The sequence below is a fragment of the Arthrobacter sp. BGA-UO-ETr-C19 genome (assembly GCF_059568005.1).
Genome location: NZ_JCAQPC010000023.1, coordinates 516,955 through 601,562, shown reverse-complemented (window position 1 = coordinate 601,562; position 84,608 = coordinate 516,955). Strand labels below are relative to the sequence as shown.

Genomic DNA, 84,608 nt, shown 5'->3' with positions numbered 1-84,608 from the left:
ATGAAGGCCGTCCCGGACCAGATCCGGCAGTTCATCCCGAACGACTTCGCCACCCTCGGCGCCGACGGCTTCGGCTTCTCCGACACCCGCGCCGCCGCCCGCCGCTACTTCAAAAACGACACCCACTCGATCGTCGTCAAAACCCTCCAGCTGCTGGCGGCGAGGGGCGAGGTGCAGGAGGGCGCGCCGTCGTACGCCATGGACCGCTACAAACTCCTGGACGTTACAGCGGGAACAACAGGAGGAGCCGGCGGCGACTCCTGACGCCCTGCTGGCTGGTGGAGCCCCGCCGAGACCGAGTTTTTCCCCACCCGCCCCCTCGCCTCGCAAGCTCGGCCAGGGAACCCTGCGGGCGTGGGCCCAGCTCAACCAAGGGAACTAACAACATACAAAAAACGACGGCGGCCCTCACCTGATGGTGGGGGCCGCCGTCGGGCCTTGATTAGGTCAGGGACGCCTGCGGTCGACGACGAAGCCTGTTGCTGCGCTCTCCCGGACTGCCGTGATCCCCGCGGCAACTGCCTTGATATTGGGAAAGCTGGGCGAGACGGCAACCACGGTTCCGTCGTCTGAAGTCAGCCTGAACCGGTACTGTCCCGCGCCCGCCGTCTCGATTACGAATGATCCTGCCATATATGCTCCTTCCGCCAGCTGCACCGTTGCAGCCGCCATTACGACCCCCAATTGCCAACACGACATATCCGACGTTAGCCGCCATTCACTGGACGAACCACCCCTACTACCGGGTAGTATCCCGCCCGCATCCGGTCCGACCGCCCCGGCTGAACGTCTGGTCGGGACGCCCACCCACGTGGCCTAGGGTGGTCCCATGACCGCGTCACCGCTATCCGACACCACGGGCGTGCTGCTGGCGGCGGGTGCCGGCACCCGGCTGGGCCGCGGCCCGAAGGCGCTGCTTCCCTTCCGCGGCCGCACCCTCGTGGAGGTCCTGGCGGACGTGCTGCTCGACGGCGGCTGCCGGGAGGTCGTGGTGGTGCTCGGCGCGGGCGCCGGGGACGTCCGCGGCCGGACCGACCTGGCCCGGCACACCGTGGTGGAAAACCCGGAGTGGGCCGGCGGAATGGGCAGTTCCTTCCAGGCGGGGCTGGACGGCGCGCGCCAGGAAGACCACGTGCTGGTGGCCCTCGTGGACCAGCCAGGGCTGACGGCGGAAACCGTCGCCCGGCTGCTGCGGGCGCACAGGCCGGGCCGGGTGACGGCCGCAGCCTACGCCGATCCTTCCGGCAAGCTCCGGCGGGGCCACCCGCTGCTGCTCGACGCAACGCTGCGGGCGGAAGCCGCGGCGTCGGCGGGCGGAGACGCTGGTGCCCGGTTCTTCCTGCAGGCCCACCCGGAGCTGATCGACCTGGTGGACTGCACGCCGCCACCAGGTTCAGGCCAGTCCGGCGGCGAAGACCTCGACACCCCGGACCAGCTGCACCTGCTCGGCTAGTTCAGCTAACTGGGCTACTTCAGCTGCGGGCGAGGGCGGCGCGGCCGGCAGTCACTGAACCATCCCCGCCGCCAGAAGCTCCTGGAGTCCCTGCTTGAAGCGGGCCCTCCCGCCGTGGGCCGGATGCCTGATTTTCGGCACGTCCAGGCCGCTGCGGCGGAGGCTGGTATGTGCAACGTTTCCCACGGCCAGCACAGTTTCGATGGGAAAGATCCGGGTCAGGGCCTGCCGGAACGGGGTGCCCGGCGCAGCTTCCGCGGGTGTGGGCGTGCGGTTGGACAGCGGCCGTCCCGGCACATGCGTATGCCAGGGGCAGGCACTCCACAGCAACGGGAGGAACCCGAGCTCGGCCAGAACTTCCCACATCACCGTGGCCGTCGGTTCGGCGGCGACGCCGGCAGCCTCCGGCGGCAGCACATACCCTTTCCCGGAACCGAACAGCCCAAAGGGATTGGCCGGCCCCTGGAACATGGTGCGGTTGGTGAACGGGACACCAGTGATCCGCATGCCCCGGAAGCCCGGCGCCTCCCCCACGAGCAGCACCTTCGGGGCCCGGTCCAGCATGTCGGTCAGGTAGACCAACAGGTTTTGCCGGCGCAGGGCATTGGCGGGCGCCGAGTGGTCGAAGAAGTTGGTGCATCCCGGCCCGGTTTCGATGGCGGCCAGCCGGTCAATGAAGTCTTCGATCGACGATGAGGCCATGCTTTACCAGCGCGGGTGCACAGCCTCGCGGAAGTAGTGGTCATAGATCCAACGCACGCCTTCGTCGAACTCCGGGCTGAGTTCCGTGCCGGCCGCAGCTGCGTTAGCCTTGGCCTGCTCCACGGAACGGGCACCCGGAATGACGGACGTGACGCCGTCCTGCGCGGCGACCCACGCGATCGCGGCCTGCGCGGTGCCGGAGCCCTCCGGTACCAGCTGTTCGAACTCGGCCACCGCTTTGAGCCCCAGCTCGTAGTCCACCCCGGAGAAGGTCTCTCCGACGTCGAAGGCGTTCCCGGCGCGGTTGTAGTTGCGGTGGTCGTCCGCGGCGAACGTAGTTTCCTTGGTGTACTTTCCGGACAGCAGCCCGGAGGCGAGCGGAACCCGGGCGATGATACCCACGCCCGCGGCCTTCGCGGCGGGGAGCACCTCCTCCAGCGGCTTGAGCCGGAAGGCGTTCAGGATGATCTGCACGGAGGCAGTGCCCTCGTGCCGCAGGGCTTCGAGTGCTTCGTCGGTCCGCTCCACGCTGACGCCGTAGTTCTGAATGGCACCCTCTGCAACGAGGGTGTCCAGGGCGTCGTACACCTCTGCCCGGCTGTACACGGCGGTGGGCGGGCAGTGCAGCTGGACCAGGTCCAGGGCCTCGGTCCGCAGGTTGCGCCGCGAACGGTCCACCCACTCGCGGAAGTTGGCGAGGTTGTAGTTCTCCGGGCGCTGCTCCAGCCGGCGGCCCATCTTCGTGGCCACCGTGATGCCTGTGCCCGGGTTGTCGGCGAGGAACGCTCCGATGGCCTGCTCGCTGCGGCCGTCCCCGTAGACGTCCGCCGTGTCGAAGAAGGTCACGCCGGCCTCCGCCGAGGCCGCGAGGATGGCCTGCGCCTGTGCCGGGTCAACGTTGCCCCAGTCCGCGCCGAGCTGCCAGGTTCCCAGTCCAACGACTGAAACGTTCCGTCCGGTCTTGCCTAAGATGCGCTGTTCCATCCCCCGACTATATGTTGCCAACCCCACGCGGGGTCACTTCGCGCCCTCCGGCTGCGGTTCATTGGGCGCAAAGTGACTCCGCGTTGCCTGGACCTGCGGGAACGCTACCTGCGGGAACGCTGCCAGGAACGGGTCCCGCCGCCTTCAGCCCCAGGTAGATCTTGTCCCGGGCTATCGGCAGCTCGGCGAACCGCACGCCCGTGGCATTGCGGATGGCGTTGGCCAGCGCCGGAGCCACGGGGTTGAAGGGGCTCTCGCTCATGGACTTGGCCCCGAGCGGTCCCAGCGCGTCGTTGGTAGCGGCGAAGTACACCTCGCTGCGCGGCACGTCGGCGAAGGACGGGATGTGGTACTGCCGGAGGATGTCAGTGGTGACCCGGCCGGCGTCATCCACCCGAACTTCCTCGTAGAGGGCGGCACCCAGCGCTTGGGCAATCCCGCCCTCGATCTGGCCCCGGCACTGCCGCGGGTTCACCACGACGCCGGCGTCCGCCGCCTGCACGCTCTGGAGGATCCGCAGCTCACCGGTCCCGGTGTTCACGGCCACGCGGAAACCGTGGACGTTGAAGGCCACTGAACGCGGTGTGCCGCCCCAGCGGCCCTCTGCCTCCAGTTCGACGCCGGCCTGTCGGGCGGCGCCGAACAGTTCAGTAAGCGGCACCCGGATTCCCTCGCAGACGACGGCGTCGCCGTCGAGCACGCATCCGGATGATTGGATCTGCCGGACACCGGCGGCAAACGCCCGGATCCGGACGGCCAGTTCCTCCGCGGCGGCCAGCGTGGCCTTTCCGGCGACGACCGTGCCCGCCGAGCCGAACGCGCCGGTGTCATGCTCGATCAGGTCCGTATCGGACTGCCGGACGGCGACCCGCGCCGCCACGGTGGACAGCGCCGTGGCCGCCAGCTGTGCGTGCACCGTGGTGGTGCCGTTGCCGAATTCGGCGGTTCCGACGTCGGCCGCATAAGTTCCGTCGGCCAGGAGCCGGAGCTTCGAGTGCGCGAAGTGGCCCCGCGGCGGCACAGTGTCGATCATGGACAGCGCTGTGCCCTCGCCTGTGACCCAGTCGGGGCCCAGATCGTCAAGGCCGGCGGCCCGGTAGCGTTCGCGGCCGCGTTCCAGCGCGTCCTGCACCAGCCGCGTGCACTGGTCCAGCCCGTAGCTGCCGTAGTGGACGTCCTCTTCAGGTTCGGAATGGGTGGAGAGCATGTCGTCGCCCTCGCGGACCATGTTGCGGCGGCGGAACTCCAGCGGGTCCATGCCGATGCCCGCGGCCAGTTCGTCGATGGCCGACTCGATGGCGAAGATCATCTGGCTGAGCCCGTAGCCGCGGAAGGCACCGGACGGCACGGTGTTCGTGTAGACGGCGCGCGCATCGACCTTCTTGTTGGCGCACTTGTAGACGGCCAGGGACTCGCCGCAGCCATGGAACATGACCCCGGGGGCGTGGTTGCCGTAGGCGCCCGTGTTCGTGAGGACATCCAGCTGCAGCGCCGTGAGCCTGCCGTCACCGCTGGCGCCGGCCTTGAGCTTGATGGTGAACGGGTGCCGCGTGGTGCTGGCGGTGAATTGCTCGGTCCGGGTGAACTCCAGCTGCACGGGCCGCCGCAGTTTCAGGGCCGCGAGCGCGGTGATGTCCTCCGTCAGGACCTCCTGCTTTCCGCCGAAGCCGCCGCCCACCCGGCCCGCCACCACGTGGACCTGGTCCTCGGGCAGCCCGAACACGCGGCAGAGCGTGCGGCGCACCAGGAACGGGACCTGGCTGGAGGTGCGCACCTGCAGCCTGCCGTCGTCGTCCACCGAGGCGATGGAGGCATGGGTTTCCAGCGCGACGTGCTGGACGCGCTGGGTGCGGTAGGTCTGCTCGTGGATGAAGTCGGCGGCCGCGAAGCCGTCGCTGACGCTGCCGAGTTCGGAGTGCAGCTCGGCCACGATGTTCCGCTCTGGCCGGGCGATCCGCGCCGTACCGGAATCCTTGTCCCCGTGCAGCGCCGGCGCGCCGGTCCGGATGGCATCCTGCGGGCTGAACACCGCGGGCAAGTCCTCATACTGCACGCGGACGGCGCGGACGCCGGCTTCCGCCGCCCCCACCGATTCGGCGACGACGGCGGCCACCCGCTGGCCCCGGAATCTCACCACGGTGTCCAGCAGCCGGGTGTCGTCGGGGTCGTCGGTGTAGAGCTCGTGTTGAGCACTGGAATACGGCTGGTCCGGGGCGTCCCCGGCGGTGAGCACGGCTACCACTCCCGGCACCTCCATGGCCGCCGCGGTGTCGATCGATACGACCCGGGCGTGCGCATGCGGTGAACGCACGAGCTTCATATGCAGCAGGCCGGGCAGCGCCTCGGCCGGGACGTCCAGCGTGTAGCGCGCCTGCCCCGTGACCACCGCGCGGCTGGCTGGGGCCGGAACGTCGTCCCCCAGCCGGCCGGGTTCCGGGGCGGGCTGCCCCTCGCCGGCGATCCCCGAGCCGGGGCCTTCCGCCGCCGGGTGGCCTTCGTGGCCGCAGATGGCGTCCGCGATAGCCCGGTATCCGGTGCACCGGCACAGGTTGCCCTTGAGGTTGCGCGGCAGGTTTTCCTTCTGCGCGTCGTCGAATGTGGCCGCCGTCATCACCATGCCCGCGGTGCAGAAGCCGCACTGGAAGCCCTGCCGGTCCAGGAACTGCTGCTGCACCGGGTGCAGGTCAGCTCCCTCGCTGGTGGAAGTCCGGTTCGTGGCTGCGAGTCCCTCGATCGTGGTGACCGCGTGGCCCTCCGCGCGCACGGCCGGGTAGATGCAGCTGTGCACCGGGGTGCCGTCCACGTGCACGGTGCAGGCACCGCAGTCGCCGCCGTCGCAGCCCTTCTTCACGCCGAAGTTGCCCTGCTCCCGAAGGAACGTGCGCAGGCACTGGCCTGGCCGCGGCTGCGCCTGCACTGGCGCGCCGTTGATTTCCATGGCCATGCTCAGGCCCCTCTCTGCGTCTGCGGGGTTTGCTGTTGCCGGCTCTGCTGCTGCCGTGCCTGTTGGTGGGTCTGCTGCGGCGGCCAGAAGTCGCCGGACACTGTTGCCGGCGCTCCGGCCGGCAAACCGAGTTCCGTACGGATTTCCTCAGCCAGGCGGTGCGTCATGTCTTGGCGCCACTCGGGCAGCCCGTGGATGTCGTCGTGGTAGAGGCCCGCAGGGATGGCGGCCTCGAGTCCGTCCGCCAGCTCCGGCGCGTCCGGCAGGGATGCGAACCGGAGCTGCACGGGCCGTTTGGTGGCGGCGGTGACGGTGAGCGTGAACCGGGCGCCGCCGTCGAGCCTTCCGATCAGCAGCACCCCCGACCTGCCGAGGTTGCTCAGCGAGAGCCGGCGGAACGCCACCCTGGAGGACAGGGCCGACGCCGGCAGGCTGACGCTGCGGAGCAGTTCGCCGGGTGCCAGAGCGTTTTGCCCGTCCCCGGTGATGAAGTCGGCCACCGGCAGCTCCCGGCGGGAGCCTCCCGGGCTGAGGACGGTGGCCGTGCCGTCCAGTCCTGCGCACAGCGAGATCATGGGGCCGGCCGGCAGGGATGTGCACAGGTTGCCGCCCACGGTGGACATGTTCCAGACCTTGAAGGACGCCACGAAGGAGTCGCAGCAGGGCCGGATCAGATCCAGGCCAGGCCAGTCCTGGGCATTTGGTTCTTCTTGCCGACCGTGGCCGGAGAGCCCCGCGCGGAAGAGGGTCTCGGGGAGGGCATACAGTTCGGCGACGGTGCAGGTGGCGGCGAGCTCGATGCCGTCCGCGGTCACGGTGATGGGCGGCCAGCCGGCGGAGCCGAGGTCCAGCAGGCGCCGCAGCGGCTCGGGTCCGAAGGCTGTACTGCCGTAGGAAAAGAGGACGGTGCCTCCTGCCAGCCAGGCGTCGCCGTCGCGCCAGTCGGCGGGGTCGGTGGTGCGGACCACCGCCTCGATGGTGTTCATGTCCATGCGATCTCCTGGGATGCCTGTTCTGTACTCAATGCCGGTTCTTTCCTGGCCGCCGGTTCTTTCCTGGCCGCCGGTTCTGTACTGAATGCCGGTTCTGCGTGAGCGCTCCCGGCTGCGGGAAGGGAATGGATGGGTCCGGTGCCGTGCCGCAACGGAGTGCAGGCGACGGAACCGCTGCGCGCCGCGATCAGCTCCGCCGTGATGGAGACGGCTACTTCCGCCGGTGTGACGGCACCGAGGTCCAGGCCGATCGGCGAATGCAGCCGTGCCAGCCGCTCCGGTGCCACGCCGGCCTCGAGCAACCCGTCGATGCGCTGCCGATGGCTGCGGCGCGAGCCCAGGGCACCGACGAAGGCGACATCAAGCTCCAAGGCTTCCTGCAGCAGCGGTATGTCGAATTTGGGGTCGTGGGTGAGGACGCAGATGACCGCGCGGGAGTCGATTCTGCCTGCGGCGGCTTCCGCGGCGAGATACCGGTGCGGCCAGTCGGTGGCGACCTCGTCCGCGGCGGCGAAACGCTCCTGCGCTGCGAACGCCGGCCGGGCATCGCACAGCGTGACGCGGTAGCCAAGCAGCTTCGCGGCCGGCACCAGCGCCGCGCCGAAGTCGTTGGCCCCAAACACCAGCAGCCGGGCCTGCGGCAGGCGGCTCTCCACCAGCAGCGTCACGGGTTCGGGCGATGCCGCCCCGCCAGCAGTACCGTGGGCACCCCGGCCGGAAGCGTCACAGCCCTGCGGCGGTGCCAGCCGGACCAGGCCCGTTCGGCCGCCACGCAGCAGCGGTTCGAGCTGGGCCGCGGCCGCCAGGAGTGCTTCCCGTCTGGCCCCAGCGTCCAGATTCAAAGCGTCCAGCCCCAGCAGGGACGCGAACTCAGCCGATTCCGCAACGTCAAAGGCGCCAGGATCCGGAACCACGACGACGGAAGGCAGCTGTGTGCGCGCCGTCCCCTCAGTTCCGGCCCCCTCTGTTCCGGTCCCCCGAGTCCCGGCAGCCCCCAATGCACCGCCGGACACGCTCCTGCCGGACACGCTCCTGCCGGACACGCCGTCGATTCGCCGGATCAGGGCCAGCGGCCGTTCGGTGTCCCCGGAGGCAAACGTGCGCAGATCCCCGAGCCCGGCGGCGCTGCCGTCCAAGGGCTGGATATGCACCTCCAGCTCACCGCCGCAGGTGAGCCCGACGGCAAATGCGTCCTCGCTACTGAAGCCGAACGCCTCAAGGCGGGTGCCGCCGTCGGCCATCACTTCCAGCGCCGAGGCAACCACGGCCGCTTCAACACAGCCGCCGGAGAGGCTGCCAAGGATCTCGCCGGATTCGGACACCAGCATGGAGGTCCCGGGCGGCCTCGGCACGGAGCCGCTGGCGGTGATGATGGTGGCGACGGCGCACCGTTCCCCGGAGGCCACCGGGCGCCAACCGGCCAGAGAAGGCATCAGATCCAGCATGGCAGCGCTCCCTCTTCCCGTGCGATGGTGCCCATATTCTCGTTCCTATCCTTGGTAGTGGAAAGCGTACGACGCCGGTCCGGCCGACGCGCAAACGGTCCGGGGATGCGCGGATTCCCGTGTCCTCCGGCCGTTTGCGCGTCGCGGGTCTTACGCCCCGAGCAGTGCGCTGACCGGACCCCGCGCGAAGTAGACCACGAAGCCCGCGGTGACCACCCACATCAGGGGGTGGATCTTCTTCGCCTTGCCGGAGGCCGCGCCGATCACGGCCCAGCTCACAAAGCCCACACCGATCCCGTTGGCGATCGAGTAGCTCAGCGGCATGGTGACGATCGTCAGGAAGGCCGGCAGCGCCACCGCGAACTTGGTGAACTTGATCTCGCGGATCTGCGCCATCATCATCGCGCCCACCACCACCAGGGCGGCGGCTGCCACCTCGAGCGGCACCACGCTGGTGAGCGGCGTGAGGAACATGGACCCCAGGAACAGCGCTCCGGTGACCACCGAGGCCAGCCCGGTGCGCGCCCCCTCGCCGATCCCCGCAGCGGAGTCGATATACACGGTGTTGGAGGAACCCGACGTCGCGCCGCCCATCACCGCGCCCACGCCTTCGACGATGAAGGCGGACTTGAGCCGGGGGAACGTGCCGTCCTTGTGCGCCACTCCCGCGCTCTTCGCCAGCCCGGTCATGGTGCCCATGGCGTCGAAGAAGTTGGTGAAGACGAGCGTGAACACCAGCATCGTCGCGGCCAGGCCGCCGATCCGGCCAAACGCGCCGAACAGGTCGAACTGGCCCACGAGGCCAAGGTCCGGCGCGGAGACCAAGTGGCCCGACAGCACCGGCGTGTTCAGGTGCCAGCCGCCCGGGTTGGTTTCGCTGGCGGGGCCGATGTGCAGGAATGCCTCGACGACGGCGGCCAGGGCCGTGGTGGCCACGATGCCGATGAGCAGGCCGCCCTGGACCTTCCGTGCCACGAGGATGCCCATGACCAGCAGGCCCACGATGAACACCATGGTGGGGATGGAGGTGATGGACCCGTTGTCGCCGAGCTGGACCGGCGGTCCGCCGGCGGTGGCCTTGACGAAGCCCGAGTCCACGAAGCCGATGAAGGCGATGAACAGGCCGATCCCCACCGTGATGGCGGCCTTCAGTTCCTTGGGCACAGCCCGGAAAATCGCGGTCCGCGCGCCGGTGACACCGAACAGGACGATCAGGATGCCGTTGATGACCACAAGGCCCATGGCCTCGGCCCAGGTGACCTCCTGGATCACCGCCACGGCAAGGAAGGAGTTGATGCCCAATCCCGCAGCCAGGCCGAACGGCAGGTTGGCGATCAGGCCGAATGCGATGGTCATGACGCCGGCTGTCAGGCCGGTGACTGCGCCCACCTGTGCCGCGGAAAGCCAGCCGCCGGCGACATCCGTCGGGGCGTTGTCCGCGCTGAAGCCGCCGAGGATCAGCGGATTCAGGATGACGATGTAGGCCATCGTGAAGAAGGTGACCAGCCCGCCCCGCACCTCGCGGCCCACGGTGGAGCCGCGCCGGGTGATATGAAAGAAGCGGTCAAGGAAAGAGGCCGACGCCGGGGGCCTGGGGCCGTTGCCCCGTTGCGTTTTGCCGGTTGCCGGGTTCTTTTCGGGTGCCGCTGTCTGCCCTGTGCCCGGGAGCGCAGCCTGCTGTTCAGCGGTATTGTCCAGGATTGTCATGTCAGCCACCGGGCCCTAGTAGTCAATCCTGGAGTCGAGCGTGTTCCAGGTGTTGAACGGTTCCAGGATGGCAGGGGCTTCGGGGTGGCCGAGTTCCAGCTTGGAGACCGGCATCAGGGCGTGCCGGTCCTCGCTGTCGAAGTACTCGTAGAAGACGGCGTCGTCGAAGCCTACGGAGGCGGCGTCGTGCCGGTCGGCGGCGAAGACAACCCGGTCGATGCGGGCCCAAAGCGCCGAGGCGAGGCACATGGGGCATGGCTCGCAGCTGCTGTAGAGGGTGGCTCCGCGGAGGTCGAAGGTGCCGAGCCCGCTGCATGCGCGGCGGATGGCGGTGACCTCGGCGTGGGCGGTGGGATCGTTGTCGGCGGTGACCCGGTTGACGCCGTCGAACGCCTGACCGTCGGCGGTGACGATCACGGCGCCGAACGGGCCGCCGCTGTTCAGGACGTTGGCGGTTGCCAACCGGATGGACCTGGCCAGGAATGCCTCGGCCGTGACGGTGGTACTCATGATGCGACTCCCTTTGCTGTGGAAGCCGGTACCCCGCGGGGAACGGAAAGAACCAGATGCGACGGTTACCAGGCTTCAGCATGTGCTTTTGAAGGTTAAGTTGCGCCTGGTAGATAGCTTCCCGGAGTCCGGGTGCCCGCCTTTGGCAAGATCGAGATTAGCACCGGAATGTGGTCGGCGCCATAGTTTTCTGGAAACTTAATTTCGCAATGTGAAATCCGCGTTACCGGCGATTCACGGTCTGGCTGGCTCCGCTGCCAGGCAGACCTGTCACAAAGCGCGGCCATTGACCGCCCTCCCGCGTCCGCCCTACGCTGGTGCCGACCTGCCGCCGTCGGGCAGCAGGTCCCCTGGATCAGCAGACAGGATCACTGAGCTGGAAAGTATCAGCACGCTCAGACAAGGACCCTCATGACCCAGCCCTTTGACTCTCCGTCGACGAACCTTCCGTCACCCAACCTTCTGTCACCGGCGCCGGCCGCCGAATCCCGGCTCTGGATCCGGAACCCGCTCGCTGCCTTCACCGCCAACGGCCTCGACGCCTCAGGCGGCCTGGTGGTCAGCGGAGGCAAGATTGTGGAGGTGCTTGCCGCGGGGCAGATGCCCTCCGCACCCTGCGGGCAGACCTTCGACGCCGGCGGCCACGTTGTGCTCCCCGGCCTGATCAACACCCATCACCACTTCTACCAGACGCTCACCCGCGCCTGGGGTCCAGTGGCCAATGCTCCCCTGTTCCCCTGGCTGCAGAACCTCTACCCCGTCTGGGCCAGGCTGACCCCGCGGGACCTTGACCTCGCAGCCACCGTGGCCCTCGCCGAACTGCTCCTCTCCGGCTGCACCACGGCGGCCGACCACCACTACCTCTTCCCCGCGGGGATGGAGGACGCGATCGACGTCGAAATCGGCGCCGTCCGGCGCCTCGGCATGCGGGCCACCCTCACCCGCGGCTCGATGACACTGGGAGAGGACGACGGCGGGCTGCCGCCGCAGTCGACGGTGCAGGCACCGGAGGTGGTGCTCGCCGACAGCGAACGGCTCATCCGCGAGTACCACGAGCGCGGCGACGGCGCCGTGATCCAGATTGCGCTGGCGCCCTGTTCGCCGTTTTCCGTCACCAAGGAGATCATGGCCGAGAGCGCGGCGCTGGCGGACCGGCATGACGTCCGTCTGCACACGCACCTCGCGGAGACCCTCGACGAGGAGCAGTTCTGCCTCGAGATGTTCGGGTTGCGCACCGTGGACTACCTGGACAGCGTGGGCTGGCTGACGGACAGGACGTGGCTGGGCCACGGTATCCATTTCAGCGACGCTGAAATCGCCCGGCTGGGAGCGGCGGGAACCGCCGTCGCCCATTGCCCGACGTCGAACATGCGCCTCGCGTCCGGCACCGCCCGGGTGCTCGAACTGGAGGAAGCGGGCGTGCCCGTGGGGCTGGGAGTGGACGGATCGGCGTCGAACGATGCCTCCAACATGATTCTCGAGGCACGGCAGGCGCTGTACCTGCAGCGGCTCCGCTACGGCGCGCAGGTTCCGGTGGAGCGCGCGCTCGGCTGGGCCACGCGCGGATCGGCGGCCGTGCTGGGGCGGCCGGACCTCGGCCAGCTGGCGCCCGGCATGCAGGCGGACCTGGCCCTGTTCCGGCTGGACGACCTGCGGTTCTCGGGCAGCCACGATCCCCTCGCCGCCCTGCTGCTGTGCGCCGCCGACCGCGCCGACCGCGTGATGGTGGGCGGCGAGTGGCGTGTGGTGGACGGCCAGATTCCGGGACTGGACGTGGCCGGCCTGATTGCCGAACATTCGGCGGCAGCGCGCCGGCTGGTGAACGGCTGATGGTGAACGGCTGACGCCCCGTCGTTCCGATGTTCCGTCGTTCCGATGTTCCGTCGTTCCGATGAGGTTGGCCGCCTGCTAGCGTGGCGGCATGACTCCGTCGAAGACGCCGGCCGAGATCCTGGACATTGCCGGCACCGAGGTCCGCATCTCGAGCCCGGACAAGGTGGTGTTCCCGGGGCCCGGGCTGACCAAGCTCGACCTGGTGCGCTATTACCTGGCGGTCGCGGATGGCGCGCTCCGGGGTGCAGGCGGCCGGCCGATGGTGCTCAAGCGCTTCCCGAAGGGCATCGACGCGGAGGCGTTCTTCCAAAAGCGCGTGCCGGACAACCATCCCGACTTCATCGACACCACGACGCTGCACTACGCGTCGGGGACGTCCGCGGAGGAGGCCGTCATCCGCGATGCCGCGGGCCTGGCGTGGGTGGTGAATCTTGGCTGCCTCGACCTCAACCCGCATCCGGTCCGCGCCGAGGACCTCGAGCACCCGGACGAGCTCCGGGTGGACCTGGATCCGATGCCCGGGGTCGACTGGTCGCAGATCGTTGACGTCGCGCATGTCGCGCGGGAGGTGCTCGACGACGTCGGGCTCGTGGGGTGGCCGAAGACGAGCGGGTCGCGGGGACTGCACATTCTGGTGCGCATCGCACCACAATGGTCCTACCGCGACGTGCGGCTCGCCGCCGAAACCCTCGCCCGGGAGGTCGAAAACCGCGCTCCGGGCCTTGCCACCGCGCGATGGTGGAAGGAGGAGCGCGGCGAGAGTGTGTTCGTCGACTTCAACCAGAACGCGAAGGACCGCACCGTGGCGTCGGCGTACTCGATCCGGCCCCTGCCTGACGCCCGGGTCTCGACGCCATTCACCTGGGACGAGGTCCGTTCCGCCCGGCCGGAGCAGTTCACGGTGCTCACAGTGCCGGAGCGCTTCGCCGGGGCGGGCGACCCCCATGCCGGCATCGACGACGCCGTGGGAACGCTTGACGGGCTTCTCGCCCTGGCCGCCGAGCTCGGCCCCGCCGAGAAGGCGCCACGCGGGGGCAACGGCTCCGGCCGCCGGCAGTCGGTGATGCCGCTCATTGAGGTGGCCCGCACCAAAACCAAGCCGGAAGCACTCGCCGCGCTCGAGGAGTGGAAGTCCCGGCATGCGGACGTGGCCCCCGCCCTGCACCCGGCCGATGTGCTGGTCGACGGAATGCGCGGTTCGAGTTCGCTCTGGTACCGGGTGCGGGTGAACCTGCAGCATGTCCCCGAGGCGGAGCGTCCGCCGCAGGAGGAGCTCATCGCCGACTATGACCCGTGGGCCGGCAAGGAGTGGCCGGGCCGTCCGGGGTCTTGAGGGGGCAGTTACCGCCTGCCGAAGACGGGAAGCGCCCGGAGCCAGCGCGACAGGCTGCCGGAGCGCCGGTCGCAGTCCGCCGGGATGTAGAAGTCGGGGTCCGTGGCGCCGAACGGCAGGTACAGCTCCTGGCCGGGCGCCGGGAATTCGGCGACGTTGTTCTGATCCTGCGAGTCCATCTGTTCCTCCTCGTTTTCTTGGCTCATACCGCCCCAGTATTTCGTAGAGCGGAAATTAGTTTTTGACATATGAAATCTTACGGACACCGCCGGTGGCGCGTCAAGACCCCCGGAGCCCGACCGTCCGGCACGGGCGGTCACAATCCGTTTTTTGAATTTGTGATGTACACCACCGGGATGCTGCGCTACTCTGGAAGTCAATTCGTGGCGCACGTCACGTAACCTGGGAGCAGCAGGCAGGGTCGTAATGAGCTGGCATCAACTGATGTCGGCTCATTTTTTGTTTGGGTCGACGCCACAAGAAACGCGTGGGAAACACGCGCTTAATTTCTATGTGGGACTTTCGTTCCACATACCGGAAGTTGGGAACAGACCATGAGCAACAAGATCGTCCTCGGCCACAACCAGTACGGCAAGGCCGAAGTCCGCGTCGTCAAGATCACCCGCGACACCGACCGCCATGAGATCGAGGACCTGAACGTCACCTCGCAGCTCCGCGGCGACTTCGAAGCCGCTCACCTCGAAGGCGACAACGCCCACGTCGTGGCCACCGACACCCAGAAGAACACCATCTACGCCTTCGCCCGCGAAGGGGTCGGCTCCCCCGAGGCTTTCCTGCTGCGCCTCGGCGAACACTTCACCTCCAGCTTCGACTGGGTCACCGGCGGCCGCTGGGAAGCCGAGTCCTACGCCTGGGAACGCATCCAGGCGCACGGCAGCGCGCACGAGCATTCCTTTGTCCGCAAGGGCCAGGAAGTCCGCACCGCCGTCCTGGTCCGTGACGGCGCAGCCACCCACCTGGTTTCGGGACTCAAGGACCTGACCGTCCTGAAGTCCACGCAGTCCGGCTTCGTCGGGTACCCGAAGGACAAGTACACCACCCTGCCGGAGACCACCGACCGCATCCTGGCGACCGATGTCTCGGCCCGCTGGCGCTTCAAGTCCGGCACGGATTTCAACTCGCTGGACTTCAACAAGAGCTACGAGGACGTCAAGAGCCTCCTGCTTGAAGGCTTCACTGAGAAGTACTCCCACGCCCTCCAGCAGACCCTGTTCGACATGGGCGCGAAGGTCCTGGAAGCCCACAGCGAGATCGAGGAAATCAAGTTCTCGATGCCCAACAAGCACCACTTCCTCGTGGACCTCTCGCCGTTCGGCCTGGACAACCCCAACGAGGTCTTCTTCGCGGCCGACCGCCCGTACGGGCTCATCGAGGCCACCGTCCTGCGCGACGACGCCGAGGCAGCCGACGCCGCCTGGTCAGGCATCGCCGGCTTCTGCTAAACCTCACCGGCCGGCCCGCGGTCACGAAAGTCCGCGGGCAGGTCGGCACCAAGCAACACAACAAAGGTCCCGAGTTTTTGTCCAGATACCGCGACTTAAACACACCTAAGCCCCCAATAAGTGGACAAAAACTCCCCAAGCCCGCACCACAAGATTCAAATTGTTAGCCAGACATTGTTAGCCAGACGAAGGCGTCTGCCATGAACCAAGAAAGTCTGCCATGAACATCACCAAGAAAACCCGCCCAGCGGCAACCCGCCCGGAAGATCAGCGCCTCTCCATCGGCAGCACTTTCGCCTACGGGTTCCAGCACGTCCTCACCATGTACGGCGGCATCATCGCCCCGCCCCTGATCATCGGCGCCGCGGCCGGCATGTCATCCCAGGACATCGGACTGCTGATCGCAGCCTGCCTCTTCGTCGGCGGCCTGGCCACCATCCTCCAGACCGTCGGCATCCGCTTCTTCGGCTCCCAGCTCCCCCTCGTCCAGGGTGTTTCCTTCGCCGGCGTCTCCACCATGGTGGCGATCGTCCATGGCGGCGGCGGAATCCAGGCGGTCTTCGGTTCCGTGATCGCGGCCTCGCTGATCGGGCTGCTCATCACGCCCCTGTTCTCCAAAATCATCCGGTTCTTCCCGCCTGTTGTCACGGGCACGGTAATCACCACCATCGGCCTCACGCTCATGCCGGTGGCCGCCAACTGGGCCATGGGCGGCAACAAGGCGGCCCCCAACTACGGCAGCATGGCCAACATCGGCCTGGCCGCCGCCACCATGGCGATCGTCCTGCTGCTGAGCAAGGTGGGCAACGCCGCCATCTCCCGGCTGTCCATCCTCCTCGCGATGGTTCTCGGGACCCTGATCGCACTGGCGTTCGGCATGGCCGACTTCTCCAAGGTGGGCACGGGCGAGGTCGTCGCCTTCCCCACCCCGTTCGCGTTCGGTCCGCCGACGTTCGAGATCGCAGCGATCATCTCCATGCTGATCGTCATCCTGGTGACGCTCACGGAGACCTCCGCGGACATCATCGCCGTGGGCGAGATCGTGGGCACCAAGGTCGATTCCAAGCGGATCGGCGACGGCCTGCGGGCTGACATGCTCTCCAGCGCCATCTCCCCGCTCTTCAACTCGTTCACCCAAAGCGCCTTTGCCCAGAACGTGGGCCTCGTGGCCATCACCGGCGTCAAGAGCCGGTTCGTCGTCAGCGCCGGCGGCCTCATCCTGGTCATCCTCGGCCTGCTTCCGGTCCTTGGCCGGGTGGTGGCAGCGGTGCCGACGCCCGTCCTGGGCGGTGCCGGCGTCGTGCTCTTTGGAACGGTTGCCGCCAGCGGCATCCGGACGCTGTCCAAGGTGGAGTACCGGAACAACATGAACCTGATCATCGTGGCCGCGTCCATCGGCTTCGGCATGATCCCCATCGCGGCGCCGGCCTTCTACGACCAGTTCCCGTCCTGGTTCAGCACCATCTTCCACTCCGGCATCAGCTCGGCCGCGGTCATGGCCATCCTGCTGAACCTGCTCTTCAACCATTTCAAGGCGGGCAATTCGGAGAACCAGTCCGTGTTCGTGGCGGGCACCGGCCGCGTCGTCAAGGAGGAGGACCTGCAGTGCCTGGCCGACGGCGACCGCTTCGAAGGCGGGAAGCTGATCGACTGCGACGGCAAGGAAGTCCCGGTCCAGTCCTCCACCACGTCGGAGCACTAACCCACTCCACCAAGCGCGAATAAGCAGCTAATGCCCCCAAATCCGGGATTTGGGGGCATTAGCTGCCAGTTCGCGCTATGGAAGTACGACGGCGGGAGGTCAGTTTTGGTTGAGTTCGTCCGAGATCGCCTGGGCTGCTTCGCGCAGGAGCGGCACGGCGCGGTCAGCGAAGGCCTGGTCCACGCGGGAGACCGGCCCGGAGACGGAGATGGCGGTGGGAGTGGGCGCGTTGGGCACGGCCATGGCAAAGCAGCGAACCCCGAGCTCCTGCTCCTCCTCGTCGATCGAGTAGCCGCGCTCCCGGATCCGGTTCAGGTCCGCGATCAGGGAATCGAAGTCGCCGATGCTCTTGGCCGTGGGCGTGGGCATGCCGGTGCGGGTCACGATGCCGCGCACCACCTCGTCGTCCAGTTGCGCCAGGATCGCCTTGCCCACGCCGGTGTCGTGGGTGTGGGCGCGGCGGCCCACCTCGGTGAACATGCGCATGGAGTGCAGCGACGGCACCTGGGCCACGTAAATCACCATGTCCGAGTCCAGCACGGCCATGTTGGACGTCTCCCCCAGCCGGTCCACCAGGGACTTCAGCTGCGGCCGTGCCAGTGCACCGAGCTGCTTATTGGCGCCTTCCCCGAGCCGGATCAGCCGCGGGCCGAGGGCGTAGCGGCGGTTGGGCAGCTGCCGGATGTATCCCAGCGCCACGAGCGTGCGCAGCAGCCGGTGGATCGTCGGCAGGGGCAGGTCCGTGGAGGAGGAGAGCTCGCTGAGCGTCACGTCGCCGCCGGCGTCGGTGATCAGTTCCAAAAGTTCAAAGACGCGCTCAACGGACTGCACGCCTCCGGTGGGCTTCTCAGCCATGTAGCACTCTCCTGTTGCCTCGAATACGACAACTCTTATCCGCATCGTGAAAAAAGTTGCTTAGACAGCCAAAGATACAGCACGGCCCGGGGCCGCGTCGACGGAAGCATGAAGGGCTTGTGTTTCCATAAAGTAGATAATAATATCCATAATACGAAAACATTCAGCAGAGGAGTCCGCCCCAGCGGTGGGCCCGACCAGGAGGATATTCAATGGCGAACCCGAGCCCCGGAAACTCAATCACCCTGCGCGTGGAGGCGCCGTCGAGCTTCACGGCCACCAGCGAGCTCGCGGCAGCCGTAGGCGCCGCCGGAGCGGCCATCACCGCACTGGACGTCACCGAATCCCACCACGAGACCCTGGTTGTGGACGTCACCTGCAACACCACCGACCAGGACCACGCGGACCGCGTAAAAGACGCCCTCAACGCGCTCGACGGCGTCACAGTCCGGAACGTCTCGGACCGCACCTTCCTGATGCATCTCGGCGGCAAGCTGGAAGTCGTCCCGAAGGTGGCCCTGCGCAACCGCGACGACCTCTCCCGCGCCTACACCCCCGGCGTCGCCCGCGTCTGCCTTGCCATCGCCGAAAACCCCGACGCCGCCCGCAACCTGACGGTCAAGCGGAACACGATCGCCGTGGTCACCGACGGTTCCGCTGTCCTGGGCCTCGGCAACATCGGCCCCGCAGCCGCGCTTCCTGTCATGGAGGGCAAGGCCGCGCTGTTCAAGCAGTTCGCCAACGTTGATGCCTGGCCGGTCTGCCTGGACACCCAGGACACCGAGGAAATCATCAAAATCGTCAAGGCCCTCGCCCCGGTCTATGGCGGCGTCAACCTCGAGGACATCGCCGCGCCGCGCTGCTTCGAGATCGAGAACCGGCTCCGCGAGGAACTGGACATCCCGGTCTTCCACGATGACCAGCACGGCACCGCAATCGTCACCTTGGCAGCCCTGGTCAACGCGCTCCGCGTCGTGGGCAAGAAGCTCGAAGAGGTCCGGATCGTGGTCTCCGGCGTCGGCGCCGCCGGCTCGGCGATCATCCAGCTCCTCAAGGCCCAGGGCGCGCAGCACATCATCGCCGCCGGCCGCTCCGGCGCCATCCACTCGGGTGAGCAGTACGGCGACGAACACCGCAGCTGGATTGCCGCCAACACCAACGAAGAGGGCTTCTCCGGCACGCTGCATGAGGCCCTCAAGGGTGCCGACGTCTTCATCGGTGTCAGCGCGCCGCACGTCATCGGCGAGGAACATGTCGCCTCGATGGCCAAGGACGCCATCGTCTTTGCCATGGCCAACCCGACGCCGGAAATCGACCCGACAGTGGCATCGAAGCATGCGGCTGTCGTCGCTACTGGCCGCAGCGACTTCCCGAACCAGATCAACAACGTCCTGGCCTTCCCGGGCTTCTTCCGCGGGCTGCTGGACGCCGGGGCATCGGACATTACGCCAGAGATGCTGGTGGCCGCCGCAGAGGCGATCGCCAACCGGGTTGCTGACGACGAACTCAACGCCAGCTACATCATCCCCAGCGTCTTCGACCCCCACGTGGCCGCCGACGTCGCGGCAGCAGTCGCCGCTGCGGCCCACGCCGCAGCGGGTACTGGCATCGCGACGGCAACAGCGGAAGACTCAACAGAAGAAGCGGCTTCTGCTGCGGCAGACACAGCAGCCCTCGCCAACGCCTGAATCAGCCCTGGAAAGGACCCCCAATGGCTATCACAGTCACAGACCCCCGGCCGATCGAGCGTGCGGAGGAGATTCTCACCCCGAAGGCCCTCGCGTTCGTGGAGGAGCTCCACAAGCGCTTCGCCGGCCGGCGCGGCGAGCTGCTCGCGGCCCGCAAGGCCAAGCGCGAGCAGGTGGCCCGGACCGGCAACCTGGATTTCCTGCCGGAGACCAAGAACGTGCGCGACGGCGACTGGAAGGTTGCGCCGGCACCGGCGGCGCTGCAGGACCGCCGGGTTGAGATGACCGGGCCGGCTTCGCCGGCCAAGATGGCCATCAACGCCCTGAACTCCGGCGCCAAGGTGTGGCTCGCCGACCTTGAGGACGCCAGCACGCCCACGTGGGGCAACGTCATCGACGCCATCCTCAACCTCCGCGATGCCGCCACGGGAACGCTGAGCTACACCTCCCCCGAGGGCAAGGAATACCGGCTCCGCACCGACGCCCCACTGGCCGTCGTGGTGGCCCGCCCGCGCGGCTGGCACATGGAGGAGCGGCACCTGCTGCTCGACGGCGAACCCGCCGTCGGCGCGCTGGTGGACTTCGGCCTGCACTTCTTCCACATCGCCAAGCAGCTGGTGCTCAACGGCCATGGGCCGTACTACTACCTGCCGAAGATGGAGAGCCACCTCGAGGCACGGCTGTGGAACGACGTCTTTGTCTTCGCCCAGGACTTCCTCGGCCTCGGCCAGGGCACCATCCGCGCCACCGTCCTGATCGAGACCATCCCGGCCGCATTCGAGATGGACGAGATCCTCTACGAGCTGCGGGACCACGCCTCGGGCCTGAACGCCGGCCGCTGGGACTACCTGTTCAGCATCATCAAGTACTTCCGCGACGCCGGTGCCAGCTTCGTGCTGCCGGACCGCGCCACCGTGGCCATGACGGCACCGTTCATGCGGGCCTACACGGAACTGCTGGTGAAGACCTGCCACCACCGGGGCGCCTTCGCGATGGGCGGCATGGCTGCGGTCATCCCCAATCGGCGCGAGCCCGAGGTCACCGCGCAGGCCTTCGAGAAGGTCCGCGCTGACAAGACCCGCGAGGCGAACGACGGCTTTGACGGCTCGTGGGTGGCCCACCCGGACCTCGTGCCCGTGTGCCAGGAGGTCTTCGATTCCGTGCTCGGCGACCGGCCCAACCAGCTGGACAAGCAGCGCCCCGAGGTCTCGGTCACGGCCGGCCAGCTACTGGACATCGCCTCGGCGGAAGGCCAGGTCACGGAAGCCGGCCTGCGCCTGAACCTCTATGTTGCGGTGGCCTACACCGCCGTCTGGATCTCCGGCAACGGCGCGGTGGCCATCCACAACCTGATGGAGGACGCCGCCACGGCGGAAATCTCCCGTTCGCAGGTCTGGCAGCAGATCCGCAACGAGGTGGTCCTCGCGGACACAGGCAACAAGGTCACCCGCGAACTGGTCACCCGGATCCTGGCCGAGGAAACCGAAAAGCTGCGCGGCGAGGTGGGCGAGGAAGCGTTTGCCCGCTACTACCAGCCCGCCAGCGCCCTGATCGGCGAGATCTGCCTCTCCGAGGACTACACGGACTTCCTCACCACGCCCGCCTACGAACTGGTGGGCTAGGTCATGGCGGTACCCGAAACATCGCTGACCGCGGCGGACCTGGCCCGGATCGACGGGCAGCTGGCGGACACCGACAGGCTGCTCGAGCAGAACTACCCGGGCGACGACGGTTCCCGCCAGCCCGTCCACACCGTGTACGTTCCGGCTGACCGTTTCACGCCGTCGCTTGCCGCCGACTGGGGAACCCAGGCGCTGGCGACGGCGTCTGCCCACGGCGGGCTGGCCCGGCTCGGTTCGCTGCTGGGACAGGACGCCGACCTCGCCGAGGCAGTCGCCGCCCGGGTGGAGACGAAACTGGGCAGCGAGCCGATCGAGGACCTCCGGCTCGACTTCGAGGATGGGTTCGGGGACAGGGGCGACGACGCCGAGGACGCCGCTGCGGCTGCTGCGGCGTCCGCCGTGGCCGCCGCAGTTTCGGCCGGCTCCGCGCCGCCGTTCATCGGGATCCGCTTCAAGTGCTTCGAGGCCCCCACCCGGGCCCGCGGGCTGCGCACCCTCGACCTGTTCGTCTCCGGCCTTGCCGCGGCGGGCGAACTCCCCCAGGGCCTGGTTCTGACCCTTCCCAAGGTCACTACCGTGGCGCAGGTGCAGGCGATGGACTACGCGGTCTCCCGCCTTGAGGAGATCCACTCACTCCCGGCCGGCCGGCTCCGGTTCGAGGTGCAGGTGGAGACGCCGCAGCTTATTCTCGGGCCGGAAGGGAACTCCCCGGTGGCACAGCTGCCGCACGCCGTCCCGGGCCGGATCAGCGGCCTGCATTACGGCACGTACGACTACTCCGCTTCCCTGCAGATCTCCGCGGAGTACCAGTCGATGGAGCACCCGGTGGCCGACTTCGCCAAGGAGGTCATGCAGCTGGCCGTGGCAGGTACCGGCATCCGGCTGTCCGACGGCTCCACCAACATCATTCCCGTGGGCGACAATGTGGAAAACGCCTGGCAGCTGCACGGCCGCCTGGTGCGTCGTTCCCTGGAGCGCGGCTTCTACCAGGGCTGGGACCTGCACCCGGCGCAGCTGCCCAGCCGTTTCGCGGCGACGTACGCCTTCTACCGCCAGGGCCTTCCGGCCGCGGCGGCCCGGCTGCGGAACTACGTGGAGCAGACGGAAGGCGGCGTCATGGATGAGCCGGCCACGGCCCGCGCGCTTGCGGCGTTCGTACTGCGCGGCGTCCAGTGCGGCGCGGTAGGTGCCGACGAGGTACTGGCGCTTGCCGGCGTCGGAATCCCCCAACTCACCGGCCTGGCCCACCCAAGGCTGGCCCACACCACTTCGAAGTAAGGATCCACAGATGGGCAAGTATTACTACCCCCAGGGCGGCCTGCCGCCGCAGACCCACCTCACCACGGAACGGGCCATCGTCACCGAGGCCTACACAGTCATCCCCAGGGGCGTCATGACCGACATCGTGACCAGCTCCCTGCCGGGTTTCTCCAACACCCGCTCCTGGATCCTGGCCCGCCCGATCTCCGGCTTTGCCACCACGTTTTCGCAGCTGATCGTGGAGATCGGCCCGGGCGGCGGTGCTCCCAAAGCCGAGTTTGAGCCCGGCGTCGAAGGCGTTGTCTTCGTCACCAAGGGCAAGGTCAACCTGACCCTCGACGGCGAACTTCACCAGCTGGAGGAAGGCGGCTACGCCTACCTGGCCGCCGGTGCTGCCTGGGGTCTGGAGAACGTCTCGGATGACATTGTCTCCTTCCAATGGATCCGCAAGGCCTACGAGCGGCTTGAGGGTTACGAGGCAAAGTCCTTCGTCACCAGTGATGCCGAGGTGGAACCCACCGCGATGCCGGATACCGACGGCGCCTGGAAGACCACTCGCTTCACGGATTCCAGCGACCTGGCCCACGACATGCAGGTGAACATCGTGACGTTCCAGCCGGGCGGGGTCATCCCGTTCCCGGAGACCCACGTCATGGAGCACGGCCTGTACGTCCTGGAGGGCAAGGCCATGTACCTGCTCAACAACGACTGGGTTGAGGTGGAGGCCGGCGACTTCATGTGGCTGCGCGCCTTCTGCCCGCAGGCCTGCTACGCCGGCGGCCCGGGCCAGTTCCGTTACTTGCTGTACAAGGACATGAACCGCCAGATCCGCCTGACGTAGTCCCGCAGCGGGGCTCACCGCGGACCCACTGCCGCCGGAATCGCCGGAAGCCACCTGGCTTCCGGCGATTCCGCATTGCAGCCACAACCCGGCCAGCGCACTCCAACCCCTTGCATCACAACTGGGCGCAGGGAAGCATGGGGGCATGCTGACGATCGGAACGACTGTCCTCGGTGTCAACGACGTCGCCCGCGCCACCGCTTTCTGGTGCGACGCCCTCGGCTACGTCCCGCGGGAAGACGGCGACGAAACGTGGGTGGTGCTCGTCCCGCACAAAGGCGATGGCGCCCGCCTCGCCCTCATGCTCAGTGAGACCCCCGTGCAGCCCCATCCGCGCCTCCACCTTGATCTCTATGCCGATGACCAGGCCGCCGAGGTGGAGCGCCTCGTCGAGCTCGGCGCAGCAAGGGTGGACTGGGACTCTTATCCGGATGACCCGGACTTCATTGTGCTCGAAGACCCGGACGGAAACCGCTTCTGCGTTGTGGACGCGGCGGCCTGACACTGAAAGGACGCACCATGGAATTCTCGCCCGATTTCTCGCCCCGCACCGCCATTGTCACCGGCAGCGATTCCGGCATCGGCCGCGCCACTGCGGTGGCCCTGGCCCGGGCCGGGCTGGACGTCGGCATCACGTGGCATTCGGACAGCGAAGGTGCCGAGCGGACGGCTGACGAGGTCCGGTCAGCGGGCCGGAACGCGGTGGTCCGGCAGCTCGACACCACCGACCTCCTGACCTGCGCCGGTGTTATCGACGGCCTCGCCGAGGACCTGGGCGGCGTTGATGTGTTCGTCAACAACTCCGGCACGGGCGACGGTACCAAGTTCCTCGAACTGAACTATGAGACCTGGGCGAAAACACTGGACACCAACCTCAACGGCGCCTTCCTCTGCATCCAGGCGGCGGCCCGGCGGATGGTCGACGCCCGGCGTGGCGGGCGCATCATCGCCGTCACCAGCGTCCACGAGACGCAGCCGCGGGTGGGCTCGTCTGCCTACGATGCTTCCAAACACGGGTTGGGCGGGCTCATCAAGACCATCGCGCTGGAGCTGGCCACCCACGGCATCACGGCCAACTCCGTGGCGCCCGGCGAGATCGCGACGCCGATGACCGGCCAAACCGACGAGGACCCCCGCACTAAGGACCGTCCCGGCGTTCCCCTTGGCAGGCCCGGCGATGCCCGGGAAGTGGCCGCGGTCGTCGCATTTCTCGCGTCTCCGGCTTCCAGCTATGTCACCGGGGCGTCGTGGGCGGTCGACGGCGGCATGCTCCAGATGGGGCCGCAGGCCGGCTCCCACATCACCGGCCATGAATGGCGCGAGGGCTGAGCGGGTCCGTAGCCGAGCCTTTGGGCAAGACCCCGAACGGCGAGCGGCCGGCGGGTAAGTCCCCCGCCGGCCGCCGTCCCGGGCCTCGCTGCTAAAGCCCGGTGCCGCCTATGGCTCAGTGCCCGCTGGCCCGTCAGGGCTTGAGGACCACTTTGATGCAGCCGTCCTCTTTCTTCTGGAACTTTTCATAGAGCTCCGGCGCCTCGGCCAGCCCCGCGGTGTGGGTGACAAGATCCATCACACCCAGCGGATCGGCGTCGTCCTCCACCAGCGGAAGCAGCTCATCCGTCCACCGGCGGACATTGCACTGGCCCATCCGCAGCTGGATCTGCTTGTCGAACATGGTCAGCAGCGGCATGGGGCTGGCCGTGCCACCGTAGACACCGCTCAGGGAAACCGTGCCCCCGCGCCGGACCGAGTCGATGGCCGTGTGGACCACGGCGAGCCTGTCCACGCCGGCGGTTTCCATGGCCTTCTGCGCCACCTTGTCCGGGAGGAGGCCGAGGGCCTGGTGGGCGAATCCCGCCACCGGTGATCCGTGGGCTTCCATCCCGACGGCGTCCACCACGGCATCCGGGCCCCGGCCGCCTGTCATCTCGCGCAGTTCGTCTGCTATGCCCTTGGCATAGTCCAGGACCTCGACGCCGTGGCGCGCCGCCATCTCGCGCCGCTCCGGGACCGGATCAACACCGATGACCCGCTGGCCGAAGTACGCGCCCACGCGGGAGGCGAACTGCCCCACCGGCCCCAGCCCGAAGACTGCCAGCGTTCCGCCGGCCGGGGAGTCGGCGTATTTCACGGCCTGCCAGGCGGTGGGAAGAATGTCCGAAAGGAACAGGTACCGCTCGTCCGGAAGCTCCTGCCCCACCTTGACGGGGCCGTAATCCGCGAACGGCACCCGCAGGTACTCAGCCTGGCCGCCGGGAATCGAACCGTAGAGCTCCGAGTAGCCGTAGAGCGCGGCGCCGGAGTTCTTTTCCCGGACCTGGCTGGTTTCGCACTGCGACTGGAGGCCCTGTGAGCACATGTAACACTGGCCGCAGGAAATGTTGAAGGGAATGACCACGCGGTCGCCCTTGGCCAGGTTGGTGACCGCGCTCCCCACCTCTTCCACGATGCCCATCGGTTCGTGGCCCAGCACGTCGTCCTTGTGCATATACGGACCAAGCACCTCGTACAGGTGGAGGTCCGAACCGCAAATCGCGGACGACGTGATCCTCACGATCGCATCCGTGGGCTCCCGGATGACAGGATCCGGTACTTCCTTCACGCTCACCGAGCGCTTGCCTTGCCACGTCAGTGCCTTCACTGGAGTACCTTCCTGTAGCTGCGCGTCGCGTCCTTTCGACCGTAACGTGCCCGGGCCCGGATGTGAAGGTCAGTATGCTTACCAATTTTTTGAGAGCTGGAATGGAAAAGTAAGCAACCTTGCTTGTTCTCTTGTTTCGGCCGGAGAACGCTCCTAGCGTAGGAACTGTTCTTGCCCTCTACGGAAAGGCGCCCATCATGTCGCTGTACCAGCCCGAACCTGTGGAAATCTCCACGCGCATGCGCCCAGGCGAATGGACGGAGGCCAGCCTCGAGGAACTGGTGACCACCTACCGCGCAAAGATCCTTGCCATGGGGGCGGCGGTTTCGGAGGTGGTCACCGAGGTGGTGAGGAACGACGACGGCTCCGTCGCGGTTGCAGTGTCGTGGAACAAAGGGTCCTACGCGGACGAACCCGAGGGCGGCGGGTTCACGAACGCCGAATCCAGGGTGGACACGGCCGGGGCCTGACCCCGCAGGACACCTAGTCGGCGAGCAGCTTTCCGATCGCGCTGCGGCCCAGGTTGTCCAGCAGCTCCCGCGGCCCCTCGTAGACCTCGGCGGCTCCCACGTCGCGCAATTCCGCCTCACTGGTGCCGCCACAGGTCAGGGCGATGGTGGGGATACCGAGCCTGCTGGCCGCCATGACATCCCACACCGCGTCCCCCACATAGACCGCGCCGGGGGCCTGAACCCCCACAGCCTCCAGCGCTGCCACCAGGATGTCCGGCTCGGGCTTGCTGTTCTCCGCATCATTGGAGCTCGTGGCGGCATCAATGAAGTCATCCGCCGACAGGGCCTGCCGCAACGCCTTTAGATCCTGTTCCCTCGCGGACGAGGCCAGGGCCACCGCCAAGCCGCCCTGGCTACACTTGGCCAGCAGGTCCCGGGCACCGTCGAAGGCTCGGAGCGACGGCCAGTACGTGCCGAAAACCCCGGAATGGGCGGACAGGATAGTCTCGTCCACTTCCTTGTCCCGGGAGTCCGGCAGCAGGCTGTCCACCAGGCGCGCCCCGCCCATTCCCACACAGCGGTGGATCCGGGCCATGGGCACGTCGAAACCGGACTGGCGGAACGCCTGCCACCAGGCCAGGGTGTGGATATAGGCGGAGTCGATCAGCGTTCCGTCAACATCGAACAGGACCCCCTTCTCCCGGCGCAGCCCTGCCGGCCACCGACCCTCCGACGCGCTATCCACCGACACCCGCGCCGGCCTCGGCCCGTTGCGGCGCAGGAACCCGCTGCCGCGCGCTCTTCGGGGAGCCGTACCCGGTGCCAACCGTGGACTTCACCGCCTGACGGGCGGGCTTGGCATGGCGCTTTTGCGCGGGCCGCTTCACTGCATCCTTGCAGCGGTCACGGATCAGGCCGGTACCGGCAATCTCCCTGGCCTGGGCGACTCCTGCTACCGCTGCGCGCTTTGTCGGGAAGGTGACGGACACCGCCATCAGCGCCCCCGTTCCGTCCAGCAGCCGGATCCTGTATCCGCCGTCGGGAGCGTCCACCAGCTCGAAATATCCAGCCATTTTTGGCTTCCTCCTTCTTCACCCTTCGGTGAGGTGTTTAGTAAGTATACTTACTTACGCACCGAAGGTGAGAGGTGTCACCCAAATTTCGGTTCGGAAAAGGCTGGCGGTGCCGGTCGCTCAGGCGGTGCCTGCCTTTGACGGGAGCGGCTTGTCGCTCCGGCGGGGCCGCCGTTGGCTCAGTTCCAGGGCACTGGTCACCAGCGCGAAATGGCTGAACGCCTGCGGGGTGTTCCCGAGGTGCCGCCCACTTTGGACGCCCCATTCCTCACTCAGCAGGCCGACGTCGTTGCGCAGGGACAGCAGCCGTTCAAACAGTTCCGTGGCCTCCCGGTGCCGGCCGGCCCCAAGCAGCGCCTCCACAAGCCAGAAGGAGCAGGCCAGGAACACCCCTTCGTTCCCCGGCAGTCCGTCGTCGCTCGCCTCGGGCCGGTAACGGAGCACGAACCCATCCTCAGTCAGTTCACGCTGGATGGCGTCGATGGTGCCAATCACCCTGGGGTCGTCGGGCGGGAGGAAGCCCACCCTGGGAATGAGGAGCAGGCTGGCATCCAGTTCCGGCTGGCCATAGCTCTGCGTGAAGGTGTTCCGGTCGGCGTCAAAGCCCTTAGCCATGACTTCGGCGTGGATGGTGTCGCGGAGCGCCTCCCAGCGGTCCGCGGGACCGGGAAGCCTTGAATCCCGGACCCCTTTGACCATCCGGTCCGCCGCCACCCATGCCATCACCTTGGAGTGGGTGAAATGCCGCCGCGGCCCCCGCATCTCCCACAGCCCGTTGTCCGGCTGATCCCAGGCGCCTTCCAGGTATTCCATCAGCGCCACCTGGACGTCCCACGCCTCGTCCGTGTGCTTCAGCAGCGAGTTGCGGGTCAGGGCCAGGCAGTCCAGCACCTCACCCCACACATCCAGCTGAAGCTGGCCCGCGGCCGCGTTGCCCACCCTCACCGGCGCCGAGTTCTCATAGCCGGCCAGCCAGGGCAGTTCCAGTTCCGGCAGCCTGCGCTCGCCGTGGATTCCGTACATGATCTGCAGGTCGGCAGGGTCCCCTGCCACGGCCCGCAGCAGCCAGTCCCGCCAGGCCGCCGCCTCGGACGTGTAGCCGGCGGCGAGCAGCGCCTGCAGCGTCAGGGTGGCATCACGGAGCCAGCAGTAGCGGTAATCCCAGTTCCGCGGCCCGCCCAACTGCTCGGGCAGCGACGTGGTCACGGCCGCAACGATGCCTCCGGTGGGTGCGTAGGTAAGGGCCTTGAGCGTGATCAGCGAGCGCTGCACGGCGTCCTTGTACGGTCCGGATACCTTGCATTTGTCCGTCCATTCCCGCCAGAACCGTTCGGTGGAGTCCAGGACTTCCTCGGCGTCCACAGACCGGGGCCGGCGGACGTGGCTCGGCGCCCACGTCAGCACGAAGGGCACCCGTTCACCCGTCTTCACGATGAAGTCGCTGACGGTGTGCATGCGTTCGCCGCGCAGCGGTGCGGTGGTGACCAAGTAGGCAGAATCCGGGCCCGCGATCGCGTGGAGGCCGTGGCTGTCCCGGCGCACCCAGGGCATGATGTGGCCGTAGTCGAAGCGCAGGGCCAGCTCGCTTCTCATCCGGACGTGGCCGTGCAGCCCCACCACGATCCGGACGATGTCCGCCACCTCGTCGCGGGGCGGCATGAAGTCGATGACCCGGACGGCGCCGTCGTCAGTTTCCCACTCGGTTTCCAGGATGAGGGTGTGCCGGCGGTAGCGGCGCCGCGTGCAGCCGCCCCCGGCTGCCGGGGCGAGGAGCCAGCGGCCGGCTTCGGGGGTGTCCAGGAGCGCATTGAAGCAGGCCGGCGAATCGAACCGCGGCAGGCACAGCCAGTCAATCGACCCTTCAGTGCTGACCAGGGCCGCCGTGTGCAGATCCCCGACCACAGCATAATCCTCGATGCCTACCATGCCCTTACAGTGCCACAGCAGGCCCCGCGGCACGAGGGGGTGCCGGGTGTAGCCTGAAGTGAGGCGGAGCGGCCGCCGGAGCCTTGCCCAATTATCCCCGGCAGTGCCGGTGTGAAGCGCGGAAGTGGAGCCTTGCGTGGAGAGTCGCTTGAACGAAACCGACGTGGTGGGGCACGTCCAGGACATGCTGCTGGACACCCAGGACGTCCAGGATTTCCTCGAGGAGCTGGCACGGTTCTCGGCCGAGCGCATGTCGGGGCCGCGCGGCCAGATCTATTGCGGCATTACCCTCCTGCGGCACCGTTCGGCGGCCACCGTGGCCAGCAGCGGTGAGCACGCCCGGGCACTGGACGAAATCCAGTACCAGTTTGACGACGGCCCCTGCCTTCGCTCCTGCCGGGAGGGTGTCCTGGTCCACGTTCCGGACTTCGAGCTCGACACCGAATTCCCGGACTACAACGGCACCGTGCTGAAAAACGGCATCCGTTCGGTTCTTGCTGTCCCCTTCGAACTGCCGGGCGCCGACGCACGGGCCGGACTCAACCTGTACTCCGAGAAGCCGAACGTCTTTGACGCCGCCGCCGTGGAGAGCGCCATCAGCCATGTCAGCCAGGCCTCCAAGGGTCTCCGGCTCGCGGTCATGCTCGCCCAGCGCAACGACAACGCCGCCAACCTGAGGCGGGCGATGGAGTCACGGACCATCATCGACACCGCTGTGGGGATCATCATTGCGCAGAACCGCTGCAGCCAGGAGGACGCCATCAACCTGATCAAGTCGGCGTCAAGCACGCGCAACCTGAAGCTGCGCGATGTCGCTGCGGCCATCGTGGAGTCTGCCGGCGGCGGCCCCGTGACTACCCACTTCGAGTGACGTCCAGCCGATGAACATCCACATCGGCACGTCCGGCTGGAGCTACGACCACTGGGAGAATGTGCTGTACCCGCCCCGACTTCCCACACGGGACAGGCTGCAGCACTACGTGGCAAGGTTCAGCACGGTGGAACTGAATGCCAGCTTCTACCGCTGGCCGCGGGACACCACGTTCGCCGGCTGGCGGACTCGGCTGCCGCCCGGTTTCGCCCTGTCCGTCAAAGCCCCCCGCGGGCTCACACACGGCAAGAAGCTGTTCGCCCCGGAAGTCTGGATCGAACGCATCTCGCGGTGCTGGCACGAACTCGGTGACAAGCGCGCGGTACTGCTGGTCCAGCTGCCTCCGGACATGGCGAGGGATGACGCCCGGCTGGACTACTTCCTCGGCGCCATCCCGGACTGGATCCGGGTGGCGGTGGAGTTCCGGCATCCGAGCTGGGAGCAGCCGGAGGTGTACGGGCTGCTGGAACGGCACCAGGCGGCGTACACCATCATGAGCGGCGCCAACCTGCCCTGCAACCTCCGGGCGACCGCACCGTTCGTCTACGTCAGGCTGCACGGGCCCGACCACCAGCACCTGTACGGCGGTTCCTACTCGGACGAGGAACTGGGCTGGTGGGCGGACAGGATCCGGGAGTGGCGCAGCTCCGGAAGAGAAGTCTTCGCGTATTTCAACAACGACGGCGGCGGCAACGCCGTGCGTAACGCGGCCACTCTGCGGGGCATGCTGGGAGACGGCGGCGAGTAACAGAGCGCAGGCGGGCAGCCCATGGGCGGCTGCCCTGTGGCAGAGTGAAGGCATGGACATGGCGTCACAGGAATCACCGTTGTCAGGGACGAGCTTGTCAGGGACGCGCGTCTTCCGTCTGGCCCACTGGCTATCCGACTCGATCAATACGGCGCGCCTGAAACTGGCACGCCGCTGGAAGTTTGAGCCCAAGACGATCGCGTATCAGGGCTACGGCTCCACAGAATGGGTCCGGGTCCTGGGCAGGGTGGTGCTGGCCAGCAAGCCCGTGCCCGGCAGCCGCGCCGACCATGCCGCCCGGAACGGCACCGAGAATGTGCGCGGCTGGCGCGCCTTCACCAGCGTTCCCATCCCCCGTTCCGAGGTGGAGATTGAGATCGGCGGAACGGTCACGAAGGTCAAGGCCGACCGCGGCGGGCTGGTGGACATCGACATACCGGTGGTCCTCGCCCCCGGGTGGCACACCGCCATACTCCGTTCCGTGGACGCCGAACCGGCGGAAGCAAGCATTCTTGTCATTGCCCCGGATACAAAGTTCGGCATTGTCTCCGACATTGACGACACCGTCATGGTGACGGCCTTGCCCCGGCCGTTCCTGGCGCTCTGGAACACTTTTGTGCTGAGCGAGCGGGCCAGGATGGCCACCCCCGGGATGGCGGTGCTGCTGGACCGGCTCAGCGTTGAGCATCCCGACGCGCCGGTCATCTATCTTTCGACGGGTCCCTGGAACGCGGCGCCCACCCTCGCGCGGTTCCTGACCCGGAACATGTATCCGGCCGGCCCGCTGCTCCTGACGGACTGGGGACTAACGCAGGACCGCTGGTTCCGGAGCGGCCAGGAGCACAAGCGCCGCAACCTTGAGCGGCTGGCGGCCGAGTTCCCGCACATGCGCTGGCTCCTGATAGGCGACAACGGCCAGCACGACGAGCAGATCTACTCGCAGTTCACGCAGCACAACGCGGACAAGGTGGCGGCCATCGCCATCCGGCAGCTGTCCGTGAGCGAGGCCGTCTTCGCCGGCGGCCACTCCGAGGACGGGGACCACAGCGCCTCGACGGTGCCGTGGATCTACTCCCCCGACGGGGCGGGCATAGCCCGCCAGCTCCGGGAGCTCGAACTGCTCTAGCTGCCCGAACTGGTGACCGGACTTCTCAGGTGACCGGACTTCTCAGGTGACCGGCCCGCCGTCGGAGGTGCCGCCGTCGGAAATCCCAGCGTCTGTCAGCATTCCGCCCGTCACAGCGCTGTCCGGCCCTGCTGCCGCAGCGGCGACGGCGGCATCCGCCGAGGCTGCCAGCTTCCGTTCCTCCTGGAGTTCCTGGAACCAGTAGAACGAGGCCTTCGGCGTGCGCACCTGCGTCTCAAAATCCACGTGCACCAAGCCGAACGGCTGCTTGTAGCCCCCCGACCATTCGAAGTTGTCCATGAACGACCAGACGTAGTAGCCGCGCAGGTCGATCCGTTCGGCTTCGCCGCCGGGGGCGGTGGCGCGGAGGGCGGTGCCGAGGTGGTCGGAGAGGTAGCGGAGCCGCCGCTCGTCGGGGATGAAGGTCCGGTTGGTGGACTTGTCGCGGACCTTGACGTCCACGAAGCTCGCGCCGCCCTCCGTGATGATCACCGGCGGAAGGTTCGGATAGCGTTCGGCCATTTCCTTGAGCGCCACGGCCATGTACTCGGGCTTCACGGGCCAGCCATAGGCAGTGGTTTCCGTGTCCGGCCACGGTTCGATGTGCAGCGGGGCGCCGGGCGTGGCGTCCTTAAGGTCATCCCCCATCGCCTCAGCCATCGCCGCCGGCACGGGGCTGTCGCCGCCGCCGGCCGCCACCCGGGTGGGCATGTAATAGTTCATGCCGTAGAAATCCAGCGGCTGGGAGATGACGGCCATGTCCTCATCCGGATGGTCGAAGGACGAGAAGAACTTCGCCGCGCGGATCAGGTCCGGATACTTTCCGGTGAGCACGGGGTCCGCGTAGAGCCGGTTCTGCGCCACATCCATGGCTCCGGCGCTGATCCAGTCGAGAGGGTTGCCGGAGTTGGGGACAACGGGTGAGTACACGTTGGTCATCCCGATTTCGCCGGGCACCTTCGCGGCCCGCAGCGCCTGCAGCGCCAGGCCGTGGCCCAGCAACTGGTGGTGCACGGTGGGCAGGCCGTTGGCGAAGTCCGCCTTCCCCGGGGAGTGCAGGCCCAGGGCGTAGCCGTTGGTGGTCACGGTGGCGGGTTCGTTGATGGTTACCCAGCGCGCCACGCGGTCTCCGTAGGCGGCAGCGGCGATGGCGGCGAACTCCCCCAGCCGGTATGCGGTATCGCGGTTGAGCCAGCCGCCGTCCTCGTCGAGGGCCAGCGGTGTGTCCCAGTGGTAAAGCGTGACCATCGGTGATATTTCGTTTGCCAGCAGCTCGTCCAGCAGCCGGTCATAGAAGTCGAGCCCTGCACGGTTCACCGCTCCACGGCCATCCGGCTGGATCCGCGGCCAGGCCAGTGAGAACCGGTAGGAATCGATGCCCAGTTCCTTCATGAGGGCGACGTCCTGCGGCATGCGGTGGTAGTGGTCGCACGCCACAGCCGGGCTGTGGCCGTCCACGATCGTCCCGGGCTTGGCTGCGAAGACGTCCCAGCCGGCGGGTCCGCGGCCGTCCTCGTCGAGCGCCCCTTCAATCTGGAACGCTGCTGTAGCCACCCCAAGGGTGAATCCCGTCGGAACCATGGCGGCCAATTCTTTGGCGGAAGGATGCATCGCTGGACCTCTGTGACGTTGTAAACGGCCGGTAGGCTAAAACTTCAGATTGCCGGATTCTACCCCTCAGGGCGCCGCACTGGCCGGGTTAATCACGGAAATCACGTTACCGGCCGGGTCCTTGAACCATGCGAAGCTGGAAAACGAACCCTTGGGCGCAAACATGGCCTTCTCCTTCGACGGCTCCAGTCCTTCGGCAGCTCAGGAGGACTGCGGTATCTCCAGACTGCGGTACCTCCCCAGAATGGCACAGGCCCGGGCCTCTGACGAGAGGTCCGCGGCGTGGTCTTGACCGCCGCTGGTAGGGTCTGCGACATGGATGAAAAATTGGGGAAGTTCATCGACGATTTCGCACAGCTGGTTCAGATCGCCCAGTCCGGGCAGCACCGTGTGCAGGCCGGAACCCAGCTGCTAACAACAATTACCGAGCACCTGGCCGTGCCCGCCGAATCACTCGCGGTGGTGGTGGAGGAGGTGCCCGCGCACCGGTTCGTGGACGCAGACATCCTGATGGCCGAACTGGCCGCCGAGGACGAGCAATTCCGGCTGGTGGGCATCGGCGGCGGCGACCAGCGCCACCACCAGTCCCTGAGCGACATGCTGCAGCAGTCGCAGTTCTTTCCGCAGTTTCCGTTGTCCCAGCCCGACTACATCAACCTTGCCGTGGGACCGGATGAACAGCGGCAGGCCGTGGCCCTGGGCCTGTGGCTGTTCCGGCACGCTGGCAGCCCTGTTGCGGTCCTGCAGCGGGACGCGGCGCCGCGGTACGGGCGGCAGACGGCGTGCCTCGAGGTCCTGGCCGCCGATGCGAAAAATGCGGCAGACTTCCTGGCCGAGTTCGGCAGGCGAATGCAGCGCGGCAGCATCCTGAAAGGCCAGGTCATTTCCCTGGTCATGGGCGAGTACGGGCCCAGTAGCGGCGGCGTGACGTTCCACGCCCGGCCGGAGCTCACCGCCTCCGACGTCATCCTTCCCGAGGGGCTGCTCCAGAAGGTGGCTGATCATGCCCTGGGCATCGCCGCACACCGGGAGTCGCTGCACGAGTACGGCCAGCACCTCAAGCGGGGCATCCTGCTATACGGCAAACCGGGGACGGGCAAGACCCACACGGTGCGGTACCTGCTGAGCCAGAGCGCCGGCATCACCGCGGTCCTGCTGTCCGGAGGATCCCTGGCAAGGATTTCCGAGGCGGCAGCCATGGCCCGGGCCCTGCAGCCTTCGATCGTTGTGCTGGAGGACTGCGACCTGATCGCCGAGGACCGGAGCTTCGGGCACGGGCCGCAGCCGCTGCTGTTCGAGGTGCTGGATGCCATGGACGGCCTGGACCACGACGCCGACGTCGCCTTCGTCCTCACCACAAACCGGGTGGACATGCTCGAGCGGGCCCTCGCACAGCGCCCGGGCCGCGTTGACCTGGCCGTGGACGTTCCGCTGCCGGCCCTGGACGAGCGCATCGGACTGGTGACGATGTATGCGCGCGGCATTCCGTTCAGCCCGGACGCCGTCCGCGATGCCGCCGCCCGCACTGAGGGAACCACCGCCTCGTTCGCGCGCGAACTGGTCCGTCGGGCCGTCGTGCATGCCGCACTCGACGGCGCCCCCGTGTCGGACAGCCACCTGCTCGAAGCGGTGGAAGAACTGATGGCCGACGGCGAGACCCTCACCAGGAGCCTGCTGGGCAGCGGCCCCGCCGGCGGCGGGGACGGACAGGGCAGCTTCGGAGGTCCCGGTTACCCGGAGCATGGATTTGGCGGGCCCGGCTTCAGCGGTCCAGGTTTCCCCGGTCCGGGGTTCCCCGGGCCCGACTTTGGCAGCGTCGGCTTCTCCGGGCCGGGTTAGTCAACCGGCAGGCTAGTCAACCAGCGGCGGCGGGCCGAAGAGGAATTCGTTGGCGTGGGACACGGCCTTGCGGAAAGCATCGTTCCGCAAGGCGACCAGGTTCGCAGAGCTGTCGGCGCCGGGCTCAAGGAACTGGGTCAGGCCCGGGCGAAGCACCCAAATGTCCCCGGCGGGGGGCAGGTAGAACACCCCGAACGTACGGTGCTGGTGGTCGTCGTCGGACCAGATGGGCACCACGGCCAGGGCGGCACCGGTTGCGGGGTTGATCCACTGTGCGCGGGGCAGCGGCTCCTCATGGGCCTCGGGGTCCAGGAACGGTGCTGTGCCCTTGCCCCAGCGCTGTTCGAAGCGCTCGTGGAAGGCCGGGATCAGGTGGGAGTCGTAGCGGCGCCAATCGCTCATGGCTAGGGTTCTCCTCTGGCGTTCAGGTTGGTTTCAGGTCCACGGACCGCTCTCCCACCGGACGGGTGTGACGCGCAGCGGCGGTTCCCGGTGCCGGGTCACGTGGACGGGAATGCTTTGTGGTTGCCTGGGCGGTGCCTCAGCATCCCCGGACCGATCAATCGCGCGGTCGTAGGCGGCGCGGCGCTTGGGGTCCCGAAGCACGGCGAAGGCCTGCATGACGAGTTGCAGTTCGGCCGGCACGGCTTCACCGCTGGCAACATCCGGATGGTGGCGCCGCATCTGCGCGCGGTAGGCGCGGGCTATTTCCTGCTGCGACGCTCCGTGCGGAATCTGCAGCACCGCATAGTAATCCGGTGAGGGGCTGGTCATGGCTGAAGCCTGTTGCCGTTGTCCTGGTTGTGGTTGGTGGCCGCTGGCAGGGGCGGGCCTTTGAATCCGGCTGGAAGCCGCAGGCCGCCCCCGCCAGCGCGGCGGCCGGCTACGTCTCGATCTGGTGCAGCTGGCCCTTGCTTTCAATCTCGATCTTCCGCGGCTTTGCCTGCTCGGCAACCGGGATCCGCAGTGTCAGGACGCCAAGGTCGTAGCTGGCCTTGATGTTCTCCGCGTCCAAGGTGTCGCCGAGAATGAGCTGGCGGCTGAAGACGCCGCGTGGCCGCTCGGAGACCACCAGTTCAACGTTGGGCTGGGTGGCCTCCCGGCGCTCCGCCCGGACAGTGAGGACGTTCCTCTCGACGTTCAGGTCCACGGCATCGGGCGAAATCCCGGGCAGGTCAAACGCCACTACAAACTCCCCGTCTTCCTGCCACGCATCCATCGGCATGGCCGCCGGACGGGCTGCTGTCCCGAAGACCTGCTGGGTGAGCCGGTCCAGCTCACGGAACGGGTCAGTACGGATAAGCATCATTTCCCACTCCCTTCAGCATGTAGGCTTTATGGCTATCCGCCACCTCTTTATCTATGGTGGTGGATATAGATTTTTTATAGCACCGGTGACAAACTGGTGCAAGAGGAAGATCAAGAAAATCCGGACGGGGAATCGCATGGCCAACCGGGACGGCGCCGGGCGCGGGCTGTACGCCATTTCTGTAGTGGCCGAGCTCGTGGGAACGGGCCAGCAAAACATCCGGCTCTATGAGCGCCGCGGCCTGCTGACCCCCGAAAGGACCGACGGCGGCACCCGCCAGTACAGCGAATCTGACCTCGCGGTCCTGCGCCGCATCGCTGAACTCCTGGACGAAGGGCTCAACCTGGCCGGTGTGGCCAAGGTGCTGGAACTGGAAATGGACAACGCCCGGCTCCGGCTTCAGCTGCAGCGGGCCCGCGCACGCAGCGGCCGCACAGCGGACCGCCCGGAGGACAGTGCCGGCGCAGTGGACAGCGCCCGCGCAGTGGACAACACCGATCCCGAGGACGGCACCTGAGGACTGCCGGCACCTGAGGACTACATCCGGCCTCCGGCGAGCAGGAAGGAGTCCTCGAGCAGTTCGGCGAGCTGGTCGCCGTCGACCCTTGAAAGCCGGACAAGGACCAACTGGGGCGACCGCTCATGGTGCGGCGTCCAAAAGTACGTCTCCGGATCCGTTCCGGCGAGAGCCTCGCGCTCCGCGGTCTTGACCGTGAGCACGCCCGTTTCCCAGATGCGGGCCATCAGGGTTTTGGCGAACCAGGCCGGCTGGTTCCAACTGGCGCGTTCGGTCACGCCCGGCAGTGCGAGGCAGATCCGGCGGACATCGGCTTCGGTGGCCATGCCTTCAGTCCGGGGCGTCGGCTTTGGAGAGTTCGCCGGTGACCTCTTCGCCCGGCACCCGGGCGGTGCGCCAGGTGTCCACGGCAATCACCGCGCCGAGCACCACCAGCGACAGCGACACCGACGCCACGGCGTCGCTCACCCAGTGGTAGCCCAGATAGAGCCTGCTGACGGAGGCCAGGAAAACGCCGATGATGGCGACAACAAAACTGACGACGGCGGCCTTCGGGTTCCGGTGCCGGGAAAAGACCAGGAACGTGGTCACCAGCAGGAAGTCGGACGCGCCCAGGACGTGGCCGGACGGAAAGGAAAATGTTTGGTCGGCGCCGAACAGCATCTGGTCCACGGGCGGGCGTTCCCGTTCGACGGACCTGCCGATGAGCTGCGCCAGTCCCACGCCGGTGAGCATGGCCGCCGCCAGCAGGATCGGCCGCCAGGCATGCTTCGCCAGGATGCCCCACGCCACGGTGACTATCAGCACGATGATGGGCAGCCCCACGGGTCCGAAGATGATGGCAAGGATGATCATCACCACGGTCAGCGCACCCGATCGCGTGGTCAGCAGCCACCTCTGTGCTTCATCGTCAGCGCTGGCCAGCCCGTCTTTCTGCAGGACACCGGCGAGTGTGAAGAAGAAGACCGTTGCCCCCACGAGGGCAAGGATGATCGCCGTCGCGTAGAGCGCTTTCCTCGCGCCGGGTTCCATATACCGCTCTTCGACCACGAACTTGTCATGGAAGACCTGCCACCGGCCCTGCTTGCCCGCTGATTCTTCTGCCACCTTAAAGACCGCCTGTGCGCTGGGGAAAACTGCCTAGAAGTGAAGGTTATCCCTGTTCCGCGCCGGGGCGGCAGAAATCGTAAGCCCCCTTACGGATGCCTTCCCCCGCTGTTACGGTAAAGCTTCCAGCCCACGAGGTCTCAGGAGACGACATGAGCACTGAAGGAACCGGCCAGGAAGACCAGAACAGCGGAACGCCACCGCATACCCAAGGGGACGGCGTCCCGGACTCCGGCGCCGGCGTCGCGGTGGGAGCGGGCGAGCCGAACACTTTCGAACCGGAAGAAGGCACGGACAGCACGCGGACCGGAACGCCAAGCGACGACCAGATCGCCACGGCGGAGGACACCCCGGACGTCGAGGAGACACCGGTGGACACCACCGAACCCAGCTGACCTGGCAGAACCGATAGACCCGTTCCGGTAGCCCTGTCCGGAATGACAGGTGCGGTGGATAATTAGTCACACATTGAAGTGGCAACGGGGCTACGGAGGCTGCCGTGAGGATCATCGGAACGCTTGTGGTCATCTGGCTCATCGTCGGGGTTTTCGCCGCATTTCAGCGGGGCTACTTCGGCGGCTCCCCTGACTCCTGCACGGAGGCCGGAACCGTGGCGATCACCATCGCCGCCGGACCGCTGAACTACATGGGCGCCAACCCCAAGCTGACCTGCGAAGTGCCCCAACCTTCCAAGTAAGCGCGGCCCTTCTCCGGACGGCGCAGACCCGGAAGGCCGCCCCCTACCGTTCACGTGCGATTCATTCGCGCGTCCTCGCCTGTCCAAGCTGCCTCGTTAGTTTCGGGGCCATGGACATCACGCGCAGAACACTCATCACCAGCAGCCTCGGAGCCGGCCTCGTTATCGCCCTGCCCGGCACCGCCGTCGCCGATCCCCGGAATGCAGAAGCGAGCCTCTCCACGGATCCCTTCACCCTCGGCGTCGCGTCCGGCGACCCCTGGCCCGACGGCTTCGTGCTCTGGACCCGGCTCGCACTCAACCCGCTCGCGGAAGACGGGCTGGGCGGCATGCCGTCCCGCGTGGTCACCGTGGCCTGGGAGGTCGCCGAGGACGCCGCGATGCGGAATGTAGTCCAGCGCGGCGTGGAACAGGCCCGGCCGGAAAGCGCCCACTCCGTCCATGCGGAGCTGCGCGGCCTGAAGCCGGGGCGCGAATACTTCTACCGGTTCCGCGCCGGCCGCCACATCAGCCCCGTCGGCCGCACACTGACCAGCCCGGCCCGGGACGAAACGCCCGCGGCCCTGTCCATGTCCTTCGCCAGCTGCGCCCAGTACGAGCACGGCTACTTCACGGCCTACCGCCGGCTCGCGGAGGACCAGCCGGACCTCGTCCTCCACCTCGGCGACTACCAGTACGAGTACAAGAAGGGCTCCTATGTGACCGGCGGCGGAAACGTCCGCGACCACGAGGGTCCGGAGACGGTGACTCTGGAGAACTACCGCCAGCGCCATGCCCAGTACAAAGCCGACGCCGACCTCCAGGCTGCGCACGCCGCGGCGCCGTGGCTGGTGGTCTGGGATGACCACGAGGTGGACAACAACTGGGCTGACGAGGTGCCGGAAAACGCGGACCCGGCCCAGCTGAACGACACTGCGGCCAACTTCAGGAAACGCCGGGCCGCCGCGTTCCAGGCGTACTACGAGAACATGCCGCTTCGTGCGCCGTCCATGCCCGCCGGTGCGGACATGAAGATTTACCGGACCGTTCAGTGGGGACAGCTCGCCAACTTCCACATGATGGACACCCGCCAGTACCGGGACGACCAGCTGGCCGGGGACGGCTGGCGGAAGAACGTCCAGGAGCGCCTGGCGGAGAACCGGACCATCACCGGAGCCGACCAGGAGCAGTGGCTGCTGGACGGGTTCCGGAAGTCCAAGGCGCGCTGGGACCTGCTGGGCCAGCAGGTGTTTTTCGCCGAGCGTGACCGCAACCAGGCCGCCGACATCGACGACATGTCCATGGACGGCTGGGACGGGTACGCGTCCTCCCGCCGACGGATCACCCAGGGGTGGGTGGACGCGAAGGTGCGCAACGCCGTCGTCCTCACCGGCGACGTGCACCGCAACTGGGCCAACAACGTCAAGGTTGACTACAAGAACCCGGACGCACCGGTGGTCGGATCGGAGCTCGTATGCACCTCCGTCACCTCCACCGGCAACGGGACAGGCTCCGTCACGGACCCCACCATGGCCTGGAACGAGCACCTGAAGTTCTACAATGACCAGCGCGGCTACGTCCGGACCACCATCACGAAGGATTCCCTGACGGCTGACTTCCGCGTCCTGGACTACGTCAACACTCCGGGTTCGGCGGTCAGTACCAAGGCCTCCTTCCGGATCGACGACGGCGTGCCGGGCCTGCAACCCCGCGCCTAGCCGGCGCCGCCCGCCGGCGCCCACCGGCCACCGGCCACAGCGCGAACGGGCACCTGTGCCCCACCCGTGCGGGGCTCCAGTGTCCGTTCGCGCCCCGTCGTCTGCTGGCCCTCAGTCCTCGGTGGGCGTCGTGCGGTTCGAGTGGTAGTTCCGCCAGCTGTGCTCGGGCGCGTAGCCAAGGAGCCGCCTGGCCTTGTCGATGGAGAGCAGAGTCTCGTGCTCGCCCAGTTCCTTCGTGACTTTCACCCGCGGAAACACTTCCTCCGCCAGGCTGGCACTGGAGCGGCTCATGACGGTGTCCTCGTTGGCAACTATGAACGACTCAAACCCCGGCGTGCGGTATTCCAGCGCGCGTGCCACCGCCTGGGCGCCGTCGCGCGCGTCGATGTATCCCCAGAGGTTCCACTTGCGACGGGCGGCATCCGAGTCAAAGGACGGAAACTCGTCGTAGTCCTCCGGATCCATGACGTTGGAGAAGCGGAGCCCCACGATGCTCAGCTCCGGGTCCCAGCGCGTCATCTGGATGGCCATCTGCTCCTCCAAATGCTTCACCAGCGAGTAGGTGCTCTCCGGGCGGGCCGGATACTCCTCGTCCACCGGGATGTAGGGAGGGTCGACGTCGAACGGCAGTCCCAGCACCGTCTCACTGGACGCGTACACGATTTTCTTGATGCCGGCCCTGCGGGCCGACTGGAACACGTTGTAGGTGGACAGCATGTTGTTTTCGAATGTGGCGGCATCGGGCACCAGCCCTGGAGCGGGGATTGCACCCAGATGGACGATCGCGTCGAAGCCCTGGTGGCGGTCGTCCAGGCCCAGGATGACGTCGACAACCTGCCCGTAGTTGCGCAGATCCACGGCAACGAAGTGCGGACTCCGGTTGCCCGTCCGGTCCAGGTTAAGGACCGAATGCCCGTCCGCCACAAGCCTGCGGACCACGTTCCGTCCGAGCTTTCCACTGCCTCCCGTTACGGCAATTCTCACCGCGGCCTCCTTCTGTTTTGGGCCGGCCCCTCGCCCGGGCGGCCGTGCTCCGTCGGCCGCAGCGGCTCTCGCCGCCCGGCACCTTCCCCCAGCCTAGGGCCCACGGCTGTAACCGCGGCCATGGCGCGTGCGGAACTGGTGTATATTTTCTCGGTACGGTTTAGCAGAAGGCCGTTGGATTGTTGTTCGATCCGGCACCTTGCTCGCTGCTATCCGCCCCGGCCATGGGGTCCCTGCGCTGCGCCCGCCGGGTCGTCTTGACCTGAGCGAAACGGTACCGAAAGATCGTGGCCAGCGAGTCGACCGCAAAACCTGAAACCTCAATCACGGAGCACCTGAACGAGCTTGTGCTCACCAGCTCCGACGTGGGTGAATTCCTCCACGAGCTCGCCCGGATCTCTGCACGCAGCCTCTCCGAACCCGGGGACGAAGTCCTCTGCGGCGTGACCCTGTTGCGGCACCGCAAGGCGGCAACCGTGGCGAGCAGCAGCCCCGAGGCGCAGGCCATGGACGAGATCCAGTACGACTTCGGCGACGGGCCCTGCATGACGGCATCGCGCGAGCAGGTCACCATCCACATCACGGACCTCGAAAACCACGACCGCTGGAACAGCTACGCCGAGAAGGTGCTCGGGTACGGCGTCCGCTCGATCCTCGCCATTCCGTTCGTACTCGAGGGCGAGACGCGGGCCGCCCTGAACCTCTACTCACACCGGCCGGGCCGTTTCGAGGGGCGGGTCCTTGAACTGGCGCAGGACTTCGTCAGCCAGACGTCGATGGCGCTGCGTTTGGCCGTGCGCTTCGCCCACTACAGTGACGCGGCGGCCAACCTCAAAGCCACTCTGGAAACCCGCACAGTGATCGACGTCGCCGTCGGCGTGATCATGGCGCAGAACAGGTGCAGCCAGGAGGAAGCCTTCGAGCTGCTCAAGGCTGCCTCGAGTACGCGCAACATCAAGCTACGCAGCGTTGCGACGTCGATCGTTGACTCGCTTGGACAGGGCCCGGCAAAGACCCACTACGAGGGCTGAGCTGCCGGGCGGCTGTGTGTACTGCTAGGGGCCACCGAAAGTCTGGCCTTCCGGTTCCTGCCCCATAGTGCGTGAGGATCCGCCGGATCCTGCACCGGCAGTTCCGGCGCTGCGGGAGACGCGGATCTTCTGGCCGCCCGCCGCGGACTCGTCGGTCAACGGAACGCGCACTTCCAGAACGCCGTCAGTGTAGGAGGCGCGGATATCCTCCTGGTTCACCGGGGCGGGAAGGCTTACGGTCCGCGAAAATGTGCCAAAGCGGAATTCCGAGCGGTACCCTTCCTTGTCCTTGTGCTCCGATTTTTCTTCACGGCGGACGGTGATCTGCAACTGGCTGCCGGCCAAGGTGATGTCTACGTCATTGTCAGGATCAATACCCGGCGCTTCGGCCTTCACCACCAATGAGCCGGCCTCACGGTATTCCTCAACCCGCAGCCAGGCATCCAAATCCCCCTCCAGCAAGCGGCGGAAGGGTTCCGGGATGTCGACGCCGGCACGCCTGAATATGTTGGTCATCGCTGTTACCTCCTGTCAGCTTCCGGCCCCATTGCAGGATGCGGAGGACCGGAATGGGTCCCAACACCAACAAAGCTACGCCCTTGCCGGACGCTTGTCAGGCGGCCGTCCGGGGGCTTGCGAAACGGCGAACCTCCCCGCGGTCGGCCGCTCAGTGACCGGGATTCCTGAGAGTTTCCCTATGAAAATCCGGGAAGTTTCTGGCATATGCCAACACGCCGGGGCCGGAGGCTGCAATTTCACCAAACAGGCCCCCCAATGCCGCATGCAGCGTGCCTGTCGAGGGGTGCCGGCACCGAGGTTTTCACAGGAGGAATACCGCACATTGGCGCCATGCAAAGGATCATGCCGCCAACCGCGAACATTCACGGAGGTCCCGATGGACGCTAGTGTCCCACCCCCTGCTGAGCCCGAATGGCTGAAGATGGCTGCTGAACCGGAGCGGTGCACCCAGGAGGCACCGGATGCGCTGGAAGTTTTCTGCAGGGACTCGCTGAGGTCCATTGACAAGACCGTGATGCGCGCCCAGGTGATCGAACTTATCCTGGACATCCTCGCCACCACGGATGTCCAGTCCGAGGCCCGGCAGCGGCTGTTGCGGCATCTGGCTTCCCACCCGGGGTCCCCCGAACAAGCACTGCTGTGCCACCTGAGCGAGAACGCCTGCCTCCCGCCGGCGACGGGCTCCAGCAGCCTCGAGGCGGGTGGCTATCTCCCGGCCGGCGGCGTCAGCTCCGGTGGTGCTCGATGAGCCAACCTGCCATCTGCTGCGCCCGCTTGGAAGCGAGGAAATCGCCTTCCGTCGCGGAAATGATGGAGCCCTTCATCAGGATGTGCCAGGAGCGTGCGAATTCGTCAGGGCGTTCCAGCCCCGCCTCCTCGGCAAGTGCCTGGATGTGGCCCCGGATTCTGGCGAGGTAGCCGATGCTGGCCTCGCCAAGCGGATGCCCCGGTCCCATCTCAAGGAGGACATTGATGAACGTGCACGCTTCGAAATCGTCCCGCTGGAACCAGTCACCGAACACGTCGAAAATGGCCAGCAGCCGGCCTTCGGGGGTGGTCCCCCTGCGCCTCGCCTCGGAGACAATCAGGTCCACCGTCCAAACTTGGTCGCGGAGTGCGAGGAAAGCCAGAACCAGTGCATCCTTGGACGGGAAGTGGCGGTAAAAAGTGGATTTAGCTACGCCGGACCGTTCGATCAGCTCATTGATGCCGACGTCCCGCACGCCGCGGTGGGAGAAAAGCTCGTAGGCAGTGCCGAGGATCCGGTCCACGGGTTCACTATGGCCGGTCCGCACCTCTTCAGGCAGCAAGGCATCCCCGGTTGCATCAGGAGCACTCATTAGAGAATCAGTGTACCTTGGGACTGGCAGAGACAGACCTGTCTGTCTTATTGTTTTAGGAACATGACACCTCGTCATCGGGAACACGGGTTCTCGGCGCTGGCGTCACTGCAATGGAGCAGAATGGGAGGGTACCGATGGACGACGATATCCGCGCGGTGGAAGAAGCCGTGGCGACGCTGGAATCCGCAAAAGCAGAGCACGACCCGGCAGCTGCAACCCTGCAGCATGCAGTCGCCGCGGCCGTTACCCACGGCAAGCCGATCCGCGAAGTAGCCGAGGCGGCGCACATGACAGCGTTGGAGGTCCTCGACGCAGCCGACGCCGCCACGTATCCGCAACGGGCGCTTCAGCCTTGGATCTTGGCCACGTAGGTGCGCGCAAGACCTTACGAAAACTTGATTGGATTCCGAGTTAAACCTGCGGCAAGCCTGATCGGCCCGCGCCACCCTTAAGCATCAGCCCCTGGAGGAGCGATCCTTCCAGGAAAAGCATGCAACTAGGACCGCAAGGAAGCGGGGGGCGCCATGAACCAGTCAGTAGCTCTCGAGGAAGTCGTCGCAGTCGGCGGCGTCATCACCGATCGGCAGCCCGTGGACTTTCACCGGCTGGGGCTCGCCGGCTGCATTGACCGGCTCACGGTCCCGCTGCGCCGCCAGGGCACCTGCGTCCATTGGGAGACGCCCCATCACGGCGTCGAGATCTCGTCCGGCTGCGCCTCACTGCTGTATCAGTCTGCGCAGGAGGCGCTGAGCAACACGTTCAAACATGCCCACGCCACGGATGTCACTGTCCGCCTTGCCGCCGTTTTCCACGGCATCCGCCTGATGGTCACCGACAACGGCACCGGCTTCGAAGCAGCTCCACCGGCAGCAGGGACAGACGAGAGCGATCGAGCGGGGCTCAAGACCATTTCACAGGCGGTCGAGGAAGCAGGCGGGACTGTAAGCATCAACTCGGCCCCCGGCACTGGCACGGCCATCACCATTACCATTCCGCTGGACTGAACTGCGCACGTCACAGCACGCGCCTGCGCTCCCGGGCCTGGCCTAGGATGCTGTGCATGACCCTTCCGAACGTTGAGCCGCAAGACGTTGAGCCGCAAGACGGCGAGCGCGGGGCCGTCCGGGCTTTCGAATCCGCGGAGATCCAGCAGTCCGTCGCCGAACTGCGCAGCCGGCTGACCGCCGGCCACCGGATTCTGCTCGGGGTGGCTGGTTCCCCGGGCTCGGGCAAGTCCACCTTCTCGTCCTGCCTCGCCGACGCCTTGGGCCCTGATTCCGCCCTCGTGGTGCCTATGGACGGCTTCCACCTGGGCAACGCCATCATTGACGGCACTCCCCTGCGCCAGCGCAAGGGCGCACCGGACACGTTCGACGTCGGCGGTTACCTTTCGCTCCTGCAGCGCCTTGCGCGCCGGGACGAGGACATTGTGTACGCGCCGGAGTTCCGGCGGACGATCGATGAGCCCGTGGCCGCGTCACTCGCCATACCGGCCGCCGTCCCCGTCATCATCACCGAGGGCAACTACCTGCTCAGCGACGGTCCGCGCTGGCAGCAGGTGCGGGCACAACTTGACGAAGTGTGGTTCATCGACACACCGCACAGTCTGCGCCTTGCCCGCCTGGTTCAACGGCACATGTTCTACGGCATGGACCGCGCTGCGGCCGAGGCCTGGGCCAACGGGCCGGACGCGGCCAATGCCCGCCTGATCGAGGCCACGCGCTCCCGCGCCGACAGGATCATCAGCTGGTTCTAGCTACCTGTCCTCGGCATCCCACAGCCCGGATTCGTCCGCGGCCTCTTCCGGCTTGTGCCCGCCCTCCGGCGCTCCACTGCCGACGTAGCTGGCGGGCACTGTTCCGCCCGCCTGTGTCATCTGTTCCTCACGGATGTTGTGCGCCGTGCCAGCCTCGGGATGGGGCTGCTCGTGTTCGACGGCGTCCGGGTCGCCTGGGCCCCTAAGGCCGCTGGGCTCTTCCGCATTGCGCTTGCTGTCGGTCATGCCACTGCCTCTCACTGGGAAATGCCGGTCGCGTCCCAGTCTAGGCACACCTAGGTTCGCCGCAGCGAGCTTGCCAGAAGCCAGAGGGTCCAGACCAGGATGAGCGCGATGCCGGCCAGCGTGGGCACCGTGTTGCTGCCCGAGAAGCCTTCGGTTCCGATGATCCAGCCCTGGGCCAGATACGCGGCCCCGGACAGTCCCATGAGATAACCCACGGGCCGGGGGAACCCGGGCGAGCTGCCCACCGCGACGGCAACCAGGATGAGGGCCGCACCCAGTACGAAGCTTTGGTAGCTGCGCATCCCCCACTCCAGCCAGCGCATGTCCTCCGCAGCCGCAAAACGAGCGGCCTTCTGCGCCCCTTCAGCGCCAGCCCAGGCATCCACGGAATGCTTCAGCGCCACCCCGTCGACCGCCTGCAGTGCGCCGTAGAGCGCCAGCGCGGCGACGGCCGCCCAGCTGCCAAGCCGCGCCGCCCAGGCGGTGCGTCCGGGCAGGCGGCCGGCCACGGATGCAAGCACCAGCAGCCCGGTGATGAGGGCTGACATGCCCGCGAACTGCCCCAGGTGCACACCGATCCACACCTCGCTTCGGGCGTACTCGGCGAACGCGGCAGCATGGTCGTTCGCAGTCGCCCCCTCGGGATGCAGGGCGCCGGCGGCGAAGGACACCACGACGCCGGACACCAGCAGGACCGCAGCCAAGCGCCGGGCGCCCCGGCCGCCCTCGTGACCCCGGCCGCCGTCGTGATTCTGGCCAGTGGGAACGTGATTCCTGTCCATGGCAACCGCCCTTCCGGGAGGAACCCTCCGATGCCAGTAGCCTAAGCCCGCTCCGGCACATCCCGCGGCGCCCATCCCAGGGACGGCGCAACGTGCCGGGCGATGGCTGCCAGCAGCTTGGCGTTGTACTCCACGCCGAGCTGGTTGGGGACGGTGAGCAGGAGCGTGTCCGCCGCCTGCACCGCGGCGTCGGCGGCGAGCTCCCCGGCGATGACGTCCGGCTCACCGATGTAGCTCTTGCCGAAGCGTGCCAGGGTGCCGTCGAGGGCGCCCACCTGGTCCCGGCCCTCGCGAAGGGCACTCAGTCCGAAGTACCGCCGGTCCTCGTCGTCGGCCAGCGGAAGGACGCTGCGGCTGACCGAAACCCGCGGCTCGCGGCCGTGCCCGGCCGCCGCCCATGCCGCACGGAACAGGGCGATCTGCTCAGCCTGGAGCTCGTGGAACGGCACCCCGGTGTCCTCGGTTAGCAGCGTGGAACTCATCAGGTTCATACCGCGCTCGGCCGCCCAGACCGCCGTCTTCCGGGTCCCGGCGCCCCACCAGATCCGCTCGGGCAGACCCTCGGAGCGGGGCTGGACGGCCAGCAGCCCGGTGGCCCCTCCGGCGTACCGCGGGTCGGCCTCCACGACGCCGGCTCCGGCGATGGCCCGCCGGAACTCCTCGGCGTGCCTGCGCGCCATGTCGGCATCCGTCTCGCCCTCCCGCGGCACATACCCGAACGCCGCCGCGCCGTTCCGTGCGGACTCAGGTGAGCCGCGGCTGATGCCAAGCTGGAGCCGGCCGCCGCTGATAAGGTCCGTGGCCGCCGCCTCCTCCGCCATGTAGAGCGGATTCTCGTAGCGCATGTCGATGACGCCGGTGCCGAGCTCAATGCGGCTGGTGCGGGCCGCGGCGGCCGCGAGCAGCGGAAACGGCGACGCCTGCTGGCGCGCGAAATGGTGTACGCGGAAAAACGCACCGTCGATGCCCAGCTCCTCCGCGGCCACGGCCAGCTCTATCCCCTGCAGGAGCGCATCGCGCGCCGTCCGGGTGCGGGAACCCTGCACCGGGCCCCAGTGGCCGAAGGACAGGAAGCCAATTCGTTTCATGCCCTGCACAACATCCCCGTCTCCGCTGCCATTCCTGCAGGCTACGCCCTGTGACAGGCCGCGCGCACCGGCCCGCGATCCCGATAGGTTGGTACCACCGCTTGAGGACGTCCGTTCTCACGAGACCGAAGGGAATGCTGACATGGCTTACATCACCGTTGGACAGGAAAACAGCACCGACATCGAGCTCTACTACGAAGACCACGGAACCGGACAGGCTGTTGTCCTCATCCACGGCTATCCCCTGGACGGTTCGTCCTGGGAGAAGCAGACGGCCGCCCTGCTCGATGCCGGCTACCGCGTCATCACATACGACCGCCGCGGCTTCGGCAAGTCCAGCAAACCCACCACCGGCTATGACTACGACACCTTCGCAGGCGACCTCAACACCGTCCTCACAACCCTGGACCTCAACGACGCGGTGCTGGTGGGCTTCTCGATGGGAACCGGCGAGGTGGCGCGGTACCTCTCCACGTTCGGGTCAGCACGCGTGGCCAAGGCCGCCTTCCTGGGATCCCTGGAGCCCTACCTCCTGCAGACCGACGACAACCCCACCGGAGTGCCGCAGTCCGTCTTCGACGGCCTCGCCGAGGCAGTCAAAGCGGACCGCTACGCCTTCTTCACCGAGTTCTTCAAGAACTTCTACAACAGCGACACCTTCCTGGGCACGCCCCGGCTCAGCGAGGAGTCGGTCAGGGCCAGCTGGAACCTCGCCGCCGGCTCCGGCGCGTTCGCCTCGGTGGCCGCCCAGCCCACGTGGATCACCGACTTCCGCGGCGACATCCCGAAGATCGACGTCCCTTCACTGATCGTGCACGGCACGGCGGACAACATCCTGCCGATTGACGCCACCGGCCGGGAGTTCACCAAGGCCCTTCCAGAGGCTGACTACGTGGAGATCGACGGTGCCCCGCACGGCCTGCTCTGGACCCACGGGGCAGAAGTCAACGAGGCCCTGCTCAGCTTCCTGGACAAGTAGCCCGGCGCAAAAAGAAGACGTCCGACGGCGGTGCCTACCGCCGTCGGACGCCCTCGGACGAGGCTCCCTGGCCGCCCGTAAACAACCACCTCGGGTTGACAATATCTGAAAGTAAGTGTTGACACGCACTTCCGGGCGTACAATTTGAAACACCGGATCCAAGGACATTCCTTGAAAATGAATCCGGCTCCAGGCCCACCCGGCAAGTCCGGGTGGACGATCGTAAAGCGGACAGAAGTGGTTGATGGGTCTCCACGCGTCACGTGATCGGCCAGCGATGCCCGAACACACCTCGCGGGAGTAACAATGAGTATGACGCCGCCAACACCGTCCCGCCGCTCGGCCCGGATCGCGTTGGTTTCCACCGTTTCGCTTGGTCTGCTTGCAGGCCCCATCGCCATGGCCACTCCGGCTGCGGCAGACTCCAAGAGTGCTGACTGTACCGTCAAGGCGCTGAAGCCAAAGGTCCACGATAAGGACAAGGGCGGCTACAAGAAGGGCGAGCGCAAGTTCGTCAAGGTCGAATTCGAGTTCAAGATCCGCTGCGACAAAGATGCCAAGGTCCACTTCGAACAAAAGATGTTCCAAAAGGACGGCAAGTGGAAGGCTGACCAGATCGGCAAGGATTACGGAAACGTGTGGGTCCACAAGCATGAGTCCGTCGTCAACGTCGTGAAGGTCTACGACAAGGACCGCCACGACAAGTACGAGAAGGTCTTCCACTACGTCAAGATCCGGGTGGAGAAGAAGGACAGGTACGGCAAGTGGGCAAAGTGGTCAGACTTTGACAAGAGCCCGGTCGCAACCATCTACGTCCCCAACGGACGCTACTAGCAGTTCGCTGCTTTCCTGAGTATCCGATTCACTAGCTGAACAGGAGGCCGACGGCGGCACCCGGGTGCCGTCGTCGGCCTCTGTTTTGGCCAGGAGTTACTGGAGCTCAGAGGGAACCGGTGGTGAACGTCCAGCCGGCGGACTTCAGCGGGTTGCCGGCCAGGTCGCGCACCGCCGCGGTTCCGCCGGTCACGCTGACCGTGTAACTGGTCCGCGCGGCCAGCGTTGCCGACGGGTTCAGGATCCACTGGTTCGTGGTGCCGTTGCGGGAAACAGTTGCCGCCATCTTGAGGCCGGTAGTGGTGTTCTTCATCGTGACGGTTCCGGTGCTTGCTCCCTGGATGGCCTCGCTGAAGGTCACCGCGATGTTGTTGGCGCGCCGCACCAGCGTGGCGCCCGGACGCGGCGTCATGGCCGTGATGACCGGGGCCGGGCCGGTGGTGAATGTCCAGCTGGTGGTGGCCAATGGCGTGCCCGCGGCGTCGCGGATGGCGGCTGGTCCGCCGGTCAGCGTCGCCGTGTAGGTGGCGTCGTTGGCGAGGTTGGCCGAGGGGTCCAGTGTGGCGGTCCGGGTGGTTGCACTGTAGGTGACGGCCGCCGGGACCGCGGTGCCGCCCGGGCCGCGCAGCACGAAGCTGCTTCCGCTGATGCCCTGCACCGCGGTGCTAAAAGTGGCCGTGACGTTGCTGCCGGCGGCAACAGCGGTGCCGCTCACCCCGGGCGTGCGTGCCGTGACGGTGGGGGCCGCGGCGGTGGTGAAGGACCAGCTGCCCGTCACGAAGGGGGTCCCTGCGGAGTCCCGGATGGCCGAGGCCCCGCCGGTCAGCGTCGCCGCGTACTTCTGCGAGGCACCCAGCAGGCCCTCAGGGTTCAGTGTTGCCGTGTGCGTGGCGGCGTCGTAGCTGACGGTAGCCGGCACTGTTGCTCCTGCGGCGTTCCGGAGGACGAAGGTGGAATTGCTCAGGCCCTGGACGGCGGCGTTGAAGGTGGCGGTGACGTTGGCTCCCACGGCGGCGCCGGAGGAGTTGGCTGCCGGACTGAGCGCCGTCACGGCCGGCGCGGTGAGGGCCGCGACGGCGGGGTCGGTGAACAGCAGGCGGTTTGGTGTCCCCGCGGTGGCGGCGGAAATAGCACCCGGGGTGGCCGCGGAAAGCATCTTCGCCGCCACGTCCGCCGGGAGCAGGCCCGGCGACCGGGACAGCATCACGGCTGCGGCGCCTGCCACGTGCGGTGATGCCATCGAGGTGCCGCTCATCAGGGCTGTGGCCGTGGTTGAGCTGGGAGAGGCGGACTTGATGCCCACGCCCGGCGCGTACAGGTCAACGCAGCTGCCGTAGTTGGAGAACGCCGCCTGCTTGTCCGCGGAGTCGCTCGCGGCGACGGTCAGCGCGCCGGAAACGCGGGCCGGGGAGCTGTTGCAGGCGTCGGCGGTGGAGTTCCCGGCGGCAACTACTGCGGTGACGCCGTCGTTGATGATGCCCTGCACCGCGGCGTCCACCATGGCGCTTGCGGTGCTGCCGAGGCTCAGGTTGGCCACTGCCGGGGTTCCGGCCTGGTGGTTGGCAGCCACCCACTCCAGCCCGGCGATGACGTCCGAGTTGAAGCCCGAACCGCTGCAGTCCAGCACACGGACGGGGACCACTGTGGCCGCCTTGGCCACGCCGTAGGTCTTCCCCGCGATGGTGCCGGCAACGTGCGTGCCGTGGCCGTTGCAGTCCCCGGTGCCCAGCCCGTCGGAAATCGCGGTCCATCCCTGCGCGACGCGGCCGCCAAACTCCGCGTGCGCAGACAGCACGCCGGAGTCAATGACATAGGCGCTCACTCCGGCGTCTGACGCCGCCGATGTGTAGGTCCCGGAAAGCGGCAGGGCGCGCTGGTCAATGCGGTCCAGACCCCACGGTGCGGACTGCTGGGTATCGGCGGCCGTCACCGGGGCATCGGGTTCGACGGCGGCAACGCCCGCCGAACGCTTCAGTTCCGCGGCCTGTCCCGGCGTGGCCGTTACCACTGCGCCACGGATGGCCTTGGCGAAGGTGCGTCCGACGGCGATGTTCCTCGAGCGCAGGTTCCGAACGGCCGAGGATACGTCGGTCCCCGCGGAGTAGCGCACAATGTAGCGGGCGGGAGCTGCTGGCGCTGCCGCCGTGGTTTCCGTGGCGGCAGTGCCTGCGGCGGCAGTGCCCGGCGAGACTCCGGCGAATGCTGCCGCAAGGCTTGTCAGCAGCAGCGAGGCCAGAACAGGACGGAGAACAGACGAAGCGCGAATTTTGGGGTTCCTTCGAAAGCTGAGGGCCAGCGGGGAGAGCCGGTGGAAGGCTGTATCCAGTGTATTTTCCGCGCCCCTGTGCCGGGCCGCAGCTGCACCGAAGCTTCGATGAAGCTTCGGCTCCTGCGGAAAAACCGGCGTAATCCTGAGCTTTCCTCCCTTCTTGGCCGGCTGGCAGGGCAGGCCGACGGGACAGGCCTAGATCCAGTTGTTGCGCTTGAAGGTGGCGTACAGGATCAGCCCCATGCCGATCATCAGCCCCAGCGCCATGGGGTAGCCGAAGATCCAGTCGAGCTCAGGCATCGTATGGAAGTTCATCCCGTAGATGGTGCCGATGAGCGTGGGCGCAAAGAGAATGGCCGCCCAGGACGAGATTCTCTTGACCTGCTCGCTCTGCGCGAAGCTGGACTCGGTGAGGCGCCGCATCTCGTCATTCTGGCGCTGGGCCACCAGGGCTGCATTGACTGCGAGCGCATTCTGCAGCAGCGCCCGGAAGGACGCGATCCGGTCGTTGAGCCGCAGGACGTGGTCCAGCACATCGCGGAGGTGGTCCTGGAGCTCCGGACCGGGGTGGTGGTCCGGTGTTCCGGTGATCAAGGCCTGCAGGATTCCCGCCAGCGGCCCGGTGGCTCGCTGCACGGTGATGACCTGGCGGGACAGCTCGTAGATGCGGCGGGACACCTCCGGGTCCGCGCCGAACAGTTCGTCCTCGATCTCGTCGATGTCGTTTTCCAGTCCGGCCGCAACAGGCTCATACTCGTCAACCACCTGGTCCAGGATGGCGTACAGCACGGCGTCGGGGCCCAGGGCCAGGAACTCCGGCTGGGATTCCATGCGGCGGCGCACCCGCGCGAGGTCCGGTGACTCCGCGCGGCGGACGGTGACCACGAAATCCGGGCCGGCAAAGACATGGATTTCGCCGAACTCCACCTTTTCGACGTCGTCGAGATACCGTGCCGGGCGCAGGACAAGAAAGAGCGTTTCGCCGTAGTGCTCAAGCTTGGCGCGCTGGTGCCCAGTGAGCGCGTCCTCGACCGCCAGGGGGCTGAGGTCGAACTCGTCGGCCACCGACCGCAGCTCGTGGGGATCCGGGCGGTAGAGCCCGATCCAGGCCATTCCCTCCCGCTGCCGCAGCAGGAAGTAAGTCTCCTCCAGCCCTTCCGGATCAGCCGTCCGGCGTCCGGCCACGTACACGGCGTTATCAATGATGGCCATGGTGGCGACTCCTCAGCTGGACCGGCATCACATGGGAGTGACGTTAGCCCTTCCGGAACGCCGTGCCAATATGCCATCCCCGTCCAACAAGGGGCCGCGCGGCAAGGGCACGCCGGCCCAAATGCCGGCGCCTTCGATGCTGCGGTTCAGATTTGATCCGCTCAGATCCTGGCGTGCAGGCCGCGGCTGACCGGACGCCCGAAGGAGGCCGCGCCGAGGAATTCGACGGCCACGAAAGGCTCGGAACCCACCACCCATTCATCGTGCCCCGGCGGAATCGCGTAGGTGTCGTTGGCGCGGATGACGGAGCGGGCACCCTCGGGCGATTCCACCTCCATGACACCGGACAGGCAGAACCCGAGGTGGTTGTGCAGGCAGAAGGGAGTCTGTTCCGTGGGCTTGGTGCATTCGGACCAGCGCCAGCCGGGGGCGAGGATCAGGCGGGCAACGGAGAAGTCGTTGACGCTGACCAGGTCCACCTCGGCCTTGTCCGGGCACCTCTTCTTATCCGGTTCATCGAAGGACTTGACGGCAAGGGCTGTAATGAAATTAGCGGTCATGGACGGTACCTGCGGATTTGGTTGAGACCTGAAATCAAGAAGGCGGCTTCGGGAGAAGCGCCACGCTGGCGAAAAGCTGGCTGCCGCCGAGGCGTGACCGTGCTGCAGCCGCATATTCTTGGTGTGGCTACCCCTTCGCCGCACACGCACGCAACAGGTCAATGTTGACGTAGTTCAACCGTAGACCTCCGCAGGCCGAAGTCAATGGGCAACCGTTTCCGTACCGCTGCACTTACCTGCCGTAGATCTTCACAAAGTTCCGCAGGATCTTCATCGGTTCGGTGGCGGTGAAGGTCCGCGCCTCCGCCATCAGCTCCTCGGCGGATTCCGGCGGAAAGTATCCGGCGTGGCGGTAGATGTCGATCCTGGTCACGAGGCCCTCGGCGTCGAGCTCGGGGTGGAACTGCGTGGCGTACAGGTTCTGCTTGATCCGGAACATGTGCACGGGGCAGGCCGCGGAACTCGCCAGCAGCACTGCGTGCGCGGGAAGCACCGTGCACCCTTCCTTATGGCCGGTGAAGGCGGTGAACTGCGCGGGAAGTCCGGCCAGCAGCGGATCCTGCAGGCCCTCCGGGCTCAGGCTGATGGTCACCCCGCCCAGCTGCTCGCCGTAGGTCCGGTCGATCACGGCGCCCTGGTGCAGGCCGAGGGTGCCAACCCCGTAGCAGGCGCCCAGGAACGGGAAATCCTCCGCCACGATCAAATCCAGCAGCCCCGACAGTTCGCGCTCGACGCGGTGCTGGGCCTCGCTCTTCTTTTCGGGAGGGTCGCTCGAGGTGAACGGGCTGCCGCCCACGATGATGCCGGAATAGTCATCGAGGTCCAGCTCCGGCAGCGGCGCGCGCTCCAGCCGGATCCGCTTCAGCTGGTCCGGCTCCAGTCCGCCAAAGCGCAGGTATGCCTCGTATTCGTCCTCCGCGGCGACGTCCTCGGCCCGCGAGGCGAGCAGCAGAAACGGCTTCACGGCTTACTTCAGCAGGGCGACGTCGGATACGAGGGTGATGTGGTCCAGCATCGCCGCCGCGGCGGCCTCCGAATCCTGGGCCCTGATGGCGTCCGCGATCTTGCGGTGGGACGCCAGCGACTGCTCCGGCCGGCCGGGCTGCCCCAGCGACTCGAGCCGCGTTTCGAGGATCATCTCGGCAATGAAGGACATGAGCTGGGCCAGCACGCCGGAGTGCGCCGCGGCGGTGATGGACTGGTGGAACAGTTCGTCGCCGTGGGCCCCCTTCGCGCCAGAGGCCACCTCCTCCGCCATGACGTCAAGCGCCTTGTCGATCGCCTGCATGTCCTCGTCGGTGCGCCGCTCCGCAGCAAGCTCGGCCAGCTTGACCTCGAGCGTGCTGCGGGCTTCGACAATTTCGGGAAGACGGCTCCGGTGTTCCCGAAGTCCCTTGAGCACGGAGGGAACGTTGGGACGGTAGACAAGGACCGCGCCGGTGCCGTGCTGGACGTCAATGACGCCGAGGACCTCCAGGGCCACCAGTGCCTGGGCCAGCGTGGCCCGCGAGACGCCCAGCCGTTCGGCCAGGTCCCGCTCTGCCGGCAGGGTGTCGCCGGGCCCCAGCTGCGCGGACTCGATGAAGTCCATCAACTGCTCTACGAGCTGCTCGTAGAGGCGGGGGCGGGCGACGCGGGAAATCTGTTGCGTTGCGGTCTTCCTGGGCATTCCCATCCTTCCGGCGTTCTTGAATCAGCTTAGCGGAGGAATATTGACAAAGTCACCTAGTGTCTAGGAGGCTAGGCCAGTGAGCTTTTGTAAGCCACATCACATCAACTCTCATCCCGGAGGAACAACGATGTCCGCTCCTGTCCTGTCCATCATCATCCTGGCGGTGATGTTCCTGCTGGCCACGGTGCTGCCTCTCAACATGGGCGCCCTGGCTTTCGTAGGGGCGTTCCTGCTGGGCTCCGTGGTCCTCGGCATGTCCACCAGCGACATTCTTGCCAACTTTCCCGGCGGCCTGTTCCTGACGATCGTCGGTGTCACCTACCTCTTCGCGATCGCCCAGAACAACGGAACCATCGACCTGCTGGTCCGCGGCGCAGTCCGGCTGGTGGGCAGCAAGGTGGCGCTCATCCCTTGGGTCATGTTCGCCATCACGGCGGTCATTACCGCCGTCGGCGCCCTGTCCCCCGCCGCCGTCGCAATCATCGCGCCGATCGCACTGAGCTTCGCCGCGAAGCACAAGATCAACCCCCTCATGATGGGCATGATGGTGATCCACGGGGCGCAGGCGGGCGGCTTCTCCCCGATCGCCGTCTACGGCGTCACCGTCAACGGCATTATCGCCAAGACGGACCTCGAAGCCAGCCCCATGGCGATCTTCCTCGCCAGCTTTATCTTCAACCTCGCCATCGCCGTAGTGCTCTTCATCGTCCTGGGCGGCAGCAAACTGCTGTTCACCAAGACCGGCCGGCTCGTGGAACAGGCCGCCGAGTCCAGGATGGCCGTCAGCGTCGGCGCCCGCGCCGCCGGTGTCACCCTGCAGGGCTCCGGTTCCGACATCTCGCCCTCCGGTGTAGCCCGCAAGGGAACCTCCGGCTCCTCTTCAGCCTCCCCGTCAGCAACGGCCGAGGCCGCCGGTGCCCGCGGCACCATTCCGCAGCTGGTCACCATTGCCGGCCTGATCGCGCTCGCCGTCATCTCGCTCGGTTTCAAGGTGGACGTCGGGTTCGTCTCCATCACCATCGCCATGGTCCTGGCCCTCGTCTCGCCCGCCGCCCAGAAGGGCGCCGTGAACAAGATCAGCTGGTCCACCGTCCTGCTCATCTGCGGCATGCTCACCTTCGTGGGCGTCCTCGAGGAAGCCGGCACCATCAAGTTCGTGTCCGATGGCGTCGCCCACCTCGGGATGCCGCTGCTCGCAGCCCTGCTGATCTGCTACATCGGCGCCGTGGTCTCGGCCTTCGCCTCCTCCACCGCCATCCTGGCCGCGCTCATCCCGCTGGCCGTCCCGTTCCTGTCCACCGGCGAAATCGGTGCCGTCGGCGTGATCGCCGCCCTGGCCGTCGCCGCCACGATCGTGGACGTCTCGCCGTTCTCCACCAACGGAGCGCTGGTTCTGGCCAACGCCCCGGAGGACGTGGACAAGGACAAGTTCTACAAGCAGATCCTCGCCTACAGCGGCATCGTCGTCATCGCCGGCCCTGCCATCGCCTGGCTGGTCATGGTGCTCCCCGGCTGGATGTAGCCGGCCGGAACACCACGAGCAGCCCCTCCAAGCAAGAGAAGGAACACCCAGCATGAGCCATGAATCCACGCCCCAGCCCGAAGGCCCCCTCGCCGGTTACCTTGTGGTGGACCTGAGCCGGGCCCTGGCCGGACCGCATGCCGGCATGATGCTCGCGGACCTCGGCGCCCGGGTCATCAAGGTTGAGAATCCCGGCACCGGAGACGATACGCGCGGCTGGGGGCCGCCGTTCGTCGGCCCCGAGGACGATCCCCAGGCCACGTACTTCCTCTCCTGCAACCGCAACAAGGAGTCCATCGCCCTGGACCTGAAGAGCGACGACGGGCGGACGGTTCTGCGCGAACTGCTGGAACGCGCCGACGTCGTTATTGAAAACTTCCGCCCCGGCGTGCTGGACCGGCTCGGGTTCTCCGCCGCGGAGATGCACGCGCTGAACCCTTCGCTGGTGGTCCTGTCCATCACCGGTTTCGGGCATGACGGACCGGAGTCGCGCCGCAGCGGCTACGACCAGATCCTGCAGGGTGAGGCCGGGCTGATGTCCCTGACCGGCTCCGGCCCGGACGACCCCCAGCGTGTTGGTGTGCCCATCGCGGACCTCCTCTCCGGCATGTACGGGGCGTTCGGCACGCTCGCGGCGCTGCTGCAACGCGAACGGACGGGACAGGGGCAGATCGTGCGGACCTCCCTGCTTGCCGCCTTGATCGGTGTGCACGCGTTCCAGGGCACGCGCGCCACCGTAGCCGGCGAGGTGCCCCAGGCCCAAGGCAACCACCACCCGTCCATCGCACCCTACGGCCTGTTCCACTGCCGGCAGGGCCGCGTGCAGATCAGCGTGGGCAGCGAGAAACTGTGGCGCACGTTTGCCTCGGCGTTCGGCATTGACGCTGACCGTCCGGAGTTCGCATCCAACGCCGAACGCGTCCGGAACCGGGAAAAGGTCATCGAGGAGGTCGAACGCGCGTTCGCCGGGTACGAGGCGGAGCCGCTGCTCGCCATGCTGAACGACGCCGGAATCCCGGCAGGCAGGGTCCGCACCCTGGACGAGGTCTACGAATGGGAACAGGTCCATTCGCAAGGCCTGGTGATCGACGTCGACCACAAGATCCTCGGGAACGTCACCCTGCCGGGGCCGCCGCTGCGCTTCTTCAGCGCCGCGGACACCGGGGAAACCACGCTCAAGGCCCACACTGCTCCGCCGCTGCTGGACCAGGACGGCGAGCAGATCAGGCAATGGCTCGGACTTGTCCCGGCCGACGCCGCTGCTGGCGTCGGCGCCGCCAGCGTCGCCGGCGCCGCCGGGGAGGGCCGCTGAGCATGAGTGCAGCCCAGAAGGTCCGGCACCTGGACGCCACCGAACTCATCGCTGCCGTCCTCGACCCCGGCTCGTACCGCTCCTGGGACTCCCCTGTGGAAGATCCCGACCCCAGCCCCGAGTACAGGAAGGAACTGGCTGCGGCCCGGGAGAAGACCGGCGTGGACGAGTCCGTCCTCACCGGTGAAGGCCTTATCCGCGGCCGGCGGGTGGCCGTCATTGTCAGCGAGTTCCGTTTCCTGGCCGGCTCCATCGGCCTCGCCGCAGCGGAACGGATCGTGAACGCCGTCGAACGTGCCACCCGGGAGGGGCTTCCCCTCCTGGCCGGACCGGCGTCGGGCGGCACGCGCATGCAGGAGGGCACCATCGCGTTCCTGTCCATGGTGAAGATCAGCGCCGCCGTACGGGCGCACCGGCAGGCCGGCCTGCCTTACCTCGTCTACCTCCGGCATCCCACCACCGGCGGCGTCATGGCCTCCTGGGGCTCCCTCGGGCACATCACCGTGGCCGAGCCGGGCGCCCTCCTCGGTTTCCTGGGGCCGCGGGTCTACGAGGCGCTGTACGGTTCCCCTTTTCCGGAGAACGTCCAGGTGGCCGAGAACCTCTTCGACAAGGGACTCGTGGACGCGGTGGTCCCGCCCTGGCAGCTGTCCGACGTCGTCGACCGCGCCCTGAGTATCCTGGTCGCCGGCCCGCCTGCGCGGGTCCGGCCGCCGCGGACGTTGTCCGTGAAACCGTCCGACGCCGGGGCCTGGGCGTCGATCGAAATCTCCCGGAACCCGCGCCGGCCGGACCTGCGGCAGCTGCTGGCCTATGGGGCCCGTGACGTGCTTCCGCTCAACGGCACCGGCCAGGGCGAAAAGGACCCGGGGCTGCTGCTGGCGCTGGCCCGCTTCGGGCAAAAGTCCTGCGTGGTAATCGGGCACACCCGGCCCCGGCCCTCGCAGCAGACCGCGATGGGCCCGGCGTCCCTGCGTGAAGCCCGGCGCGGCATGCGGCTGGCCGAGGAGCTCGGGCTTCCCTTGGTGACGGTGATCGACACCGGCGGCGCGGCGCTGTCCAAGGAGGCGGAGGAGGGCGGCCTGGCCGGCGAAATCGCACGGTCACTCCATGACCTCATCGGACTCAACTCCCCCACGGTTTCCGTGCTGATGGGCCAGGGCACCGGCGGCGGTGCCCTGGCACTGTTTCCGGCCGACCGCACCATCGCTGCACAGCACGCCTGGCTGTCACCGCTTCCGCCCGAAGGGGCCAGCGCCATCGTGCACCGCAGCACCGAGTTCGCCCCTGCCATGTCCGAGGCGCAGGGCGTCAACGTCGCCTCTCTCTATGCCCACGGCATGGTGGAGCACATCGTGGACGAACGCGGCGACGCCGCCCTCGAAGGCAGGGCGTTCTGCCAGCGACTGGGGCAGGCGATCGAGTACGAGCTGGCCGCGCTCTCGGCCGCCGGGGTGGCCGAGCTCCTCCCGCAGCGGCTCGAAAAGTACCGCAACCTCGGCGGCCTCGTCCCCCTCCCCCTCTAGGACCCCTCCTTCTAGGAGTTTTTGTACAGATAATGGGGCTTCGGGGCCCTCGAGCGGCCATTATCTGTACAAAAACTCGGGAAGAGGAGGGCTTGGATGAGTGGGCTGGCCTAGCGGGAGAGCTTCTGGGTGTCGGGTACCGGGTCACCGATGTGGCCCGGTGCGTTTGCCGCCAGGACCCGCTGGACGAAGGCGCCATACTCCTCCATGTAGTGGCGCAGGAAGGCCGCGGTGGATTCGTCCTTGACCTCGCCGTCGCTGCCGAATACGTCGGGGTTGAACTTCAGGTAGGCCTCCGGGGCGTTCAGCTGCGGGGCGTCGAGGAAGCTCAGCACGGCGCGCATGGAGGACTGCATCACCGCCGTGCCGATGCTCCCGGGCGAGGCGCCGATGATGCCGGTGGGCTTGCGGGCGAACGAGTTGGTGCCCCAGGGGCGGGAACCCCAGTCGATGGCGTTCTTCAGGGCACCGGGGATGGACCGGTTGTATTCCGGCGAGACAAAGAGGATGCCGTCGGAGCCTTCGATGGCTTCCTTGAGCGCCCGGCCTTCGGGCGGGAAGTCGGCGTCGTAGTCGTAGCTGTACAGGGGCAGGTCCTTGATGGGGATCTCGGTGAACTCGAGGTCCCCGGGGGCGAGCTTGATGAGGGCCTTGGAGAGGGTCCGGTTGATGGAGCCGCTGGCCAGGCTCCCTACGAAATAGCCGATCTTGTGCGTTGCCATAGTGGTGTTCCTTCCCAACAGCCGGCGCGGACCGGCTGGGTAGACGGTGCTAAGGGCGGTGCTGCGGCTGGCAGCCGCGGGGGCATTTCGGGTGCAACCCCAACAGTTCAACACAGAACAGCATCCCCGGCCAGAGCACAGGGGCAGTCCTTGACAGGCTGACTGGTGCGGTAGCTAGATGAACGTTAAGCGATGGCCCACAGCACACAACCGCAACAGAGGAGCGGCAGTCATGAGCGAGAACCCGGAGGCGCTGCAGCGCATCCACAGCGAAGCCCCCGCCGAAGGGGATGAAACGGCAGACCCCACCGACATCCGCATGCATTCGCAGGATCCGGCCGAAGGTGCCGACGACGTCGTCGAACCTGCGCCCAAGCGGACGGAGACATCCTGACGGACGTCCCCGCCCGCCGTCGGGCAGTCCGCGGCGGCTGAGAGAATAGCCGCATGGACGTCGCCCTGGGGTTGCTGGCGCTCACCGCCGTGGTGTGCGCGGTCAGCGCGCTGGGCCGCAAGCTTGATGTGCCGGTCCCGCTGCTCCTGGTGCTCGCCGGGGTGGCCGGGTCCTTCCTCCCGTTCGTGCCCCGCGTCGACCTCAACCCTGAACTGGTGCTCGTGGGGCTGCTGCCACCGCTCCTGTATGCCGCCGCCCTGCAGACGTCGCTGTATGACTTCCGCTCCAACCGGCGGGCCATCGGGCTGCTCTCGGTGGGCTACGTCATCTTCGGCACCATCGTGGTGGGCCTCGTGGTCTGGTGGCTGTTCCCGGAGATACCGCTCGCCGCGGCCATCGCGCTCGCTGCCGTGGTGGCTCCGCCGGATGCGGTGGCCGCCACGGCCATTGCACGCAAGGTGGGGATGCCGCGCAGGATCGTCAGCATCCTGGAGGGCGAATCGTTGGTCAACGACGCAACCGCCCTGGTGTGCCTGCGTGCAGCGGTCGCCGCCCTGGCAGGAGCCGTTTCCGTGCTGGAGATCGGCGCCGACTTCCTGCTGGCCGCCGGCGGCGGGCTTGTGGTGGGCCTGGCGGCAGCCTACGTCCTCACCCAGCTGCGCCGGCGGATCCGCAACGTTGCCATCAATACCTCGACGTCGCTGATGGCACCCTTCGTGGCGTACCTGCCGGCGGAGGCGATCCACGCGTCCGGTGTCCTGGCCGTAGTGGTGACCGGCCTGATCATGGGCACAAAAGCACCCTCCATGCCCAGCGGGGCCGCCCGGCAGAGCCAGCGGAGCAACTGGGAGACGGTGCAGTTCCTGCTGGAAAATTCGGTGTTCCTCCTTATCGGCCTGCAGGTGCGGACCGTCATCGAGGGCGTCCAGGACGATTCGCTGGGCACCGCCAGAATCTGGGGTGGGTGTGCGGTGATCCTGCTGGCCGTGCTGCTGCTGCGGCCGGTCTGGGTCTTTCCGGCGACCTACCTGCCCAGGCTTATCCCGGCCGTCGCCCGGAAGGACCCAGCACCACCCTGGCAGTACCCGGCCATCATCTCGTGGGCCGGCATGCGCGGCGTGGTGACGCTCGCCGCAGCCCTCACGCTGCCCGAGGACCTGGAGCACCGCACCGTCCTGATCCTGGCGGCGATGGTGGTGGTGGGCGGCACCCTGGTGCTGCAAGGGTTCACGCTGCCCGCCCTGGTGCGGCTGCTCCGTGTGCAGGGTCCCGATCCGGGCGAGGACGCGCTGGCCCAGGCCTCGCTGACGCAGCAGGCCACGGCGGCTGGAGTGGAGCGGCTGCACGAACTCCGGACCGACGACGATCCTCCGGAGGTGGTGGCCATGCTCAAGCGGAGGACACTGGAGCGCGGCCTGGCAGCGTGGGAACGCCTGGGACGGCCGACGGCGGAAGCCGCCACTCCCAGCCAGCGCTATGCCCAGCTGCGGCTCGCCATGCTCGAGGCCGAGCGGGCGAAGGTCCTCGAACTCAGAAGCGGCGGGAACTACGCCCACGAAGTGCTCAGCAATGTCCTGGAGCGGCTCGACGTCGAAGAGTCGATGCTGGACGCCGTCATCGAGGAGGCCGACGTTTCCGGTTCCCGCGCCCTCGCCCGGCCGGGCGGCGACTGCGAGCATCTCGAGGCCGCCCGCGATCCCGAGGTTCCCGGCGACGCACGCTGCGAGGCCTGTGTCCGCGAAGGAACAGCCACGGTCCACCTGCGGATGTGCCTGGAGTGCGGGAATGTGGCCTGCTGTGACTCCTCTCCCGCCACCCACGCGTCCCGGCATTTCAAGGCCACCGGACACCCTGTCATGCGCAGCATCGAACCGGGCGAGGACTGGCGGTGGTGCTACGTGGACGATCTCCTCGGGTAATGGACCCGGGCAGCCCGGGGCGGAGGCAAGATAGCCAAACGGATCTAACAGCCCCGTAACCCGCCGTTAATCCCGCGGCGGGAGACTGGAGCCCTTGGATCCGCACGACTGGCCTTGCGTCTCGGGGACAGCCACTCGACGAGGAGTTCTGTAGGCATGAATAGTTCCGACGACGACAGCAGGCCAGTACCCTCCGTTCTCCCGGTCAGCGGCGGGGAACGGCCCGATCTCAGAAGCTTCCATGTCCGCGAAGACGTCGCCATGGCAGGCCGCTGCGGCAATGTGCACCTGGCCACCGGCCGGACCTGCATCCTGCCCGAACGCCACCAGGGATCCTGCGACTTCGTGGGCCCGGAGGATGCCAACGGGGTGGCTCGCACGGGCGAGTGACGGCGCGTTAGGTGCTCTTCGCCATCGGTACTGCCGGCATCGGTTCACCCGCAATGTCCGACGCCGGGGTGAGGACCCAGCGTTCCCCGTCCTGTTCATAACTGATCACCACGGACGCGGCGGCACTGCTTGCCGCGTCCAAGGCGAGCAGCAATGCCGCCTGCATGCGCCGGGCATGCCCGAATCTGGCTTTCGCCGTGCCCTCGAGGTCGCTGTTGTCGACGAGAATATAGGCCCTGCCCTCGGCCACCGCCCTGATCGAATATCCGCGCTCCTCATGCACCGATCCGCGGGATGAGGCAATCTCCGTGACCCTGTCGGCCCGCACCAGGCTGTGGCTGATCGTCCGGATCCACACCTCACCCATGGCGACTCCTTTGCTGCCGTGCGGGCTGAAACTGCCTCTACATGCAAACGGTAGTCCGAGACAGCCCGGATGTAAGCCCCCCAAACGCTGCAACCGCCGTCGTAATCCAAAATGCCACAGGTTTTCCCCAAGCTCCGGGAGGGCTTTCCCAAAGCTCTGTAGGAAATAGTGAGCCTGACCAGGGATTATCCCTGGACGGTCTCAGAGCACCGCCCAACGCACAGCGTTCGGGCGATGCCCGCGACCGCCGGGTTCTTAGGGGGAAAGATGTTTCAGACCTTTTGGCGGTTCCGCGGGGCAATAGCCCCACATGCCTGGGCGCTGGCAGGCGGCGCGCTCCTGGTGGTGTTCGTTGCCGCCGTGGAAGTTGCCCTCCCGTGGCCCATGAAAGTCATCGTCGACGACGTGCTGCAGCCGACGGGCAAGTCCCAGCTTCATGAGATGCCCCCCTTCCTGGGCCTGGCCGGCATGAGCCAGCTCCAGCTGCTTCTGCTCGCCGCGTCGGCCTTGCTCGCCATGACAGTGCTGAACGCGGGGGCGGACTATCTTGGCACCCGCCTGCTCAACGGCGTCGGTGAGAGGGCCATGGCCACGATCCGGGCGGACGTCTTCACCCATCTGCAGCGGCTGTCTTTGGCCTTCCACGACAAGCAGCGGCTGGGCGACCTCGTGACCCGCACCACCACAGACGTCGACTACGTGCGTGCCCTCATGGTGTCGATCCTGTCCGTGCTGCTGCCCAATGTTTTCATCCTGGGTTTTGTGATCACGATCTGCGTACTGATCGACCCGACCTTTGCACTGATCGGCCTCGCGGTGTCGCCGCTGCTGTTCGTCACCGTGCTGTTCTACCGGCGCCGTATCAAGGGCGCGTCAAAGGAGGCCCGCAGCCGGGACAGCGACATCGCGGCGGCGATGTCGGAGACGTTCGCCTCGGTCCGGGTGATGCAGACCTACACGAGCGAGGCCCGCCACGAGGAGGACTTCCGCACCCGCAATGACGGTCGGCGTGACGCCGGCCTGCGGGTTATCCGGCTGCAGTCCATGTTCTCGCCGCTCGTTGACATCATCGCGACCCTGGGCACGGTGCTGGTCCTGTGGATCGGCGCCCAGCGGGTGCTGGACGGGACCCTGACGCTGGGCCTGCTGCTCGTTTTCCTCGCCTATCTCAAGGCCCTGTACTCCCCCATGAAGTCGCTGGCCAAGCTGACCACCGTCATCAGCCGCGGCCAGGCCAGCGCAGAGCGCATCCAGGAAATCCTGGACACCGCGCCGGCCATCTCGGACCTGCCCGGTGCCCGGCCGGCCCCGCGGCTGGCCGGCGCCGTGGAACTGCGCTCGGTGAGCTTCGGCTACCAGGGCGACCGGCATGTGCTGCACGGAATCGACCTCAAGGCGGAGCCTGGCAGCGTGCTGGCGATCACTGGCCCGACCGGCGCCGGCAAGTCATCCCTCGTCAGCCTGATACCGCGGCTCTACGATGCGGCCGAGGGGGAAGTACTGCTTGACGGCATCGATGTGCGGGACCTGCAGGTGGCCACGGTGCGCCGGCAGATATCCATCGTGCTGCAGGAATCCATCCTGTTCCGCGGGACCATCTACGACAACATCGCCTACGGCTCGGAGGGCGTCAGCCGGGAACAGGTCCTGGCCGCGGCTGAGGCAGCCCACGTGGACGAGTTCGTCCGCAACCTGCCCCTGGGGTACGACACCCCGGTGGCCGAGCGGGGCGTCACCCTCTCCGGCGGCCAGCGTCAGCGCATCGCCATCGCCCGCGCGCTGGTCCGCGACACACCCATCGTCATCCTCGATGAGCCAACATCCGGCCTGGACGCCATCTCTGAGCAGTACGTCATGCGCGGCCTCGACCGGCTCATGGCAGGGCGCACCGTGATCGTCATCGCGCACCGGCTCTCGACGCTGAAACGGGCCGACCGGATCTACGTGCTGGACAAGGGGCGGATCGTGGAAAGCGGCAGGCACGGCGAACTCGCCGCGGCCGGCGGCCTCTACAGCCGGCTGGACAGTCTGCAGCAAGCCAAGGACACCCCGGCGCTCACCCTGGTTCCTGCGGAAATCGGCAGCCTTCAGACGGAGACGAGCGCATGAGCAGGACGAAGCCCCCGACGTACGGTGCGCTGCCCTGGCGGATCGGAAAGAAGGGCGCCCTTGAAGTGCTCCTGATCCACCGTCCGGCCCACGGCGACTGGTCCATCCCCAAGGGCAAGGCGGACCCGGGGGAAACCGGCCGGGAGTGCGCGGAACGCGAGGTGCGGGAGGAAACGGGCCTGCACTGCCGTGTGGGCGCGGAACTGCCCAGCATCCGCTACGAGGACAGCAGGCACAGAACCAAGACCATCCGCTATTGGGCTGCCGCGGCGGGGTCAGGCCGCTTCACTCCCAATGACGAGGTCGACGCCGTCCGGTGGCTGCCGCTGCCGGCGGCCTTGCGCACGGTGACAGAACCGCGGGACAGGCCCGCCATCATCGCCTTGGGCAGCCGGCTCCAGCTGGAGCTGGGCATCAGTCCGGCGCCTAGGCGGGAGAAAATGCTGCTGCTGGTACGCGGGGCCGATATGACGAAACGGGACGAGTGGGACCCGGCAGCAGGCAGCCGGCCGCTGGCGCCGGGCGGCGAGCAGGCTGCCAGGTCGCTCGCCACGCTCGGAGCCTTGTTTGAAATCGAACGCATCGTCTCCGCACCATCGATCCGCTGCGTCGAAACGGTCGCCGAACTGGCACGTCGGGAATCCCTCGAAGTCGAGCGCTCGGAGCACCTGGCCGGCGGCAGCGTGGCGGCCACACTGGACCTTGTGGCCGGGACCCGCGGGACGGGTACGGTCCTGTGCACGCACGAGGGCATCATGGCTGATGTCCTGGCCCACCTGATCCAGCACGACCGGACGGTCCTGACCAAGCGCTTTCGCGTCCGCAAGGGGTCAGCCTGGGTGGTGACCGGAGACCGCACGCGCTACCACTCCGCCTACTACCTGCCGCTGTCCCCGGCGGACCTGAGCCCCGCAGTGGATCTTCGCGCCGCCGTCTAGCACCGTGTGCCCGCGTTGCGGCGGGCGTACGCTCAGACAGTGGACATCGTGGAGTTCCTCTCCGCGCGCATCGCCGAAGACGAGGCAGTGGCGCGCAAGCTGCTCAACGACCGCACGACGTCGGAATCGGGCAAGTGGTACGAACGCCGCCTGCTGCTGGAGTGCGAAGCCAAGCGGCGCCTGATCGGGATCGTCGAGGCGGCCCGGCAGACAGCGCTGGCGACGCTCGTGAGCGATCCCTTCGGTGACGAGACCGAGTGGATTCCGCAGGCGCTGGAATGGACCACCCTGTCGCTCAATGCGCTGGCGGTCCCCTACAGTGACCATCCCGACTTCAACCGGGACTGGCTCTGGTCCACGTAGCTCCCTCTGCCGGGGGCGCGGCTCACTTGCTGCCCAGGATGCGGCGGGCGTCGGCCTGGGCATCCAGTTCCTGCTGTGACACTACGGAGCCGCTGATGTACCCCGCGCCGGACCTCATGGCCCGGAGTTCAGCCACGGTGTACGGAATCCGTCGGCGGTGCGCCATGGCGTGGCAGTTGGGGCACAGCGGAACCAGGTCCCCCACGGGATCCAGCACGTAGCCGGGCCCCAGCTGGGCAGCCGGCACCAGGTGATGGACATGGATGAAGCCTTCGCCTTCCGGGCCGTAGGCGGCCTCGAAGGAAAACCCGCAGGCGGCGCATGAGGTGCCGTGGTGCGCCAGGCAGACGCGCCGGGCGTGCGGATTGCGCTCGTACCTGTTTACGCCCACCCTGGTCAGGGCGTCCGGCGGCAGGGTGCCGGGCACGGGAAGGACCGGATCATTCTCGTCGGCTGGCAGGCACTCGGCCCAAAGCTCCCGGATGGCCCGTGCCTGGTCCTCCGGGACCGGCTGGCACGCGCCTGTGGCCGCGGCAGCAGTCCAGTCCGTCAGCGGCGCGCGGGCTGCCAGGATGTCCATCGGAACCTGGTCGCCGAGCGGCAGCAGCACGTCAAAATCCACGTCAATACAGGTCCGTGTCGCGTGTTCCGGCCCGGCAACCAGATATGGCGCGGAGGCGACCACGCCATGGCCTATCAGCCCGCTTCCTGCCTTTCCATGCAGCAGGAGCCAGGCATCCGCTCCCGGCCCCGGCTGGGTGCCGTTTCCGGTGGGCCACGCGCGCCGGAACACGCCGGCAGCGCCCAGCTCATCCACGACCCGCGAATAGCCCGGCCAGGTATCGCCTACGCCCGGGTTCCAGCCCAGCAGAACAGCCACCATCCCTTTATCGTGCCACCTTCGGGCACTTCAGGAGGAGCGGTTGCGCAGGCGCCGCCACCACGGGGGTTTGGCTTCCGCGACAGGTTCCGGCGCCGCCGCGGCCGCCGCAGCACGCCGTTGGCGCCACCGCTGCACCTCGGCGTCGGCGTCACGGGTTTTCGTGACCACCGGCGGGCCGCCCTGCAGCTGGCGGCGGGCGTCGATGACGCTGGCATTGAAGTCCTCGACCATGTCGCGCACCCGCTTTTCCGTGTACTGGGCATCCAGTTTGGCGTCCAGCTCCGCGTCCTCGGTGCGCAGCAGGATCGCTTTTGGTCCGAGGCCGCTTAGGTGCTCGCGCTGGATGAGGCCCTTGACCCACCAGTCGGGGTCATATCCTTCCCCGAGTCCGGGAATCGGTTTGCCGGAGTATTTCAGGTTGTCGAATTTTCCCTGCGCCATCGCGTCCCGGATCAGGTAGTCGGCCCGGGCCGCGTCGCTGACCTTCCGGCGCTTTTCCCGCAGTTCGGTCTCCGCGGCGGACAGCTCCGCGTCGTCCTCCGCTGTCCCGCCGGAGGAGCGGAGGGCACGGAGTTCGGCTGCGCGCTCCACCTTCCGCCTGAAGTTGCCGCCTGCTGAAGTCGTCATCCTGTCACCGCCCCTGCCGCCGGAGATTGTCCCGTCTCCAGTATTCCGGCGCGTGCCGGACTCTTCAACGGAGCGTTGGGCGGAACCAGGCAGGAACCGGACAGAACGACGACGGCGGGACCTCCCGCCGTCGTCCGCCTTAGGCGGTGCATGCTTGGGTGGATCCGGCTTACATGGGGTCGGGCCAGTTGCCGATATCTGCACGCGCCGGAACGGCGGCGATCTCGTCGCCTTGCGGCCGCGGGCCGGCGCCCCCCGGGGCGGCTGCGGCCGGTCCTTGAACCGTGCCCTGTATTGGTCCGGCAGGAACCGTCGCGGTGGAGCGTGGACCGGCCGATGCGGACGGACCGGGAGGCTGGTCGGGGACCGCCCTCACAGGTGCAGTGTTCACAGTCGCCGTGATGACGGGAAGTTCAGACCTCGGGATCTTCATGGGGCCCTCGCAGGTGGGGCGGCAACTAAAGGCCGGACCGGGTACTTAACCGTGATTGCCGACCGTCCGACGTGGCTTTCCGAGCCTGAGTCCAACTGATCCGGCGATCACCGACGTGCCGAATCAGCCGGGGAGGACCGGCAGGTCCGGCAACAACTGTGGCGGCCTTCCCAGCCCGGTGTGTGCCGGCAATTGGTGGCACCGGCACACTTTCCACCACCAATACTTCAACCCTATGTGCCACAGCGTGGACCGGCATCCGTAGCAGGTACTCGAATTTTCGCAGCGGCCGCTACTTGGGCACTCGCGGGTCTCCGGCACCCCCGCATGCGTCTGGCGCAGGTCGTCTGGCGTAATGTGCGAAATACCTGCAGGCTGCCCGCTGTTGCGCGGGACATGACAACAATCGGAATCATCGGTGCAGGACACATTGGCAGCCAGGTCGCACGGAAGGCGGTGGAGCTCGGCTACGACGTGGTCATCAGCAATTCGCGGGGGCCGGAAACCCTGGCCGCGCTCGTTGCGGAGCTGGGGCCGCGGGCGAAGGCGGCCACCGCTGCCGAGGCTGCAGCCGCGGGCGACTTCGCCGTCGTCACCGTTCCGCTCAGGAGCTACCGGGATATCCCCGTGGAGCCGCTGGCCGGCAAGATCGTGATCGACACCAACAACTACTACTGGGAGCGGGACGGCCGCTTTCCGGCGCTGGACAACGGGGAAGCCACCACGTCCGGCCTGCTGCAGGAGCACCTTCCGCTGTCCAAGGTGGCCAAGGGCTTCAACCACATCATGGCCAAGCAGATCACCTCGGACGGTACCCCGCCGGGCACGGAGAACCGCCGCGCGCTGGCCACGGCCAGTGACTATCCCGAGGCAAGTGAGCTGGTGACGAAGCTTTACGACGAGTTCGGCTTCGACACCGTCAACATCGGTCCCCTGTCCGAGAGCTGGCGCGCCGAGCGTGACCGCCCTGCCTACGTCGTCCGGCAGAACGCGGCAGAGCTCACGGAGAACCTGGCAAAAGCTCCGCGGACCATCTGAGACCTGCCCGTTACCAGTGGCCTCGGCGGATCCAGGCCGGGTCCACTGGACTTAGGCCGGGTCCGCGAGCTCGGGCGACCCGGTGGAATCCCCGAAGCGTTCGACCGTGTAGTCCGAACAGAGCCGAACCGCTTCCGGGCGGGAGACGGCGGGTGCGTCCCGGCGTCGTCCTCCCGCCCGGGTAGTTCAAGACAGCCCTGGGCCGCGCTGGCTCGGCGGCCGGAGATCGATGATGGGCAGGTGCCCGTCCGTGCGGATGCTGTCTCCGCCGCCGTTGCGGTGGTGGTACCCGGAGGAGAAGTGCCGGATGACGTGCACGGATTCCACGGCGTTGGCAGTTTGCAGCGTGCCGACAATGAAGTCGCGCTCCTCGTCGGTCCCGTCGGCGATCTTGTGTGTGATCTGGAACGTGAAGAGCGAGAGTCCCACGCTTTTGTCGTAGGTTCCGGCACCCACCCAGTCCACCGCGAACCCGCCAGGAAGCATCCAGCCGTCCGGGCATTTCCAGAACCGCACATGGTGCCGCTTGCGCGGGTTGCCGTCGATTTCCCGCTGGAACGCCATGTCCTGCTTGTTGCCGAAGACGTACAGGGCACTGACCGGCGACTGCGGATAGCTCCGGCCCAGAAGCGTCGCGGTGAGGGTGCGCCAGGCAGTGGACGGGGTGACGGGGTCGGACTCAATCCACCCTGCCGTGAGCATCGCGGTGCGCAGTTCGTCCGCGGGGCCGATGACGGCGAGATTGACCGGATCGCCGAGCACGCCGTCGCCGGTGCGGGCACGCCCGATGAAGTAGTTCGGCAGGTACAGACTGCTGAGGATCTTGTGGACGCGGGGCAGGAAGGCATAGGCAGCGATCAGCCACACGGGGAGGAATACCCACACCTGCTCAGGTCCCCTGGCCAGCCGGGCGAGCAGGAAGAAATAGACGGCCCAGCCCACGGCGGCGGTGATGGCCACGTACAGCAGCCGCTGGAGGACGGCGACGACGGTGGCCCAGCGGGTGCCCCAGCGCGCCTTCCGGCTATCCGGCCGGGAGTGCTCGGGCTCCTGCGGCGTCTGGCCCCCGGCACGATGCGGGAGCGCGGGTTCCGCCCGCCCGTGCTTCTGCGGGGCGTCCGGGTCGGTCACTGCACCCCTTTCGGCGTCTTTGGAAACAGCCACCTACTTGGGCAGGTGCTCCAGCAGGTGCCCCGTGACCGCGCCGTACGCGACGTGCGGCACGATGTCGCTGACCCAGTCCGCGGCACTCCAGGTCCGCGGATCAGTCACGCCCAGGGCGGTCATGGGGACGTTGGAGACGAGCAGGGCAGCCAGCGACGCCACCGCCACTGACCGGACGGGCCCGGTGCGGACCCCCAGTGACCCGGCCGCCCCCAGCACAGCGCCGAGACCCATGCCAGTGGCGATCCCGAGCAGCGGGCCAAGGGCCTCCACCCTGTTCCCGCGCTGGGCTTCGGTTCCCGGGATCGTCACCCCCGCCCGGTCCGCCAGCCTCTCCACGGAGTCGCTGGGAGTGGTGCTCGCCGCCCGGCCCCGCCACACCATATCCAGGTAGCTGACGGCATTCAGCGCGGTGGTTCCCGCGGCGCCCGCGAGCGCTCCGTTCACAAGTCCTTTGAACAGGGACATCCTCAACTCTCCTTCTGGCCATCCGCCGAGCTTGCTCTTCCCCGAAGTCTTGCTCTTCCCCGAAGTCTTGCTCTTCCCCGAAGCTACGTCAGGTCCCCTGACCGCGGCAACGGCGGCGGCTGCCGTCAGAGAAAGATGGCCGATTTTGTCACCCTGGGCCCTTATGCTTTGGGTGATCCATTTTCTCGTGATGGCGACATGCAACAACCAGGGGGACACTGTTGCGTCCGGATTCCAACTGGCGGGAGAACCCGCCACCACCAGGTTTCGGCGTGCCCAACGAGGGGTTGCCGCCGGGCGTCCGAAGGTCCGCGAGCGGCCGAATCCCGCAGTGGGCCATCGACGAGGCCTTCGGGCCGCCGCAGGATCCCGCCCCATGGCGTTCGGGGCCGTCCGCTCACCTGCCACCCCCGGGTCCGGCCTACGGCCGGCGCGGACGACTCGGCGGGCCGGGCCCCGGCAGGAAATGGGCCATCGGCGCAGGCGTCGCCCTGCTCGTGGGCCTCTCCTCTGTGCCGATGGTGTTCGAGCGCTATGTCCTGCCGGCAGTCCTGCCGTACCTTCCCGGAGCGCCGGTGCCGCCGCCGGGATTCGAGGCTGCGTCATCCCCGCTCGGGCAGCCGCCTGCCAGCACAGGATCACAGGCATACGTGCTGCAGGAATCCCCCGACGCCGGCCAGCCCTTCGCCGCCTACGATCCCTGCCGGCCCGTGCATTAAGTGGTCCGCCCCGACAACGCCCCGCCCGGTGCTGACCAGATGATCCAGGAGGCGGTCGCCAAAGTTTCGGCCGCCACCGGCCTGCGCTTTGTCTATGACGGCCTCACGTCAGAGGCGCCCGCCGAGGAGCGCGAAATGTTCCAGCCGGATCTGTACGGCAAGAGGTGGGCTCCCGTGCTCATTGCCTGGTCCAACCCTGCGGAGAGTCCTGACCTGGCCGGGGACGTCGACGGCCTGGGTGGCAGCGGGTACGCCTATATGGAGGGCCAGCCGTACGTCCTGGTGGCGGGCCAGGTGGCACTCGACGCCCCCGATTTCGCCGACATCCTGCAGTGGCCGGACGGACGCCGGTACGCCCGGGCCGTCATCATGCACGAGCTCGCCCACGTCGTGGGGCTGGACCACGTGAACGACCCCACCCAGCTGATGAACCCGGAAGGCGCGGACGTTACGGAGTTCGCCGCAGGCGACCTCGCCGGCCTGGCCGTTCTGGGCGGCGGGGAATGCGTCCCGGAACTCTGACCCGGGCGACGGGCAGCTGACGACGGCGGGAGGTCCCGCCGTCGTCAGCTTGCCTGCTGCCTATTCCTGGATGTTCTTTTCCGCGGACTTTTCTGCGGAGGCGATGGCCCAGGCGGCGTTGACCAGGCCGATATGGCTGAAGGCCTGCGGGAAATTTCCCAGCAGCTCGCTGCTGTCGGCCGCCACTTCCTCTGCCAGCAGCCCCAGGTCCGTGGCGAAGCCGGCGGCACGGTTGAAGACTGTGCGGGCCCGCTCGGTCTGCCCGGCGAGCGCGAGGGCCTGCGCCAGCCAGAAGGTGCAGAGCAGGAACGTCCCCTCCTCCCCCGGCAGACCGTCGGCAGCACGGTAGCGGTAAACCAGCCCGCGGTCATCGGTCAGCTGCCGGTCGACGGCGTCGATGGTGGCAAGCATGCGCGGGTCGTCCGCAGGCAGGAAACCCACGATGCAGAGCAGCAGGCTTGACGCGTCGAGTTCAGCGGAGCCGAACGTCTGGGTGTAGGCGTTCGCCGTGTCGCTCCAGCCCTCGTCGCGGATCGCAAGAGCGATCTCATCCCGTGCCTGCTCCCAGGCGGGGACGCGGTCCCGGGCGTCCAGGGCGTCGGCCAGCCCGACAGCGCGGTCCAGGGCGACCCAGCACATGAGCTTCGAGTGCAGGAAGTGGCTGGGCTCGCCGCGGACCTCCCAAATACCGTGGTCCGGCGTCCGCCACCGGACGGCGGCGCGGTCTGCGGCGCCGGCCAGGAAACGTTTCGCTTCCGGTTCCAGGTCGGCGAGGAATTCCGGCAGCCGGGCCGCAGCGTCCAGAAGCTCCCCGTAAATGTCGAGCTGGCGCTGCTGCCAGGCACCGTTGCCCACCCGCACCGGCCTGCTGGATCGCCAGCCCGGAAGGTGTGCCAGCTCCCGTTCGGACAGATCGCGTTCCCCGCCGATGCCGTACATGATTTGCAGGTCCTCGCCGTCCTGCTGCGACGCGACCGCAGTGGTCAGGAACTGGAAGAACTTCCCCGCCTCGTCCGGGCACGCGGCCACCCACAAGGCCTGCAGCGTCATGCTCGCGTCCCGGATCCAGGTGTACCGGTAATCCCAGTTGCGGGTGCCGCCGGCAACCTCGGGCAGGGATGTTGTGGCGGCGGCGACTATGGCCCCCGTGGGAAAGTACGTCAGCGCCTGCAGGAACCGCCCGCTGGCGCTGACTAGGTCCTTCCAGGGCCCGCGGTAGCTCTGGTGGAGTTCCGACCAGCTGCTCCAGCCGTGCAGGGTGTCATCGAGCCGGCGCGATGCCTCCTGCTGGTTCCACAGGGGCGGCATGCCCTCCCAGCTGTGCCTGTGGTGAAGGACGAAGTGCACCACATCGCCGGCCCGCAGTGACAGCCGCGCCCGGGCAGGGCCGCCGTCCAGGTCGAAGGTGACCGGGCTGGAGAGTGCCAGCACGTCGGCTCCGCCCCTGGCGAGCAGACCGCCGTCGATCTGCCGCAGCAGAGGCCGGACCAGCCCGTACTCCGGGCGGGGATCGAAAGTCACGTCCACCTCGGCCTCGCCGCGGGTGCAGGTGACGCTCCGCAGCAGCGCCCCGGGCGAGCCGGCACCGAGCTCATGGCCGCGGTTCCCGTCGCCCAGCAGCAGGGCATCGGTCACGGTCACTGTTCCGGACCCGGTGGTGTGCGTCGTTTCGAGGACCATGCTCGGCCCCACGTAGCGGCGGGTTGCACGGATCGCGTCCACCGGACTGATCGCCCAGAACCCGGCCTCGTCGCCCAGAATCCGGCCAAAGACAGAGGGACTGTCAAACCGCGGAAAACAGAGCCAGTCCACGGATCCCCCGGCGCCCACCAGCGCGGCGGAACGGCAGTCGGAGAGCAGGGCATAACTAGCAATCGGGTCACCGGCCATGCCCGCACCATAGCCGATTCAGGAAGACCCGGCGAGGGTCCGGGCGCTGCCCGCCCCCAAAGCCGCGCCGGGCCGCACGGTCCACGTTGTTCGGAGCGGCGCAGCTGTGAAAACATGCCTCATGCGCGCCATGCAGAATTCCAGCCGATTGCAAGATGTCCGGTACGACCTCAGGGGTCCGGTACAGCATGCGGCGAAGAAGATGGAGGCGGAAGGCCACAGCATTCTGCGCATGAACCTGGGGGATCCCGCGCCGTTCGGCCTGCATGCGCCGGAGTCCATCGTGGTGGACATGATCCATCACCTGCGCGAGGCACAGGGCTACAGCGACTCGAAGGGCATCTTTTCCGCCCGGACCGCCATCTCGCAGTACTACGAGACCAAGGGCCTGATGGAGATCGGCGTCGAGGACATCTTCATCGGCAACGGGGTCAGCGAGCTCATCTCCATGACGCTGCAGGCCTTCCTTGAGGTCGGTGACGAGGTCCTCATCCCGTCACCGGACTATCCGCTGTGGACTGCGGCCACGGTGCTCTGCGGCGGCAGCGCCGTGCACTACACGTGCGATGAGGAGAACAACTGGTGGCCGGACATGGCCGACGTCGAGGCGAAGATCACCGAGCGCACGCGGGCCGTCGTGCTCATCAACCCCAACAACCCGACCGGGGCCGTGTACCCCCGGCACATCCTGGAGGGGTTCGCCGATCTGGCCCGGCGCCATGACCTGGTGCTGTTCTCCGACGAGATCTACGAGAAGATCACGTTCGATGACAACGTCCACATCCACACGGCGTCCGTGGCCCGGGACATTCCGGTGCTGACCTTCTCCGGCCTGTCCAAGGCGTACCGGATGCCGGGCTACCGTGCCGGCTGGGTGGCCGTTTCCGGTCCGCGCTGGGCCACCGCCGCCTACCGGGAGTCCCTCGAACTGCTGGCCTCGCTCCGGCTCTGCCCCAATGTTCCCGCGCAGCACGCGATCCAGACGTCACTGGGCGGCTACCAGAGCATCACGGACCTGATCCGGCCCGGCGGGCGGCTGCGGGAGCAGCGCGACCTTGCCTGCCGGCTGCTCAACGAGATTCCCGGCGTGAGCTGCGTGCCGGCGGCCGGCGCGATGTACCTGTTCCCGAAGCTGGATCCCGAGATGTACCCGTTCGTGGACGATGAGCAGTTTGTCCTTGACCTGCTGCAGGACCAGAAAATCCTGGTCTCGCACGGTACGGCGTTCCACTGGCACGCCACGGACCACTTCAGGTTCGTCATCCTGCCCGCCGTGGACGACATCCGCGAGGCCGTGCGCCGCATCGCCACTTTCCTGGCCTCGTACCGGGCCAAGGCCGGCCGTGCCCGCGCCATGTCCGGAAACGCCCACCACGGCCCGGACGAACTGAGCGCCTAAGCACTGCCGCTGCAGCGGCTGAGGAAAGCGGACGACGGCGGGCGGTACCCGCCGTCGTCCGCTTTTCTGTTCCCGTGGGCGCTTGTTCCCGTGGACCGCCCGGGAGACAACAAGTAAGGTTGCTTACTAAACGCATGCTGCCGAGTTCGCCGCGAATGACGAGAGACAGGACCCCGCATTGCCTGACGAACCGTTGACCGACAAACCGTTGCCCTACGGACCCCTGACCGACAAGCAGGGAACACCGCAAACTGGCGTGCGCGGCGAACTCCGCCAGGACACATCCGTCGGAGGCAAGGACCTCACCCGCTGGCAGAGCCGGTTCGGCCGCCTTCTGGTCGGAGCCGTCCAGCGGATCAGCCAGATCCTGGGGCCGCACGGCGCCCTGATCCTGACTCTGACGCTGGGGGCCGTCATCGCCGCCGTCCTGACCGCTGCCTTTGCTGAGGTGTACGAGTCGGTGGTCCGCGCCGACGGGGTGGCCGGCCTGGACCATCCGGTGCTCGCCGCCGGCAAGAGCCTGCGCTCCCCCGGCCTTGACATGGCGATTACTGCCTTCACCGACGTGGGCGGCACCATCGGCATGCCAATCCTGGCCCTGACCGTCATGGGCTCCCTGGCCTACCGGCGGCGATCCTGGACGCCCGTCATTCTGATTGTCACGGCGGGCTTGGGCTCCCTGCTGATGACCATCGCGGGGAAGCGGCTTATCGGCCGTACCCGCCCCGACCTGAGCGACGCCGTTCCGCCCTACGAACACTCGGCCTCGTTTCCCAGCGGCCATTCCCTGAATGCGGTGGTGATCGCGGGGATCGTTGCCTACCTGATCATCCTGCGGCTAAAGACGGCCCGGAGCCGCGTCCTCACCGGTGCGGCTGCCGCGGTTTTCGCCGCGGCCATGGGCCTGAGCAGGGTATACCTGGGCCATCACTGGCTCACCGACGTTCTCGCCGCGTGGGCGCTCGGGGCGGCCTGGCTGGCACTCGTGATCACCGCCCACCGGCTTTACCTGACAGTGCGGAAACGGCGGGCCCGCGGGGAGGTCCCAGCCGGAACGGCACCCGGAGCGGGACGAGCTTAAGGCGGGACGCGCCTAAGGCGCGGACGACGGCGGGAGGTTCCCGCCGTCGTCGTCCTGCCTTAGCAGCAGGAATCGTCAGCCGATCGGCTCGGCCATCTGTTCCACCACATACTGGACGTCCACGGAGGTGCCCGTCACCGGATCGGCCATCTCCACCTTCCAGCTGCGGGCAAACTGGTTCACACCGCCGGTCATGGCCACCGTGCCGGAGATGAGCACCGTGCCGGGGGCGTTGAGGCCGCGCTCAGTGAGGACGTCCAGCCAGTAGTCCGGTGTCAACAAGGCTTCCAGCGAGCTGTCCTGGATGAGGGTGTCGGGGGTGTCGCCCTCCCCCACCCAGGCCCTGAGGGTGATCTGGTCCAGGTGGTCCCGGACGTCATCCAGCCGCCAGGCCTTGCGGCCCAGCACGTCCGGGCCCGCGTTCTTGCTCCAGGCCACACCGTGCACCTCGAGCGCGCGGTCCGTATGGTCACAGGCGACCGTGAGCAGCACGCCATCCTCAGTGACGATAAGGGCCCACTCCGCCTCCCCGGAGGTGCGCTCATGCTGCACCCGGACTTCCGATACCTGTTGGGCCAGATAGGGGGACACTGGATACAGGGCGGGAGTAGTAGCCGGGCCCGGAACGCCAAGTTCAGCGAGCTCAGCGATATGGGCCTGGACTTCATCCTGCTCACGCCCCGCGTAGCCGGCATTCAGGAGGTGCCTGACCTCCACATCCTGCGTGCGGCCGTCCGGTAGTTCGAAGCTCAGAGTCGTCATCGTGGATCCATCCTTTGCATGTGCTGCTACAGAAATTTTTACTAACCGGAAACCGGAAACGGTCGCCAATGTACATCCAGTATGCGTAATGTATACATTTAACGCCAGCGTGACAGGCGTCACTTGAAAACCTCGTGGAGGACAACACCATGGCCAACGCTCCAGTTCCGGGTCCCGGCACAGCGCCGCATCCGCACAAGACGATCCACCCCAAGGGCCTGTACAAGGCCTTTGCCGCCAGCCTTACCGGCACCGCGCTCGAGTGGTACGACTTCGCCGTCTACTCGGCGGCGGCCGCCGTCGTATTTCCCGTCGTCTTCTTCCCGGCGACCGACCCCCTGACCGGGACGGTCCTCGCCTTCTCCACCTACGCCGTCGGCTACGTTTCCCGCCCGGTCGGCGGCATCATCTTCGGCCGGCTCGGGGACCGCATCGGCCGCAAGAAGGTCCTGGTGACCACGCTAATGATCATCGGCGTGGCCACAGTGCTCATCGGCGTGCTGCCCGGCTACGCAAACATCGGCGCTACGGCAGGAATCCTCCTGGTTCTGCTGCGGTTCGCGCAGGGCGTGGGTGTGGGCGGCGAATGGGGCGGCGCCGTCCTGCTCTCCAGCGAATACGGCGATCCGCACCGCCGCGGCTTCTGGGCTTCCGCGGCCCAGGTGGGTCCGCCCGCCGGCAACCTGCTGGCCAACGGCGCACTCGCCGTCCTGACCGTCGCGCTCACGGAGGAGCAGTTCCTGAGCTTCGGCTGGCGCATCGCGTTCCTGGTCTCGGCCGTGCTGGTCGGTTTCGGCCTCTGGATCCGGCTCAAGCTGGAGGACACCCCCATCTTCAAGGCCATCGAGGCCCACGGCGAACAGCCGCATGCCCCCGTCCGCGAGGTCTTCAGCAAGGAACTCCGTCCGCTGATCGCCGCCATCCTGTGCCGCGTGGGACCGGACGTGCTGTACGCCCTGTTCACGGTCTTTACGCTCACCTACGGCATCCAGGTCCTGGGCTACGAACGGAACCAGGTGCTGACCGCCGTCCTGATCGGCTCCGCCTTCCAGCTGTTCATGATTCCGCTGGCCGGCGCCGTCTCCGACCGCTTCAACCGCCGCCTGGTCTACGGCGTCGGCGCCGTGGTGGGGGCAGTGTGGACGTTCGTCTTCTTCGGCGTCCTGGGCGGCAACAACCAGCCGATGCTCATCGTGGGAATTGTGCTCGGCCTGATGGCCCACTCCTTCATGTACGGTCCGCAGGCGGCCTTCATCGTGGAGCAGTTCTCCCCGCGGCTCCGGTCCACCGGCAGCTCGCTGGCGTACACGTTTGCCGGCGTGATCGGCGGCGCCATAGCGCCCCTGCTGTTCACGGTGCTGCTCGCCGAGTTCGGCACCTGGATTCCGGTAGCCATTTACGTGGCCGTGGCCGCAGCGGTGACGTTGGTGGGGCTGGCGCTCGGCCGGGACAACGACACTATTGAAGATATGGACTACCGGCTGCTCCTGGAAGGCTCCGCCTCGGCCCGCCAGCAGTCAGGCACTGTCTAGTCCTCCTACCGAGTTTTTGTACAGATATTGGGCGCTAAAGGCCTCCGAAGTCCCATTATCTGTACAAAAACTCCATCAGGTGCGGAGCAGGATGTCGCGGGTGACGGCCAGGTGATGGTCGATGGCCTCCTGCGCCTTCGCCGCGTCCCCGGACACCAGGGCATCGAGGATGTCCTGGTGTTCGGAGCACACCTGCTGGCGCCTGCCTCCCGTCCGGAACAGGGCGGAAACCCCGACGACGATCTGCCGGACGTGCAGTTTGCTGTAGGTCCGGGAGATGAGCTCGTTGCCGGCAGCGTCGATGAGCTGCTGGTGGAAGAGGGTGTCCAGACGGATAAACTCCTGGGCGGCTTCCGCGCCTTCGTTCTTGGGCAGCCCGGACTGCTGGTCGAGGGTGTCCTGCATCTTGTCCGCCGGGACGCTCCGGTGCTCGATGACGAGACGGGCGGCATGGCTTTCCAGCACCCCGCGCAGCTCCATCAGCTCCGAGATTTCGCGGCCGGTCACCGGGGGGACGTAGGCCCCGCGCTGCGGGATCAGTTCCACCAGCCCGTCCGAGACCAGCAGCAGCAGGGCCTCGCGGACCGGGGTGCGGGAGACACCGATTTCGGCGGCCAGCTCCTGCTCGTTGAGGAAGCGTCCCTGCATTTCCGGGTCGGTCAGGATGTTTTCACGCAGATAGGCGTACGCCTTCTCCCGGCCGGACGCTGCTGTCCCCGAACTTTTTCGCATACATCAGGTATACAACAGAGAGAGAAGATCCATGCGTTTAGCAGTTGCCCAAATCGTCACAGGCGCCGACCTGGCGGCCAATCTCGAGCTGATCCGAGAATACGCCACCCGGGCAAAGGCGGCCGGCGCAGAGCTGGTGGTGTTCCCTGAGGCGGCCATGCGCGCCTTCGGCAATCCGCTGGCAGAGATCGCCGAACCGCTGGACGGGCCGTGGGCCACCGCGGTCCGGGACATTGCCCGGGAACTGGACATCGCCGTCGTGGCTGGCATGTTCACACCCGGGGAAGGCGGGCGGGTGCGCAACACGCTTCTGGTCACTGGCCCGGGGCTCAACACGTCCTATGACAAGATCCACCTCTTTGACGCCTTCGGATTTGCCGAATCCGATTCGGTGGATGCGGGAACATCGCCGGTGACCTTCGAGCTCAACGGCACCACCATCGGACTGGCCACCTGCTACGACGTGCGCTTCCCTGCGCTCTTCACGGCCAACGCCAGGGCCGGTGCCGCCATCAACATCGTCTGCGCCTCCTGGGGTGCCGGCGTTGGCAAGGCGGAGCAGTGGGACCTGCTGGTCCGCGCCCGGGCGGTGGACAGCACCACCTTTGTGGTGGCCTGCGGCCAAGGCGATCCGGCAACCCTCGGGCTGCCGTCCGCCGGCGCGGCGCCCACCGGGATCGGCCACAGTGCGGTGGTGTCGCCGATGGGTTCCCCGCTGATGGCGCTGGGCGGCGAACCGGAACTGGCCGTGGTCGACGTCGACCCGTCCATCATCCCGGACGTCCGCGGAAAGCTGCCCGTGCTTGCGAACGCCAGGAGCTTCTAAGCAGGCTTGTACAAAGGCGGGGCAGGGCCACACTCAGTGGCCCTGCCCCGCCTATGTTCTGCCCTTATGTGCCTGCCGGAACCCGGTACGTGCTCTCCGGAACGTCGGTGATGAACATGTGTCCGGGGGCGTGGCTGATCGCAAAGGCCGGCCCGGATGCCATCACCGCGCTCTGCGGCGTTACCCCGCAGGCCCAGAACACCGGGACTTCTCCAGGCCGGATGTCCACGGCGTCGCCGAAGTCGGGGCGCGCAAGGTCGGCAATGCCGAGCTCGCCGGGTGATCCGACGTGGACTGGCGCACCGTGGACCTTCGGCACCTCCGCGGTCACCCTGACAGCCGTGTCCACCAGTTCAGCCGGCATGGGCCGCATCGAGACGACCATCGGACCGTGAATCCGCCCTACCGGGGTGCACTCGACGTTCGTGCGGTACATGGGGACGTTGCGCCCCGTCTCGGTGTGGCGGAGCGGGATGCCCTCGGCGGCAAGCGCAGCCTCGAAGGTGAAGCTGCAGCCGATGAGCACCCCCACCATGTCGTCGCGCCAGAGCGAGCGGACATCGGGGACCTCGGCGGCCAGGACGCCGTCCTTCCACACCCGGTAGGCGGGGATGTCGGTGCGGATGTCTGAGCCCGCGGCGAGGGAACTTTCGTACGTTCCCGCGGGAATGACGTCGATGACGGGACAGGGTTTCGGATTGAGCCTGCAGAACTCGAGAAACTCGTCTGCGTAATCCGCGGTCACGGCGATCAGGTTGGCCTGGGTATAGCCATCGCTCCAGCCGGAGGTGGGCGTGACCAGGCCGTCGCGGAACTGCCGGCGGGCCTCGGCCGGGGTCAGGAGGGCGTTCGCCGGCGTCATCGGGCTGTGCTTTCGGCCTCGTCTGCTGACGCCCGCAGGTATTCCTCGTCCTCGGCCACATTCGAGTCACGGCCGAGGGCAAGACCCACCACCGTCAGAAGGCATGCAACGCTGAGGTAGATGGCCACGGGGACCCAGCTGTGGAAGGTGCTCTGCAGCAGGGTGAACATGAACGGTGCAATGGCTCCGCCGATGATGCCGGCGAAGGTGTAGGCCAGGGAGCTGCCTGTGGAGCGGAGCCGCGGGGAGAACTGCTCGACGACGAACGCGGCCTGCGGTCCGTACATGAAGGAGTGGCAAAGCAGGCCCAGCACAGTGCCCACCACGAGCATCACCGGGGAGCGGCCCTCCAGCACGATGAAGAACAGGAAGCCCCAGACGGCCGCAGCAACTGCCGCGATGCCGTAGAGGAGGCGCCGGTTAATCCGGTCGGAGAGGGCACCCGCGAGCGGCATCGTGAAGAGCTGCAGGCCCGAGCCGATGAGCACGGCAAGGAGGACCTGCCCGCGGTCGAAGCCGAGTTCCTGGATGCCGTAGGTCAGGGTGAAGACGGTGCAGAGCGCGTACGTGACGTCCGGCCCGATGCGGCTGAGCATGGCGGCCAGGAGGGGGCGGCGCTGGGTGGCGAGGAGTTCGCGGATGGGGGCTTTGGGCTGCTCGCCCCGGGCTTCCATGGCCTTGAAGACGGGGGTGTCTTCAAGCTTCAGCCGGATCCACAGCCCGAACGCAACCAGCAGCGCCGAGATCAGGAAGGCGATCCGCCAGCCGTAGTCCAGGAACGCCTGCTCGGACAGGGCCAGGGTGAGGACGGCGAGCGCGCCGTTGGCCAGGAGGTTTCCGGCGGGCGGGCCGATCTGCGCCGCGGAGGCCCAGAAGCCGCGCCGGCTGGGTTCGCCGAATTCGCTGGACAGCAGGACGGCGCCGCCCCATTCACCGCCGACACCAACACCCTGCGCGAACCTCAGGAAGACGAGGATCGCCGGGGCGATGATCCCGATGTTGCCGTAGGTGGGCAGCAGGCCGATGAGGAAGGTGGCCACGCCAATCAGCATCAGGGTGAAGACCAGGATCTTCTTGCGGCCGATCTCATCGCCCAGCCGGCCAAAGATGATGCCGCCGACCGGCCGGGAAATGTAGCCCACCGCGTACGTCGAGAACGCCAGCAGGGTCCCCGTCACCGGGTCCGACGCCGGGAAGAAGATCAGCGGGAAAACGATGGCGGCCGCCGCGGAGTAGACAGCGAAGTCGTAGAACTCCAGCGCGGTCCCGGTGAGGCTGGCCGCGAACGCCTTGTACATGTCCTTGCGCCCGACGGCGGGCCGGGTGCCTGCGGAGGCCATTGCGGATTGATTGGCCATTTGTTCCTCCATGAAGAGTGTTAAGTCATCCGCGTTGCTACGGATGCGCTGGAGCGCCAGCCTGCCCGGCCTGCGACGTTGACAGGGGCGCGGGCACTGAGGCTGATTGGCGGCTTTCCCCTGGACAGCCACCGAAAGCGGAGCATTCTGTTGGATTGTGGAAATGTAGAACAATCCAAACTTGTTGAACAATGTACGCGACCTGGATCACACCGTCAAGAGGGTCGCACCGCCAAGGGCAGGGCTGAGCGCGCCAGTTAAGCGCGTACGGACACTTGTGGCCCTCTGAAGTGGGCCGCAAGTGTCCGTTCGCGCTATTGAGGTGGTGAAAAAAGGCGCCGGCTAGGACGAGTGGACAGCCGTCTGATGCTCCTCGGACCTGTCGAGGTAGGCCAGGAGCCGTTCAGCCGCCCGCTCATACTCCCCGGCCTCCAGGGCCGTGCAGATGTGTTCGTTCTCGGCCAGGTAGTCCTGGTAGAACCCGCCGTCAATGGAGGCCTTGTGGAAGAACAGCCGCATCTCGGCCAGCA

Annotated in this window: 87 protein-coding genes (1 of these 87 running past the window's edge); 44 read left to right on the top strand and 43 right to left on the bottom strand. The window is 67.2% G+C overall.

Annotated features, from left to right (window positions below; all coding sequences use genetic code 11):
• On the top strand, positions 1–264 hold a 264-nt coding region (locus AC57BR_RS18895; protein WP_496363329.1), incomplete at its 5' end, for a hypothetical protein.
• Positions 265–447: 183 nt separating this feature from the next.
• Here AC57BR_RS18895 and AC57BR_RS18890 read toward each other — a convergent pair.
• A complete protein-coding gene (locus AC57BR_RS18890; protein WP_496363327.1) occupies positions 448–633 on the bottom strand; it encodes a YegP family protein in 186 nt (61 codons plus the stop codon).
• A gap of 196 nt (positions 634–829) precedes the next feature.
• On the opposite strand from AC57BR_RS18890, the gene nboR reads away from it, so the two are divergent.
• Complete coding sequence (nboR, locus tag AC57BR_RS18885; protein WP_496363325.1) at positions 830–1,453, top strand: nicotine blue oxidoreductase; 624 nt, start codon at positions 830–832, stop codon at positions 1,451–1,453.
• A 51-nt stretch (positions 1,454–1,504) separates the two neighbouring features.
• Here the strand turns inward: nboR and AC57BR_RS18880 are convergent, their stop codons facing one another.
• From AC57BR_RS18880 to AC57BR_RS18850, 7 genes are all read right to left on the bottom strand, one after another.
• The gene (locus AC57BR_RS18880) at positions 1,505–2,155 is read right to left on the bottom strand and encodes a uracil-DNA glycosylase (RefSeq protein ID WP_496363323.1); all 651 of its coding nucleotides are present in this window, start codon (positions 2,153–2,155) and stop codon (positions 1,505–1,507) included.
• Positions 2,156–2,158: 3 nt separating this feature from the next.
• Complete coding sequence (locus tag AC57BR_RS18875; RefSeq protein ID WP_496363321.1) at positions 2,159–3,139, bottom strand: aldo/keto reductase; 981 nt, start codon at positions 3,137–3,139, stop codon at positions 2,159–2,161.
• A 58-nt stretch (positions 3,140–3,197) separates the two neighbouring features.
• Complete coding sequence (locus AC57BR_RS18870) at positions 3,198–6,083, bottom strand: molybdopterin-dependent oxidoreductase (protein WP_496363319.1); 2,886 nt, start codon at positions 6,081–6,083, stop codon at positions 3,198–3,200.
• A gap of 2 nt (positions 6,084–6,085) precedes the next feature.
• Positions 6,086–7,075 (bottom strand): FAD binding domain-containing protein, encoded by a 990-nt coding sequence (locus tag AC57BR_RS18865; protein WP_496363317.1) that lies wholly within the window; start codon positions 7,073–7,075, stop codon positions 6,086–6,088.
• Entirely contained in the window at positions 7,066–8,520 is a 1,455-nt protein-coding gene (locus AC57BR_RS18860; RefSeq protein WP_496363315.1) for an XdhC family protein, read from the bottom strand. Before AC57BR_RS18860 ends, AC57BR_RS18865 begins: the two co-directional genes overlap by 10 nt.
• A gap of 150 nt (positions 8,521–8,670) precedes the next feature.
• Positions 8,671–10,227, bottom strand: a complete 1,557-nt coding sequence (locus AC57BR_RS18855; RefSeq protein WP_496363357.1) for an NCS2 family permease — start codon at positions 10,225–10,227, stop codon at positions 8,671–8,673.
• 15 nt (positions 10,228–10,242) lie between these two features.
• Entirely contained in the window at positions 10,243–10,737 is a 495-nt protein-coding gene (locus AC57BR_RS18850; RefSeq protein WP_496363313.1) for a nucleoside deaminase, read from the bottom strand.
• Positions 10,738–11,148: 411 nt separating this feature from the next.
• Between AC57BR_RS18850 and AC57BR_RS18845 the strand changes: the two genes are divergently transcribed.
• A complete protein-coding gene (locus AC57BR_RS18845) occupies positions 11,149–12,567 on the top strand; it encodes an 8-oxoguanine deaminase (RefSeq protein WP_496363311.1) in 1,419 nt (472 codons plus the stop codon).
• A 91-nt stretch (positions 12,568–12,658) separates the two neighbouring features.
• Positions 12,659–13,903 (top strand): non-homologous end-joining DNA ligase, encoded by a 1,245-nt coding sequence (gene ligD / locus AC57BR_RS18840; RefSeq protein WP_496363309.1) that lies wholly within the window; start codon positions 12,659–12,661, stop codon positions 13,901–13,903.
• Between the two features lie 8 nt (positions 13,904–13,911).
• Here ligD and AC57BR_RS18835 read toward each other — a convergent pair whose 3' ends face one another.
• A complete protein-coding gene (locus AC57BR_RS18835) occupies positions 13,912–14,109 on the bottom strand; it encodes a hypothetical protein (protein ID WP_496363307.1) in 198 nt (65 codons plus the stop codon).
• A gap of 348 nt (positions 14,110–14,457) precedes the next feature.
• On the opposite strand from AC57BR_RS18835, the gene pucL reads away from it, so the two are divergent.
• Positions 14,458–15,366: a factor-independent urate hydroxylase gene (pucL, locus tag AC57BR_RS18830; RefSeq protein WP_496363305.1), complete on the top strand. Its 909-nt coding sequence runs from the start codon at positions 14,458–14,460 to the stop codon at positions 15,364–15,366.
• 220 nt (positions 15,367–15,586) lie between these two features.
• A complete protein-coding gene (locus AC57BR_RS18825; RefSeq protein ID WP_496363303.1) occupies positions 15,587–17,068 on the top strand; it encodes a nucleobase:cation symporter-2 family protein in 1,482 nt (493 codons plus the stop codon).
• A gap of 99 nt (positions 17,069–17,167) precedes the next feature.
• Here AC57BR_RS18825 and AC57BR_RS18820 read toward each other — a convergent pair whose 3' ends face one another.
• On the bottom strand, positions 17,168–17,923 hold the full coding sequence (locus AC57BR_RS18820; RefSeq protein ID WP_496363301.1) for an IclR family transcriptional regulator: 756 nt from the start codon (positions 17,921–17,923) through the stop codon (positions 17,168–17,170).
• 212 nt (positions 17,924–18,135) lie between these two features.
• Between AC57BR_RS18820 and AC57BR_RS18815 the strand changes: the two genes are divergently transcribed.
• From AC57BR_RS18815 to AC57BR_RS18790, 6 genes are all read left to right on the top strand, one after another.
• On the top strand, positions 18,136–19,611 hold the full coding sequence (locus tag AC57BR_RS18815) for an NAD-dependent malic enzyme (protein ID WP_496363299.1): 1,476 nt from the start codon (positions 18,136–18,138) through the stop codon (positions 19,609–19,611).
• 23 nt (positions 19,612–19,634) lie between these two features.
• On the top strand, positions 19,635–21,233 hold the full coding sequence (gene aceB, locus AC57BR_RS18810) for a malate synthase A (protein ID WP_496363297.1): 1,599 nt from the start codon (positions 19,635–19,637) through the stop codon (positions 21,231–21,233).
• Positions 21,234–21,236: 3 nt separating this feature from the next.
• Entirely contained in the window at positions 21,237–22,511 is a 1,275-nt protein-coding gene (locus AC57BR_RS18805; RefSeq protein ID WP_496363295.1) for a DUF6986 family protein, read from the top strand.
• Positions 22,512–22,521: 10 nt separating this feature from the next.
• Complete coding sequence (locus tag AC57BR_RS18800; protein WP_496363293.1) at positions 22,522–23,334, top strand: bifunctional allantoicase/(S)-ureidoglycine aminohydrolase; 813 nt, start codon at positions 22,522–22,524, stop codon at positions 23,332–23,334.
• 145 nt (positions 23,335–23,479) lie between these two features.
• Entirely contained in the window at positions 23,480–23,836 is a 357-nt protein-coding gene (locus AC57BR_RS18795) for a VOC family protein (protein WP_496363291.1), read from the top strand.
• A gap of 17 nt (positions 23,837–23,853) precedes the next feature.
• On the top strand, positions 23,854–24,663 hold the full coding sequence (locus AC57BR_RS18790) for an SDR family oxidoreductase (RefSeq protein ID WP_496363289.1): 810 nt from the start codon (positions 23,854–23,856) through the stop codon (positions 24,661–24,663).
• 133 nt (positions 24,664–24,796) lie between these two features.
• On the opposite strand, the gene AC57BR_RS18785 is transcribed toward AC57BR_RS18790, so the two are convergent.
• Positions 24,797–25,972: a zinc-dependent alcohol dehydrogenase gene (locus tag AC57BR_RS18785; protein ID WP_496363287.1), complete on the bottom strand. Its 1,176-nt coding sequence runs from the start codon at positions 25,970–25,972 to the stop codon at positions 24,797–24,799.
• A 197-nt stretch (positions 25,973–26,169) separates the two neighbouring features.
• Here AC57BR_RS18785 and AC57BR_RS18780 point away from each other — a divergent pair, with 197 nt between their 5' ends.
• Positions 26,170–26,442: a hypothetical protein gene (locus tag AC57BR_RS18780; RefSeq protein ID WP_496363285.1), complete on the top strand. Its 273-nt coding sequence runs from the start codon at positions 26,170–26,172 to the stop codon at positions 26,440–26,442.
• A 13-nt stretch (positions 26,443–26,455) separates the two neighbouring features.
• Here AC57BR_RS18780 and AC57BR_RS18775 read toward each other — a convergent pair whose 3' ends face one another.
• The 3 genes from AC57BR_RS18775 to AC57BR_RS18765 form a co-directional block, all read right to left on the bottom strand.
• Entirely contained in the window at positions 26,456–27,175 is a 720-nt protein-coding gene (locus AC57BR_RS18775; protein WP_496363283.1) for an HAD family hydrolase, read from the bottom strand.
• A complete protein-coding gene (locus AC57BR_RS18770; protein WP_496363281.1) occupies positions 27,162–27,497 on the bottom strand; it encodes a YegP family protein in 336 nt (111 codons plus the stop codon). The genes AC57BR_RS18775 and AC57BR_RS18770 overlap by 14 nt, the downstream gene beginning before the upstream one ends.
• Before the next feature lie 120 nt (positions 27,498–27,617).
• On the bottom strand, positions 27,618–29,423 hold the full coding sequence (locus AC57BR_RS18765; protein ID WP_496363279.1) for a glycoside hydrolase family 15 protein: 1,806 nt from the start codon (positions 29,421–29,423) through the stop codon (positions 27,618–27,620).
• Between the two features lie 184 nt (positions 29,424–29,607).
• Between AC57BR_RS18765 and AC57BR_RS18760 the strand changes: the two genes are divergently transcribed.
• From AC57BR_RS18760 to AC57BR_RS18750, 3 genes are read left to right on the top strand one after another with little or no spacing between them, the layout of a single operon-like run.
• Positions 29,608–30,294 (top strand): ANTAR domain-containing protein, encoded by a 687-nt coding sequence (locus AC57BR_RS18760; RefSeq protein ID WP_496363355.1) that lies wholly within the window; start codon positions 29,608–29,610, stop codon positions 30,292–30,294.
• Between the two features lie 10 nt (positions 30,295–30,304).
• The gene (locus AC57BR_RS18755; protein WP_496363277.1) at positions 30,305–31,042 is read left to right on the top strand and encodes a DUF72 domain-containing protein; all 738 of its coding nucleotides are present in this window, start codon (positions 30,305–30,307) and stop codon (positions 31,040–31,042) included.
• A gap of 52 nt (positions 31,043–31,094) precedes the next feature.
• On the top strand, positions 31,095–32,168 hold the full coding sequence (locus AC57BR_RS18750) for an App1 family protein phosphatidate phosphatase (protein WP_496363275.1): 1,074 nt from the start codon (positions 31,095–31,097) through the stop codon (positions 32,166–32,168).
• A 42-nt stretch (positions 32,169–32,210) separates the two neighbouring features.
• Here AC57BR_RS18750 and AC57BR_RS18745 read toward each other — a convergent pair whose 3' ends face one another.
• Positions 32,211–33,779, bottom strand: coding sequence for a glycoside hydrolase family 1 protein (locus tag AC57BR_RS18745; RefSeq protein ID WP_496363273.1), 1,569 nt, complete (start codon positions 33,777–33,779; stop codon positions 32,211–32,213).
• Between the two features lie 315 nt (positions 33,780–34,094).
• On the opposite strand from AC57BR_RS18745, the gene AC57BR_RS18740 reads away from it, so the two are divergent.
• Positions 34,095–35,618, top strand: a complete 1,524-nt coding sequence (locus tag AC57BR_RS18740; protein ID WP_496363271.1) for an AAA family ATPase — start codon at positions 34,095–34,097, stop codon at positions 35,616–35,618.
• A 12-nt stretch (positions 35,619–35,630) separates the two neighbouring features.
• Here AC57BR_RS18740 and AC57BR_RS18735 read toward each other — a convergent pair whose 3' ends face one another.
• The 3 genes from AC57BR_RS18735 to AC57BR_RS18725 all read right to left on the bottom strand — a co-directional run bounded on the left by AC57BR_RS18735 (position 35,631) and on the right by AC57BR_RS18725 (position 36,924).
• A complete protein-coding gene (locus AC57BR_RS18735) occupies positions 35,631–36,020 on the bottom strand; it encodes a hypothetical protein (protein ID WP_496363269.1) in 390 nt (129 codons plus the stop codon).
• Positions 36,021–36,053: 33 nt separating this feature from the next.
• Positions 36,054–36,392 carry a J domain-containing protein gene (locus AC57BR_RS18730; protein ID WP_496363267.1) on the bottom strand — a complete coding sequence of 113 codons (339 nt, stop codon included), beginning with the start codon at positions 36,390–36,392 and terminating at the stop codon, positions 36,054–36,056.
• Positions 36,393–36,501: 109 nt separating this feature from the next.
• Complete coding sequence (locus AC57BR_RS18725; protein WP_496363353.1) at positions 36,502–36,924, bottom strand: Hsp20/alpha crystallin family protein; 423 nt, start codon at positions 36,922–36,924, stop codon at positions 36,502–36,504.
• A 139-nt stretch (positions 36,925–37,063) separates the two neighbouring features.
• Here AC57BR_RS18725 and AC57BR_RS18720 point away from each other — a divergent pair, with 139 nt between their 5' ends.
• On the top strand, positions 37,064–37,444 hold the full coding sequence (locus AC57BR_RS18720; protein WP_496363265.1) for a MerR family transcriptional regulator: 381 nt from the start codon (positions 37,064–37,066) through the stop codon (positions 37,442–37,444).
• Positions 37,445–37,464: 20 nt separating this feature from the next.
• Here AC57BR_RS18720 and AC57BR_RS18715 read toward each other — a convergent pair whose 3' ends face one another.
• Positions 37,465–37,770 (bottom strand): MmcQ/YjbR family DNA-binding protein, encoded by a 306-nt coding sequence (locus tag AC57BR_RS18715; RefSeq protein WP_496363263.1) that lies wholly within the window; start codon positions 37,768–37,770, stop codon positions 37,465–37,467.
• Positions 37,771–37,774: 4 nt separating this feature from the next.
• Positions 37,775–38,551, bottom strand: coding sequence for a phosphatase PAP2 family protein (locus tag AC57BR_RS18710; protein ID WP_496363261.1), 777 nt, complete (start codon positions 38,549–38,551; stop codon positions 37,775–37,777).
• Between the two features lie 152 nt (positions 38,552–38,703).
• Here AC57BR_RS18710 and AC57BR_RS18705 point away from each other — a divergent pair, with 152 nt between their 5' ends.
• The 3 genes from AC57BR_RS18705 to AC57BR_RS18695 all read left to right on the top strand — a co-directional run bounded on the left by AC57BR_RS18705 (position 38,704) and on the right by AC57BR_RS18695 (position 40,945).
• Positions 38,704–38,946, top strand: a complete 243-nt coding sequence (locus tag AC57BR_RS18705) for a hypothetical protein (protein WP_496363259.1) — start codon at positions 38,704–38,706, stop codon at positions 38,944–38,946.
• 104 nt (positions 38,947–39,050) lie between these two features.
• Positions 39,051–39,248, top strand: a complete 198-nt coding sequence (locus AC57BR_RS18700; RefSeq protein WP_307105216.1) for a hypothetical protein — start codon at positions 39,051–39,053, stop codon at positions 39,246–39,248.
• A 110-nt stretch (positions 39,249–39,358) separates the two neighbouring features.
• Complete coding sequence (locus tag AC57BR_RS18695; protein WP_496363257.1) at positions 39,359–40,945, top strand: alkaline phosphatase D family protein; 1,587 nt, start codon at positions 39,359–39,361, stop codon at positions 40,943–40,945.
• Positions 40,946–41,056: 111 nt separating this feature from the next.
• Here the strand turns inward: AC57BR_RS18695 and AC57BR_RS18690 are convergent, their stop codons facing one another.
• Complete coding sequence (locus AC57BR_RS18690; protein WP_496363255.1) at positions 41,057–41,929, bottom strand: NAD-dependent epimerase/dehydratase family protein; 873 nt, start codon at positions 41,927–41,929, stop codon at positions 41,057–41,059.
• A gap of 287 nt (positions 41,930–42,216) precedes the next feature.
• Between AC57BR_RS18690 and AC57BR_RS18685 the strand changes: the two genes are divergently transcribed.
• Positions 42,217–42,960 (top strand): ANTAR domain-containing protein, encoded by a 744-nt coding sequence (locus AC57BR_RS18685; RefSeq protein WP_496363253.1) that lies wholly within the window; start codon positions 42,217–42,219, stop codon positions 42,958–42,960.
• A gap of 24 nt (positions 42,961–42,984) precedes the next feature.
• Here AC57BR_RS18685 and AC57BR_RS18680 read toward each other — a convergent pair whose 3' ends face one another.
• A complete protein-coding gene (locus tag AC57BR_RS18680; RefSeq protein ID WP_496363251.1) occupies positions 42,985–43,476 on the bottom strand; it encodes an Hsp20/alpha crystallin family protein in 492 nt (163 codons plus the stop codon).
• Positions 43,477–43,855: 379 nt separating this feature from the next.
• Here AC57BR_RS18680 and AC57BR_RS18675 point away from each other — a divergent pair, with 379 nt between their 5' ends.
• On the top strand, positions 43,856–44,227 hold the full coding sequence (locus AC57BR_RS18675; RefSeq protein WP_496363249.1) for a hypothetical protein: 372 nt from the start codon (positions 43,856–43,858) through the stop codon (positions 44,225–44,227).
• Here AC57BR_RS18675 and AC57BR_RS18670 read toward each other — a convergent pair.
• Positions 44,205–44,819, bottom strand: a complete 615-nt coding sequence (locus tag AC57BR_RS18670) for a TetR/AcrR family transcriptional regulator (protein ID WP_496363247.1) — start codon at positions 44,817–44,819, stop codon at positions 44,205–44,207. The two genes, AC57BR_RS18675 and AC57BR_RS18670, sit on opposite strands and share 23 nt — an antisense overlap.
• A 137-nt stretch (positions 44,820–44,956) precedes the next feature.
• On the opposite strand from AC57BR_RS18670, the gene AC57BR_RS18665 reads away from it, so the two are divergent.
• The 3 genes from AC57BR_RS18665 to AC57BR_RS18655 all read left to right on the top strand — a co-directional run bounded on the left by AC57BR_RS18665 (position 44,957) and on the right by AC57BR_RS18655 (position 46,578).
• Positions 44,957–45,193 carry a hypothetical protein gene (locus AC57BR_RS18665; RefSeq protein ID WP_496363245.1) on the top strand — a complete coding sequence of 79 codons (237 nt, stop codon included), beginning with the start codon at positions 44,957–44,959 and terminating at the stop codon, positions 45,191–45,193.
• Positions 45,194–45,346: 153 nt separating this feature from the next.
• The gene (locus AC57BR_RS18660; protein WP_496363243.1) at positions 45,347–45,826 is read left to right on the top strand and encodes a sensor histidine kinase; all 480 of its coding nucleotides are present in this window, start codon (positions 45,347–45,349) and stop codon (positions 45,824–45,826) included.
• A 56-nt stretch (positions 45,827–45,882) separates the two neighbouring features.
• Positions 45,883–46,578, top strand: coding sequence for a nucleoside/nucleotide kinase family protein (locus AC57BR_RS18655; RefSeq protein ID WP_496363241.1), 696 nt, complete (start codon positions 45,883–45,885; stop codon positions 46,576–46,578).
• On the opposite strand, the gene AC57BR_RS18650 is transcribed toward AC57BR_RS18655, so the two are convergent.
• The 3 genes from AC57BR_RS18650 to AC57BR_RS18640 are packed head-to-tail and all read right to left on the bottom strand — an operon-like array spanning position 46,579 to position 48,694.
• On the bottom strand, positions 46,579–46,824 hold the full coding sequence (locus AC57BR_RS18650; protein ID WP_496363239.1) for a hypothetical protein: 246 nt from the start codon (positions 46,822–46,824) through the stop codon (positions 46,579–46,581).
• A gap of 50 nt (positions 46,825–46,874) precedes the next feature.
• Positions 46,875–47,606, bottom strand: coding sequence for a hypothetical protein (locus AC57BR_RS18645; protein ID WP_496363237.1), 732 nt, complete (start codon positions 47,604–47,606; stop codon positions 46,875–46,877).
• 41 nt (positions 47,607–47,647) lie between these two features.
• Positions 47,648–48,694 carry an LLM class flavin-dependent oxidoreductase gene (locus AC57BR_RS18640; RefSeq protein ID WP_496363235.1) on the bottom strand — a complete coding sequence of 349 codons (1,047 nt, stop codon included), beginning with the start codon at positions 48,692–48,694 and terminating at the stop codon, positions 47,648–47,650.
• A gap of 142 nt (positions 48,695–48,836) precedes the next feature.
• Here AC57BR_RS18640 and AC57BR_RS18635 point away from each other — a divergent pair, with 142 nt between their 5' ends.
• Together AC57BR_RS18635 and AC57BR_RS18630 are read left to right on the top strand one after the other, a co-directional pair.
• Entirely contained in the window at positions 48,837–49,673 is an 837-nt protein-coding gene (locus AC57BR_RS18635; protein ID WP_496363233.1) for an alpha/beta fold hydrolase, read from the top strand.
• A gap of 306 nt (positions 49,674–49,979) precedes the next feature.
• Positions 49,980–50,507 carry a hypothetical protein gene (locus AC57BR_RS18630; RefSeq protein ID WP_496363231.1) on the top strand — a complete coding sequence of 176 codons (528 nt, stop codon included), beginning with the start codon at positions 49,980–49,982 and terminating at the stop codon, positions 50,505–50,507.
• A gap of 106 nt (positions 50,508–50,613) precedes the next feature.
• Here AC57BR_RS18630 and AC57BR_RS18625 read toward each other — a convergent pair whose 3' ends face one another.
• The 5 genes from AC57BR_RS18625 to AC57BR_RS18605 form a co-directional block, all read right to left on the bottom strand.
• Positions 50,614–52,617, bottom strand: a complete 2,004-nt coding sequence (locus AC57BR_RS18625) for an Ig-like domain-containing protein (RefSeq protein ID WP_496363229.1) — start codon at positions 52,615–52,617, stop codon at positions 50,614–50,616.
• 354 nt (positions 52,618–52,971) lie between these two features.
• Positions 52,972–53,988 (bottom strand): magnesium and cobalt transport protein CorA, encoded by a 1,017-nt coding sequence (locus AC57BR_RS18620; protein WP_496363227.1) that lies wholly within the window; start codon positions 53,986–53,988, stop codon positions 52,972–52,974.
• Positions 53,989–54,149: 161 nt separating this feature from the next.
• Positions 54,150–54,548, bottom strand: a complete 399-nt coding sequence (locus AC57BR_RS18615) for a cupin domain-containing protein (RefSeq protein ID WP_496363225.1) — start codon at positions 54,546–54,548, stop codon at positions 54,150–54,152.
• Between the two features lie 232 nt (positions 54,549–54,780).
• A complete protein-coding gene (locus AC57BR_RS18610; protein WP_496363223.1) occupies positions 54,781–55,512 on the bottom strand; it encodes a glutamine amidotransferase in 732 nt (243 codons plus the stop codon).
• Positions 55,513–55,515: 3 nt separating this feature from the next.
• Entirely contained in the window at positions 55,516–56,217 is a 702-nt protein-coding gene (locus tag AC57BR_RS18605; RefSeq protein ID WP_496363221.1) for a FadR/GntR family transcriptional regulator, read from the bottom strand.
• Positions 56,218–56,347: 130 nt separating this feature from the next.
• Here AC57BR_RS18605 and AC57BR_RS18600 point away from each other — a divergent pair, with 130 nt between their 5' ends.
• Genes AC57BR_RS18600 through AC57BR_RS18590 form a run of 3 tightly spaced genes read left to right on the top strand, consistent with a single transcriptional unit; the run spans position 56,348 to position 60,580 of the window.
• Positions 56,348–57,742, top strand: a complete 1,395-nt coding sequence (locus tag AC57BR_RS18600; RefSeq protein ID WP_496363219.1) for an SLC13 family permease — start codon at positions 56,348–56,350, stop codon at positions 57,740–57,742.
• A 52-nt stretch (positions 57,743–57,794) separates the two neighbouring features.
• Positions 57,795–59,054 carry a CaiB/BaiF CoA transferase family protein gene (locus tag AC57BR_RS18595; protein ID WP_496363217.1) on the top strand — a complete coding sequence of 420 codons (1,260 nt, stop codon included), beginning with the start codon at positions 57,795–57,797 and terminating at the stop codon, positions 59,052–59,054.
• A gap of 2 nt (positions 59,055–59,056) precedes the next feature.
• A complete protein-coding gene (locus AC57BR_RS18590) occupies positions 59,057–60,580 on the top strand; it encodes a carboxyl transferase domain-containing protein (RefSeq protein WP_496363215.1) in 1,524 nt (507 codons plus the stop codon).
• A gap of 110 nt (positions 60,581–60,690) precedes the next feature.
• On the opposite strand, the gene AC57BR_RS18585 is transcribed toward AC57BR_RS18590, so the two are convergent.
• Positions 60,691–61,302 carry an NADPH-dependent FMN reductase gene (locus AC57BR_RS18585; protein WP_496363213.1) on the bottom strand — a complete coding sequence of 204 codons (612 nt, stop codon included), beginning with the start codon at positions 61,300–61,302 and terminating at the stop codon, positions 60,691–60,693.
• A 232-nt stretch (positions 61,303–61,534) separates the two neighbouring features.
• Between AC57BR_RS18585 and AC57BR_RS18580 the strand changes: the two genes are divergently transcribed.
• From AC57BR_RS18580 to AC57BR_RS18570, 3 genes are all read left to right on the top strand, one after another.
• A complete protein-coding gene (locus AC57BR_RS18580; RefSeq protein WP_496363211.1) occupies positions 61,535–61,696 on the top strand; it encodes a hypothetical protein in 162 nt (53 codons plus the stop codon).
• A gap of 53 nt (positions 61,697–61,749) precedes the next feature.
• Positions 61,750–63,615 carry a Na+/H+ antiporter gene (locus AC57BR_RS18575; RefSeq protein WP_496363209.1) on the top strand — a complete coding sequence of 622 codons (1,866 nt, stop codon included), beginning with the start codon at positions 61,750–61,752 and terminating at the stop codon, positions 63,613–63,615.
• 156 nt (positions 63,616–63,771) lie between these two features.
• On the top strand, positions 63,772–64,005 hold the full coding sequence (locus AC57BR_RS18570; protein WP_496363358.1) for a hypothetical protein: 234 nt from the start codon (positions 63,772–63,774) through the stop codon (positions 64,003–64,005).
• A 7-nt stretch (positions 64,006–64,012) separates the two neighbouring features.
• Here AC57BR_RS18570 and AC57BR_RS18565 read toward each other — a convergent pair whose 3' ends face one another.
• On the bottom strand, positions 64,013–64,372 hold the full coding sequence (locus AC57BR_RS18565) for a hypothetical protein (protein WP_496363207.1): 360 nt from the start codon (positions 64,370–64,372) through the stop codon (positions 64,013–64,015).
• A 267-nt stretch (positions 64,373–64,639) separates the two neighbouring features.
• Here AC57BR_RS18565 and AC57BR_RS18560 point away from each other — a divergent pair, with 267 nt between their 5' ends.
• From AC57BR_RS18560 to AC57BR_RS18550, 3 genes are read left to right on the top strand one after another with little or no spacing between them, the layout of a single operon-like run.
• Positions 64,640–66,481: an ABC transporter ATP-binding protein gene (locus AC57BR_RS18560; protein WP_496363205.1), complete on the top strand. Its 1,842-nt coding sequence runs from the start codon at positions 64,640–64,642 to the stop codon at positions 66,479–66,481.
• Positions 66,478–67,419 carry an NUDIX hydrolase gene (locus AC57BR_RS18555; RefSeq protein ID WP_496363203.1) on the top strand — a complete coding sequence of 314 codons (942 nt, stop codon included), beginning with the start codon at positions 66,478–66,480 and terminating at the stop codon, positions 67,417–67,419. Before AC57BR_RS18560 ends, AC57BR_RS18555 begins: the two co-directional genes overlap by 4 nt.
• Before the next feature lie 39 nt (positions 67,420–67,458).
• Positions 67,459–67,782 (top strand): DUF6221 family protein, encoded by a 324-nt coding sequence (locus AC57BR_RS18550; protein ID WP_496363201.1) that lies wholly within the window; start codon positions 67,459–67,461, stop codon positions 67,780–67,782.
• Positions 67,783–67,804: 22 nt separating this feature from the next.
• Here AC57BR_RS18550 and AC57BR_RS18545 read toward each other — a convergent pair whose 3' ends face one another.
• Positions 67,805–68,665: an HNH endonuclease gene (locus AC57BR_RS18545; protein ID WP_496363199.1), complete on the bottom strand. Its 861-nt coding sequence runs from the start codon at positions 68,663–68,665 to the stop codon at positions 67,805–67,807.
• Positions 68,666–68,692: 27 nt separating this feature from the next.
• Complete coding sequence (locus AC57BR_RS18540) at positions 68,693–69,292, bottom strand: DnaJ family domain-containing protein (protein ID WP_496363197.1); 600 nt, start codon at positions 69,290–69,292, stop codon at positions 68,693–68,695.
• Positions 69,293–70,052: 760 nt separating this feature from the next.
• Between AC57BR_RS18540 and AC57BR_RS18535 the strand changes: the two genes are divergently transcribed.
• Complete coding sequence (locus AC57BR_RS18535) at positions 70,053–70,763, top strand: NADPH-dependent F420 reductase (RefSeq protein WP_496363195.1); 711 nt, start codon at positions 70,053–70,055, stop codon at positions 70,761–70,763.
• Positions 70,764–70,949: 186 nt separating this feature from the next.
• Here AC57BR_RS18535 and AC57BR_RS18530 read toward each other — a convergent pair whose 3' ends face one another.
• A complete protein-coding gene (locus AC57BR_RS18530; RefSeq protein ID WP_496363193.1) occupies positions 70,950–71,894 on the bottom strand; it encodes an LssY C-terminal domain-containing protein in 945 nt (314 codons plus the stop codon).
• A gap of 33 nt (positions 71,895–71,927) precedes the next feature.
• Positions 71,928–72,395: a hypothetical protein gene (locus tag AC57BR_RS18525; RefSeq protein WP_496363191.1), complete on the bottom strand. Its 468-nt coding sequence runs from the start codon at positions 72,393–72,395 to the stop codon at positions 71,928–71,930.
• Between the two features lie 221 nt (positions 72,396–72,616).
• On the opposite strand from AC57BR_RS18525, the gene AC57BR_RS18520 reads away from it, so the two are divergent.
• Together AC57BR_RS18520 and AC57BR_RS18515 are read left to right on the top strand one after the other, a co-directional pair.
• Positions 72,617–73,114, top strand: coding sequence for a hypothetical protein (locus tag AC57BR_RS18520; RefSeq protein ID WP_496363189.1), 498 nt, complete (start codon positions 72,617–72,619; stop codon positions 73,112–73,114).
• Positions 73,115–73,636, top strand: coding sequence for a matrixin family metalloprotease (locus AC57BR_RS18515; RefSeq protein ID WP_496363187.1), 522 nt, complete (start codon positions 73,115–73,117; stop codon positions 73,634–73,636).
• A 60-nt stretch (positions 73,637–73,696) separates the two neighbouring features.
• Here AC57BR_RS18515 and AC57BR_RS18510 read toward each other — a convergent pair whose 3' ends face one another.
• Positions 73,697–75,526, bottom strand: a complete 1,830-nt coding sequence (locus tag AC57BR_RS18510) for a glycoside hydrolase family 15 protein (protein ID WP_496363185.1) — start codon at positions 75,524–75,526, stop codon at positions 73,697–73,699.
• 121 nt (positions 75,527–75,647) lie between these two features.
• Here AC57BR_RS18510 and AC57BR_RS18505 point away from each other — a divergent pair, with 121 nt between their 5' ends.
• Both AC57BR_RS18505 and AC57BR_RS18500 read left to right on the top strand, forming a co-directional pair.
• Entirely contained in the window at positions 75,648–76,925 is a 1,278-nt protein-coding gene (locus AC57BR_RS18505; RefSeq protein ID WP_496363183.1) for a pyridoxal phosphate-dependent aminotransferase, read from the top strand.
• A 178-nt stretch (positions 76,926–77,103) separates the two neighbouring features.
• Entirely contained in the window at positions 77,104–78,006 is a 903-nt protein-coding gene (locus AC57BR_RS18500; protein WP_496363181.1) for a phosphatase PAP2 family protein, read from the top strand.
• A 75-nt stretch (positions 78,007–78,081) separates the two neighbouring features.
• Here AC57BR_RS18500 and AC57BR_RS18495 read toward each other — a convergent pair whose 3' ends face one another.
• A complete protein-coding gene (locus AC57BR_RS18495; protein WP_496363179.1) occupies positions 78,082–78,768 on the bottom strand; it encodes a DUF2848 domain-containing protein in 687 nt (228 codons plus the stop codon).
• Positions 78,769–78,917: 149 nt separating this feature from the next.
• Between AC57BR_RS18495 and AC57BR_RS18490 the strand changes: the two genes are divergently transcribed.
• Positions 78,918–80,300 (top strand): MFS transporter, encoded by a 1,383-nt coding sequence (locus AC57BR_RS18490; RefSeq protein WP_496363177.1) that lies wholly within the window; start codon positions 78,918–78,920, stop codon positions 80,298–80,300.
• 75 nt (positions 80,301–80,375) lie between these two features.
• On the opposite strand, the gene AC57BR_RS18485 is transcribed toward AC57BR_RS18490, so the two are convergent.
• The gene (locus AC57BR_RS18485) at positions 80,376–81,032 is read right to left on the bottom strand and encodes a GntR family transcriptional regulator (protein ID WP_496363175.1); all 657 of its coding nucleotides are present in this window, start codon (positions 81,030–81,032) and stop codon (positions 80,376–80,378) included.
• Positions 81,033–81,063: 31 nt separating this feature from the next.
• Here AC57BR_RS18485 and AC57BR_RS18480 point away from each other — a divergent pair, with 31 nt between their 5' ends.
• Entirely contained in the window at positions 81,064–81,858 is a 795-nt protein-coding gene (locus AC57BR_RS18480) for a carbon-nitrogen hydrolase family protein (protein ID WP_496363174.1), read from the top strand.
• 64 nt (positions 81,859–81,922) lie between these two features.
• Here the strand turns inward: AC57BR_RS18480 and AC57BR_RS18475 are convergent, their stop codons facing one another.
• The 3 genes from AC57BR_RS18475 to AC57BR_RS18465 all read right to left on the bottom strand — a co-directional run.
• On the bottom strand, positions 81,923–82,720 hold the full coding sequence (locus tag AC57BR_RS18475; RefSeq protein ID WP_496363173.1) for a putative hydro-lyase: 798 nt from the start codon (positions 82,718–82,720) through the stop codon (positions 81,923–81,925).
• The gene (locus AC57BR_RS18470; RefSeq protein ID WP_496363172.1) at positions 82,717–84,078 is read right to left on the bottom strand and encodes an MFS transporter; all 1,362 of its coding nucleotides are present in this window, start codon (positions 84,076–84,078) and stop codon (positions 82,717–82,719) included. Before AC57BR_RS18470 ends, AC57BR_RS18475 begins: the two co-directional genes overlap by 4 nt.
• 342 nt (positions 84,079–84,420) lie before the next feature.
• Positions 84,421–84,608, bottom strand: partial view of a GntR family transcriptional regulator gene (locus tag AC57BR_RS18465; RefSeq protein ID WP_496363171.1) — the end only. The gene runs 508 nt beyond the window's last position; the window shows 188 of its 696 coding nt (coding positions 509–696); its start codon lies off the right edge, out of view — the gene reads right to left on this strand; its stop codon occupies positions 84,421–84,423.

Coding starts and splice junctions, on each gene's coding strand:
- AC57BR_RS18890 (WP_496363327.1), bottom strand. CDS start 633: ATGGCAGGATCATTCGTAATCGAGACGGCGGGCGCGGGACAGTACCGG.
- nboR (WP_496363325.1), top strand. CDS start 830: ATGACCGCGTCACCGCTATCCGACACCACGGGCGTGCTGCTGGCGGCG.
- AC57BR_RS18880 (WP_496363323.1), bottom strand. CDS start 2,155: ATGGCCTCATCGTCGATCGAAGACTTCATTGACCGGCTGGCCGCCATC.
- AC57BR_RS18875 (WP_496363321.1), bottom strand. CDS start 3,139: ATGGAACAGCGCATCTTAGGCAAGACCGGACGGAACGTTTCAGTCGTT.
- AC57BR_RS18870 (WP_496363319.1), bottom strand. CDS start 6,083: ATGGCCATGGAAATCAACGGCGCGCCAGTGCAGGCGCAGCCGCGGCCA.
- AC57BR_RS18865 (WP_496363317.1), bottom strand. CDS start 7,075: ATGGACATGAACACCATCGAGGCGGTGGTCCGCACCACCGACCCCGCC.
- AC57BR_RS18860 (WP_496363315.1), bottom strand. CDS start 8,520: ATGCTGGATCTGATGCCTTCTCTGGCCGGTTGGCGCCCGGTGGCCTCC.
- AC57BR_RS18855 (WP_496363357.1), bottom strand. CDS start 10,227: ATGACAATCCTGGACAATACCGCTGAACAGCAGGCTGCGCTCCCGGGC.
- AC57BR_RS18850 (WP_496363313.1), bottom strand. CDS start 10,737: ATGAGTACCACCGTCACGGCCGAGGCATTCCTGGCCAGGTCCATCCGG.
- AC57BR_RS18845 (WP_496363311.1), top strand. CDS start 11,149: ATGACCCAGCCCTTTGACTCTCCGTCGACGAACCTTCCGTCACCCAAC.
- ligD (WP_496363309.1), top strand. CDS start 12,659: ATGACTCCGTCGAAGACGCCGGCCGAGATCCTGGACATTGCCGGCACC.
- AC57BR_RS18835 (WP_496363307.1), bottom strand. CDS start 14,109: ATGAGCCAAGAAAACGAGGAGGAACAGATGGACTCGCAGGATCAGAAC.
- pucL (WP_496363305.1), top strand. CDS start 14,458: ATGAGCAACAAGATCGTCCTCGGCCACAACCAGTACGGCAAGGCCGAA.
- AC57BR_RS18825 (WP_496363303.1), top strand. CDS start 15,587: ATGAACATCACCAAGAAAACCCGCCCAGCGGCAACCCGCCCGGAAGAT.
- AC57BR_RS18820 (WP_496363301.1), bottom strand. CDS start 17,923: ATGGCTGAGAAGCCCACCGGAGGCGTGCAGTCCGTTGAGCGCGTCTTT.
- AC57BR_RS18815 (WP_496363299.1), top strand. CDS start 18,136: ATGGCGAACCCGAGCCCCGGAAACTCAATCACCCTGCGCGTGGAGGCG.
- aceB (WP_496363297.1), top strand. CDS start 19,635: ATGGCTATCACAGTCACAGACCCCCGGCCGATCGAGCGTGCGGAGGAG.
- AC57BR_RS18805 (WP_496363295.1), top strand. CDS start 21,237: ATGGCGGTACCCGAAACATCGCTGACCGCGGCGGACCTGGCCCGGATC.
- AC57BR_RS18800 (WP_496363293.1), top strand. CDS start 22,522: ATGGGCAAGTATTACTACCCCCAGGGCGGCCTGCCGCCGCAGACCCAC.
- AC57BR_RS18795 (WP_496363291.1), top strand. CDS start 23,480: ATGCTGACGATCGGAACGACTGTCCTCGGTGTCAACGACGTCGCCCGC.
- AC57BR_RS18790 (WP_496363289.1), top strand. CDS start 23,854: ATGGAATTCTCGCCCGATTTCTCGCCCCGCACCGCCATTGTCACCGGC.
- AC57BR_RS18780 (WP_496363285.1), top strand. CDS start 26,170: ATGTCGCTGTACCAGCCCGAACCTGTGGAAATCTCCACGCGCATGCGC.
- AC57BR_RS18770 (WP_496363281.1), bottom strand. CDS start 27,497: ATGGCTGGATATTTCGAGCTGGTGGACGCTCCCGACGGCGGATACAGG.
- AC57BR_RS18765 (WP_496363279.1), bottom strand. CDS start 29,423: ATGGTAGGCATCGAGGATTATGCTGTGGTCGGGGATCTGCACACGGCG.
- AC57BR_RS18760 (WP_496363355.1), top strand. CDS start 29,608: ATGCTGCTGGACACCCAGGACGTCCAGGATTTCCTCGAGGAGCTGGCA.
- AC57BR_RS18755 (WP_496363277.1), top strand. CDS start 30,305: ATGAACATCCACATCGGCACGTCCGGCTGGAGCTACGACCACTGGGAG.
- AC57BR_RS18750 (WP_496363275.1), top strand. CDS start 31,095: ATGGACATGGCGTCACAGGAATCACCGTTGTCAGGGACGAGCTTGTCA.
- AC57BR_RS18745 (WP_496363273.1), bottom strand. CDS start 33,779: ATGCATCCTTCCGCCAAAGAATTGGCCGCCATGGTTCCGACGGGATTC.
- AC57BR_RS18740 (WP_496363271.1), top strand. CDS start 34,095: ATGGATGAAAAATTGGGGAAGTTCATCGACGATTTCGCACAGCTGGTT.
- AC57BR_RS18735 (WP_496363269.1), bottom strand. CDS start 36,020: ATGAGCGATTGGCGCCGCTACGACTCCCACCTGATCCCGGCCTTCCAC.
- AC57BR_RS18730 (WP_496363267.1), bottom strand. CDS start 36,392: ATGACCAGCCCCTCACCGGATTACTATGCGGTGCTGCAGATTCCGCAC.
- AC57BR_RS18725 (WP_496363353.1), bottom strand. CDS start 36,924: ATGCTTATCCGTACTGACCCGTTCCGTGAGCTGGACCGGCTCACCCAG.
- AC57BR_RS18720 (WP_496363265.1), top strand. CDS start 37,064: ATGGCCAACCGGGACGGCGCCGGGCGCGGGCTGTACGCCATTTCTGTA.
- AC57BR_RS18715 (WP_496363263.1), bottom strand. CDS start 37,770: ATGGCCACCGAAGCCGATGTCCGCCGGATCTGCCTCGCACTGCCGGGC.
- AC57BR_RS18705 (WP_496363259.1), top strand. CDS start 38,704: ATGAGCACTGAAGGAACCGGCCAGGAAGACCAGAACAGCGGAACGCCA.
- AC57BR_RS18695 (WP_496363257.1), top strand. CDS start 39,359: ATGGACATCACGCGCAGAACACTCATCACCAGCAGCCTCGGAGCCGGC.
- AC57BR_RS18680 (WP_496363251.1), bottom strand. CDS start 43,476: ATGACCAACATATTCAGGCGTGCCGGCGTCGACATCCCGGAACCCTTC.
- AC57BR_RS18675 (WP_496363249.1), top strand. CDS start 43,856: ATGGACGCTAGTGTCCCACCCCCTGCTGAGCCCGAATGGCTGAAGATG.
- AC57BR_RS18670 (WP_496363247.1), bottom strand. CDS start 44,819: ATGAGTGCTCCTGATGCAACCGGGGATGCCTTGCTGCCTGAAGAGGTG.
- AC57BR_RS18665 (WP_496363245.1), top strand. CDS start 44,957: ATGGACGACGATATCCGCGCGGTGGAAGAAGCCGTGGCGACGCTGGAA.
- AC57BR_RS18660 (WP_496363243.1), top strand. CDS start 45,347: ATGAACCAGTCAGTAGCTCTCGAGGAAGTCGTCGCAGTCGGCGGCGTC.
- AC57BR_RS18655 (WP_496363241.1), top strand. CDS start 45,883: ATGACCCTTCCGAACGTTGAGCCGCAAGACGTTGAGCCGCAAGACGGC.
- AC57BR_RS18650 (WP_496363239.1), bottom strand. CDS start 46,824: ATGACCGACAGCAAGCGCAATGCGGAAGAGCCCAGCGGCCTTAGGGGC.
- AC57BR_RS18645 (WP_496363237.1), bottom strand. CDS start 47,606: ATGGACAGGAATCACGTTCCCACTGGCCAGAATCACGACGGCGGCCGG.
- AC57BR_RS18640 (WP_496363235.1), bottom strand. CDS start 48,694: ATGAAACGAATTGGCTTCCTGTCCTTCGGCCACTGGGGCCCGGTGCAG.
- AC57BR_RS18635 (WP_496363233.1), top strand. CDS start 48,837: ATGGCTTACATCACCGTTGGACAGGAAAACAGCACCGACATCGAGCTC.
- AC57BR_RS18630 (WP_496363231.1), top strand. CDS start 49,980: ATGAGTATGACGCCGCCAACACCGTCCCGCCGCTCGGCCCGGATCGCG.
- AC57BR_RS18620 (WP_496363227.1), bottom strand. CDS start 53,988: ATGGCCATCATTGATAACGCCGTGTACGTGGCCGGACGCCGGACGGCT.
- AC57BR_RS18615 (WP_496363225.1), bottom strand. CDS start 54,548: ATGACCGCTAATTTCATTACAGCCCTTGCCGTCAAGTCCTTCGATGAA.
- AC57BR_RS18605 (WP_496363221.1), bottom strand. CDS start 56,217: ATGCCCAGGAAGACCGCAACGCAACAGATTTCCCGCGTCGCCCGCCCC.
- AC57BR_RS18600 (WP_496363219.1), top strand. CDS start 56,348: ATGTCCGCTCCTGTCCTGTCCATCATCATCCTGGCGGTGATGTTCCTG.
- AC57BR_RS18595 (WP_496363217.1), top strand. CDS start 57,795: ATGAGCCATGAATCCACGCCCCAGCCCGAAGGCCCCCTCGCCGGTTAC.
- AC57BR_RS18590 (WP_496363215.1), top strand. CDS start 59,057: ATGAGTGCAGCCCAGAAGGTCCGGCACCTGGACGCCACCGAACTCATC.
- AC57BR_RS18585 (WP_496363213.1), bottom strand. CDS start 61,302: ATGGCAACGCACAAGATCGGCTATTTCGTAGGGAGCCTGGCCAGCGGC.
- AC57BR_RS18580 (WP_496363211.1), top strand. CDS start 61,535: ATGAGCGAGAACCCGGAGGCGCTGCAGCGCATCCACAGCGAAGCCCCC.
- AC57BR_RS18575 (WP_496363209.1), top strand. CDS start 61,750: ATGGACGTCGCCCTGGGGTTGCTGGCGCTCACCGCCGTGGTGTGCGCG.
- AC57BR_RS18570 (WP_496363358.1), top strand. CDS start 63,772: ATGAATAGTTCCGACGACGACAGCAGGCCAGTACCCTCCGTTCTCCCG.
- AC57BR_RS18565 (WP_496363207.1), bottom strand. CDS start 64,372: ATGGGTGAGGTGTGGATCCGGACGATCAGCCACAGCCTGGTGCGGGCC.
- AC57BR_RS18560 (WP_496363205.1), top strand. CDS start 64,640: ATGTTTCAGACCTTTTGGCGGTTCCGCGGGGCAATAGCCCCACATGCC.
- AC57BR_RS18555 (WP_496363203.1), top strand. CDS start 66,478: ATGAGCAGGACGAAGCCCCCGACGTACGGTGCGCTGCCCTGGCGGATC.
- AC57BR_RS18545 (WP_496363199.1), bottom strand. CDS start 68,665: ATGGTGGCTGTTCTGCTGGGCTGGAACCCGGGCGTAGGCGATACCTGG.
- AC57BR_RS18540 (WP_496363197.1), bottom strand. CDS start 69,292: ATGACGACTTCAGCAGGCGGCAACTTCAGGCGGAAGGTGGAGCGCGCA.
- AC57BR_RS18535 (WP_496363195.1), top strand. CDS start 70,053: ATGCGTCTGGCGCAGGTCGTCTGGCGTAATGTGCGAAATACCTGCAGG.
- AC57BR_RS18525 (WP_496363191.1), bottom strand. CDS start 72,395: ATGTCCCTGTTCAAAGGACTTGTGAACGGAGCGCTCGCGGGCGCCGCG.
- AC57BR_RS18510 (WP_496363185.1), bottom strand. CDS start 75,526: ATGGCCGGTGACCCGATTGCTAGTTATGCCCTGCTCTCCGACTGCCGT.
- AC57BR_RS18505 (WP_496363183.1), top strand. CDS start 75,648: ATGCGCGCCATGCAGAATTCCAGCCGATTGCAAGATGTCCGGTACGAC.
- AC57BR_RS18495 (WP_496363179.1), bottom strand. CDS start 78,768: ATGACGACTCTGAGCTTCGAACTACCGGACGGCCGCACGCAGGATGTG.
- AC57BR_RS18490 (WP_496363177.1), top strand. CDS start 78,918: ATGGCCAACGCTCCAGTTCCGGGTCCCGGCACAGCGCCGCATCCGCAC.
- AC57BR_RS18485 (WP_496363175.1), bottom strand. CDS start 81,032: ATGCGAAAAAGTTCGGGGACAGCAGCGTCCGGCCGGGAGAAGGCGTAC.
- AC57BR_RS18480 (WP_496363174.1), top strand. CDS start 81,064: ATGCGTTTAGCAGTTGCCCAAATCGTCACAGGCGCCGACCTGGCGGCC.
- AC57BR_RS18475 (WP_496363173.1), bottom strand. CDS start 82,720: ATGACGCCGGCGAACGCCCTCCTGACCCCGGCCGAGGCCCGCCGGCAG.
- AC57BR_RS18470 (WP_496363172.1), bottom strand. CDS start 84,078: ATGGCCAATCAATCCGCAATGGCCTCCGCAGGCACCCGGCCCGCCGTC.